The following is a 115343-nucleotide window of genomic DNA, read 5'->3' on the forward strand; positions in this document are numbered from 1 at the left end:
ACTGGAGTTCAGACGTGTGCTCTTCCGATCTGGTTTGGCGCTTGGTTTTTGAGGCCCCGATCTTGTGATTGAATAGAGTTATTTATTGCCCATGTAGGACTTTGGTAGCAGTCGTCTTTTGCGTTGCATGGCCTAAGATGCGACATCAATTGCAGGTAGCTGTCGGCAGCAAAACAAAAGGCGAATGTGCTATGGTGTGAAATAACCTTCATCCGCCATGTGTTTCTGAAAACGTGAAATTGATTCCCGGTTTTCCGCGAAAACTCGCTCACCTTCTGGATGACTGGGCATGGCATGACTTAACAGAGCTATTGCCATGCTTCCGTTCTCGATGCAGGCGGCTATGCACCTTAAGACAGCGAGAGAGTCGCTGCCATGAATGTAAATCAGCGAGAACTGATGGCCTTCCGGATGAGGGTCTCCTTCACGCAAGTGATCAAGAATAGATCGTTTGTTTGGGTGAGCGCCGAACTCAATTGTCCAGTCGTAGCTCGATTTTAGAAGTTTACCCAAATTGGGATCCACCGACGTCAGTTTTTGGACGGCGCGGTTCACCGTGAATCTTGCCTTGACCGCTTGGGGTTCTTCCTCCCGCCGAACCCAAACGTCACCGTCCGACTGGTCGTCGCCAATCAAGAAAGCATACGAGGCGCTTTCGATGCAGCCTCGGACTACCATGAATGTTGGCGGCGATTGACCTCGTAGCGCCGTGCTAAGCGCAGCGAGATAGGACGCATGGGCGTTCATGCCCAGCAGGGCGATGGCCGGGTGAGAGCAGTAGGCTCGGCCGGTCACTAGGGTTCTGAAATGCTGGTCCAATTCACCGGCAAAAGCGAGCAAGCTCTTGTGCTCCACAAGGCTGTCACGCTCAGCGGCTTCTGCGGCCCTCAAATAGGCGTGGATGTCGGAAGAATCATTCATGTTTCGCCATTGCGCAGGTCTTGAAGCAGCGCGCCAATTTGACGTTACGACGTGCCGTCCATCTTTGTGCACCTAGTCAGGATGTTCTCGGGTGCCAGCCGTAGTCGAGGATACCATCCTTGCTGTGCAATACGAATCACCAACTTTCGAACTTATCTCGAAAGGCGACCTTGTCGCCCTTGTCTACAGGCTGGAAACGCGAGTCGGTGTTGCCGCCCGGCCGGTTAACACGGTTGGCAAGCTCAGCATCTTTTCGAAGCCGTGCACTCAGTGTAAAATGCGTTCGCCGGCCCGGTCAGCGCGAAGACAGCGACGGTAGCGATAAGACGTTTCAGCATTGCGGTCGTCGAAAACGAATCCACATCTTGGGGACACCCACACCGGGTTGCCGATTGACCCATCGCGCGGTGGCTAGCCCCCGCGGGCGGTCGTCGCCGGGTGGCAATTAGGTCTCTGGCGTGCCCAAGACCACCGCGCGCCTCAGCCCAAATGGCGATGTGAGCCGCAATACTCACTGCGATGTGCGGCCTTCCATTCAGCCGCATCAGTCCCATGGCGAGTCACGAAGTTGCGACATGGCTTTCCGGCCTTGGTCTGCGCAGCACATAGTGCATGACCTCCGTGGAAGACCCATTCGCGATAGTCGGACTTACTGAGCCCAAAGTGCTCAGCTGCAAAACCATCCGGATCGCGAACGTACCGGTCGACGTCGCCCGTATTGAGATAGATGGTCTCGCCGCCGCAGGGATGGGCGAGGCAAGCTAGGCGTTCGCTCTGCAGGTCCTGTGAATTCAACGGCTCACCAGCAAGATATCTGTCTTGGTTCGTATTCATAGTGTCGCCTCCGTTGGTCTGGAGAAGTGATTCGGCAGGATGACCGAGGAAGGAGTCAGCTGACAAGCGGGAGAACGAGAATTTCAACGTGTACAAGCTGCCGAGCGGTAGTTCATTGCTCCGGATGCTGCCGTCGATGGTGTCGCTCGCCGGAGGCACTCGCGTTCGGGACTGTCGCTGCGCGGCACCGCTATCACTGTCCCGAATGCGGGTGCCTTGTTGACCGGTCTCGCGACGGCACTCGGTCCCGGGTCCCTCCGCTGACGCGGCGGCCGCGATGCTGACCCTCCTGCGGGTGCCTTCTCTGTCTTCGCTCCGCTGGGGCCAGTTATTGTCAGCGTGAGGGCAGCCGGATCATCGATGAGCAAAGGTCGTACTGTCTCCAGTGGGGAGAGGATCGACGGAAAATTCGGGCCGTTACATCGGCGCGTCAGGTCCAATTTCTCTGAATATTCTAGGGCCCTATGAGCTTCGGAATCGGTCATTCATTTCAGGCATGGTAAAATACGAAAAGCGCGCGACGAATGTCGCGTAGCTCGCCGGCCGCGACACCAGCTTCGGAGCCGGCCGCCGCGCCGGCGCTGGCTCATCTGCTTGGCGCGCTCCTTGGCGACGGGAGACGCTCACCGCTCGCCTGGTCTGAGGCCGTTACCAGGCTTGAGAGAAAGAGATGCTCTGTCTCGAAGCGCGTGCCGTCTTCGGCCAAGCCCCGGAACGAAAAACAGACCACGGCGCTCTTCTCCTGATGCCAGTTGAGAAGAACGCCCCCCGAGCGTGGCGAAAGAGGAATCGGCGTGAGTTCAAACGTCAGCTCGCCAAAGGCGTCGATGCCGATGGTTGCCGAAGCCTCCACGGTGCCACCTTCGAGCGAGAGCGTGCCTGAAAATAACCCTCGGCTCGGCCAAAGGCGTGCCGCTCATAGCGTCTCCAATCCTGGATGGCGCGCCGCGCTACGTGCATGGAGCTGATCGACGAACGGGCCGAACGCTCCGCTTAGTTCCGATCGCGGACGCTCTATGAAGTCGTGCGCCTCGAACAGCTCGAGGCCCGCCACGCCTCTTGGGGTGGAAACGCAGTTCTTTTCAGCATAAGGGGCTCTCGAAGTATGAACATTGTCAATCATTGCCATAATCGGGCTCGTACTCTCGCTGGCGTGTTTCCGTTTCGATGTGGTCGACGTCCAGCCCAACCGCTTGGATCGCATCGCGATTATCGAGGTGCAGGCCGCAGGATGTGCACAGGAATTCTTCCGCGACATAAGAAACGTCGACCAACTCTTCGTAGGGATCGTCTCCGTTGTCATCTTCGGAGACCTCCTCATCAAATTTAACGCCGGCCAAAAAGGAGCGTGACTTGCATGCCGGACATTCCGCCTCCCAGATGTGATCTGCTAGCAGCCTGAAGCTCGGCCGGATATTCCAGACGTCGACAGCAGCGGCACGGGCATGGGCTGCGTCGCGTTGCTTCTTCGCCAACGCGTTGAAGGCCTCGGCAGCCGTCTCGACCCGGATTGCAGCCGCTTGTTTTGTTGCATGCGTGTATTCTGCCAGCAGTGCCTTCGGGACCTTGGCTTTGTCGACGCCGAGCCAGGACTCGATCGAGCTTCCGCACCCCTCAAGAATGATTTCCACCGTGTGCCAATAACGGCCCTCCCACGACGAAGCGACAACGCCTTCGAAGGGAGCCTCACCGGAATGAAGCTCCGCGTTCCGCCTCTCGCTCATGTTGATGCAGAAGTTTTTCGTCTTCTCATTAAACCGCTTCGAAACGTGCGCAAGGCGTTCGAACAGGGTCTTGGCGGTAATGGTCTTGATGTCCGGGCTGACATTCATGCCTGCCGCAGCGAACAACGAGACATAGCTGTTCGGGTCGGCCACTAGGCACGGGTGGATGTTTGCGAGCGCCGCCTTGCCGACCAGTTCAAGGGCGAGGGAGGCCCAAAGCTGGTATTCGCCCATGGTCCCTGCTGCCTTGGCTGCCAGCGCCCGCCCGATATACGCCTGCGACTTTCCCATCAGAGCGTCTGCCGAGAGGGCCGCCACGATGGCGGGGGTCTTTGGATCCTGAGTTTTCATTGGACGCTCACTCTCAGGAGTCTCCTGTCCTGCGAGGCTTCTGCAGGCCCGTGCCCGCGTCCATGCAAGACATTCCAATTATCAATCACGAGAACATCACCTGTACGCCAGGAAACAAGGGTCGGTCCGGCATCCCGCGCGCGCTTGGCCATGAGATGGAATACCGTACCGCTCTCCATCCCCTGCGGCACCATGCAGCCCGCGTCATAGCGGATGAACGGCCGGGATCTGCCGCAGATTGTTGAATAGAAGGACTGCCTGCCGTTGCGGACGAGAAAAGGAGCGGCTTCAAGACGGGCACGCTCCGAGGCGCTGATCCGGAGGTCCCGGTATCGTGTCAACGTTGTTGGGACTGGAGAACTGCCTGGCGATGTGCACACGAGAATGACAAACCGGGGCGGTTCCAGCCGATATGCGCCGTCGGTATGCATCGGGAGTGGACCTAGCCCATGGATCACGCTGAGGGAGCGTGCCTTCGCGGCCATCTGCTTCCGTGGCGATAGCGTCTCGATCGTTCGTCCGGCTCTTCCCCCAATCGGATGGCCCAGCAGTCTCGCAACGGCCCCCGCCGCTGTATCGAGACAGCAACCCAGGTCTCCCACCGTGGTCTTGAGCCAGCCGTCTCGCAGCGCGCGGGCGCGAACGGCAGAGCCATCCGAAAGTAGCATTTCTGGCGCTCATGTCGGCTGCATTTCCGTAACTTACACAACCTAAAGCCGAGTCGTCGAGAGCTGCTCCGACGTGGAGAGCAAGGATTGTGGCAATTGGGCTGACTTCCAAATCAACCTCGGCGGCCGCTTTGCAACGTGCGCCATGCAGTAATCCGTCGCTCCCGCGTACGCTGGATGTTGGGATTGAGATCGGGATGTTGGCGGTGAATCTCGTCCAGCGCAACGATCGCCCGTACCCCGGCGCGGGCCTTGAGAACAAGTTCGATCTCGGCGTCCCGACAGTACGCCAGGGTATCAGGCCGGGCTGGCTCTTTGTCACGACTGAGTCACCAGAAGCTGTGGGTTCTGCTCCGTTTCATAGGAGCGGTCTTCCCATGCAGGCCAGGGTTGTGGCATGCTTGAGTTGGCTCTCGGCAGGAGCCCGCCGCCCGTCATAGCGAAGCCGTTGAGGCGCTGCCCTTATCGATCGCTCCCGTCATGTCTTGTCGGGCTCGAGAGGTGGTTGACGGGCGACGCTTCGTTTAGAGCCGGGAGACCTGACATGTCGAACAATCATGTTCGTCCATCCTCAATCTCTGGCATCAAGCAGCTTGCCAAGCGCCTCAAGAAACTGGAGGGCGTTTCGCATATTGTTGCCTTGCATAAGGCCTCGATGGCTGCTGGGTTCGAGAACTACAGGCATGCCCAGCGAGCGCTTGGTGAAAAGCGCGCCACAGCCCAGCGCGCATTCGCTCTCTACATCTCCGTCCTCTGGCGAGATCGAACGACCAGTTCCACGGGCTGCGAGATTCTTAAGATGTGGCTTGGCAAGCCGCTCGATGCGCTGGTGAAGCCCCCGCAATACAAGAACGGGCTAGCCGCGATGCGGCGCGAAGGTCCGGATCATCTTGCGGATCTCTACACCGAACCGTCGCAGGAGGCTGCGCGTGAAGCCGCCTGCAAGATTGCAAGGAAGATCCAGTTTATGGAAGCGACCGGGCTTGTTCCTTCAGGTGCAAATCGCTCCTTCCCCAAGGGATCCTTCCAAAATCGGATGCCTGGGTCTGACCATGATGCTGGTTGGTACGATCCGGTCGCGAAAGGCTTCATCCGTACCAGCGAGCCGTACTCCCGTGGTGGTGTGACGCCAGAGCAGCACGAATGGGCGGCCCGGCATGGCTGGGCTGTTGTCAAGGCACCGTGGAAGGGCATGTATCGGCCCGACGATGGCACGTCGCTCTTTCTTTTGGCTGACGTGTCGAAGGGATACTCGCTGGAGCCGCTGATCTCGCGATTGGCAGATGCTCCCCCTCCGATCGTGATTTCTGACTGGCAGGGAGAGTCAAGGCCGACGGCGCCCGCGTTCGTCAGTCCGGGCCGCATGGCGGAGATCGCGGCAAAAGCTCGCGAGGTCAAGACTCTCGGTAACCGGGCGCGACCAATAAACTCTACCGAGTACAATAGCCTTCTTTCGGGGACGCGGCGTTGGCCGAAGGCCCGAATGCCGATTGAACAACACAAGGCGGTTGGAAGGCTTCTGAAGTCCGTGCTGATCGGAACGAGAGGCCGTGCGGGCGTTTACCGCAGGATCGAGGCAATGCGTTGCGAGCTCGATAGTAGGGCCGAGCATGAGTACGGCCGTGACGAGCTTTCCGATGAGGTGTTCTTTGATCTATATTATCACGAGCTCCCGGAGAGCGATCCGCTCGCTGCAGTGCCAGGGAGTTTGCATCGGCATATTGCGAGTCTTGGCGAGATCAAAGCGATTCTTGCTCGACATTATCCTGAGTGCCCGCAGTTAAGGAAACTCCTGAAAACAGCGGATCAGGCTATCGCATCGCTTCTAACGTGGAAGGTAGCTCCTGCTGCCGGCGACGAACCTAAGCCTCGACAGTCTGTGCGACCGGCGATGTAGCTGAGGAGGCGGCCTGAGCAGCAACGAACGTGCTGGTAGCAACCCACCTGGATTAGCCCGACTGGTCGAAGGCCAGTCGGGTCCTCACCGCGTAGACATCCGTCGCAACGCAAGAACAATCAAGATTGTATGGGCCGATCTGGTCGGCACGGACCCAAAAAGGTGTTCTCAGCGTTGGCCAAAGACTTCATCGTTTTAGCTGCAATCCGTTCGGTCGACGGCTTCCATCCCTGAAGCATCGAATGAGGCGCGTTGGGTTAGCCACATACAATACGTTTGGACGCAAATTTACGAAGAGGAAGAGTGCAGGCCGGGTTGGCCGTGACGGGTTGGAAGCGGCGAGAGAGTTCCGCCGCGCCCGTCGCGGAGATCCGCGATGCAGGGACGGAGAGTTGGTGCTCGCGCTGGCGATGACCGGGCGAGCCTCTATGAGGAGATCACGAGCAAGATCATCGGCGAACTGGAGTCCGGCCGCGTGCGCTGGGTGCAGCCTTGGGGAACGCGAGCGGCGAAGGCTCAGCTTGCCTTGCCGAGAAATGCCTCGACGGGTCGGCCGTATTCCGGGATCAACGTCCTGATCCTCTGGGGCGCAGTGATCGAGCGGGGCTTTGCCCGCCAGAGCTGGCTGACGTTCCGGCAGACTTTGTCCCTGGGTGGGCATGTCCGCAAAGGCGAGCGCGGCGTCACGGTCGTCTATGCCGATCGCTTCGTGCCAACGGATGAACGGCAGCGTGCCCGCGAGGCCGGCGAAGAGGCACAGGCGATTCCGTTTCTGAAGCGCTTCACCGTCTTCAACACCGACCAGTGCGAGGCTCTGCCAGCGGACATCGCGAGCGCGGTGCCGCCACCGCCGCCGACGACGATCGAGCCAGTGGTGGAGACGTTGATTGCGAACAGTGGTGTCGACTTCCGGATTGGCGGCGATCGGGCCTTCTACGCGCCTGTCGAAGATTTCGTGCAGGTGCCACCGCCTGCCGCTTTCTTCGAGCCGATCAACTGGCACCGCACGGCCTTGCATGAGCTCGCCCATGCGAGTGGTCACCCTGCGCGGCTGAACCGCGATCTGTCGGGCCGGTTCGGCAGCGGCAAATACGCCTTTGAAGAATTGATCGCGGAGATCGCCGCGGCCTTCAGCTGCGCCGCGCTTGGCATCGTGCCGACCGTGCGCCACGCCGACTATATCGGCTTCTGGCTCGACGTCCTACGCGAGGATAATCGCGCCATCATCAGGGCGGCGAGCCAAGCGAGCCGCGTGGCCGACTACCTCCTCGGCTTTGCACCTGACCCGGCTGGCTTCGCCGAGGTGATCGGATCGCGCCGTCGCCTGAGCATCGTGCTCCGCGAGCAGAGGAGAGGAAGAGGGCGAGAGGTGCTTTGCGACGGGTGAAGGCTTGAGAGAGAGGCTCCAGGCCCCCCGTCGTGGAGAACCCAGACATGACCAAGGCTGTCCAGAAGATCAATCTGTCGCCGTCCCGCGACATTCCCTTCAATAAGCTGGTGCTGAGCCAGTCCAATGTGCGCCGGATCAAGGGCGGCGTTTCGATCGAACAGCTGGCGGAGAGCATCGCCGAGCGGACGCTGTTGCAAAGCCTGAATGTGCGGGCTGTCCTCGATGGCGAAGGCAAAGAGACGGGCATGTTCGAGGTCCCGGCGGGAGGCCGCCGCTACCGGGCGCTGGAGCTTCTGGTCAAGCAGAAGCGGATGGCGAAGACGCAAGCTGTGCCCTGCGTGGTCCGCGATCAAGGCTCGGCTCTGGACGACTCGCTCGCCGAGAACGACCAGCGTGTCGGTCTGCATCCCCTCGATCAGTTCCGTGCGTTTCAGGCGCTGCGCGACAGTGGCATGGGCGAGGAGGAGATCGCGGCGCGGCATTTCGTGACGGTTGCGGTCGTCAAGCAGCGCTTGCGGCTGGCTGCCGTCTCGCCAGCGCTGCTTGATGTCTACGCCGCCGACGGCATGACGCTCGAGCAGTTGATGGCGTTTACGGTGACGGCGGATCATGCGCGCCAGCAGGACGTCTGGGACAAGGTCAGCCGCTCCGGTTGCGATGCGCCCTACCAGATCCGCCGCCAGCTCACGGAGCAGACGGTGCGGGCGTCCGACCGCAGGGCGCAGTTCGTCGGACTTGCCGCTTACGAGGTCGCCGGCGGGGTGGTGCTGCGGGACCTGTTCGAGGCCGATGACGGTGGCTGGCTGCAGGACGTCGCTCTGCTCGATCGGCTCGTGGCTGAGAAGGTGCAGTCGGAAGCGGAGCGGATCGGTGCCGAAGGCTGGAAGTGGATCGCAGCCGCCGTCGATTTCCCGTTCGGACATACGCATGGCCTGCGCGAGCTTCACGGAGACCCGGCCGAACTCACCGCCGACGAGCAGGCGGTTATCGAAGCCTTGCGGAGCGAGCAGGCCAAGCTCGAGGCGGACTATGGCCAGGCCGACGAGTTGCCTGAGGACGTCGATCGGCGTCTCGGTGAGATCGAGGCTGCGCTGCAGTCGTTCGACGATCGGCCAATGATCTACGATGCCGCCGAGATGGCGCGGGCCGGCGCGTTCGTCAGCATCGACTCCGAGGGCAGCCTCCGTGTCGTCCGTGGCTTCGTCCGTCCAGAGGATGAGGTCGCGGCGACCAGCGACGAGCCGAATGTCGAAGCTGGTGCCGACGGCGATCACGGGACCGGCGTTCCTGACGTGGCGGGCAGGGTACCGGTGCCGACGATCGTCATCGGTCACGGCGAGCAGGATGGGTCTGATGAGGACGGGGAGGATGTCGAACGCCCCTTGCCAGACCGGTTGATCAGCGAGCTCTCAGCCTATCGCACGCTCGCCCTTCGCGATGCGCTTGGCCAGGAGCCCTCTATCGCGTTCCAGGCGGTGTTGCACAGCTTCGTGCTGGCGACATTCTATCCGTTCGGTTCGACGCTCAATTGTCTGGAGATCTCGCTGCGTACGCCGAGCTTTCCGGCGCAGCCGCCCGGCTTGCAGGACAGCGCTCCGGCCAAGGCGATCGCCGCCCGTCACGCATCCTGGAAGGCGAAACTGCCTGCCAGCGACAAGGACCTCTGGGCAGCGTTGAAGGCGATGGACGGGACAGCCCAGGCCGAGCTCTTCGCCCATTGCGCCTCACAGGCCGTGAACGCGATCTTTGAACCGGCCAACCGGGTGCATCAGGGCCGCCTGTCAGCGCACGGTGTCCGCGGCCGCCTCGAACAGGCTGACCGTCTGTCGCGCGCCGTCGGGCTCGATATGGTCAGCGCCGGCTGGAAGCCCACCGTGGACAATTACCTCGGGCGCGTCACCAAGCACCGCATATTGCAGACGGTGCGCGAAGCGAAGGGCGAGGCTTCGGTTCAGCTCATCGCGCATCTGAAGAGGCCGGACATGGCACGCGAAGCCGAACGGCTGCTCGAAGGCAGCCGCTGGTTGCCGGAGCCGCTGCGTGGCGCCGATGCGGATCTGGCACCGGCGGTCGAAGGCGCCGATGCCGACAGCCTGCCGGCGTTCCTCAGCGAGGATGAGGAGGCGACGGAAGGCGCAGACGAAGTCGAGGAGATCGTTGCCGCGGAATGACCCTCGCCGGGGAAGGATCGCCTCGGGCCCGGAGAAATCGTCGATGGAAGCCCGGCCAGCTAGGCCGGGCTTTTTTCATTGAGGTCACCGTCTCCTCGAGCGGGTCGAGAGTGAGAGAGGCGGAGCAGGGCGGGTGAGGCCGCTGGGGCAGAGAGAGCATTCGGCGGCGCTCTTCCGCATCCCGCTCTCCTCCGAGGTTCCTCGACATGATCACCGAGACGAGCTGCCCTACGGCATCCTTCGCGCTCCTTGCGCGCGGCAAGGCCGTCCTTCGTGCAGCTGAGTTGCTGCTACCAATCCTCGCCCGCGGCGAGCGCATCGATGCAAGGTGCCTGCGCCTGACTATGCAGACCGCATTTGGCGCCAGTGACGCCGACGGAAGCTGGGATTGGAAGACGGCGTACGAGGCCTGCGAGGTCGCCGCTGTTCTGTTCCTGGCCAAGTACGGTCCGGCGATGATCAAGGTGAGCCATGGCTTGCCCTCAGCCATGCTGCCGATGGTCGCAAAGATTGCAGCCCTTCTGCCGAGCCATACCAGGCGCTCACTGGAGAGCCAGAGTTTTCAGCAGTTCTCGACGCCGTTGCCGCTGGCGCTCGCCGTGGCCGCGGCGGCGCAAGTGACATCGGCGGATCGCGTGCTCGAACCCTCAGCGGGGACGGGGAGCCTGGCTGTCTTCGCGGAGCTCGCCGACGGCTCGCTCCTGCTCAATGAGCTCGCTGCAAGCCGCGCTGCCTTGCTCGATTTGGTGTTTCCGGCCCTGAGCGTGACGCGTTTCGATGCTGCGCAGATCGATGATCATCTCGATGCCGCTCTTGTCCCAAGCGTCGTCTTGATGAATCCGCCGTTCTCGGCGACCGCGAATGTGGATCGCCCTCTGGCCGATACGACGTTGCGCCATGTTTCTTCGGCGCTCGCAAGGCTCGGAGATGGCGGACGGCTGGTTGCCATCACGTCCGCCGGTTTTGCGCCGGACAATCCGACCTGGACGGACGCCTTCGTATGTCTGCAGGAGCGAGGCCGCCTCGTGTTCTCTGCTGCGATCGATGGCGACGTCTATGCGCGGCAGGGGACGACGACGACCACACGGCTGCTCGTGATCGACAAGCAGCCGGCGCCGGATCCTCGTGTCTTTCCGCAGTCGGCCGGGATGGCGCCCGACGTGAGGACCTTGCTTGGTTGGATCACGGCGCTCGTGCCGCCGCGGCTGCCCATGTCGGGCCGCTTTGTTGCGCATGTGGACGCAAGTGCCGATCGGCGTCCCAGAGACCGGCGCGTATTGGCCTCTCCCTGCTCCTCTCCATCGCCCATGTCGTTCGAGCCTGCGGGCTGTGAGCTCGCTTACGAGCTGGTGGATGATGTGCCCGCGGAGGGACCCCGCCTGACTGACGCGCTGTACGAGGCGTATCAGCTGCAGTCGATCCGAATCCAGGGAGCACAGCCGCATCCGACGAAGCTCGTGCAATCCGCAGCTATGGCCTCCGTCGCGCCACCCAAGCCGTCTTATCGGCCGCATCTGCTGCCTGCGCTCATGGCCGATGGCGTCCTGTCTGACGCGCAGCTCGAAAGCATCATCTATGCCGGCGAGGCGCATGCTGGCTTTCTGGCGGGTGTCTGGACTGTCGACGAGACCTTCGATCAGGTTTGTGCGGCCAACGAGGATGCCGAGGGCGCGGTGCGCTTCCGGCGCGGCTGGTTCCTCGGCGATGGCACGGGCGCCGGGAAAGGCCGCCAGGTCGCGGGCATCCTGCTCGACAATTGGCTGAAGGGCCGGCGCCGGGCGATCTGGGTCAGCAAGTCCGACAAGCTGATCGAGGACGCCCAGCGCGACTGGGCGGCGCTCGGCATGGAGCGGTTGCTGGTCACGCCGCTGTCGCGCTTCCGCCAGGGCACGCCGATCCGGCTCGATCAAGCCATCCTTTTTACGACCTACGCCACGCTACGGACCGACGAGAAGGCCGAGAAGCTTTCGCGCGTCCGCCAGATCGTCGACTGGGTAGGACGGGATTTCGATGGCGTGATCATCTTCGACGAGAGCCATGCGATGCAGAACGCCGCGGGCAACAAGGGCGATCGGGGCGAGCAGGCGGCCTCACAGCAGGGACGCGCCGGCCTGAGATTGCAGCACGCGCTGCCCAATGCCCGCGTCGTCTATGTCTCGGCCACGGGCGCGACCACCGTCCATAATCTGGCCTATGCCCAGCGGCTCGGATTGTGGGGCGGCGTGGACTTCCCGTTTGCGACGCGCGCGGATTTCGTTGCGGCGATCGAGGAGGGCGGCGTCGCAGCCATGGAGGTGATGGCCAGGGATCTCAAGGCGCTCGGGCTTTATGCGGCACGGTCGCTGTCCTTCGAGGGCATCGAATACGAACTGCTCGAGCACCGGCTGACGGACGAGCAGGTCAGGATCTACGACGCCTATGCCGAGGCGTTCGCGGTCATTCACAACAATCTTGAGGCTGCGATGCGCGCGGCCAACATCACCGGCGCAACCGGCACGCTGAATGCCCAAGCCAAGTCGGCGGCGCGCTCGGCCTTCGAATCCGCCAAGCAGCGTTTCTTCGGACATCTCCTGACCTCGATGAAGACGCCAACGCTGATCAACGCGATCAAGCGTGATCTCGAAGCTGGCCATGCCGCAGTCATCCAGATCGTCTCGACCGGCGAAGCCCTGATGGAGCGCCGCCTGGCTGAGATCCCGACCGAGGAATGGGGCGACGTCCAGGTCGACATCACGCCCCGCGAATATGTCTTGGACTACCTCGCCCATTCCTTCCCGGTGCAGCTCTACGAGCCGTTCACCGACGGCGAGGGTAATCTGTTGTCGCGGCCAGTCTATCGCGACGGCCAACCGGTCGAGAGCCGCGAGGCGGTCGCGCGCCGCGACCAGATGATCGAGCATCTTGCCTCGCTTGCTCCGGTGCCCGGTGCGCTCGATCAGATCGTCCAGCGGTTCAGCACCGATGTGGTCGCTGAGGTGACGGGGCGATCGCGAAGGATCGTCCGAATCCGGGATCGGCTTGCTGTCGAGACGAGAGCGGCCTCTGCAAACCTCGCGGAGGCCGCCGCGTTCATGGATGACCAGAAGCGCATCCTCGTGTTCTCGGATGCCGGCGGCACCGGGCGCAGCTACCACGCCGAGCTCTCGGCCAAGAACAAGCGGCTGCGGGTGCACTATCTGCTGGAGCCGGGCTGGAAGGCGGATGCCGCGATCCAGGGGCTTGGGCGGACCAATCGCACCAACCAGGCACAGCCGCCGCTGTTTCGCCCGATCGCCACCGACGTGAAAGCCGAGAAGCGATTCCTCTCGACGATCGCGCGTCGGCTCGACACGCTAGGGGCCATCACCCGCGGCCAACGCCAGACCGGCGGGCAGGGGCTCTTCCGGCCCGAGGACAATCTCGAAAGTCCGCACGCCCGCGATGCCCTGCACCAGCTCTATGGGCTTCTGGTTCGTGGCCAGGTCGGGAGCTGCTCGCTGCAACGGTTCGAGCAGGCGACGGGATTGAAGCTGACGGACGACAACGGCTTGCGGGATGAGCTGCCGCCGATCACGACATTCCTGAACCGGCTGCTGGCGCTGACGATCGAGCTGCAGAACATCCTGTTCACGGTGTTTGAGCAACTGCTGGCAGCGCGGATCGAGGGGGCCATCGCATCGGGGACCTACGATGCTGGCCTGGAGACGCTGCGAGCCGAGAGCTTCGTCGTCAATGAGCGGCGCATGATCTACAGCCATCCGGCAACGGGCGCCGAGACCCATCTCGTCACCATCTCCCAGCGGGACCGCAATCGGCCAATGCCGCTGAACGAGGCCTTGGAACGGCTGCTGCAACGCCGCGCCGTTCCGCTGCGCAATGTGCGCTCGGGTCGAGCGGCGATCCAGGTTCCGGCGCCGAGCTGGCTGCTCGACGATGGCGAGATCGAGCCACGCGTCCATTTGATCGGACCGAAGGGACGCCGCACTCTGCCGCTTGCCAAACTCGCCGAGCTCGATTGGGTGGAGGCCGATCGCGAGCAGTTCAAGGCCGGCTGGAGCGCGGAGCTCGCATCGATCCCAGAGTTCACGACCAGCACGATCTACCTCGTCACCGGGCTCCTGCTGCCGATCTGGAAGCGCCTCCCGCAGGAGTCGACGCGGGTCTATCGCCTCCAGACCGATGCAGACGAGCGGATCATCGGCCGGAAGGTCCCGCTCAGTTGGGTCACGGCAATGTCGGCGGAGAGACCGGCGCTCGCAGCTGAAGACGCGTTCGCGGCACTGCTGCGCGACGGCTATGTGCTCGATCTCGCTGAAGGCGTGCAGCTGCGGCGAGCCCGCGTCATGGGTGTCGATCGGATCGAGCTATCGGGCTTCTCTGATGGTTTGAGGGATTGTCTCAGGGCCTATGGGCTGTTCGGCGAGATCATCTGCTGGAAGCTGCGGATGTTCGTGCCCACCGATGCCGGCGGCGCAGCGATACTCGCCAAGGTCTTGGAGCGCTTTCCGATTGCGCAAGTCCGCGGGCGGGAGCGACCGTGATGGCAGGCGACGTGTCAGAACTGGCGCGCCGCCTCGCGCGTGAGGCCGAGGCGGTGTGCCGTCACTATCTCTCCAACGGCAGGCGGGAGGGGCGCTATTGGCTGGTGGGCGATATCAACAACACGCCCGGCCGCTCGCTGTTCGTGCGGCTGCATGCCTCGTCGAAGGGACCTGCCGGCAAATGGACCGATGCCGCGACCGGCGAGCATGGTGATCTGCTCGACGTTATCGGGACAACATGCGCGCTTCGCAGCTTCCGCGACATTGCCGAGGAAGCGCGGCGATTCCTGAAGCTGCCTCGCTGGCAGCGTGAACCTCCGATCGATGCCAAGCCACTTCGGCGTTCGCGCGACCCGGTCAGGGCGGCTCGCCGACTCTTTGCAATGTCTCAGATGCTGACGGGGACGCTCGGCGAGACCTATCTGGGCAATCGAGGCATCGATCCGCCTGCCAACGCTGCAGCACTCCGGTTCCATCCGCAATGCTTCTATCGCCCGGATGACACCACAACGATCGAGACTTGGCCGGCCCTGATTGCCGCCGTGACCGATCTCGATGACTGCATCACCGGTGTCCATCGCACCTGGCTCGATCCTGACGGCTTTGATGATCGACGGCTCGGCAAGGCGCCGATCGAGACGCCGCGGCGGGCGATGGGCGACCTGCTTGGACACGCCGTTCGTTTCGGGATTGCTGATGACGTCATGGCGGCTGGTGAGGGCATCGAGACCACGCTGTCGTTGCGGACGGTGCTGCCATCACTTCCGGTAGCCGCCGCGCTCTCCGCCAACCATCTCGCCACTCTGTTCTGGCCGGCAACGCTGCGCCGTCTCTATGTCGCTGTCGATGCTGACGCCGCCGGGACAACTGCGGCAAAGGCATTGACGGTACGAGCGCTCGACGCTGGCATAGAGGCGATCGCCTTGTGTCCTCGCCTTGAGGATTTCAACGAAGATCTGCGCGCGTTCGGGAAAGCCCAGCTCCGGGACATGCTGCGCCATCAGTTGTTGCCTGAGGACGTCGCGCGCTTCCTGGACGTGATCTCGGCCTAAACGTCGGTCCAGCGTCGGGGTTGTCGCTCTGCGCCCGCGGCTCGTGGGCGGGCGAGTGGATCTCGTCTGAGCCTTTGAGAGCCGCGCCGGGGCCTTCTTCAGAGGCGATCGGACGGCAGGCGGTCCGGTCCGGCAATGGCGGTGCGCGGCTATTTTCCGCCGGCCCGCGTACGGGCCTTTGCATCGCGAAGCAAAATAGCCGCGCACTGCCATCCTCCGCTGTCGCTCCGGCCCGCTGCTCGAAGGGATCAGCGGGTTCTGGTCCGGTCCGCCCGCCGTCTTGGAGATCGCTATGGAAGGCCGCGATCGGCGCGGTCAGAGATCACAGACGAGATCCTCATGTCCGACCACCACGACGAGATGCGTGAGCCGCACAACACCCGGTCGACGACCGACGACGCTTTGGCCGAACTCCAACTGTACGGCTACCGGCCCTTCGACGACGAGCCTGATCCGCGGCCGCTGCCGGAGGGCAGGGCCATCACTGGTGCGGTCGCTGACATCTTCGACGCCCTGGTGGCGACGCTCTGCGACACCCGCCTCGAGCCCGAGCTCAAGGAGCTCTTGTGGTCGACAGTCAACCTGTTTCACCGTGCGACGATGCGCATCGAGCGCGAACTCGACTGCAATGAGCAGGCGCAGCGGACCAGCCAGCGCGAGCAGAACGGCTCGGAGGTCCGCTCCGTCGAGCTCGAGCGGCTGACGTCGGAGGGGCTGTCGCTGGTCGAGCGCCGCAACGTCATGGAGCTGTTCCGTGATCTCGCAGCAGAGGCCTTCGAATTGCATACGCGATCGCCCTGGCGCCCGCGATCGGGCTCGCAGGTCAACCACCGCACGCTGACGGCCGCCATGATCGATTCCCGCGACTTCCTCGCCGCCAAGCGACGCGCCGAGACCGAGGTCATGCTGCCGCAGGGGCCGAAGATCGTACTCACAGGCGGACCGGACTTCAACGACGTCGCACTCGTCTGGGACCGGCTCAACAAGGTTCACGCCAAGCATCCCGACATGGTCCTCCTGCATGGTGGCTCGCCAAAAGGCGCCGAGCTGATCGCCTCCAAATGGGCCGCGAACCGGAAGGTGCCGCAGATCGCCTTCAAGCCCGACTGGACGAGGCACAACAAGGCCGCCCCCTTCAAGCGCAACGACGCCTTGCTGGAGACGCTCCCGATCGGCGTCATGGTCTTCCCCGGTTCGGGGATCCAGGGCAACCTCGCCGACAAGGCCCGTCGCCTCGGCATTCCCGTCTGGACCTTCGGGAAAGGCGGCGCGTGAGCGCCGTAAACTTCTCGACGTTCTGCCGATCTCACAACGCCTCGGACGCTGCTCCAACGTCGGCACGACTCTCCGCAACTTTGTCCAAATCACGATGCATATTGTTCGGATCGCGCCGCGGTGGTGGTGGAAGGCGCATCCCGTCATAGCTTTGCACGGAGGCCACCCCCATGCCCGCGATTACTCTCATCCTTGGACTGGTCAGCGTCGGACTGTTGTGCCGCGCACTTTTTAAGCTCGCCGTTCACACTCTTCCGTTCTTCGTTGCGGTCAGCACCGGCATGGCGGTCCTGAGTGCAGGCGTCGGGATTGCCGGGGCATTTCTGGCGGGGCTCACCGCGGCGGCTCTCACCCTGACCGTCGGCCGGATTCTGTTCGCAACGTCGCGATCCCCGCTGATGCGCGCCTCCGTGGCAGCAGCTTTTCTCGTCCCGGCAGTAATGGCCGGCCGTCACACGGCACTAGGTGTTGTCTTCCTTGCTGAGCCATCGCCGCTCTGGCGTGAGATCATCGGTTGGTTTGGTGCGTTCCTGGCGGGCGGATGCGCTCTGCACCAGTTGTACAGTCACGATCTCGCCCGCCCGTTGCAGTCCGATCAGGGCGGCGATCGGTCTCTCCACTCCTCGCGGCTGTGAACCTGGACTGGGCAGTCCAACCGCCTGGGCCTCGAAGGGTCGACGACGTTGTTCGCAAGCACGAATGTGCTCAGCTGAGCGAAGGCTGGCCGCCTCGAACTCGAGCTTGCGACCCACCGCAGAACGATCTTACCAGCGCAAAGCATTGGCTGACTGGCTTACGGCAGGTTCGCTGACACGGGATTGAGATCGGCACGCGCTTTTCTTGTCGGCGGTTTCTGATCGTACGCCTGGCTCGTCCGCCGTCTTGTGCGGCCGCGGCTCACCATGTCTCTCCTGGAAGCTGATCGGGGCGGCGACGCACCTTGCCTCGTGATGGCTTGATCTGGCCGAAGACCGGCTACGCCTCGATCGCCTGAGCGCAACGCCGCCGGCCAACTTTCTTCCCCTGGGCGGAGCCGCCCATTCCTCGCGGGACAAGAAAGTTGTCCGGCGCCGTCCTCCGCTGCCGCTCCGGCCCTGCGGGTGCGCCGTCGATCGCCGTTCGCCCGAGATGCGCCATCGAGGCCGCGGTGGTCGCGGCCCGAAACAGCCAAGGAGAGACAACATGGCTTCCATCGGTTCCTTCAAGAAGGTCGGCGACGATTTCCAAGGCGAGATCATCACCCTGAGCCTCAAGGCCAAGGGCGTGCGCATCATCCCCGAGACCAACCGTTCCAGCGAGAACGCGCCCAGCCACCGCGTCTACGCAGGCCGGGTCGAGATCGGCGCCGCCTGGGCGCGCCGCTCCGAGGAGGGACGCGACTATCTCTCGCTCAAGCTCGACGACCCTTCGTTCAACGCCCCGATCTACGCCAACCTGTTCGACGACGAGGGCGGCGAAGGCTACACGCTCCTCTGGTCGCGGCCGCGCAAGACGGCGGAGTGAGTCCACAGAGGGCTCCGCCCGGATGACCCGGGCGGAGCCAAGGTCGGACTCTGGCTGTTGCTGGTGTGATCTCGGACCACGCCTTTCCACCCGGGGGCCTCGCGCCGAGCAGCGTCAAGTGTGAAGCTTGACAGGCTTACGCCAATGTCGGCGGCTTCGGCTCGTGTGCCTGCTCCGCCGGAGGTGGATGCTCGATTTCCCGCCTCGTACGATCAATGAGATGCAGAGTCGTCGTTTCACCGAGCTCTTCGGCGTATACAGACGCTGCTTCGAGGTGAAACAGCATCATCTTGCGCGAGGCTCCCAGTCGATCGGTCATATCGAAAACGAACAGCAGCGCCGGCGAGTGTGCAATTACATAGGCTATGGTTGAAGGGATTGTTCTTGGCGGAGGCTTTTTAAGCGGGAGCTTAGCCGGCGAGACTCGACTGGCATGATCTCGATCTAATGTTCGGTTCGCAGGGTTTGTAAGGAGCATCTTGGTAAAGGAGTTGATGCCACGAACCAGATCGGAGTGAATGACTGCGCTTGGCAATGTGCGGCTCATGTAACGTTCTGCGCACCGGCACGGTATCCAAGATCTTTAGCAAGTGGAGCAGATGCTAATTGATCTGCTCGCTTCTCGCATGCAGTCGGCCCGGGTCGCTGTGAATGGCCTCCCGGCGGCAACCGCGACACCAGTAGAGTTCACCACATTCGGTGTGAACAATCTTGAAGCGGTCCGGAACGGATTCCGCACGGTATTCGTATGTCGATCCACCAGGTTGAAATAGCTGCAAAAGCCCGGAGTTTCTACAGTTTGGGCATGTCAGCAGCTCAGTCCAACGCGTACCCGTCGACATTGCGAAGCTCCTCAAGCATGACCGAGAAGAAGAACGCAGCTCATCAGCGCCGTCTGGTCAAAATTGCTCAATTGGGCTGCGATATTGCATCAGGCTGCTGCTATGTCTTCCTTTGCCGGACCGCGCGCGACGATCTTGAGGACATCATCTGCAAGTGCACGCTGGAGCGCTTTGGCTTCATTCCATGGTGCGCGCAGCCAAACCTCTCGCTCTTCATCCGTCGTCAGGATGACCGGCATCGCCTTCGGATGGATGGGAGTAACAATGGCGTTCGGCTCGGTTGTCAGGAAGCCGTAGACCAAGTGCGGGCCCGGGATCGGCTTGGACTTTGTTCCGCGTTCGCCCTGGAATTCAGTCCAGATGCCGGCGAAGCAGGTCAGCGGGCGATCGTCAGACGAGGCGAACCAGACCACATCCTTCTTCTTGGTCTCTGGGTTCGGTTCTGGCGCGTATTCCGCAAAGCTGTTGAAGGGCACCAGGCATCGGTTCTCGGGCTTCAGCCAGCCCCGCCAATGCGGAGACGAGGTGTTGCGGATGTTCGTCACGGGTGGCCCGCCGGTCCGTGGAGGCGGCGGCATCCCCCAGCGCATCATCAGCATCTCGCGGTCTTCTTCGTTGCCGCGAATGACGGGTGCCGGGTAGTCTGGGAAGACACCGGGCATCGGAGGAAGATTACCTTCATATCGGCGGACGACCCGAAACAGTGCCGCGATTGCGGCCTGGTTAGTGGTGATGCTGTAGAGGTTGCACATTCTAAGGCTCAGTCCGCTCCAGCGCTCGTCATTGCGAGGTGTCCATATGTGTTGAGTAGATGTGGTCCTCGGTCGTCCTGAGTTCTATCTCCGCACCGCAGAAGCACCGGGATCTGCCGGACGTATTCTGGGTTGGGAGGCGGCAGCCGGCATCCCACATCGAGTATTTCCAGGCCGTGAACGCTTGATGTCGACGCCACTCATCGAAGTCTCCCGGAGATCGACGTGCAACGAACGCGCTCCACGCGCTCTCAAATGCCGAGCGCGCCTCTGCAAACGATGCCGCCGTCCCGACACTTTGCTCGCCGGGATGACTGCCCGGATAAAAGCCGCAGAACCACTGCCAAGCCGGTGATCCGATCGATCCCTTGTTCTTGGCAATCGTACCGGCTTGGATGTCGCCGAAGTAGATGCACCAGGTCTCTTCTGGCGCCTTGGGGTCGCGGCGGCGGGTGAGGGCGGTCATCCCTTATTGATTCCAGCCTGTGGGCTGGAAAGGAAGCCGCTATGGCTAGGGTGAACGTCGCCTTGCTCCCCCAGTCCTTGTCCCTCGGGGAAACCGGGGGCGATGCCGCCAAAAACTGTGACGATCGATGACAGCGCCAAACTTTGAGCAAGCTTTGACATTACCGGTTTGGAATGCGGCGTGCTTTCTTCTTTTGATCGCCCGAGAGAGGCGGCGGCTTCAACAGGTCCGCCGGCTCGACCCCGAGACCACCAGCAAGAGCAGCGAGCACGTCGATGGAAACCGCATTGCGGCTTCGTTCGATCATGCTGATATAGGTCCGGTCGATCTCCGCGCGATGCGCAAGCTCCTCCTGCGACACACCTTTCGTTCGGCGCAGGTGCTTCAGATTGGTCGCCAGGATGTCTCGGATATTCATCTCCAAGACAGCACAGGCTTGTCGAGTATTTCACCACGGAGTATTTTCTACAATGAAGCCCCAAGCGATTGAGTCCGTTGGCTAATGGCGCCCAGCGCCGGGAAAGCGTAAGGCTCCCGCCGCGCCTCTGCTCCCCCGAAATGAACGTCGCGTTTGCCCTTTTCAGGTTTGTGAACGATGTCCTTTCCACCGCTCGATCCCGATGTCGCGGACCACGCTCCGAGCGATCCCGTCCTCACGCCCTATGACGAGGAACACATCGTGACGTATCTCCGCATGCTCGATGCGGAGGCGGATGGCGCTGATTGGAAAGAGGTCGCCCAGATCGTTCTCCATATCGATCCGATCAGGGAACCCGAGCGGGCCCGGCGCGCATTCGACAGCCATCTGGCGCGCGCGAAGTGGATGTCGGAGGAGGGTTACAACCACTTGCTACGTGGTCCTCACGAGACCTGACGTTGTGCAACCACTGCGGAACCCGATCGTTTCAAGCAATCGTGTAGTTGGTGGAGCGCGCAGCCTGCATCAAAGTACCGACGCGCTAAAAGAATCAGCACCGCAATCAGAAATGGCGCCATCATTCGGATATTCCGTGGCAGTCCTAACCTGATGAGGACAGCACGATGTCGGAATTCGATTGGCGCGCACCCAAGGCCTACGCGAACATGCATCGCGCGGACCGTCCAGGCATGGCCTGGGAGTGTGTCCGCCGGTCTCCGAACTATCGGGCGCAGTATTCAGCGACGGTCCGTGCTGATCGTGATGATGCAGCAACGTTTCGGAGGCGCTGGGGGTTGATATTTCGCACCTGATCCCGACGTCTCCTTCGATGCGCAGATCGTCTTCTGGGCGCCCGAACGCTCGTCGACGGTGCTCGCGCTGGCCGAGCTCGACAAGCGCTTTCCCGTCGTCACCCCGACGTTGAAGCTTCCGCCGTTGGCGCCATACCAGCTCCGCCTGGCGGCGGATGGCTGGCACGTGGTCGTCCGCCTCGGCGGAGTTCAGCATCGTCTGTGGCTGCAAACGAAGCCGCTGACAACTGCGTCGTACACCGTGCTGCTGCCTTACGACCGTGAGTTCAAGGTGCGGCACGAGGCGGCCGACCGTCTCTGGCGTGCGCTCAAAGGACGCCCGCTTGGTCCAACGTCTGACGGCTGGACAGAGCAACGACGCGCGCGCCTCGTGCTGACCCTGCGCGCGCTCGACGCCTGGCAGCAGGGCAACAACTATCGCGCCATCGCCGACGCTCTGTTCGGGGCTGGGCGCATCTCGGCGCGCAGCTGGAAAACGCACGATCTGCGCAGTCGCACCCGACGACTCGTTCAATCCGGATTGTCGCTGATTCGCGGCGGCTATCTCCAGCTGCTGCGTCCGCGGCGCAAGGACGAATAGGATCGCGGAGGGGGGGGGGCCGAACATGACCCCCCTCGTCTTCGGCATCCTCCTTCGCGGTCCTACGCCTCCATCATGGCCGCCGACACGCAACGTCGCTCGATCGTTGCGCGAGGCTCTCCTGGAGGTGCAAAATGCCCGATCCCGTCGCCGGCCTGCCGCCGCGCTTTCTCCGAACGCCCGAAGCTGCGCGCTATCTCGGCCTGTCCGGCCGCACGCTTGAGAAGCACAGGACTTATGGCACCGGTCCGACCTATCGCAAGATCGGCGGTCGCGTCGTCTACGCGCTCGAAGACCTCAAGGCTTGGGCCGACCGCGGCACCAAGACCTCGACTGCCGATCCGGGGCAGGGCACCGTGCTGCCGGCCAAGAGGCACTCAGGCCTCGTGCGATACGCCGGCTACGAACCCCCTGCGCAACGCTCGAGGGGGGCTTAGCAATGCGCGGCAGCTGGCGCGCCGAGCGCGAACAGCTCGAGCTGTTTCGTGCGCTGCCGGGCGACCTCGCGCCTCGCGACGCGCAGGATCTGATGGCCTATCCGTTCTTCTCGCTTGCCAAGAGCAGGCGCGTCGTTCCGATCGATTTTCGTGCGGGCGCGATCACGATCCGCGTCGAGGCGGTCCCGGAGCACGGGATGGCGACGATCTGGGATGCGGACGTGCTGATATGGGCGGCGTCGCAGATCGTCGAAGCGCGCGATGCGGGTCTGAAGACCTCGCGTCTGATGGCGGCGACGCCGCACGAGATCCTGACCTTCGTCGGACGCGGGACCGGCGCGCGCGATTACGATCGTCTCAAGGCGGGGCTTGACCGCCTGCAGGCGACGACCGTGCTGACGTCGATCCGCCAGCTCACGGAACGCCGGCGGCATCGTTTCTCCTGGATCAACGAATGGCGGGAGATGGCCGATGCCCATGGCAAGCCCTCCGGTCTGCAGCTGATCCTGCCAGACTGGTTCTATTCGGGCGTTCTCGACAACGCGCTCGTCCTCACGATCGACCGTGCGTATTTCGATCTGAGGGGTGGACTTGAGCGCTGGCTTTATCGGCTGGTTCGCAAGCATGGCGGGCGCCAACAGGGCGGCTGGAGCTTCGACGTCGCGCATCTGCACGCCAAGTCGGGCAGCCTGTCGCCGCTGAAGCATTTTGCCTACGACCTGCGTGACATCGTCCGCCGTCAAACGCTGCCCGGCTACCGGCTCGCCATCGAGCCCGGATTGCGAGACCGGGAACGGCTCTCCTTTGCTCCCGTTCCGGAAGACCCGTTCGCCGCGCGTCTGCGCAAGCGCGGCATCAGCACCGCCTCTGGGGAAAACCTGTGAATCAGCTCGTGCTATCGGGGACCAGAACCCTCGTGCTATCGGGGACCGGATCCTCGTGCTATCGGGGACCGAAATCGGTCAAAACCGACGGCAGCTCAATTGCTTGGCCGGCCCTTAACTTTACTAACAAGGAATCCTTCGGATTCCTTCTAACGGACAGCGCATTTTGCACGCCTGGTGATGACCGCGGCGCGCAGCCTTTGCGCGGCGCCCTCAAGCTTGATCGGGACCTGAACCCTAGGCGCGGCTACACGGTCCTGCCGGCCGTCCGGGATTGGGCAGATCAGTCCATCTGCTCTCGCCGGAGGGCGGCATGAGCGACCTCACACAGGTGGAGTTGCTCTGGCTCGAGAAGCGGATCGAGAACTGGATTCGGTTCGGCCATGCGGTCGAAGAAACCATCATCGACAAGCGTCGGCGCGTTCTGTCGTTCGCGCCTGGCGGCATCTTCGCGTTCGTGCGGTGGGCATCGAACGACTTCGGAACCGTCGTCTCGCGCATCGAGATCGTCAGGGCGGTCGCACCGGGACAGGCATACACCACCGTGCCGTTCGTCCGCCCCGGCGGCGAGATCCTGTTGCGACTTGCCGGTTGGTCCAGAGTCGAAGCCGTGTTGCAGCGGATCGACAGGGTGGAGGTGCTCGGTATCGATCCAGCCGAGGCCGCGCCTGACTACTGGCAGCACGTTCACAACCGCCTGTCCGCTCACGACGTGCCGCGCGACTACACGCGCGGACGGCATCAGGCGTGGCTGCACCGGCGGAGGTTTGCGCGATGACGACAGTCGCTGTGCTCCGTCTTGCGCTCATCGGCGTGGCTGCCATCGCCATGTCGGCCGTGCCGCAGTCGTCGACCGTCCGCTTTGTCTGGAACCTCTCTGCAAGCGTCCCGACGGGCCTCTACCGGCTGCGCCCCAGCGGCGATCGCTCCATTGGCGAGATCGTCGCGGTGCAGCCGCCGCAGCCGATCGCCGATTTCCTGGCGAGCAGAGGCTACCTGCCGCGCGGCGTACCGATGATGAAGCATGTCGCGGCACTGCCCGGGCAGGTCGTCTGCAGGCACGGGCTCGCGATCCTCATCGACGCGATCGAGGTGGGGCAGGCGCAAGAGCGTGATAGCCGGGGGCGGCCACTGCCGATGTGGCAGGGCTGCCGAACGCTCAGCAAAGATGAAGCTTTTCTGATGAACACGCGCTCGGCGATCTCCCTCGATGGGCGATATTTCGGCGTGCTGCCGATGTCCGCCATCGTCGGTCACGCCGTGCCGCTGTGGGTGAGTGGGGAGGAGTGACGATGCACGACGGTCGCCGGCCCTTCGATGCTCGTTCGATCGCTCAGACCGCCGCTGGCTCGATCGTCGCGGCCACTTCTCGCGTCGTCGCTACGCGCGTCCGGAGTCACGGGCAGAGCATCATCATCGCTGCAGTCCTCGCATGGTCAGTTGTCTTCGGCGCGACAGCACAAGCCTCGCCGTCGGCCTCCCGTCTGCACGTCGTGAGCACGTCCTCTGTTGAGGCATTTGCAGGTTCTGTGAGCGAAGCTGCGCATCGGTTCGATATTCCCGAGCGCTGGATCTACGCCGTCATTCGCATCGAAAGCGGCGGTGATCGGCGGGCTCGCTCGTCGAAGGGCGCCATCGGCCTGATGCAGATCATGCCGGAGACCTGGCGCGATTTGCGCGCCCGCTACGGCCTCGGGGCCGATCCCTTCGATCCTCACGACAACGTTCTGGCGGGCGCTGCCTATCTTCGCGAGCTGCACGACCGGTATGGATCGCCCGGGTTCCTCGCAGCCTACAATGCGGGTCCAGGGCGGTATGAACGTCATCTGGCAACGGGCCGGCCGCTGCCGGACGAGACCCGAGCCTACGTCGCGAAGCTTTCGTCGGCCGTGGCCGGTGTGCAAGCCCAACGCCCGATCAATACCTTCCGAGCGGCGGTTGTCTCGCTTGTGAACTTGTTCGTCCCGCGCGGTTCGCAACGCATGGCCGGCGATCAGAGTGCAACCGGCAAGCACTCGAACAGATCATTGCGTGTCGCTCGCCGCGGCGATCTCTCGTCTCTCCTGCCGCAGCCGCATTCGTTGTTTGCTCGGCACGCCGGCGGAAATCTCTGGCGATGAGCGAACGCACCCTTCTTCGCGGCCTGTCGTAGATCATCGCATGTTGGAGAGGAATCAGGTGAAGGCCGGAAAGCTCAACCAGGGATGGCGAGATAAAAGCGCCGACGGCCGTCGGGCGCATGTGGTTGGTTGGATTCGTATTTCAGGCGTGATCCAGATCAGGCCGGCTGGCGGTTCACGGCGAAAGTATCGGCAAATCAATCAAGCGAGAGCCGTCGGCCAAGCTGGCCTGTCGCCGAGGTCGACATGAGCCGGGACGAGAGCGACTTCCGCGTTCGTCCCGGTCGCATCAGGAACGGCGGCCGTGGCCCAGCCAAGCCGAAGAGCTTTGTTGGCCAGGTCATGCGCGCCGCTCGGAAGGCCGGCCATACCGGCAAGGGCTTTGGCCGGGAGGGACGAAGGGCCGGTGCGCGGTTCGGGCGTGGACGGTCTGCTGCGCTGGCATTGTCGCTACGCTCGCCGACGCGCCGGGTCGTGATGAAGGCGCGCGTGGTCCGGCATCGCGGGACAAAGTTCCGGTCTGCGCCGCTTGCCAAACACATCAGCTATCTCAAACGCGACGGCGTCACGCGTAACGGCGCCGATGCCACAATGTTCGATGCGCGATCGGACCAGGCCGATGAGCGGGCGTTCGCTACCAGCGTCGAGAACGACCGCCATCATTTCCGCTTCATTGTCTCGCTGGAGGATGCCGCGGACATGCAGGATCTGCGTACCTTCACCCGCGAGCTGATGCGCGATGCCGAGCGCGATCTCGGGACACGGCTGGAGTGGATCGCGGTCGACCATTGGAACACGGACAATCCGCACGTCCATGTTCTCGTGCGCGGCCGGGGCGATGACGGCCAGGATCTCGTCATCAGCCGCGACTATATCAGCCGCGGATTTCGCGAGCGGGCAGCGGAGCGTGTCGGTCTTGAGCTCGGTCCGCGCAGCGAGCACGAGATCAAGTCGGCCCTGGAACGTGAGGTCGATGCCGAGCACTGGACCGGGCTCGACCGTGCGCTTCGCGCTGTGGCCGATGAGGGAGCTGGCGTCGCGGATCTTCGCCAAGTGGCCCGCGGCGAAGATCCGGAGCTGCGAAGGCTGATGACGGGCAGGGCGGCCCGGTTGGAACGTCTTGGTCTGGCCGAGCAGATCGCGCCGGGGCGTTGGACGCTGAAGCCGGGTCTGGAGGAGACGTTGCGCGATCTTGCGCTCCGCGGCGATATCATCAAAACCATGCACCGGGCTATCGGCGGCTTCGGCCGGGAGCCCGACGTCAAAGGCTTTGCGCTGCATGGCGATCAGCCGGCCGATCCGGTGCTCGGCCGCCTCGTGGCGCGTGGTCTCCACGACGAGCTCAAGGGCTCGGCCTATGCCATCGTCGACGGCGTCGATGGCCGAACCCATCATCTCAAATTCGCCGATCTCGAGCTGACCGGCGATGCTCAATTGGGAGCGATCGTCGAGGCGCGGGTCTACGACGATGCCCAGGGTCGTAAGCGGCTATCGCTGGCGACACGATCGGACCTCGCCCTCGACGCCCAGGTGAGGGCGGATGGTGCGACATGGCTCGATCGTCAGTTGCTCGCGCGCGAGCCTGTTGCCGTCGGCGGAGGATTTGGAGCGGACGTCCGGGCCGCCATGGAACGCCGGATCGATCATCTGGCCGCTGAGGGTCTCGCTCGTCGGCAAGGGCAGCGGGTCGTGTTCGCGCGCGATCTGCTCACCTCCCTGCGCCAGCGCGAGCTGAATGCCGCCGCATCCAGGCTTTCGGCCGAGACGGCGCTGGCCTACCGGCCGATCGGCGAAGGCGATCCGATCGCGGGCATCTACCGTCAACGTGTGACCTTGGCGTCCGGTCGCTTCGCCATGATCGACGACGGGCTCGGCTTTCAGCTCGTGCCTTGGCGTCCGGTACTTGAACAGCAGCTCGGGCGCGAGGTGCGCGGGATCGCCATCAGCGGAGGGGCAGTGAGCTGGAGCTTTGGACGCAAGCTCGGCCTCGGCCTCTGATCGCCCCTGGGACATCGAAATAGCCTGGGGCTGACCACCAGGGAGGCTTAGACACCCCGGTTATTCCGCGAGATTCTGCGCAAGACTACGACGAGCATCGTTGCGGCATTGCCTCGCTTGTATCTCGTCGGTTCCTTCGTCTCACAAGCGCGGATATGCAATGGGGACGATCGCGATGCCGTATGTCGATGCCGGCGGGGTCAAGCTCTATGTCGAGGAAACCGGCCAGGGCCGTCCGATCATCTTTGCTCACGAGTTCGGCTCCGACTTGCGAAGCTGGGATCTCCAGGTCAGTCACTTCGCGAAAAGCCACCGCTGCATCGTCTATAACGCGAGGGGCTACCCGCCCAGCGATGTTCCAGAGGATGCCGCGCTGTACGGCTGGGGGCATGCCGTCGGCGATATAGATGCGGTGATGCGCGGACTTGGGCTCGACCGAGCTCATCTGGTCGGGGCCAGCATGGGCGCCTATGCCGCCTTGCAGTTCGGATTGCGATACCCGGGACGGGCCAGCGCCATCGTTGCCGCAGCCGCGGGATCCGGCTGTTCGCCGGGGCAGCGCGAGCAATGGCTGAAACAGACATCGACGCTGGCGCGGTCGTTCATCGATCGCGGCCTGGATGTGACGGCGGACAGGATCGCGCACAGTCCCACGCGCATTCAGCTCAAGCACAAGAATCCCAGGGCATGGCGGGAGTTCGCGGACCGGCTCGGGCGGTTGTCCGTACAGGGACTGTCGACAACCATGGTCCGCTATCAGATGTTGCGTCCGTCGCTGCACGACTTCAGGGACAGCTTGGCGACAATGGCGATCCCGGTGTTGCTCGCTGTTGGTGACGAAGACACGCCCTGTCTCGACACCAATTTGATGCTGAAGGCATGTCTGCCCGAGGCCGGCCTTTGGATCTGTCCGAACACGGGTCACACCATCAATCTGGAAGAGCCGGCCGCCTTCAATGCGCAAGTCGAAGAGTTCTTCGATGCTGTCGAACGCGGCTGCTGGCGTCACGGCTATTCCACATCCAAACAGCGTCCCCGGAATCTCGACGCCGAGCAGGCTGGTCCCGCAGTCCCTGTGGCGCAGCGCCGATAGCGCAGAGCCGTCGACCGGCTCGCGGGCAGCGTGCGGACGTAGCTGCCCATCCTTTGATTCAGTTTGTTGCGCAGGCGTGACGCGATGAAATCCAGGATCGGCGTTTATCTCTCCCAGGACGTCGCAGCACGCTTGGCAGTCGCCGTCGCGGTTCAACGCCCGGGCCAGTCGAGGTCCGCGCTCGTGGAAGCCGCGCTTGATCGCTATCTGGGCCCCGACGAAGACGACGGAGAGTCCGTGCGCGATCGTATCGGCCTCATGAACCGGCAGCTGGAGCAGCTGGCGGCTGATGTCAGGCTCGTCAGCGAGGCTGTTGCGCTCCAGGCGCGTTTTCAGTTTGCCATGGCTCCACGCCTCCCGGCTGCTGCCTTGCACGAAGCCTGCCAACGGGGGGCCGAACGCTTCGACGAATTTGCGGCGCAGGTCTCCACCCGCGTTCATCAGGGTCGCTCTTTGATCCGGGAGACGCTGGACCGGCTCAGCGCTGCGGTCCAGAGCCCGCCGGAAGATGATTCCGAGGAGACGGCGCGCTCGCAAACCAGCGCGGGATCCACTGCCGCTGATCGCGATGTCACGGCTTCGGTAGACGATTTGCAGGCTAATGCGATGCCGCGCCGGGCGGGCACAGGCCAAATGTCCATGTGGCAGCTGATCGTTAGAGTGTTCCTGCCGTTCGTTGGTGCCTACTACCTGTCGTTTCTGTTCCGAACCATCAATGCGACGATAGCAGGCTCGCTCGCAGCCGAATTCGGCCTCAGCGCCGGCCATCTCGGTCTGTTGACGTCGGTCTACTTCCTGACCTTCGCTGTAGCCCAGATCCCGATTGGCATACTCCTGGATCGATATGGTCCACGGCTCGTTCAGAGTGCGGTGCTGTTGGCCGCGGCCGTTGGCGCGGCGCTGTTTGCAATCTCGGACCACTTCCTGCTGCTGCTTGCCGGCCGCGCTCTGATCGGCCTCGGCGTCGCCGCCGCAATGACGTCCGGTCTGAAGGCACTGTTGCTCTGGTTTCCGGGCGAGCGGGTGCCGTTGCTCAACGGCCTCATGATCATGATGGCAGCATCGGGAGCGGTCACCGCCACGCTGCCGGCGGACTGGCTGGTCGCCTCGATCGGCTGGCGTGGATTGTTCAATCTTCTCGCGCTCGGATCCCTTGGCTGCTCGCTGCTGATCTTTGTGATCGTGCCCAAGGTCGTGCCGGTCTCGCCATCTGCTTCAGGTGCGGCCAAGATCGGCCTGAAGACCATTTACGCCGACCCCCGCTTCTGGCGGCTGGCGCCGCTTTCGGCCACCTGCATCGGGACGGCCTGGTCGCTCCAGGGGCTCTGGGCTGCTTCGTGGTTCAGCGATGTCGAGAGCCTCGGCCGACCAGCCTTGCTGCAGAACCTTTTGATGATGGCGATTGCCTTGAGCCTTGGCGCGCTCGTGCTTGGCGTCGTCGCCGATCGATTGCGTCGGCGCGGCATCGGGCCTGGTCAGTTACTGTCGTCCGTTGCGATCCTGTTCATCGCCGCGCAATTGGCGCTGATCGTGCGCCTGCCGCTGCCATCGTGCATCTCTTGGGTGTTCATTGCGTCCGTCGGTGCGGCGACCGTGCTGAGCTACGCCGTCTTGGCAGAATACTTTCCGAAGGAGGTCGCTGGACGAGCCAATGCGGCGCTCAACGTGTTCCACATCGGAGGCGCGTTCGCTTTGCAATGCCTGACGGGATTGGTGGTTCAGCTCTGGCCGGCGGTCGGCGGTCACTATCCAGCAATCGCGTACCAGGCAGCTTTCGGCGTGAACGTCGCTCTACAGATCGCGGCTGCGATCTGGTTCACGCTTCCGTCCCGGGCAAGTGTCCAGAGCGGGGAGAATTACCAAGAGCTCACCGCCAAGCGTTCGGAGTTGCTTGCGCGCGGCCTTCTAAGAGTCTGATCTGCCCGTCATGCCCGGCACGAGAATCCTCTGGGGGCAGATCACAGCGGTCGTCGCGATCGTGCTTGTCACGATGTGGGCCGCAACACAGTGGACGGCGTGGCGGCTAGGGTATCAACCGCAGCTTGGGCCGCCGTGGTTCGAGCTGGCGCGGGGCATGCCTGTCTATCTCCCGCCTGCGTTCCTCTGGTGGTGGTTCGCGTATGATGCCTATGCGCCCGAGGTGTTTGCCGAGGGAGGACTGATTGCGGCGTTCGGCGGTGTGGCGTCGATCGCGGTTGCGTTCGGCATGTCGGTGTGGCGGGCGCGCGAGCCCGCCGATGTCTTCACTTATGGGTCTGCGCGATGGGCGACGCTGAAGGAGATCTCTGCGGCCGGGTTGCTAGGAGCGGACGGCGTGGTGCTGGGACGGCACGCGGATCGCTATCTTCGTCATGACGGTCCGGAGCATGTGCTGTGCTTTGCGCCGACCCGCTCGGGCAAGGGCGTTGGCTTGGTGGTGCCGACCTTGCTGACGTGGTCGGGCAGTTGCATCGTTCACGATATCAAGGGCGAGAATTGGCAGCTGACGGCGGGCTTTCGCGCGCGGCATGGCCGGGTGCTGCTGTTCGATCCGACCAATGCGCGATCGGCAGCTTGCAATCCGCTGCTCGAGGTGAGGCGAGGGGAGTGGGAGGTCCGCGACGTCCAGAACGTCGCCGACGTCCTGGTCGATCCCGAAGGCTCGCTGGAGCGGCGCAATCATTGGGAGAAGACGAGCCACGCGCTGCTTGTCGGGGCCATCCTCCACGTGCTCTACGCAGAGCCGGACAAGACTCTGGCGGGGGTCGCCAACTTCCTCTCCGATCCGAGGCGGCCGATCGATGTCACCCTGCGCGCGATGATGACATCAGCGCATCTGGGGGACGCCGGGCCGCATCCCGTGATCGCATCCGCTGCCCGTGAGCTTCTGAATAAGAGCGAGAACGAACGCTCAGGCGTGCTCTCGACTGCGATGTCGTTTCTCGGATTGTACCGTGATCCTGTCGTGGCGCAGGTGACGCGCCGTTGCGACTGGCGGATCCGTGATCTCGTCGCAGGCGAGCGGCCGACCACGCTCTATCTCGTGGTCCCGCCCTCCGACATCAGCCGGACCAAGCCGCTGGTGCGGCTGATCCTCAACCAGATCGGCCGCCGCCTCACTGAGGATCTGCAGGCCCGCGAGCGACGCCACCGGCTGCTTCTGATGCTCGACGAATTCCCGGCACTCGGCCGGCTCGATTTCTTCGAGTCCGCGCTCGCGTTCATGGCCGGCTACGGGCTGAAGAGCTTTCTGATCGCGCAATCGCTCAATCAGATCGAGAAGGCCTACGGGGCCAACAACGCGATCCTCGATAACTGTCATGTGCGGGTGTCGTTTGCGACCAATGACGAGCGTACCGCCAAGCGTGTGTCGGACGCGCTGGGGACCGCGACCGAGATGCGGGCGATGAAGAATTATGCGGGCCATCGACTGAGCCCCTGGCTCGGACATCTCATGGTCTCACGCCAGGAGACGGCGCGTCCTTTGCTCACGCCGGGAGAGGTGATGCAGCTGCCCGGTGATGATGAGCTGGTGCTGGTCTCCGGTGTTCCGCCGATCCGCGGCAAGAAGGCCCGGTATTTCGCAGATCCGCGGCTGGTCGATCGGGGGTTGCCACCTCCCGATCCGGTTTTGACGGACCAAGACGACGGCATGTTGGCGGACGACTGGAGCAGGCTGCCGCCGATCGCTCGGACGATCGCAGCAAGAGAGCAGGGGAGGCCGCCTGCGCTGAGTGCAGCCGGTGACGCCGCGAATGCCGGGGTCCGGAGGGAGCCGGAGCTTGCCGAGCAGGAGGAGATCGTGCCGGAGCAAGCGCGGCCTGCGCAGGAGTTCAACTTTGAAGACCGAGACGTGGATGCTGAGACGGTGCGCAACAGCGTGCTCCGTGACCAGCTTCGTGGCTTGCCGCGACAGGCGGCGCTGGACCCGGACGATGGCCTTGGTCTGTAAAGGAGGCTCATGATGCGCACCAAGCACACCTTTCGGCTGCCCCCAGACCTCGCAGGTCAGCTCGCTGATTACGCCAGCCGCAAGCGTGTGCCGCAGGCGCTCGTCGTCGAGACCGCGCTGACGTCCTATCTGTCGCCTGACAATGCCGAGCGGATGGAGGCAGCGCTAGGGCGGCGTCTCGACCGGCTGAGCCGGCAGGTGGAGCGGCTCGAGCGTCACGTGACGATCGCCAACGAGGCGCTCGCGCTGTTCGTGCGGTTCTGGCTGACCGTGACCCCGCCGCTGCCGGATACGGCTCAAACGGCCGCGCAGGCCAAAGGCCGCGAGCGCTATGAGGGTTTCGTCGAGGCTCTTGGACGGCGGTTAGCCAAAGGGCAGACACTTGCCGCCGAGATATCTCAGGATGTCGCGGCCAGAGAGACGCAATCCGACGAGTCCAGCCGCTCGTCCTGACCCCATTTCGCCATTCGTTTCTCTTTCTACGCCAGAACGCGATGTCCTTAGTGAGCGCATTGCGGAGCTCTGCCGGTTGCCGCTTCTGATCATCGCTGTGGACGACGCGCGAGGCGCCGTCGCCGGTCACGGGGGTGATCATGGCGGTTCATTCATGGCGAACGGAGGCGAGCTCGCGCGGCGCGCGAATGTTGCGCACGGCGCTGGGGCCTGCCATCGCAGACTGGCTCGATGATCCCGCCGTCATCGAGGTGATGCTCAACCCGGATGGCCGGCTCTGGGTCGATCGTCTCGCTTCGGGTCTGACTGCAACGGGTGAGACGCTCTCGCCCGCCGACGGCGAACGCATTGTGCGTCTGGTCGCGCATCATGTCGGCAGCGAGGTTCATGCCGGAGCGCCGCGTGTCTCGGCCGAGCTGCCGGAGACCGGCGAACGTTTCGAAGGTCTGCTGCCGCCGGTCGTGACCGCGCCGGTGTTTGCCATTCGCAAGCCCGCGGTCGCCGTGTTCACGCTCGCGGATTACGTCGCAGCCGCCATCATTACGGAAGAGCAGGCCAAGCAGTTGCGAACAGCGGTGGCCGCGCGCAGCAACATCCTCGTCGCAGGGGGCACCTCGACTGGCAAGACCACGCTGACGAATGCGCTGCTGGCGGAAGTTGCAGGAACGAAAGATCGCGTGGTGCTGATCGAGGATACGCGGGAGCTGCAATGCGCAGCGCCCAATCTCGTGTCGCTTCGGACCAAGGACCGTGTTGCCAGCCTGACGGACCTCGTGCGGTCCGCGTTGCGGCTACGGCCCGATCGCATCCCGATCGGCGAAGTCAGGGGCCCCGAGGCGCTGGATCTCCTCAAGGCTTGGGGGACCGGTCATCCTGGCGGGATCGGCACCATCCATGCGGGCTCCGCGATCGGCGCGCTCAGGCGCCTGGAGCAACTGATCCAGGAAGCCGTGGTCACCGTGCCGCGTGCTCTGATCGCCGAGACCATCCAGCTGATCGCCGTGCTCGCCGGCCGCGGCGCCGACCGGCGCCTGGTCGAGCTCGCCCGCGTCGATGGACTGAATGCCCGCGGCGACTATCAGCTCACCCAGCTCGCACCCGCGTCAGGAGAACAGCCATGAAGCAACGCTCTGGTTCTTCGGCTCTTTGGGCGGTGGCGTCCGCGGCTGTGACGCTCGCCAGCTTTACGACAAGCCCGGCCTGCGCCGCCGGCTCCAACATGCCATGGGAGCAGCCGCTCAATCAGATCCTGCTCTCGGTCCAGGGGCCGGTGGCAAAGATTCTGGCGGTGATCATCATCATCAGCACGGGCCTGACGCTCGCTTTCGGCGATACGTCGGGAGGATTCCGCCGGCTGATCCAGATCGTCTTCGGGCTCTCGATCGCCTTTGCGGCCTCGAGTTTCTTCCTGGCGTTCTTCTCGTTCGGTGGCGGAGCAGTGATCTGATGGAGGCTCCGCTCTATGCCGATCAGCCGTTTCCCGGCTTTGCGATCGCCGTGCGCCGCTCGTTGACCGAGCCGATCCTGCTCGGCGGTGCGCCGCGCGCCATCGCCATTCTCAACGGCACGCTCGCTGCGGCGCTTGGCTTGGGGCTGCGGCTCTGGATCGCGGGGCTTCTGTTCTGGGCGATCGGGCACGGCGTGGCGGTGTGGGCCGCCAAACGCGATCCGGACTTCGTCGAGGTCGTGCGCCGGCACCTGCGCATTCCCGGTCATCTCAATGTGTGAGGAGCAAGCCATGATGAACTTGCGCGAATATCGCAACAGCAATGCGCGCCTGTCCGATTATCTGCCGTGGGCCGCTCTGGTCGATCATGGCATCGTCCTCAATAAGGATGGCTCGCTACAGCGGAGCGCCCGATTTCGGGGGCCGGATCTGGACTCGGCGGTGCCGGCCGAGCTCGTGGCGGTCGCGGGTCGGCTCAACAATGCGCTCCGCAGGTTGGGCTCTGGCTGGGCGCTATTCGTCGAGGCCTTCAGGTATCCGTCTCAGCTCTATCCCGCGAGCCAATTCCCTGATCCCGCCTCCGCGCTGGTGGAGGCCGAGCGCCGGGCGCAGTTCCAGGCGCAAGGCGCGCATTTCGAGTCGAACTATTTCCTGACCTTCGTATATCTGCCGCCGTCCGAAGATGCCTCGCGCGCCGAGCGCTGGCTGTATGAGGGACGCGCGCAAGGCGAGGGGAGTGATGCCCACGAGATCCTGCGTGGTTTCGCCGACCGCACGGATCGCATCCTGCAACTGCTCGATGGCTTCATGCCAGAGTGCCGGTGGCTCGACGACGAGGAGACGCTGACCTATCTGCATGCGACCATCTCGACCAAGCTGCAGCGCGTCCGCGTCCCCGAAATCCCGGTCCATCTCGATGCGCTGTTGGCCGATCAACCTCTGACCGGAGGCCTCGAGCCACGGCTGGGCGACGCTCACCTGCGGGTACTGACGATCGTCGGCTTCCCGACCGCCACGACGCCCGGCATTCTCGACGAGCTCAACGCGCTGGCGTTTCCCTATCGCTGGTCGACCCGGGCGATCATGATCGACAAGAGCGACGCGACCAGGCTGCTGACCAGGATCCGGCGGCAGTGGTTCGCCAAGCGCAAGTCGATTGCCGCTCTCCTCAAGGAGGTCGTGACCAACGAGGCCGCTGCCCTGGTCGACACCGATGCCCACAACAAGGCGCTCGACGCAGATGCGGCACTTCAGGATCTCGGCTCGGATCTGATCGGGGAGGCCTTGGTCACCGCGACCATCACGGTCTGGGATGAGGATCCGCGCATTGCTGATGAACGATTGCGGCTCGCCGAGAAGGTGATCCAGGGCCGCGACTTCACCTGCATGCTCGAGACGGTCAATGCGGTCGAGGCCTGGCTGGGGTCGTTGCCCGGGCACGTCTACGCCAATGTGCGCCAGCCGCCGGTCTCGACCCTGAACATGGCCCATATGATCCCGCTGTCGGCGGTCTGGGCCGGCCCGCAGCGCGATCAGCATCTCGGTGCGCCGCCGCTGTTCGTGGCGCGCACCGAGGGCTCGACGCCGTTCAGGTTCTCGCTGCATGTCGGAGACGTCGGGCATACGCTCGTGGTCGGCCCGACCGGTGCTGGCAAGTCGGTGCTGCTGGCGTTGATGGCGATGCAGTTCCGCCGTTATCCTGGCTCCCAGGTGTTCGCCTTCGATTTCGGGGGCTCGATCCGCGCGGCCGCGCTCGCCATGGGCGGTGACTGGCATGATCTCGGTGGTGCCTTGTCGGACGAGGCATCGGAAGCCGTCGCGCTGCAGCCGCTTGCCGCCATTGACGATGTGACAGAGCGCGGCTGGGCAGCCGACTGGATCGCGGCGATGCTCTCGCGCGAGCAGATCAGCATCACGCCCGAGGTGAGGGATCATCTGTGGTCGGCGCTGACCTCGCTGGCGTCGGCGCCCGTGTCTGAGCGGACACTGACGGGCCTGTCGATCCTGCTGCAGTCCAATGCGCTGAAGCGGGCGCTACAACCCTCTTGCCTCGGTGGCGGCCCTTATGGCCGGCTGCTCGATGCCGACGCAGAGCGGCTCGGTGGTGCGTCCGTGCAGGCGTTCGAGACCGAAGGTCTGATCGGCACGGCGGCAGCGCCTGCCGTGCTCTCCTATCTTTTCCACCGCATCGAAGGCCAGCTCGACGGCCGCCCGACGCTCCTGATCGTCGACGAAGGCTGGCTCGCGCTCGACGACGACGGCTTTGCCGGCCAGCTCCGGGAATGGCTGAAGACGCTGCGCAAGAAGAACGCGTCCGTCGTGTTCGCCACGCAGTCGCTGTCCGATATCGATGGATCAAAGATCGCACCCGCCATCATCGAGAGCTGCCCGACCCGGTTGTTGCTGCCGAACGAGCGCGCGCTCGAGCCGCAGATCACTGCTGTCTATCGACGGTTCGGGCTGAACGACCGCCAGATCGAGATCCTGGTCCGCGCCACGCCGAAGCGGGACTATTACTGTCAGTCGCGGCGCGGCAACCGGCTGTTCGAGCTCGGTCTCGGTGAGGTCGCGCTGGCGCTGATCGCGGCGTCTTCCAAGACTGACCAGGCCGACATGACGCGTGTGCTCGCCGAGCACGGACAGGATGGTTTCCTTGCCGGCTGGCTCACCCATCGCGGCGTGTCCTGGGCGATCGACCTCATTCCCCATCTGAATGGCCGGGAGGTCCGCGTATGACGGATCTTCGTCGTCTCTCCCGCGGCGCTGCGGCGGCGATCGTCATCTGGGCGGCGTCGACCTCCATGTCGTCGGCGCAACTGGTCGTGTTCGATGCGAACAATTATGCCCAGAACGTCCTGACCGCCGCGCGCGAGCTGCAGCAGATCAACAATCAAATCATCTCGCTGCAGAATCAGGCGCAGATGCTAATCAACCAGGCGAAGAACCTTGCGAGCCTGCCGTATTCGTCGCTGGCGCAGCTGCAGCAGTCGATCCAGCGCACTCAGCAGCTGCTCAAGGAGGCCCAGCGCCTCGCCTATGATGTGCAGCAGATCGACAAGGCGTTCGCGACCACCTATGCGCCGGCGAGCAGCAGCCAATCGAGTCAGGCGCTGATAAGCAATGCGCAGGCGCGCTGGCAGACTTCAGTGGCGGCGCTGCAGGATGCCTTGAGGGTGCAGGCCGGCGTCGTTGGCAATCTCGACACGGTCAAGACCCAGTCGTCGGCGCTGGTCGCGGCCAGCCAAGGCGCGAGCGGGGCTCTGCAGGTCACCCAGGCCGGCAACCAGATCCTTGCGCTGCAGGCTCAGCAATTGGCCGATCTCACCGCGAGCGTGGCCGCGCAGGGCCGGGCCGCGATGTTGGACGCCGCGCAGCGCGCCGCCGCTCAGGATCAGGGGCGCGAGCAGCTCAAGCGCTTCCTGACGCCGGGTCAAGGCTACCAGCCCTCCAACGTACAGATGTTCCATTGATGCAGAGAAATCATATCAAATGGCCAAGGCTGATCGCTGTGGCAGTTGCCACGCTCGCTATTCTTTCCGCCTGCACGATCCCGCTGCGGAGTGGGCAGGATGCGGAGACGCGGCAGCCGGCTCCAAAGTCCAATGCGCTGGAGATGAGTCTCACGCGCTGCCGCGCCGTTCGACCAGAGCAGGCTGAAGCGTTCGCCGATTGCCGCGGGATGTGGTCGGAGGGCCGCCGCCGCTTCTTCGGTCGTGTCTTGCCGGCCACACCGAGCAGTGGCTCGCCTTCGCCGGCGCCCGGATCTGTGGAGCGGACACGATGACCGGGACAGGAATCATCGATCAGTTTCTGGAGACGTTCACCCGCACCATCGACTCCGGCTTCGGTCTCGTCAGCGGCGATGTCGGCACGCTGGCGAGAACGCTTGCTGCGATCGATCTCACCCTCGCTGCCTTATTCTGGGTCTGGGGCCGCGACGACGATGTCATCGCACGCCTTGTGAAGAAAACCTTGTTCGTCGGCGTTTTCGCCTATTTGATCGGCAACTGGAACAGCCTCGCCCGGATCGTCTTCGAGAGCTTTGCCGGACTCGGTCTGAAGGCGTCGGGCTCCGCGCTGTCGGTCGCCGACTTCCTGCGTCCGGGTAAGATCGCGCAGGTCGGCCTCGATGCCGGACGACCGATGCTGCAGGCCACCGCCAATCTCATGGGCTATGTGAGCTTCTTCGAGAACTTCGTCCAGATCGCGGTTTTGCTGTTTGCCTGGATCGTGGTGCTGCTCGCCTTCTTCATCCTGGCAATCCAGCTCTTCGTCACCCTGATCGAGTTCAAGCTGACGACGCTTGCCGGCTTTGTCCTCATTCCGTTCGGACTGTTCGGCAAGACGGCCTTTGCCGCGGAGCGCGTGCTCGGCAATGTCATGTCCTCCGGCATCAAGGTCCTGGTGCTCGCCGTGATCGTTGGCATCGGCTCGACCCAGTTCTCGCAGCTGATCTCGCCCGGCAACGGTGATCCGCCGACCATCGAAAGCGCAATGACGCTCGTGCTCGGCGCACTGGCGTTGCTCGGCCTCGGCATTTTCGGTCCTGGCATCGCAAACGGACTCGTCTCCGGCGGACCGCAGCTCGGCGCCGCATCGGCAGCAGGCGCGGGGCTCGCTGCCGGCGGTCTCGCTGTTGCCGGCGCCGGGCTCATCGCTGGCAGTGCCGGTCTTGCCAGTGCGGCGGCGACCGGTAGCGGTCGAGGCGCGTCAGCGCTGGGCGGCGGAGTTGTCCGAGCGCTGCGTGGTGGCGGAGAGCCATCCCCGTCGGAGGCTTCCGCCGCCAGTCCATTGCGACAGGCCGCTGCGGCCAACGCGGGCGGCCCTTCGTCCGCAGCTTCGGCGGATCGCGGGGGTTCCGCATCGGGCTCGCCGCGATGGGCCGAGCAGCTGAAGGCAGGGCGGACCATCGGTCAGGGCACCTCGGCGGCGACGCAGGCCGTGCGCGGCGCCGGACAAGGCGGGCAGGGCAGCTCCGTCGATCTCTCGGAGGACAAACCATGACGATGTTCAAACGTCCCGCTGTCCATTATGGCCGCACGCCGCAACCGATCACGCCGTATCAGAAGGCGGCGCAGGTTTGGGATGAGCGCATCGGCTCGGCGCGTGTGCAAGCCAGGAATTGGCGGCTGATGGCGTTCGGGTGCCTGATGCTGGCGAGTGGCTTGGCCGCGGGCCTCGTTTGGCAATCGGCACGGGGCAGTGTGACTCCCTGGGTGGTGGAGGTCGGTCATCTCGGCGACGTCCAGCGGGTGGCCCCCGCGATTGCCGAGTATCAACCGACCGATCCGCAGATCGCCTTTCATCTCGCGCGCTTCGTCGAGGACGTGAGAAGCCTCCCCGCCGATCCCATCGTCCTGCGCCAGAGCTGGCTGCGCGCCTATGACTTCACGAGCGATCGCGGGGCGGCAGCTCTCAATGACTACGCCCGGACGAATGATCCCTTCGCGAGGCTCGGCAAAGCCCAGGTCTCGGTGGAGGTCTCCAGCGTCATCCGGGCCTCGTCCGAGAGTTTTCGCGTGGCCTGGACAGAGCGGCACTATGACAATGGCGCGCTGAGTGCGACCGAACGCTGGACCGCCATTCTCACCATCGTGCTCGCGATGCCTGACGATGCCGACCGGCTGCGCAAGAACCCTCTCGGCGTCTATGTCCACGCCATCAGCTGGTCGAAGGAGCTGTCGCAATGAACGGCCGCATCCTCACCGCGACGGCGCTTTCGCTCTTGCTAAGCGGCTGCGTCACGGCGAAGCCGCCGGAGATCCGCTATGACGCCGAGGTGCCACCGTTGTCGGCGGCGCCTGTCACCGTTGATGACAGGCCGCGGGCACTCCATGTGCCGCCGCCATGGAAGGTGACGTTTGGTGGCAAGGCTGGCGCGAAGGAGGAGGGCGATCCTGTCGATCGGATCGAAGCGGCCAACGGTGCGGCCCGCGTCGAGCCGCGCAAGCGGGGCTATTACAACGCGGCGCAGATCTATGCTTATAGTCCAGGAGCGATCTATCAGGTCTACGCAGCACCGGGGCAAATTACCGATATCGCGCTCGAGCCAGGTGAACAGCTCACGGGATCAGGCCCGGTCGCGGCCGGCGACACCGTGCGGTGGGTGGTCGGCGACACCGAGAGCGGGGCGGGCGATACGCGTCGCGTGCACATTCTGGTCAAGCCGACACGCGCTGGCATCGAGACCAATCTCGTCGTCAACACCGACCGCCGCACCTATCTGATCGAGCTCCGCGCTCGCGAGAAGCCTTATATGCCGGCCGTGGCCTGGTACTATCCAGAGTTGCATGCGGTGCAGGCGGCGCTTGTGGCTCTGAAACCCGTCCTGCCAGATCCCGCGCAGCGCCGCTTCCGCTATCGCATGGAAGGCGATGATCCGCCGTGGCGACCGGTCGCCGTCTATGACGACGGGCGAAAGGTGTATGTCGAGTTTTCTCTGGGCATCGCTCAAGGCGAGATGCCGCCGTTGTTCTTGACCGGTGCCGAGGGCAAGCCGGAAATCGTCAACTATCGAGCTTATGGCAACGTCTTGATCGTGGACCGGCTGTTCGCGGCAGCCGAGCTGCGCCTGGGCGGCGACCCGCAGCAGACCGTGCGGATCGTTCGCACCGACGGACAGGTTCGGCCATGAGTGCGGAGGACAAAGGCACGAGCGCACGGCCGAACGATCCGGAGCCGGCTGCCGATCCTGCGGCGCCCTTCCGCCTCGGCGGTGAGCCGCCACGGATCACTCGGTTGTCGCGCAAGATTCTGGCCAGCGGCAGCGCCGTGGCGCTCGCGCTGATCGCAGGCGCAGTTCTGTGGGCGCTGCAAAGCCCTGGCGCGCGTAAGCCGGCGGCCCAACCCGAGCTCGCCAGTTCGGGGCATCGCGAGGTCGCGGACGGCGTCTCCAGCCTGCCGCGTGACTACACGCAGGTTGCCAAAGACGTCCCGGTGCTCGGGCCGCCCTTGCCCGGCGATCTCGGACGGCCAATCCTTGCCTCCCAAGGGCAAACACCTGGTTCAAGTCAAGACCAGGATCAGCAGCGCCGCGAACAGGAGCAGGAGGCCGCGCGCGTCAGCCGGTTGTTTGCGACGGCCACGACGACGGCAACGCAGCCCTCGCCAAATGTGGCTCTGGGCGCCGGGCTTGGAGGGATGCCGCCGGCCACGGACGATGCCTTCGCGCAGAACGGCCAGGACCGCAAGCTCGCCTTCGTGAATGGGCCGGTGGATCGCCGCACCACGAGCCCTGATCGCATCACGCGGCCGGCGTCTCCTTACGTCGTGCAGGCGGGCACGGTCATTCCGGGCGCCTTGATCACGGGAATCCGCTCAGATCTGCCAGGACAAGTTACGGCCCAAGTGACAGAGAATGTGTTCGATACGCCGACAGGGCGGTTGCTGCTCATTCCTCAAGGAGCCCGGCTGATCGGAGCCTATGACAGCCAGGTGGCGATCGGCCAGTCGCGGGTGCTTCTGGTCTGGACGCGGCTGATCCTGCCGAATGGCCGTTCGATCGTCCTGGAGCGGCAGCAGGGCGCGGATTCCGGTGGCTATTCGGGTCTTGACGACGAGGTCGACAATCATTGGAAGCAGCTGATCGGGTCCGCCCTGCTGTCGACGTTACTCTCCGTTGGCAGCGAGGTGAACGCGGGAGGCAATGGCAATGCCAACAATGCCGCAATCATTCAGGCGCTGCGGCAAGGCTTCGGCAACGCGACGAGCCAGACAGGGCAGCAGCTCGTGCGGCAGCAGATGAACATCCAGCCGACCTTGACGATCCGGCCGGGATTTCCGGTGCGGGTGATGGTCAACCATGATCTTGTGCTCGAGCCGTATCGAGGGTGAGCAATGGCAAAACTCAGGATTACAACGTTGCCGGATGACAAGCCCGTTAAGGTCTCCGTCGAGCTGCCTGCCGCGGTGCACCGAGATCTCCTGGCTTATTCGGAGCTGGTGTCGCATCAATCGGGGCAGCCGGCCAGTGATCTGGGAAAACTCGTGACCGCGATGGTCGCGCGCTTCATGGCGACAGACCGGGCCTTCGCGAAACTGCGGAAAAATCGCGAATAACATGACAAGCGAGGATCAGGCCATCATGATCCGTCGTCTGCCGAGGAACGGGCCACTAATGGAGACGCATCTTGGTCATCCAAGTTACGGAGGAGCGCCACACGCCGCAACGTCGTCCAAAAGCATCTCTCATGACAATGCTCGCGACGCGCTCAAGCATGAGATGTGGGTGGCCTTCTAGCCAATTCCATGCCGTTTGAACGGTTACCAGGGCGATTTGCTGGTCGGATTTGGCGCTCAAAAGAAGCTTGACGACACGCATTGCGAAGTCAGGTCGAGCCGCGCCGGCGCGCGGCGCCAGGTTTTGCGGTGGTCGCCTCATAAGTCCAGTCATTGGCCAGTCAAACCGCCAGAGCCACTGAAGAGAGTTCGTCGCACATCAGTGGCATGCAAGAAACAACGCAAGACTCAGTCATGACAATCAACGAATCAGCAGGACGATCGGCTGCATTTTCACAGATCGCATCGACTATCGCCTTTACCCTGCTGGTAGACGACATCGGCTTGGTTGAAGCGTCATTTTTTCGGACGTGTGGAATGCGTGGCGGTCCACCGGCCAGACCGAGCTTGAGGCGGCCCATGACCATGTCCGGTCGCGCTATGGAGGGCGTTTTAGTTCACCCGACCGATATCGACGCTGGGAGCGTGAACAGGAAGGTGGTGCCGCGGGGTTGGTTAGCCATCGCCCACAGTCTGCCGCCGTAAGATTCGACAATAGAGCGGCAGATGGACAGGCCGAGTCCGAATCCGCCCGACTTGGTCGTATAGAAAGCCTCGAAAACCTGCTCGGGCTCGGCCACCTGCAGCCCAGGCCCGGTGTCGCACACCGTCACGATGACACCGGCGCCCTCTACTGCAGTGCGGATCAGGACTTCCCTGGGATCGTCTTCGACGCTGCCGATGGCCTCAACGGCATTGAGTATCAAGTTGAGCATCACTTGCTGCAACTGGATCCGATCGGTTGTGACAAGAGGGAGCTGCTCGGCAAAGCGGGCCTCGACCAGTGCCCTATGGCGGTTCGTCTCGCTGCGGGTCAGCTCGATGACTTCCCGCACGACCGTATTAACGTTGACCTGCGTCACACGGGGCGGCGCCTTCCGCACCATGTCGTGGATTCGATTTACAATGTCGTTAGCGCGCGCCGCGTCTTTCACGATGGCGGTGAAGGCTTTGCGGACCTCCTTTATGTCGGGAGGTGCACGGTCGAGCCAACGCATGCCGGCTTGGGCGTTGCCGATCGTCGCGGTGAGCGGTTGGCGCACCTCATGGGCGATCGAGGCGGTGAGGTGGCCCATCGTCGAGATACGATTGGCGCGCGCCAGGTCGGTCTGCGCTTCACGGTAGCGACGGTCGCTTTCGATCGCCTCGGCCTCTGCGCGCTTGTATTCGCTAAGGTCGAGCACAAAGGCCGTGCCCTGCTCCTGGTTACCCTCAAGCAACGCAACGCCCATTAGCACCGGAACTCGCGTCCCACCCTTATGCAAGAACTCCTTCTCGAAGGGTGGGGTGGTGCCGATCCTTCGGAGCTCTGGTACCCACAACTCCTGATCGCGCGTGAGCCATTCGGAAGGCGTGATGTCGGTCCAGCGCAGCGAACCGGAGGCGAGATCGGTGCGATCACGCCCGACGATGCGTAGAAACTCATTGTTGGCATCGAGGATCCGGCCTTCGAAATCCCAAAAGAAGACGCCGATGATGTTGGCGTCCACCAGGCTTCTGATCCGCGCCTCACGTTGTTCGAGGTCGCGATAGAGCTGCGTGTTCTCCAGCGAGATCGCGGCCTGCGAGGCGATCAGCTTTAGGACCGCAATCCGCGCGGCCACGAAGGCCCGCGGCGCGAGGTTGTTCTCCAGATACAGCGCGCCGATGAGCTTACCCTGATTGATCAAGGGCACGCACAGCGCCGAGCGCAGCCTGTGCTCGCGGACATAGGCGTCCCCGGCGAAGGGAGCCTCCAGCGCAGCGTCGCTCAGGATAACGGCGTCATGGGTACGCAGGACATATTGAAGCACCGACTGCGGCAGCGCGGCGGGGTCGACGGACTCGTCCGGCAGGTCCACGCGGATGACGGGGCCGGCGACCGCCGCCCGCGCCGCGATTCGCGGCTCGGCGGCGCGGGCGAGGATGAGCAGGCCGCGCTCGGCACCGGCCTGCTCGAGCGCGGTTCGCATCAGCGTGTCGAGGAGTTTCTCTAGCACCATTTCGCCGGCGATCGACTGCAACACCTTCATCACGGTGGCGAGGTCGAGGTGCTCGACCGGTGTCCCGATCGTGTTGGAGGAGGCGGAAGCGGTTTCAAGGGGGCGAAAATGCGGATTGGTCTCGTCGAGTTGGCGCACCTTGCCGTCTGCTCCCCAGAGGGCGTAGCAGCGACGAGCATTGCGCAGGTAGAGATCGGCGATCTCCTCATATCCCCGCGCGCGATAGAATCGGGCGGCAAGCTCGTATGCGAGACCCTCGTAATGGGGAAATCCGTTGACCCGTGCGGAGCGGACGGCCACCTCGTAAAAGCGCATCGCATCGGTATCGTGGCCGTCCAGGCGGGCGATCTCGGCGCGGAGAAGGGCGTGTTTGTCGGCGAAGGTCGACGGACAGCTTTCCGCCCACGTTGCCAAACGACCGCAATGGCCAAGGAGACGTGCGCGCCTGACATCGGCTCCCACGTCCGGCAGCTCTGGTTCTAGGCACGCCAAGGTCAATCCCGCGTAGAGCTCATAGTCGAGCAGCTGGATGTGCCCCGGAGAGGCCCACAGTAGAGGCGCAGCGCGCTCGAAGCAGTCATGCGCGACCGCTAGGTCGCCCGCCAGAAATCTGGCCTGCCCCTTGATAATCCAGTACCAGCAGATCATGATCGTCGCGCGGTCGGATGTCAGCGAGCGTTCGTATTCGCTCTCGTCGAAATCTCCGGCGCCGAAGCTCCCAAAGCTCTCTGTGAGGCCGCGCATCGTGAGCATGAAGCGCCGCTGCGCGGTGATCACATCCACCACGTCACGGTAGCCGGCACGCCGAGCGAAGGCGAGGCTGCGCTCTGATTCCGTCCAAACCTCCTCCAGCCGGTCCCCGCGGAGCAGGAGATTGGAGACGATGTGGTTGCAACAATAACAGGCCACGGGGATGTCGCCGGACTTCACGCCGCTCTCGAAAGCCGCCCTTATCGCCTCCACGGCGGTGGAGACCGGCTGGGTCCAGAGGCTTACGAGTTCGAGTGCCCAGAGAGCCATCGCCTCGTTCGCTGCCAGGCCGTGCCGAGCGACCAGCGCGCGCGCCAACTGCGCGAAGCGATAACCCTCCTCGTAGCGCCCATAGACGTGCCCGAGCATGATGCCGAACGCCGCGAAGCCTGGCGCGGAGGCTCCCGTCACGCCGTGATCCAGTGCGAGCACCACCATGTGACAGAGCTGGAGTACCGAGAGTGTCGAATCGGTCCACATGGCCGGGCCGCACATCGTCGCTAGTATCGTCATCGCCGCTTCCGCGTTCGGATCCGTCAGCCTCGGCAACGAGACCAGCGACTCGATCCGACGGCCGTCGAGCTTGTGCAGGACCTGCGCATAGGCCGCGTCCATCTCCGCGCGCGGGGGATGGGGCGAGAGCTCGATGTCAAACAGACGAAGGCACTCTATGGCAGTGTCGATCGCCTCCACATGTTCCGACCTCATCACCTGAAGGTCGATCCTGATGCGATATGCGGCCGCCTTGTCGATCTTTGATCCAGCCTGAGTTAGCAACTCGGCGATACGCCGCTCGGCCTCGTCGAAGTCACCGCTCAGATATTCGCATTCGGCCCGTTCCAGCCACAGGGTGGAAGCGAGCTCTCGTCGAAACTTCCATGCCTCGTCCCCGAGCAGCGCCATGCCAAAACGCAGATAGGCGCAGGCCGAGACATAGGCAGTCGACGTCTTGGCGCGCCGGGCGGCGATCAAATTCAGCTCAGCAAGCCGTGCCCGCTCGTCGTCTTCCTCGATCAATGCCGAGCCACGATTCAACTGGTTCACGATCTCGAATATCGTCTCCTGCCGCTGTTCCGGCGTCGTCCGGTCGACTAGGAGGCGGCCTATCCTAAGATGGATTGGCGCCCTCGCATTTTCCGGTATCAGCGAGTAACTGGCTTCATATATCCGGTCATGGACAAAGGCGTAGGCGTCTTTGCGCCGTTCCACAAGTTCGAGCCGAACCGCTTCCCACAGATCCGCCTCGACCTGGGCTCGGGACACGCCGAAGGCGGTCGCGAGTAGGGACAGGTCGGCCACGTTGCCGACGCAAGCCAGATTCTGCACCGCTCGCCGTGTCTTCTCCGGCAGACGGGCGAGCTTGCCGATCATGAGGTGCACGATGTTATCAGTGAAGCCCTTGGCGGTAATACGGCTGAAGTCCCATGACCACCGGCCGGTCACGTGGTCGACATACAGCATTCCCTCGTCGGCGAGCGCGGAGATAAACTGAATCGCGAAGAATGGGTTGCCGCCGGTCTTGTCCAATACCAGTTGGGCTAGGGGGGCGACTGCGATCGGTGCACAGTGCAGCGTGTCGGCGATCAACTGCGCAATGTGTTCCCGCCCCAGCGGCGCGAGCGTGATCTCCTGCACCTTCACGCCGGTCGCCTTGATGATGAAGAGCTTGCGCACCAGTGGGTGAGCGGTGTCGACCTCGTTGTCGCGATAGGCGCCGATCAGGATCAAGTGGCGAAGATCCGATCGGGTCAGCACGTCCTCGATCAGGTCGAGGGTCGCGGCGTCGAGCCACTGAAGGTCGTCTAGGAAAAGTGCCAACGGGTGCTCGGGGCGTGCGAAAACACCGATGAAGTTCCTGAACACCCGCTGGAATCTCGCCTGCGCCTGCTGCGGCGGCATTTCCGGCACGTCGGGCTGATCGCCGATGATAAGCCGGAGGTCGGGCACGAGATCCACCATCAGTTGGCCGTTCTGCTCGAACGCCTCAAGGAAGGAGCGGCGCCAGCGGGCCAGTTCCGCATCAGTCTTGCCAAGCAGTGGTCGCACTAGTCCCTGCAAAGCCTGCGCCAGGGTCGAGTAGGGGATGTCGCGCTTGTACTGATCGAATTTGCCGGCCGCGAACAAGCCCCGTGGCGGCACCAGTAGCTTGTGCAACTCGTTGATGACCGAAGACTTGCCGATGCCAGAATAGCCCGAGACCAGCACCAACTCCGGCTCGCCACAGCCGACCACGCGGTCGAAGGCTAACATCAGGGCCTCGACCTCTCGGTCCCGGCCGTAAAGGCGCTCGGGGATGAGCAGGCGGTCCGGTGTGTCTTCACGGGCGAGCGGGAAATCGCGGATATGGCCCCCGGCTTCCCATTCGTGGAGGCAGCGCCGAAGGTCGCGCTCGACGCCGCTGGCGGTCTGATAGCGCTCCTCCGCGATCTTGGCGAGCAGCTTTAAAATGATCGCGGAGATCGCGCTGGGAAGGCTCTCGAGCCGCTCGATTGGCGGCGTCGGCTTGCGGGCGATGTGGCAGTGGACCCATTCCATGGGGTCATGGGCGAAGAAGGGAAGCGAACCGGTTGCCATCTGGTAGAGCGTCACGCCGAGCGCGTAGAGATCGCTGCGGGAATCGATCGAACGGTTCATGCGCCCTGTCTGCTCAGGCGCCATGTAGGGAAGCGTGCCGGCGATGGTCTCGGGCGGCTCGGGAAACTGCCGTTCGCGTGGCAGCCGCGAGGTTATGCCGAAGCCAGTGAGTCTCACCTGCCCGGACGGAATATCGACGACGATGTTCGCGGGCTTGAGATCCTTGTGGACGAGGCCGCGCCGATGGATCACACCGACTGCCGCGCAGATTGCTATGGCGATGCGCAGCATGATGCCGACCTCGATCGGCTCGCCCAGCAACTGGCTGAGCGGCTCGCCGTTAAAATCCTCGAGCAGCAGCAGAGTCTTGTTGCCGTCTCGTTCCAACGCAAGTGGCACGAGGACGGGCGCATCTTTCAATACATCGCGCAAGCCATATTCATGAGCGAAGCGATCGAGGAGTGCTGGCGGCGCTCGATCATCTGCGGCACGTACCACCAGCACAGGCCTCTGCCTGCGCTCGTCCCCGTTTAGCTGCCCACGGGAAAATACCCTTTCTCCATCCTCCCAAAGCGGTTGCAACTCACCGCCCTGCTGCGTCGAGGATCCCAAAAAAGGGACGGACTGGCTCAACTTATCATACTCCCCGGCCACCGGCCAGCGACGTCTGGCGCCGAGCCGCCGGCCGTGAGAGCTGCGTCCTGCGCCATCGACGGAACCGCACCTTCTGACTGCGGAGGTTGCAATAGAGCACCGGAAAGCTCGCTTTCGGTACTTAGCGCTTGTTAAAATTTGTAAACTTGCAGACGTACTGTACGTTATCTCGTCTGAGAAGTTAACGCAAACTCACATCGAGTAGATCATATTTGAGATAAGTAACCTCGCAGGAGCGACATTCCGCTTCATTGACTCCGCCCTGGGCCGATCTAGTGACGTTGTCCATCAACGAGCTTGCATCCTAACCCGATGTGCAGTCATGACTTGCGCCAAACGCTGATCTCCGCTTGTTAAAATGCGCGGCTCGCGCGGAGCACCAGGGCGAGTTCGTCTTCGCGTGAGATATTATTCTGCCAATCTGCCGAGCAAAATACGTTTGGCCTGGCGGTCGGGGCTGGACTTCACAAGGCCATTTCCAGGACCGCGATCCTTCTGCCTGTAGCCGAAGGAAATATCGCAAGTCAATGGGGCTTCCGGGAAAGTCGCCGACAAGATCACTGGTGACGATCACGGTTCCATCCACCTTTTCGATCTTTATCAGCTCGCCAGAGGCTGGATATCCCGGTTGAGCCATGGGTTTGTGACGCCATCTCCATGGTTATGGTGATGCATGGCGTCCCACAATGTTTGCATCGACCCGTCGTGAAAGTAAGGCCTGTGAAAAGGACGTTCCGCAGGTTGGGCGTCTTAAAGACGGCAATTTCTCTCTGCCTATTCGTGACGAGAAAACGCCCCAAGATCGACATCTCGCCCTCGATCGCCGCTATGTCGAGATCCAACTGCTGGCCCTGCACCAGTTCACGCTTCGCCTGCTGTGCCAGAGGGCCAACGTGATGCTGGAGAATCCAATCCCGATGTGATGGAACTTATTGTCGGAGAGAAACGTGACGTCCCGCTCATTCTCCGTCGGTGCATAGCAGAGATTGCAGCGCGCCTTGGTATTGATCAGATCCCAGCCGCGCTCGGCCGCGTCACTGATGGCGTTCGCATCTCCAGCGACGAAATTATCGAACGGTGAATCGAAGGAAATCAGCGCGCGTCCGTAGCTCGCTATCGCGCGCAGCATTTCCTTCTCGTTTACCTCGCGGCCAGAGCCGTCCATGAATTGCGCTTGGTAGTCCTTGTCGCCGGCGATCCTGGATGCAGCATCGGCGACGCTGGATGAGCCCTGTTCGAACGGGTTGGTGATCGAGAGGGCAGCCTGCTGCTCCAGCGTATGAACACGGCCTTCCCGGAGCTGGGTCGTGTAATAGAGCGCGTTGAGCGCCGTCGGGGCGTTGCGTTGACCGACGCGGCCGTAAATACCAACAGACTTCGAACGCCCATCAATGAAAGCGCGTGCCGGATCGTGACTGTGGCGCAAGGCACGATCCCGCCGCCCAAGAGCCGGCTGTCAAAGAACGGCTTCTGCCCCCGCTTCATCACTACAACCTGTTCGTGTTCATGGAAGTGAACCGACCCTGGCGCAAAGTCAAGGTCACCGAGCGCCGCGCCGCCACCGACTTCGCCAGTGCATACGCGAACTCGTCGACGTGCACTATCCCAGGGCCGGTCGCATTCGCGTCGTGCTCGACAATCTGTCAACCCATACGGCCGGCGCGCTCTATCAGGCGTTCCCGGCCGACCAGGCGCGTCGCTTGCTGCGACGCCTGGAATTCCATCACACCCCGAAGCATGCCAGCTGGCTCAACATGGTCGAGATCGGCGCTCTCGAGCAGCAATGTCTCGATCGTCGCATCGACAGCTACGCCAAGCTCGTCCAAGAGACCCCGGCGTGGGAGAGACGTCGAAACACCCAGCGCGCCCAAATCAATTGGATGTTCACCACCGAACAGGCGCGCACCAAATTAGGCCGTGCCTATCCCAAAAAACCGGCAAAACCGGCGAAAAACGAAAGAGTCAAAACCTCTGTGTCGAGGTACTGGTCCTATCGCTTCGCGAAGCCTCACCGCCGACGCAAGGCGGCCGTCACTAGGGCTTACGGTACTTCCAAAGACCGCAAATCTTTACCTGAATTAACTCGTCTGCGCCACCCGGCAGCCTAAAGTGCGTGCGTGCGAGAAGTTGCGGCCTTCATCGATAAAGCGCCTACAGAAGCGGACTGACATCACTTGCACTCTACGCAAAGGTCTTTCGTATCGGCCTATGAACGAGAGCCTCCTTTGCTCGGCGACCTGCCACGCGCTGCTGGGTATAGCGAATTGTTAGCGAGGGACAAGGTTGGTTTGGTGCGTCCACACACTGAAGAGGGAAGTCATGACTATCCATGTTCTGTTTGTTGTAACCAACGCAGCGGTGATCGGTCCGCACAATCGTAAAACAGGCTTCTTTTTCGCCGAGGTCGCGCATCCGTTCGATGTTCTTGACAAGGCAGGTATCGCCATCGAGTTCGCTTCCTTGAGAGGCGGATGGACACCATATGATGCCTACGACGAGAAAGATCGCGCGGAGAAGGTCTTCTTTGAAAGCAAGGCTTTTCGCCGCTTGAACCGCAGTCGCAAACTTGCGGACGTGGATGCTGCAGATTTTGATGCCATCTTCGTGCCAGGCGGTCTTGGACCAATGGTCGATATCCAGCGTAACCCTGTCGTTCAAAATACAGTTGTGCGCGCCTGGAGTACGGGAAAGTTTGTGACTGCCGTTTGTCACGGTCCGTGCGCGCTTCTCGGGGTCGACCTCGGCGATGGCAAGCCGTTCGTGAAAGGCAAAAAGCTCACCTCTTTCTCGAAGAAGGAAGAGTACGACTACGCGCGCAAAGACGTTCCCTACGAATTGGAAGATGCACTGCGTGCAGAGGGCGCCGAATATACGTCTGTAGCAAACTGGGAACCTCACGTCGTCGTCGATGGACGTCTGATCACTGGCCAGAATCCGGCGTCGGCCGGGCTACTTGCTGAGGAGCTTCTGGCTGCACTTAGAAAATAATTGATTAGGCGGCCGAGCAACGCTGGGCAAAAGTCACTTTCCCACGGGCCAGCGAGGACATACCGTCAAAATTACTGCTATCTTATTCGCTTGTCCGGGCAAGAGCGATTTGCGTACGCTAAAATAGCAGTCGTACGGCCTTGAGAGTTTTACCGAGACGGCACAGCGAGCGAAGCTTATCGAGCCTCGCAGCATTATCAAGCCTATTTGGCCAAGGTTTCGGTATTTGCCGAGCGTATGTCGATAACGGCGGAGGCGGTAGACGGAAGATGACTGGGTAATCGTCATCTTGGTTACGTGTTCCGCGTCCGATCCACGAATATCATCTTGAGAGAGCACCGCGACTGAACTGCTGCGAGCATCATGTCGACCTTGTGGCTTCAAAAAATAAAATAAGCCCGCTGCTGTGCCGGGCCGAGCAGTCCGGAGGTGCCGTTGGCTTCATCAGCGATCACTTTCGCCCTCCCAGAGCGCGCGGACTGGCGCAAAACTCTCATCGCGGAGCTCGACGAATATGTTGAGGAGAGATACGAAATCGGCATCATAATCCTTGATCGTCTGTCGAGGAGCGACTATTCCGCGACCGCAGGGTGGTGTTGCCCGTCTTGCAAAGCCGCTCGGCGATGTCGTCCGTAACCGTGAAGATTTCCGACGCCTGATCGTCCAGCAATAGGTGATAGCCGCGAAAGCGCGGCCCGGTCATATACCAATGATAGTTCCTGGTCTTGCAATGGCGGCAAAGATGTCCGTCAGGATCGTGTTGAAACGTGCTGTGCCACGCTAGCGAGTGTAACGCGCACCTCTTCGCTCGTTATCCTTCGCGCCGCGATCTCGATGGAGGCAATTGTCGACATCAAGTCGTTCGCAAACCGATGGGTTGGCTTTTCGAGAACGATAACTCCTCGTACGCTGTCCGGGATCGATCCGCCGACTGTCTAAACCGTCCCTCTCCAAAGGATCTTGCTGCGTGCTCGATGATGGCTCAGCACCCTTTACATTCCTTTACTGGATCTCAGGTCGATTACACCCGATTATTGCCAACAGACCCGACGTGTACCTACTGGAGGAGCCGCCATGCGACTTTCTTGCGCGACCGTCATCGCATTGACCATTGCAAGCGCGCATCCAGCGTTTGGGCAGTCCACGACATCGGCATTTGGACCGGCCGAAACGCCCGTTCGTCGCTGCATTTCGCCGACGCCCTTCGGCAGCGTGGACGCTTCAACGGTTCATTACCGCACGGCCGTGATCAGCGGCGTGAACGTGTTCTATCGCGAAGCCGGGCCAGTAGATGGACCCGTCGTGCTCCTTCTGCACGGCTTTCCGACATCCTCACACATGTTCCGCAACCTGATCCCGAATCTGGCCCACCGATACCGTGTCATCGCGCCGGATTACCCGGGCTTCGGGCAAAGCGATTCGCCGGATCGCAGCCGATTTTCCTATTCGTTTGCCAACTATGCCGAGATGATCGACGCGTTGCTAAACCAACTCGGAGCGAAGCGCTACGCCATGTACGTCATGGATTATGGCGCACCGGTCGGCTATCGCCTCGCCATCAAGCATCCAGCGCGTGTGACTGCCCTCATCATCCAGAACGGCAACGCCTACGAAGAGGGACTGCGGGAGGCCTGGGACCCCATCAAGGCGTATTGGAAGGAAGGGACGGAGGAGCGGAGGAATGCGATTTCGTCCCTCGTCTCTCTCTCCGCGACGAAATTCCTGTACACCGATGGTGTCCGCGATCCGACGCGCATCAGTCCTGATAACTGGCTCCACGACCAAGCGCTACTGGATCGTCCGGGCAACAAAGACATTCAGCTCGATCTGTTCTACGACCACCGGACCAACGTCCCGCTTTACGCTGCGTTCCAGGCCTTTTTCCGCGAATGGAAGCCGCCCGCTCTAATTGTCTGGGGGAAGAACGACAAGGTCTTCGCTGAAGTCGGCGCACACGCCTATCTGCGCGACTTGCCCGACGCCGAGTTGCACCTCCTCGACACCGGTCACTTCGCGCTCGAGGACCAACTCGACGTGATGGCGCCGCTGATCAACGATTTTCTCGACCGAATGAATGAACGACGCTGACGCATGCTTTCGCACGAACCAGACCATGGCCTACTTAGCTCAAGGAAGAATGAGTTATGTCCAAGGGAAAAATACAGATCCTGGTGTCGACAGCGACCCGGATCGACGTGCGCATAGGCACGAGTCGGACCGGTCCAACCGGCCATTACTTTAATGAACTGGTCGTGCCACCAGCCACGGTGGACATTGAGGGGTGTTCAGGGTCGTGTTTGCAACTCCAACTGGGCGCCAGCCCACCAGCGACGATGCGCCCGACTCGGCCATGTATTTCGTTAATACCACGAACGCGTATCAGCGCGCGAAGGCTCATCAACGGCGGGAATCCTGGTCTGATTATCTTTTCGCAAAATTGATCAACTCTGTGCGCAATGGCACCGTCGTTCCGTTATGACGGCCAGATCGTCGATCCAATCCAACATTCCAAACGCCGTCCTCACAACACGAGAGGAATCCCATGAACGATCGGGCATCTTTGTTGGCCTTCTCCGCTCTCGCATTAACATCGACCTCCTCGGTAGCCCAGCAACAGAAAACGACATCCGTCGTACTCGTGCATGGCGCGTTCGTCGATGGCTCAGGCTGGCAAGCGGTATACGATCTCCTCAGCAACGTCGGATACGAGGTACTGGTGGTCCAGAATCCGACTATCACGCTCGAGGGTGATGTCGCCGCCACGGAAGCCGTGATCGCAGCAGCCAAATACCCTGTCACGCTGGTTGGCCACTCGTATGGCGGCATGGTGATCACCCAGGCCGGCACCAATCCGAAGGTCAAGAGCCTGGCTTACGTCGCGGCGTTTGCGCCGGATGCTGGCGAATCTGCCGCATCGCTGAATGAATGGCCAGCAGAGCCCGGTGAGGCGAAGGCGCCCCTGCTGCCGCCGCAGGACGGGTACCTGCTGGTTGATCCCGTGAAGTTCCCGGCTTCCTTCGCCGCTGATTCCCCTGAGGCACTCACCAAATTCATGGCGGTCGCGCAGGTGCCATGGGGACTGAAGGCCGTCGAAGCCAAGATCACGAAAGTTGGCTGGAAGGCAAAGCCGAGCTCCTTCCTGATCCCGTCTCAGGACCGCATGATAACGCCGAGTTCACAAAGGAAGATGGCCCAGCGAAGCGGTGCGCGCACGGAAGAGATCAAGAGCAGCCACGCGGTCATGTTGTCTCATCCGCGCGAGGTCGCCGCGTTCATCGAGTCTGCCGATCGATGATCGACGCGATCAACTCACTCGAAACGGGGTACACTGGTTCGTGGAGGTCACGCGATGATTATAGCCGTAAAGGATCGCCGCAGTCCTGACCGCGCGTCCCAAAAAGGTGCAAGGACTCTGGTTGTTGCTCGACGAGATGGCTGCCCAATGCAGGGCGGAGCCAGGCAATATGCGCTGAGACGCGCCCCGTGATAGGCGAGGCTGAGGCTCTCCTCGACCAGCGCATTGATGTCAGCGGAGCGGCGCTCGCCTGTGCGGTCGCGCGGGTGCAGCAGCGTACTTTTGACGGTGAAGTCGGCTCGCCCACCATGCTAGACAGTTCCCGAGATTGTCCTTGAGAACAATCAATTCGTCGGCCTTCGAACGGATTATCTTCTGCGACGATGATCGGCTTCAAGAGATCATTAAAATCGTCCGTCAGTTCAACGGCCAACGCCGTAAAGTTGTTGACGAAATTGAGCGTATTTTGATTTGGTGGGCGACGCCCGCGGTGAGCTGACCAGGAGAAGCAAGATGGTCGGTCGAGAAGGCATTGTCGGGTACGCTGGAATATTCAGCTCGGGGACCGTCTTGCCCACTCGCTCGCGCGCAAGTCATCCCGACGGCCAACAACAAGCCAAAAGAACGCACCTTGATCGGATGCAGCATTGTCAGCCCTCCACATCCCCGCCAAGAAATCGGGCACTCAGCCAGCGCTTCGGGGGCGCCGAAGCTGTTCGAGAGCTTGTTGGAAAGTCTGCTTCACGGGGGCGAGCGCCTGGACGAACTCAAGCTGCTCGCCTTCCGGCCCTTTGCAGTAGATCGGCGACCAGCCATTCGATTTGCCTCAAGCAATCTTGTTGGCATCGGCGCTCGGGGGCGCGGCCTTGCGCTGATCTTCCGTTTGCACCGAAACAACGCGGTTCGCTTTGACCAGAGTCATGCCGCCGCGGGCCCATAGGGCCTCGAGATCGTTGATGAAAGTTGAAAAATTCACATCATCGTGGATGTAGTAGCAGATATGCATGGGTCGTGGGTAAGCGGGGCTCATATGGTCGCGTGGCTCCGCCCAGCTGTTTCCGCGTCCCATCGGCTGGTCCGCTTTGCGATGCTGAAAGAGCTCGATCACAAAAATGTCGAACTGAACGAAGCGGAGGTCCAGCCGCTGCGTGCCGCCCGTTAAGTCGGGCAGGCCGATCGAACGTGGATCGACCTTGAGCTCTCGCACTACGATGTCCTGGTCGGTAATAAGCGTGTTATGGATCGGGAGGCCGTGAAGATCGCCATCCCGCATGACCTCGTTGCCGCCGAGAACCTGGGTATAAGCCTCGAAGGCCCGGTCCATATTCTGGACCGTAGGTCCGTTCCTTAGCAAGGAAAGCGATGAACAGGGCGGCGCCCCTAGCAAACAGCTTGACCACGATGCGGACCCGAGCCAATCGAGCCGATTGGCCTGATCGAGCCCCGCATAGAGCACCTACAATGAAGAGCCGAACAACAGCGCAGCTGAACGTCACGCCGCCGAGGCGTGAACTTGATCGATTTGCCGCCACCTGTTTCCACGCCAAAGAGTGCCATGACGGACTTCTTGGCGATTGAGGGAGGCGGCGCTGTGTGAACATCGGATCTGGGTTGTCATGAACCAACTCACGGCTCGGGACTTGATTCACGCGTCCGTTATGGCGGCAGCCTGCGCTGGCGCCTACCTACTGACGACTGAATTGCTCGGCGGCTTTATCGATCGGAGCGATACCCTCCTTGGTGGAGTGGGCCGCTGTCGCAACACTGTTCGTCCTCCGCGAGACGCGCCAGGGGAGCCTTTCATCCGGAATTTCGCGGTTGGCCGCGACTTTCGTGAGCTTCGTTCTATGCTTCATCTACATTGCCCTGTCTCCTGTCAATGCGGCGGGCATAGGCCTCGTGATCGGCCTAGGCGCCATTGTGATGATGGTGCTGGGACGGCACGAGGATATGGTGACGATCGGGATCACGACGACGGTTGTGCTGGTCGTCGCTGCCATCGATCCGAAGCATGCGCTGGCGCAGCCATCGCTCCGTCTGCTCGACACCGTGGTTGGGATCAGGGTCGGCACGCTGGCGAAAGGGCCGTGGCCCAAGCTGACATCGTCCCGGCTTCCGACGACGCGTCCCATTCGAAAGAGAGGCAGGCCGGCGCATGACAGACGCCGACCGGATGGGCGCCCTGCCGATCGCAAGAAGCGCGTGGTGCGCACGCTCCTACCGGAAAAGGAAGTGCCGATACTCATCGTCGACACCTGTGACGGTTATCCCGAAGCAAGCCACCCACGCGATCAGCGCTTAGTGCGGTCGGCACGATTTATCCACGCCCAGCGCTTTTACATCTTTAAACTCGCTTTATCGCGACCAGACGCTTCTACTGGTCGCATAACCGCGGCCGGACTGGAAGATATGACCGTCAGAGCGAACGTTTCAACGCAAGACGAACTGCAAGCGATGCTCCCGACGATCGATCTCGTATACCGCATCCACTCTCGCTATGACGTGTGCACAGCGGTGCGCGGCCGCAAGTTTATAGCTACGTGACCGAGCAAAGTTATCGATGATCTCGTATCGACAAAACCAAGACCTCCCACCAAATGAAGGAATGCAGCAATGAAGTCGTATAAAGGCGTTTTGAGCCTGAGCCTCCTAACAGCTATGGTCGCGATCAGCCAACAAGTCTTGGCTGCCGAACCAAAAGCCAAGACCGCCGTCCTTGTGCATGGTGCGTTCGCGGACGGGTCGAGCTGGGAGAAAGTCATTCCTTATCTCGAGAAGGCCGGGCTTAAGGTCATTGCAGTCCAGAACCCGCTGGACTCGCTAGACAACGACGTCGCCGCGACCAAGCGGGCCATCCGGAATGCCGAAGGTCCTGTCGTCCTCGTCGCCCATTCCTGGGGTGGTGCCGTCATAACTGAAGCGGGAAATGACGAAAAGGTCAAATCGCTCGTGTATGTGGCGGCATACGCGCCCGATAAGGGTGAATCGGTGAAAAGCGCCACCTCGAAATATCCGGATCCCGAGAGCCTCAAGGCCTTCGTCAAGGATCCGGACGGTTATCTCAAGATCAGCGATGAAGGCATCAGGAAGTATTTCGCGGCCGACCTTCCGCCCAAGGAACAGGCTGTCGTAGCGGCGACGCAGGGACCCTTCCACATCAGGACACTCACCGCTCCGATGAGCCAGGCTGCCTGGCGGGAGAAGCCGACCTTCATGGTCGTCGCAACGAGGGATGCGATCATTCCGCCGCAAATGGAGCGCGACCAGGTGAAGGCGGCCAAGGCCACGGCAGTCGAGGTGCCCTCGAGCCACGTCGCGATGCTGGCCTTCCCGAAAGAAGTCTCCGAGCTGATCATCAAGGCGGCGGAGTAGCGCTGCCGCAGGCGATATTGCCGACCGCCACATTGGTCGGCATGTCCTGAAACAACGGTCAACAGGAAGGAGTCATTATGGCCATAAAGACGATCGTTCTTATGCATGGAGCTTTTGCCGACTGTTCTTTCTGGGCAAAGGTCATTCCGCAGCTCACGAAACGTAGATTGAAAGCAATCGCCGTTCAAAACTGTTCCGCTAGCTGGTGGACGATGTTACGGCTGCCCACCGGGTGATTGGGATACAAAAAGGTCTGGTTCTCCGGGTCGGTCAAGGCTAGGGCGGCGCCGTCGATGCGGAATCGGATGTTGGTATGCGGGCTGGAATTATTTTCGTCTCCTGACATTCATGCGGCGAGCCGCGGCGGAATGTGAAGAAAAGTGACGATCGGGGCGGTCCGAGGGAGGAGCTCCGGCGGCTTGCGCCCCGACCTACGCATGGCGCGCCGCTATCCGTATGGCATTTAGCATTGGAAAGACGTGGGCTTATCGGCCAGACCTTTTGAAAGCCAAAGTCGTCAGGCATTCCGAACTTGTAGCGAGGGTAGAACCACACCAGACGGAGCTCAACTTAATCGGCGTAACGGTGCGTAGAATCTCGTGGGGCGTGAATTTATCCGGTGTGAGACGCCGGCATAATACGCACTTTTTGTCGATCGGCAGCGGCGAGTCGGCGGCCACAAGCTCTCGCTTTCCCAGCTCAAGCCAAAATTCGGCGGAAATTTTGGGTCCTGAGGGCTGCATGATCTTCGAGGATGCGTCCCGGTTTGCTGGCCCCGGGAATGCCGGCGGCTGAAGCCGGGTGCGCCAGCGAGAAGTGCAGCGCCGCTGCCTTGATCGGTATGTCATATTCTGCGCAGAGTGCGGAGATCTGCTCGACCTTGACGGCAATTGCTGGTGGCACAGCCCCGTATTCAGATTGACGCCGGCCTGTGAGTACGCCGGAGCTGTAGGGGCCCCCGATGGAGGGCAATCTCGTGATCGAGCAGCGTATACCGGTCTGCGAGCAAGGTGGCGTCCGGATCCGCTTCGCTAAGAGCAAGCAGAAGTTTCACAGGCTCGACCTTATTGACGCCGAGGCCCCAGCTCTTAATCACACCCTCGTCGCGCAGTTTCGACAAAGCGCGGAAAGCCGCCGTTCGAGCGGTTTCAAATAATGCGAGCCAGCGATCACCATAGAAGTCCTGGGCGATGTCGTGCACCCACACGAAGTCGATATGGTCGATCTTCATGCGTTTGAGGCTGTCCTCGATCGATTTCATGGTGCCATCGGCCGAATAGTCGGGGACGATCTTGTTGGGCCGACCATGTTTGAAGATCTTGCCCTTCTCGCCATGGTCACGGCCACTCGGATCTTCGACCTCGTCGAGTATCAACCGGCCAACCTTTGAGCTGAGAACGTAATCGCTGCGAGGACGTCCGAGCAGTAGTATGCAGAGGATTCAGGCACTCAGCGCGCGTTCGATGAAGCCGAGCAACTTTTCGACGTCGATGGGTTTTCGGAGAAAGCCGATCGCGCCTCCGGAAAGCGCTTTCTTCTCGAGGTCTGGTTCGGTGCGTGCCGTTATCATGATGAGAGGAAGAGAGCGTTCGAGCTTTTGAAGGCATTCCTGCAACTCGAAGCCGCTCATTCCAGGCATATGAATATCAGTGATCGCGCAAGTGAAGCGTTCGAAATCAACTGATGCGAGAAAATCTTCGGCAGATGCGAAGGCGAAAGCGTCGTATCCAAGGGATCGGGTTAGAGAGACCAGCATCTCCCGTACGGCGAGGTCATCATCAACAATGGAGATCATTTCTGTCGCCGCCTGCGAAGTTGGATGGTCCTAGTCGACCTCAGCGCGTCTTATCCTTGAGGGCATCTGCCATGCGAACTAGTTCCGCAAGGGAATGGGCTTGCATTTTGCGCATCACTGCACCGCGATGCATCTTGACCGTGATCTCGCTGAGGCCGAGGTCGCCGGCGACCTGCTTGTTCAGCTTGCCGGACGTCACCAGCATCATCACTTCGCGCTCGCGCAAGGAGAGCGCCGCGAACCGTTCGGCGGCGGCCATCGCAAAGTCTTCGGTCGAGCGCCGCACAAGATCGCGATTGATCGCCATCGTGACCGCATCGATCATGTCTTGGTCTCGGAATGGCTTCGGCAGGAAGTCGACGGCACCGGCCTTCATTCCTCTGACGCTCATCGGGATATCGCCGTGTCCGGTCATCAACACCACGGGCAATCTCACCCCGATTTCTTGGAGCTGCTCTTGGAAATCCAGGCCGTTGATTCCTGGAAGGCGAATGTCCAGAACGATGCAGCCGGGTCCTTCCGGTGGGCTCTCCTTCAGGAACTCCTGCGTGGTGCCGTAGCTACGGACATTGAACCAAACCGACCGCAGCAAGCTATCGAGCATCAGGCGCACCGAGTCATCGTCATCGATGACGTGTACGGTAGGTGTTTCGTTCGCTTGAGCCATTTGCGCGGGCCACACATCAACGGGTTACACTCGATATCATAAGTTGCGCCGGCTCGCATTAAACTAAGGTGCTGGAACGACAGCAAGAGGCATATACCAAGGTGTGGGTCGGAGAGACCCTTGCGATGTTGGCCTTCGACAGACTGGCCATCACACTGCAGGCGTACGCCTAGTGTTCTGACGCTCTGCTCGAAGAAGCAAGGAGAAACTTCGATGAACACGCCTCTCAGGGTGCTTGCCTCGGACCAAGCCGGGGTCGTTCACATCAAACAGGAGGGACTTAATCTTGGGCCGGCGACGGCAGCTAGGCAGTTCATCGGTTTCGATCCGCTTTCTGCTGATGGAGCTCCCATTTTTGATCCCGAACTGATCGCGGAGGAGTGCTACGAATTCGCGGGCTTTCGACTGCTTCCGAAACGGCGGGCTCTCGTGCGTGGGGCAGACCGCATCGCAATTGGAGGGCGGGCGCTCGACTTGCTTTGTTTGCTGGTAGCCCGAGCCGGCAACGTGGTGGGCTTCGCTGACCTGATGCGCCTAGTCTGGCCCAATGTGACGGTCGAGGAAGCAAATGTGCGCGTGCAGATTAACATCCTCAGAAAGATCCTGTCCCAATGGGAGGAGGCGAACTGCGCCATCAATACGGTACCGAACCGGGGTTATTGCTTCGTCCTGCCCGTGCGCCATCATCCGGGTGGGGAAGGATCGACCGGCTCAAGGGCCCAACCAAGTCCAACGCTGCCCATCCTGGTCGGCAAAATCGTGGGGCGGGATGATGCGATCAGGATCATCGAAGATGCATTGGAGGAAAGCCGCCTGGTCACAATCACCGGTCCTGGCGGGATCGGCAAGACGACAGTTGCGATCGCGACGGTCAAGCGGTACGCGGAGAATTTTCGGGGCTTGGTCCGGTTTATCGATTTGTCGAACGTCAACGACGGCTCAGCAGCAATTCGGGTCATCGCTGAAGCGTTGCATCTAATGACGGAACGAGATTTCATGGACGGGCTCTGCGCACGCGTTGGATCCGATGATGCCCTTTTGGTGCTCGACACTTGCGAGCATATCGTGGAGGACATCGCCGTGCTGGCTGAGACACTGCTGGGTCGATGCCCTGGCCTGAGGTTGCTTGTAACCAGCCGAGAGACGCTGCGTGCCGCGGGAGAATGGATCCACAGCCTGCCCTCGTTGATGTTTCCGGGGGAGGGACAGGAGATCGACGAGAGACACCTGAACAACTACTCGGCGGTGTCCTTGTTCATCGAGCGTGTTAGGTCGACGACAAGATTTCAACCGTGCCGGAGGGATCTACCGAAAATAGCTGAAATTTGTCGGAGGCTGGACGGCATACCTCTCGCGCTCGAGCTCGCCGCGGCCCGGGTTGCGGAACTAGGACTCCGCGAAATTGCTTCCCGCCTCGACAATCGCTTCTCCATTCTGACAAAGGGGCGCCGGACCGCTCTGCCCAGGCATCGTACCCTCGCCGCAGCCTTCGATTGGAGTTATGGCCTGTTGTCGGACCAAGAGCAGCGGATGCTGGTGCACCTCACGGCTCTTCGCGGCTCTTTTACGGCCGAACGTGCCATTGCAAGCTGTGGCGGGAGCGCAGGCCAGCTCCCCGCGGAGGTATTTTACAGCCTTCTGGACAAATCGTTTCTCGCGGTGGAAAGGGCAGGTGATGCGCCAATGTTCCGCCTGCTTGAGACGACGAGAGCCTACGCGGCGAACGTCGCACATTCGCTGTAACGTTCAGGCCGCTGGTCAAACGCGGCAGACCTGCATGTGCGGTGCGGCTTCGCGACTTTCGTTGGGCTGCGGCGACTTAGCATCGTGGAGGTTGGAGACAGGTCACGATCTGAGCTCGAAGCCGGCTGCCTGGCCCCGCTGGGTGGGTTTTGCGTCCCGGATCCGCGCCGCGGCCCGATGTTCAAGCTGAGTCAGACCCGAGGAACGTCCGAGACGCTGCGGGCCGATTGGGTAGCACTGCCTGCGGAGGCGGACGCCCGGGTCGAGGAGACCATCGCGCTGGGCGAGGCGCGCAGCGCCACTACTCTAGGCTCCGCGGGGAGAAGGGTGACAGCGTCCTCGCCTGATTCTTCGCGACTGGCCGGCATTCCATTGCTAGGCCCATTTCCTCCGACAATAGGGGCCTTGGAACCGAGAGTCGGTCAGGTGGAAGTATCCGGTCAGGCCCAAACTCGCGTTTGAGGGCGCGCGCTGCGCCTGGCTTCGTGTGGCATTTGTTTCAGATCGTCAGGGTACGAACCGCGGTATCGGACCGAACTGCGGCGTCGGCCCGTCGAGGTCTATGAATACCTCGTCGCGATAACACCAGCCCCAGCCTTCCGGCGGGTCGTAGCCTTCGATGATGGGGTGCCCGGTGAGCTCAAAATGCTTGGTGGCGTGCTCGGAGAGGGCGGCGCCACGACCCTGATCTCGATCCCCGGTAACGGATCGCCTGGCGGGTTTCACTGAGACGGCCGGACGCCCCTGGCCTCCGGGCGCGGCGGCCCCGGCCGAAGGCGGAGCCGCTGCGTGAGCTCAGACCGAAGAACGGCGTCTCCGGACGCGCCTCCCGCACCGGCCCAACGCCACCGCCCGGATGCGACGGACGCCGTGAAAGTTGATTTTACCTCTCTTTACTTGCTCGCTGAAGAGTCGCTGGCAATGTGAACGCGAAGAGCCACAGAAAGCGGCGCGACATATGGCGGAAGAGAGAGCGATCGCAGTAGCTGCACCCAATCTCTTCCAAACGGTCAATCCAGCGACTGGCGAGAAGGGAGCTGCCTATCCGGGGCATACCGGGGACCAGGCGTTGTCGATTGCGACCGATGCTCATCGCGCACAAGTCGCATGGCGCCGAGCGAGCTTCAAGGAGCGCGCTCCCTTGATGAAAATGGCCGCGGAGGTCATTCGCGACAATCGCACGCGCTATGCCAAGCTGATGACGGAGGAGATGGGCAAACCGGTCACCGACGGCCTTGCCGAGCTCGAGAAATGTGCGTCCTGCTGCGCCTATTTCGCCGAGTCCGCGGAAGGGTTCCTCAAACCGAAGCCTCTCGATATGAGCGCTGGCTATGCCGGCCCGGGCGCGCCGCCTAAAGCGTTCGCGACTTTCAATCCGCTTGGCGTCATCCTTGCGGTGATGCCGTGGAATTTTCCGTTCTGGCAGGTTATCCGGTTCGCCGCGCCGCATCTGATGGCCGGCAACGGTGGTGTCTTGAAGCACGCCTCCAACGTGCCGGGCTGCGCCTTGGCGCTGGAGGAGATATTCAAGCTAGCAGGATTTCCCGCTGACTTGTTCCGGACCGTGCTGCTGTCTTCGAAGGACTTGCGGCCGCTGATCGAAGATCCGCACATCGCCGCAGTAACGTTGACCGGCAGTGTTGCTGCAGGGAAGTCGGTTGCAGCGATCGCGGGCGGCGTCATGAAGAAAGGCGTCTATGAACTCGGCGGCTCGGACGGTTATATCGTGCTCGACGATGCCGATCCGGTCGCCGCCGCCAGGATCTGTGCGCGCGGTCGCATGGTGAATGGGGGCCAGAGCTGTATTGCGGCCAAGCGCTTTGTTGTGGTCGAGAGCGTCAAGCAGGCTTTTGAGCGCGCCCTGGTCGAGGAGATGAAACGCTTCGAGATGGGAGATCCCAACGATCCCAATACCCTTCTTGGACCGATGGAAAGCGTGCATTCGCGGGACCAGATCGCAAGCCAGGTCCGGCAAAGCGTCAAAAACGGCGCCCAAGTGCTGTTGGGCGGCGACGTCCCGAAGCGCGCCGGCGCGTGGTTCCCGGCAACGATCCTGACGAACGTTTTGCCGGGCCAGGCGGCCCATGATGAGGAGCTGTTCGGCCCAGTCGCCGCGGTCATATCCGCAAAGGGCGAGCGAGATGCGATTCGTATCGTGAATGCGAGCGAGTTCGGATTGGGATCCGCGATCATAACCGCCGACACGGCCCGGGGCGAGCGCATCGCGGCCGAGGAGTTGGACGCGGGAGCGGCCTTCGTCAATCAGAACGTTCGGTCCGACCCCAGGCTGCCGTTCGGCGGCGTGAAGAACAGCGGCTACGGCAGGGAAGTGTCGGAGTTCGGCATTCGGGAGTTCTGCAACATCAAGACGGTGTTCGTCGAGAAGCTGTAGGCCAGACGGGGACACGCGTGAGAATCTTCATTGTCGGCATTTCCGGAGAGACCGGATTCAGACTGGCGAGCCTGCTCAAACGGCGCGGCGATGAGGTCGACGGCCTGTATCGCCGGGTCGACCAAGGTGAACAGCTGCGCTCGATCAGGGTTGCCGGCACGCATGGCGATCTCGTCCGAATGGATCAGACGAAGCTGGCGCACCATTTTTCCGGGAGTGACGTCATCGTGTTCTCGGCCGGCGCGGGCGATGCCGACAGCGAGGCCATGATCGATACGGTCGACGGCGACGGCGTGACCAAATCGATCGCCGCCGCCAGGCGGGCTGGAGTCGAGCGCTTCGTCCTGGTCTCGGTGTTTCCCGAAGCCGGTCGCCGGGAAGGATGGGCCGAAAGCTTCGAGCACTACATCGCGGACAAGAATCGTGCCGACGTGGAATTGTCGCGAATCGAGCTGGACTGGGTCATCATACGGCCGTCCTCGCTCAACAATGAGCCCGGCGTCGGCGCTGTCGGCCTGGGGCCCGCCGAGTTCCACACCAACATCAGTCGTGACCACGTAGCGGCAACCATGGCGCAAGCGATACATACGCCGGCCTTGCGGCGCAAGATCCTGGAGTTGACGGCGGGGGCGACGCCCATCGAAACCGCCGTCGCCGTGCAGGCCGCCAGCTGAGTGAGATCGGCGCTTTGCGTCCCTTGCGATCAAGGGTCGCAACGATTTATATCAAAAAAGAGAATGATATGACCGACTACCGTATCGAAAGCGACAGCCTTGGCCATGTCAAGGTTGCGTCGGACAAGCTCTGGGGCGCGCAGACCCAACGCTCGCTCGAACATTTCAGCATCGGACACGATCTGATCCCGCGCGAAATGATCACCGCTTACGCGACCCTGAAAAGGGCCGCGGCGGTCGCCAATCATGCCGGCGGACGGCTGGACGACAGACCCCATGAACTGATCGTGCAGAGTTGCGATGAAATCTTGGCCGGGCGATATCACGACATGTTTCCGCTACACGTTTGGATGACCGGCAGCGGTACGCAGTTCAACATGAACGTCAACGAGGTGGTCTCGAACCGCTGCTGTCAGCTCACCGGTACGCCGCTCGGAAGCCACGCTCCGGTTCACCCCAACGACCACGTCAACATGGCGCAGTCGTCGAACGATTCCTTTCCTTCAGCGATGTGCATCGCAGCGGCCGTCAACGTGAAGCAGCGGCTCGCTCCGGCGGTTGCGCAATTGCGCGACGCGATTGCAACCAAGGCAGCGGAATGGGATGACATCGTCAAGATCGGCCGCACCCACATGCAGGACGCGACGCCGCTGACGTTGGGCCAGGAATGGTCAGGTTACGCCGGGATGCTGTCGGACGATCTGGAACGGCTTGAGGACGCGCTAAAAGGCGTCTACCGTCTCGCCCTCGGCGGGACCGCGGTGGGCACCGGCATCAACTCGGCGCCGGGCTTTGCCGAGGCAGCGGCAGCGGAGATCGCTAGGTTCACGGGCCTGCCCTTCGTCACCGCCCCGAACAAGTTCGCCGTTCAGGGGGCGCACGATGCGCTGGTGCAGCTCTCCGGAACGATGCGGACGCTCGCGGTGTCGCTTTACAAGATCGCCAACGATATCCGCCTGATGTCGTGCGGTCCTCGAGCCGGCTTCGCCGAGCTCAAAATCCCCGAGAATGAACCCGGCTCTTCGATCATGCCGGGCAAGGTCAATCCGACACAGTGCGAGGCGCTCGCCATGATCGCCGTTCAGGTAATGGGCAACGACGTCGCCGTAGGCTTCGGCGGCGGTGGCGGTTACCTCGAGATGAACGTGTACAAGCCTCTGATGATCCACAACATCACGCACTCGATCACGATCATGACCGACGGCTGCACCAATTTCCGCAGGTTTCTGGTCGAGGGCACCAAGCCGAACCTGAAGAGGATCAAGGAGTTCGTCGAGCGCTCGCTGATGTTGGTGACCGCGCTCTCGCCTGTCGTAGGCTATGACAAGGCATCCAGGATCGCCCATTTCGCCATGGACAACGATCTTACGCTCAAGGAGGCTACGCTGAAACTCGGCTTCGTCGACGAAGCGGAGTTTGATCGTGTCGTCGATCCCGCAAAGATGGTGAAACCCTATGTCGCGCCGGCTCCGGGACGATCCGCCGCAGGGTGAACCTACGGAAGAGAGCACCGAGTACGTGCCGCTGACCTGCGAGCGGCGGGCGAGGCTGGTACTCGCGTTCGCAGAGGTGCTCTACGTAAGCGGTCAGTCTACGGAACAGACCATTGCTGCGGCGTCGCGGCTTGCGCGTGCGCTCGGTTTGAGCGCGACCCTCATCCCTCGGTGGGGCGAGCTAACTCTCTCCGCAGTCGAGGATACCCGCACATTCCTGTACCAAGCCTCGGCGAACCCTACGAGCGTCGAGATGGACCGGGTGGCCTCCGTCATCCGTGCCATCTGCGACGTGGAGGCGGGACGTCTAGGGCCCCATACCGCCGCCACTACAATAGATGCGATCGCGCGATTGCGTCCCTCGCCGACGTGGCTCTTCATGCTCGCCGCCGGGGCCGGCAGCTTGGCGCTAGCCGTCATCTTCGGCGTCCAACATGTTGCCGCCGCGGGCTTGATCTTCGTCGGCGGTTGCCTCGGCGCCTTGCTGCGGCGAGGCTTGGCGCGTTTGAGCGAAAATCTATTTCTGCAACCGTTTTGCGCGGCGCTGCTGGCCGGTCTGATCGGTGGATTGGCGATCCGCTATCAGGTGAGTTCGTCGCTGCGCCTGGTCGCGGTCTGCCCCTGCATGGTGCTGGTGCCGGGTCCGCATTTCCTGAACGGAATGATCGACTTGGCTCGCGGGCGGTTGTCGCTCGGCGCGTCGCGCCTGCTTTATGCGATCCTGGTCGTTGCGGCGATCTCGGCGGGATTGTTGCTCGGGCTGGCCTGCTTCGGCGCTTCGTTGCCGATCGAACCGCCTGGTCGCATCGCGTCGTTGTGGAGAGACGTCGTCGCAGCCGGCGTGGCAGTCGCAGCCTACTGCGTGTTCTTCTCAGCGCCGTTCCGCATGCTGCCGTGGCCGGTCGGGGTCGGCATGGTCGCCCACGCGTCGCGATGGGTCGCGATCACGCAGTTCGGAGCCGGCGCCGCGACCGGCGCGTTGGTTGCGGCCTTGGTCGTCGGTCTGACGCTGACGCCGGTCGCACGACGCGACAACATGCCATTTGCCGCCATCGGATTCGCCGCCGTCGTGTCGATGATTCCTGGAGTCTATCTGTTCAGGATGGCAGCGGGGCTGCTGCAGGTCACCACCCAAGCTCAGGTGACGCAGGATCTTATTGCGGCGATCCTGGTCGACGGCGCCAACGCCGCGATGATCACCCTCGCATTGAGTTTCGGTCTGATCGTGCCGAAACTTATCGTCGACGCCTGTGAGAAGCATGCCGGAGCGAGCGGAGTGCTGCGCGCGGGCTCGCCACCGCGCATTGGGCGCCGCTGACCGGTTGGGCGCATTTACATATATATCCTGGTTTTACTCGGCTCCAGCGCCTCTATTGCCCTCACGACCTCGGTTAGATCGATAGATCGCCATGATCAGTTCTGTCGCGGCAGACATGTCCAGCAAAGAAAAGGAAACGCAGCTATGAAACCCTACAAAATTGCTTTGGGCTTGGCTCTCCTGAGCGGAATGACTGCGATTTGGCAGCCGGTCTCGGCTGCCGCGCTCAAGGCCAAGACCGCAGTCCTTCTCCACGGTGCGTTCGCCGACGGGTCGAGCTGGGAGAAAGTTATCCCCCATCTCAAAAGGCGGGGCTCAAGGTAGTCGCAGCTCAGAATCCGCTCGACTCTCTGGACAACGACGTCGCTGCGACCAAACGGGCGATTCGGAACGCGGAAGTCCTCGTCGTGCTCGTCGGCCATTCTTGGGCCGGTGCCGTCATCACCGAGGCGGAAAACGACGACAAGGTCAAATCACTGGTCTATCTGGCGGCCTACGCGCCGGACAAGGGCGAGTCAGTGAAGAGCGCGACTTCGAAATATCCGGATCCCGAGAGCCTGAAAACCTTCGTCAAGGAGCCGGACGGATACCTCACGATCAGCGAGTAAGGCATCAGGAAATATTTCGCGGCCGACCTTCCGCCCAAGGAGCAGTCCGTCGTAGCCGTGACGCAGGGACCATTCCACATCAGAGCGCTCGGCGCGACGATCAGCGAGGCAGCATGGCGGGAGAAGCCGACCTTCATGGCCGTTGCGACCAAGGACGCCATCATCCCGCCGCAAATGGAGAAGGACCAGGTGAAAGCCGCTAATGCTACCGCGATCGAGATGCCCTCGCGCCATGTCGCGATGCTGGCATTCCCGAAAGAGGTCTCCGAGCTGATCATCAAGGCGGCGGAGTAGCAGCGCTGCCGCAAGCGATGTTGCCGACCGCCACACTGGTCGGCATGTCTTGAAACAGCCTCAACAGAAAGTAGTCATCGTGGCCATAAAGACCATCGTTCTTGTGTATGGCGCTTTCGCGGACGGTTCTTGTTGGACAAAAGTCATTCCGCTGCTCACGAAGCGTGGTTTGAAAGCGATCGCCGTTCAAAATCCGCTCGGCTCGCTGGCGGATGATGTTACGGCTACCCACCGGGTCATTGGGATGCAGGAAGGTCCGGTTCTCCTCGTCGGTCACTCTTGGGGGGCGCTGTCATTACAGAGGCCGGCAACCATCCTCAGGTGAAGGGTCTTGTTTATATCTCGGCCGGAGCGCCGGACAGCGGTCAGTCGTTCGCCGACTGGAAGGACTACACGCCGGCGCCCGCGGCGACCGAAATCAAGCCATATGGCGAGGGATACGTCGCATTGACCCTCGAGGGGGGTCCGCAAGCACTTTGTGCAGGACATCCCGTCGGATGAAGCCGATATCGTGTAGGCGGCCCAGGGCCCGCTTGCAGTCAAGTGTTTCGGCGACAAGATCACGGCTGCGACATGGCGCTCTAAACCAACTGGTACATCGTAGCCGCGCAGGATCAGACTATTCCTTCCGGTGTTGAGCGCGATTCCGCAAAGCGAAGGGGCGCCCAGACGCTGGTGCTGGAATCTCGCATGTGCCGATGCTCTCTCGACCCGATGTCGTTGCCGAGTTCATCGCCAAAGCGTCGTCGTCGCTCTAGACCGAGACGTGTCGGTCGGCGTGCCGCGGGACCAAATCAAGCCGCCTTCAGGCGGCTTTTCGTTTGGGTTCTCCGAGATTGACTACGAATATCCGTTTGTACGGAGATGTCGTGTGGCGGCACAAATCAACCTGCGGATTTGACCATCAAAGCCGCGCAATAACGGCGCGTGCTCTTCGGGGGGTGCCTAATCAATCTACACCCCGATTGCTGCCAGCATCAGGCAGTTCTTGAGGCTTCGAAGAGAAACCAAGCTCGCCGCTCTGCCTGGTCAGTCCAGCCGTCCAGCAGTCCCGAAGTACCGTTGTCCCTGGCTTCATCGACGAGCACTTTCGCCTCCCGAAACGCACGAACCAGCGCGAAATTGTCTTCGCGGAGTTCGGCGAGCATGTCGGCTGCCGGTACGAATTCGGCGTCATTGTCCTTGATCGTCTGCCGGCGAGCGATGTCTCCAATCGACCGCAGGGTGGTATTTCCCGTCTTGCGAAGCCGCTCGGCGATGTCGTCGACGACCGAGAAGATTTCCGTCGCCTGCTCGTCAAGCAACAGATGATAGTCGCGAAAGTGCGGGCCGGCCATGTGCCAATGAAAATTCTTGGTTTTGAAGTAGAGCGCGAGCATGTCCGCCAGGATTGTGTTGAGCGCGTCGGCGGCTGAGGTAGTGTTTCGCAGTGCCAGGGCTGATGCGGAATCGGATGTTGGTATCCGGGCTGGAATCATTGTCGTCTCCAAACGTTCACGCGGCGAGCCGCGACGGAATGTGAGAAAAATGACGATCGGGGCGCCCCAGGGGGAGGAGCTCGGGCGGCTTGCGCCCCGACCTACGCATGGCGCGCCGCCATCCGCAGGGCATTTGGCTTTGAAAGGACGCGCGCTTGGGGGGCCGGACTTTCTGAAAGCCAAAGTCGTCAAGATTTCTGAACTGATGGCGAGGGTAGAACCACAAATCCTCAGCATCAATTAAATCGGTGTGACATCGTGTAAAACTTGCATGCCGCCGGATTTACAGGTGTGGAGCGCAGCCGCCGACGTCGAGGCTTATCGATTGATCGGCAGAGGCGCGTCCGCAGAAACCAGGCCTCTCTTTCGAAGTTCACGCCAGAATTCGGCAGGGACTCTGGTCTTCAGCGCCGCGTGGTCTTCGAAGATACGCCCGGGCTTGCTGGCCCCGGGGATGACCGCGGCCGACGCCGGGTGCGCCAAAGAGAAGTGGAGCGCCGCCGCTTTGATGGGTATGTCGTATTCCGCGCAGAGCGCGGAGATTTTCTCGACCTTGTTCGCGATCGCAGGCGGCACCGCACCGTATTCGAAGTGACGGCCGCCAGCGAGCACGCCGGAGCTGTAGGGACCACCGATCACGATGTCGACCTTCCTGCGCTGCGCCGTGGGCATCAGCCGCTGCAGCGCCAGCTCGTGGTCGAGAAGAGTGTAGCGGCCGGCCAGCAGGGTGGCATCCGGCTCAGCCTCGGCGAGCCCGAGCAGGAGCTCCACAGGCTCCACCTTGTTCACGCCAAGACCCCAGCCCTTGATAACGCCTTCGTCGCGCAGCCTGGAAAGAGCCCGGAAGGCGCCCGTTCGGGCGGTTTCAAACATCGCAAGCCATCCGTCGCCGTAGAAATCCTGGGCGATATCGTGAACCCAGACGAAATCCATATGACCGATATTCATGCGCCCGAGGCTGTCCTCGATTGACCTTATCGTGCCGTCGTACGAGTAATCGGGAACGACCTTGTTGAGACGGCCGTGTTTAAAAATGTCGCCCTTTTCGCCGTAATCCCGCTCGCTCGGATCTTCGACCTCGTCTAGGATCAGCCGCCCGACCTTCGAGCTGAGGACGTAGTCGCTGCGGGGTCGTTTGGAGAGCGCTTTGCCGAGGCGGATCTCCGCCAGTCCCGCTCCGTAGAATGGTGCGGTATCGAAGAAGCGGGTGCCTGCGTCCCAGGCTGCATCCACTGTCGCGAGCGCCTCATCCTCCGGAATGGCCCGATACATGTTGCCGAGCGGAGCGGTGCCGAATCCTAGCGGCCCCGCCTGAAGTGCTTCCCTGATTCGCATATGAACCTCCGGTGTTGATGGTGCCGGCGCGACACCGTCTTGGCGCCGAGCCAATTTGCAAACGCGGTTCATCGACTGTATGTCGCCGAGCCCCTACAGGCGAATAGCGATTTGTAAATCGAGAAAAATCGATCGCCGAAAAATACGGGCTCCGAGTCGGAAAGGCGAATTTTCTGCGCGGCGCCTTCGCTGCCGACGTTTTACATCTCTTTACGGGCGCCTGTTGCCGCTCCCGATTATGTGTGACCACGGCAATGGTGCTCGACTTGAGCTGCTGCGGCAAATTCAAGAACGAACGGTAAGGGCGATACCATGAGCAAGACGAAGGTGCTTGTCGTCGGATCCAATGCGACCCAGATCGAAGTCCAGGGCGGCAAATGGGGGCCGACCGGAAACTATCTGAACGAGAACGTCGTTCCGAGCATGGCCCTGCAGGGTGCCAGTTATGATATTCAGCTCGCCACACCGGACGGCACCAAACCTCACATGGACAAGGCCTCGGACTCCGGCGCGCATTTCGGCGGCGATGCTGCCGCTTATGCCCGCGCCAGGGCGTTCTGGATGAATGATGCTGCGATGAACCAGATTCAGCCCCCTGGGTGCCGTGATCGAGAAGGGACGGGACGGCTAGGCGGGCGTCTTCGTGCCGGGCGACCAGGCGCCGGTGGTCGACCTGATGCAGGACTCCCAGATGGGCGAGGTACTTCGACATTTCCACGATTGTTCGAAACCGACGGCGCTTCTCGGCCATGATCCGATTGCGCTCGTCTCGGCGATGTCGCGTCCGGTAGAACTTCGCGCAGCCCTGATGGAAGGTGACAATATAGACGCGTAGGAGCTGGCCCGAGGCTGGCCCTACGCCGGATACCTGATGACGATCTTTTCCGCTTCCGAGGAGACATGGGTGGAAAAGGAAATCCTGCACGGCAAGATGTATTTCACGATGCCCCAGGCGCCAAGCGCAGCGGGAGGTGACGTGATTATGACGAACGTCGATTTCGAGCCGCACGTGATCGTCGATCGTGAACTCATCACCGGCCAGAATCTGCGCTCCGATCATGGGGTCGGTGAGGTGCTGGTCAAGGCGCTCGACAAGGCAACGGCCCGGCACAGGTCCGGCGTAGCCGCATCCGCCTGACTGAACGGCGGATTGCCGCCGCGAGACAAGGCCGGCCGACAGGAGGGATCAGTGGCCTCTAACATGAAAACGACGGCGCTATTGAAGGCTAAGCCTGGCAGGGCGAGCGAACTGATCGCTCTGCTGCGGGCGCTGGCGAACCATAGCCGGTCGGAGCCGGGCAATCTTCGATGGGATCTCTGGCAGGATCAGAGCGACAAGACCACTTTCATCATCGACGAGCTCTACAAGGATGCTGCTTCGGTAGAGGCCCATCGGGCAACTCCCCACTATCGGGAGTATGCATCAAGAGTCGACGAGCTCGCGACGAGAACCGCCGTCACGTCGCATCCTTTGGACGTGGTCTCATAAGGCGACAAAGCCCGGCGCGTCTTTATCGCGCCGAACTCGCCTCAGAAAACGGCAGGAGCTCACATGGCAATCACGCTGAACATCAACGGTCAGGACAGGTCCTTCGAAGCGGCACCCGAAATGCCCCTGCTGTGGGTGTTGCGCGACATACTCGGCATCACGGGTACTAAATTCGGATGCGGCATGGCGCAATGCGGCGCCTGCACGGTGCATGTCGACGGAAAGCCGGTGCGCTCTTGCGTGCTGCCCGTCGGTAATGTTCAAGGCCGAACGATAACCACCATCGAGGGCATCGGCTCAACGCTTATAGGTGCCAAGGTCCAGAAGGCCTGGCTCGACCTTGAGGTGGTGCAGTGCGGCTACTGTCAGTCCGGCCAGATCATGTCGGCGGCGGCGCTCCTGCTGTCGACGCCGGATCCGGACGATTCCGATATCGACGCTGCCATGGCCGGCAACATCTGTCGCTGCGGCACTTATGTGCGCATCCGTGCCGCCATCAAGCAGGCGGCGGCCGCTCAGAAGGCTTAGGTGACCTCATGACCGGATCCATCGAACTGTCTGACATCTCGCGTCGTCACGTTCTTGGTGGCGCATTGGCTTCGGCCTTCGTCTTCGCCTTCCATCTCCCGGTCCGGGCCGCCGGGCCCGTGCAGAAGGGGCCGGACGGCGCAGCGTTCGCCCCGAACGCCTATATCCGGATCGACGGGACAGGTCAGGTGACGCTGATCATGCCGCAAGTCGAAATGGGTCAAGGCATATACACGGCCGTTGCCACAATCCTTGCGGAGGAACTCGATGCGAACCTGTCCCAGGTCGCATTGGAGCATGCTCCTCCGGACGAGAAGCTCTATACCAATCCTTTGCTCGGGCTCCAAGCGACAGGCGGATCGACCTCGGTCCGCGCGTTCTGGACGCCTCTCCGGAAAGCCGGCGCCGCCACACGGGCCATTCTTGTCAGGGCAGCCGCCGACCAGTGGCACGTCGCACCGGAGAGCTGCAGCACGATCAACGGAGCGGTCGTTCACAAGGAAAGCGGTCGACAAATGGGTTATGGCGACCTCCTGGATGCCGCGAAAAAGATTGCGGTCCCCGGCGACGTTGCGCTCAAGGACCCCAAGGACTTCGTCCTGATCGGCAAGCCACTGAAGCGCCTCGATACCACGGACAAGGTCAATGGCAAGACGATCTACGGCATCGACACCATGATGCCCGGCTTGAAATTCGCGACCTTGGCGCAGTGCCCGGTCTTCGGCGGCAAGGTGGTGAACGTCGAGGACGAGGGCGCGAGGAAGATCGCTGGTGTACAGCAAATCATTGCGTTGGACGACCTCGTCGCCGTCGTCGGAGATCATATGTGGGCCGCCAAACGAGGGCTCGAAGCTCTGGACATCACATGGGACGAAGGCACGAACGCCAACGTCAGCTCCAAGGACATATGGGAGCATCTCCGTGCAGCGAGCGAGGGTGAGGGCGTCGTCGCAAAATCCGTCGGAGACGTCACCAACGTGCTCTATTTCGGCGAGACGTACGATGCCTCGTACGAAATGCCGTTCCTTGCGCACGCGACGATGGAGCCTCTCAACTGCACGGTCCACGTCACGCCGACGTCGTGCGATATCTGGGTGGGAACGCAGATCATTGCCCGAGCCCGGTCCGTGGCGGCGAAAGCGACCGGACTTCCGGAAGAGATGGTAACGATCCACCAGCATCTGCTCGGCGGCGGATTCGGGCGCAGGCTCGAAGTTGACATGATCGCCGCCGCGGTGCGGATCGGCGGCGAGGTCGATGGACCCGTCAAGATCGTGTGGACCCGCGAAGAGGACGTGCAACACGACATCTACCGTCCCGTCTACCGCGACAGCATTTCAGCGCGAATGTCCGGTGAAAAAGTCATCGCGCTGAAGTACCGCGTCGCCGGTTCGTCGGTGATTGCGCGCTTCCTGCCGCCGGCCTTCAATCAGGGCATTGACATCGATGCCGTCGACAGCGCGGTCGATACGCCCTACGACATTCCAAATGTTCAGGTGGAGTACGTCCGCGTTGAACCAGCCGCCGTGCCGACCGGCTTTTGGCGTGGGGTGGGGCCGAACAACAACGTGTTCGCGATCGAATGCTTCATGGACGAATTGGCGCGGAAGGCGAATAAGGACCCGGTCGCGTTCCGGCGCGACATGCTCGGGAAGACGCCGCGAATCCGACACGTGCTGGATCTCGCGGCGGAAAAGTCACTCTGGGGCCAGCCTTTGCCGCCGCGCGTCGGCCGCGGCGTCAGCGTACAACCGACCTTCAACACGTCGATCGCGACCGTCGTCGAGGCCGAAGTGGATACCGGCGGGGACGTCTACATTCGCCGGGTGACCCTCGCAGTGGATTGCGGCCTCGCCGTCAATCCGGACACGGTTGTTGCGCAGGTCGAGGGGGGCATGATCTTCGGCCTGACCGCCGCTCTGTATGGCGAAATCACTCTGGAGAAGGGCAGGGTCCAGCAGTCGAATTTCCATGACTATCGAATGCTCCGCATCGACCAGGCCCCGAAAATCGACGTCCACCTGGTAAAAAGCGGAGAGGCGCCGGGCGGGATCGGTGAGGCCGCTGTCGTCGGAGGGCCTCCCGCGCTGCGTAACGCGATCTATGCGGCGACGGGTGTCGCATTGCGCCGTCTTCCGATCGACCGGGCTTTGATCGCGGAGAAGAAATCATGGTTGTAAAAGCCGGACTCTTGAAATGGGCAGCCGGCGTTGCCGTTGTGGGCGCCGTCGTTGCGCTCGGCGCCGTCCGGTACGTACGCGGGCCCGGTCCGCTGGCCTTCAGCGGCGGCAAGAACGTCCTAGTGGTCGACTATGAGCACGGCGATCCGACGGGCGTTCCTGCCGAGTTGAGGCAGGCCAGCCTCATAGAGCGCGGCAAATATCTCACTGAGGCAGCGGATTGCGTGGTCTGTCATACTGCGCCGGGCGGCAAGAAATATGCGGGCGGCTTCGCGTTCAAGCTTCCGTTCGGCACCATGTACTCGACCAACATCACGCCGGATCCGGAGACGGGCATCGGCAAGTACACCGATCAGGAGTTCCTCGACGCGATGCATCGCGGCGTACGCCGCGACGGCGCGCGACTTTACCCGGCCATGCCGTACACGTCTTACACTCTGGTCACGGACGCAGACGCGCTTGCGATCAAGGCCTATCTCTTCAGCCTGCCGTCGGTGCGCTCGGTGCCGCCGGAGAACACGTTGCTGTTTCCGTTCAACCAGCGTTGGGCCATGTCTTTCTGGTCGTTGGTGTTCAATCGCGACGAGCGCTTCCGGTCCGACGTGTCGCAGACCCTGAAATGGAATCGGGGCGCCTACGTGGCCGAAGCGCTGGCCCATTGCGGCGAATGCCACACGCCGCGCAACATCGGGTTTGCGCTCGATAACCGGAAGAAGTTCGCCGGGGCGCCGGTGGCAGGCTGGCAGGCCACGGATATATCTTCCGACAAGTCAACCGGCCTCGGCGGCTGGAGCGACGACGAAATCGCTTGCTATCTCAGTGTCGGACACGTCTCCGGACGCGGCACCGCATCGGGTCCGATGGGCGAGGCCGTCGATCACTCTTTCAGCAAGATGGCCAAAGCCGACATCGAGGCGGTGGTCACGTTCCTGCGGAGCGTCCCGCCGGCGACCTCGTCGAGTCCCTCGCCGAAGCCCGTACCCGCTCCGGCATCTCACAAGGATGGCGTCACCGCGAGCCTCCTCGGCAAGAAGATCTTCGAAGGCGCCTGCGCGAGCTGCCACGGTTGGAGTGGCGAGAGCGCAGTCTCGAAGTTCGCGACGTTAACCGGGAGTGCCGCCGTCAACGACCCGAACGCTACGAACGTGGCTCAGATCGTTATCAGCGGAACAAAGCGCCTGACTCCCGACGATGGCGCACTCTCGATGCCGTCATTCGGGCGTGCGTTCTCGGACGGTGAGATCGCCGCGGTGGCCAACTACGTGACCGGCCGCTTCGGCGCGAAGGGTTCGTCGCTGACCGCAAGGGACATTGCCGAGTTGCGGGCGCAGAATTAGGGACCGCCTGCCGTGGGCGGCCGGCGAAGACCGGCGTAAGCCATCGAAGCTGCTCCAGCATGTGAGGTCTGTCATGCCGCGCTCATACGACTGCCTGACGCTTCGAGATGCGAAGCAAATGCTGTCGGCTGCCGAAGCCGAGAGCCTTGGTACTCCACACAACGTGGCCGGCGTTGATGCTGTTGGCCATCTCCTGGCATTCACGCGCCAGGACGGCGCGCTGAGCGGAAGCATCGATCTTGCGATCAACAAGGCCGTCACGGCGCGGCTTTTCGACAAGCCGACGTCCGAACTGGCGCATCTTACCCAGCCGGGAAAGCCGCCGTTCGGCATCCAGGCGAGCAACGCCGGCAAGGTCGTTATCTCCGGCGGAGGCATTCCGGCCGTCCTCGATGGTCGTATATCCGGAGAAGTGCAAGAAAGGGAGCCATCTTCTCCTCAAGTAGCACGGCATCTATGTTCAGCCGATCATTACCCGACCGTCCCCCCGCGGCACGGAAAGGCTCTGCATCACGCCCAGCCCCTGTCATCATGACGGGCTGATCGACGCGCTCGCCGGCGCCATGGTCGACGTCTGGGAACGGCTCGGGTTGCCGCTGCGGCATCATACGGTTGCGGCCGAGTGAAAATCGGTCCCTTTGTCGTCGGCGGAAGGGGCCTCCGGACGACGAATAACGACAGCTTGCCTGGGTTAGCAGCTCGCGGCCTAGGCGCCACATTCCGCCGACGCCGTGGTTTCAAAGCGCGGTTTTGTCCGTCCCCGATTGCTTCCAACCGACTCACGATGTGACCCGCGGGTCAGCGGGCGCGGTGAAGCTAAAGATAGCCCCCCGCGGCGTGTTGGGGCTCGCCCATAACCGGCCGTTGTGGGATTCGATGATTGAGCGGCAGATAGACAGCCCGAGTTCGAGGCCGTCCGGCTTTGCGGTGTAGAATGCCTCGAACAAGCGCTCGAGAGCTCCCGGTGCGAAACCGGGCCCGGTATCCCGCACTTCGAAGCAAACCCGTGCGGACTCCTTTCGGGTGCTGATCAGCAGTTTGCGGTCGTTTTCGCCGACGTCGCGCATCGCTTCGATGGCGTTGATCGTCAAATTGAGAATGACTTGTTGCAGTTGGACCCGATCTGCTCGGATTACCGGCAAGCCGTCCGCGAGTTGAGTGCGAACGTGTACCCCGTTCCTCGCGGCCTCGGCGCGGGTAAGCGCTACGTCTCAAGCACCGCGCTGTTGAACTCCATCTCTGCCTTCTGGGGAGGAGCCTCTTTGAAGAGGGCCCGAACGCGGTCGATGACATCGGCGGCTCGCCTGCCGGCACTGACGATGGAAACCAGAACCTGCTGTGCTTCCTGCAGACTCGGCGGCTGTGCTTTGAGCCAATTAGATCCCGCCTGTGCGCCGGCGATGGCCGCGGCGATCGCCAAAATGATGGAAGATCGCGTCGTTCGTCGCGATCCGCGCGAGCGTGGTGCGGGCAATGTGCTCGGCGACTACTTCCTTCCGCAATAGGCCAAGCCTCACCTCGCGGTCGAATGTCTCAAGATAGCGATGCTCGTGCAGGTGCTCGACGGCGCTCCGCACCTCGTACATCTCGCCCATGGGATCGTAATGGCGCGGGCCGATAAAAAGCTCCGTGCGGCTCTTGAATTGCTTCAATGCCTTGCCCGGCTCCGGCCATGCTTTACCGGTTTTTCTCTCGTGTCCCCACCTTCCGTGCTGTGCGTGTGCAGGCGGGTGATGCCCCTCCCGTTCAAAAGCATCGATCCGTGCGCTCCATTGCCCTGTCTTCGGTTGGGCGTGTCGAACACAGGCTGGCGCGCGCTACGACAATTTTGTCGCCACGCTTGGCCGGCGTCTGAGCGAGGGGCCGAAGCTCCGGCAGGAGATCCCGAGGACTCCCGAGAGCCATGAAGCGGGGCCGAGCTGCCAACTGGACGCCAACTCTGGCTCGATGAACCTAAACCGCTGAATCCGATCAACATGGTGAGCGCTATTGAATTACGATCATAATTTTATATTATGATCGTAATGCCATCGGCCCGGGCATGCGCCGCGCTCCGGCAATGCCGCGCCACAGCTTTTGAGAGGGAACATGACCGGCACGACAGTTCGCAAGGCGATTGTAACCGGGGCTTCGACCGGGATCGGGGCGGTTTATGCGCGTAAGCTTGCCGAACGCGGATACGACCTGATTACTGTCGCTCGCAATGCCGAACGGCTCGAAGCCGTTGCCGGCCGGATCAGGAAGGAAAGCGGTCGGACAGTCGAAATCGTCGTGGCTGATCTTTCGAAGCGGGAGGCGGTCCTGAAGCTGGCCGAGCGTATCGGCGCCGATCCTGCGATCGCGTTTCTGGTCAATAATGCCGGCCTTTCGACGCCCGGCGGGATGTTGCAAGGCAGCCTGGCGGATGCCGAGGAACTGATTGCCGTCAACGTCACGGCGCCGACCCTGCTTTCCATCGCCGCCGCCAAGGCGTTTGCAGAGCACGGCGGCGGCACCGTCGTCAACATCAGCTCGGTCACCGCTTTCGTGCCGGAGATGTTCGACGGCGCCTATAGCGGATCGAAGAACTACCTGATCAACCTCACGATCTCCCTCGCGGGCAAGACCCAGGGATCGGGCGTGCGGTTCCAGGCCGTTCTGCCCGGTCCCACCGACACCGAGATGTGGGCGCGGGGCGGCGTGCCGGAGAGTGTGATTCCCCGCTCGATGATCATGAATCCGGAAGACCTCGTCGAAGCGGCGCTTGTCGGCCTCGACCGCGGCGAGGTCCTGACGCTGCCGACTGTCGCCGATGAAGCGGTGTGGGGCACCTATGAGGCGGCCCGCCAGGGTCTCAGGACCTCTCTCGCCGCCGGGCAACCTGCACCCCGGTATCGCCATGACTGAAGCCGTCGCATCAGTGTCGGACACCGGGGGCGGGTCGCGCGATGCCTTGCGCTCCGCCGTCGAGCATCGTCGGAACGCGGCCAAGCTACGGGCCCGCGAGGCGATGCTGCATGGCCCCATCTTCAAGACGATGATGCGGCTGGCGCTGCCGACCATCGGCGTTCTCGTTGCGCAGACGCTCGTGAACGTCGCCGAGACCTTCTACGTCTCGCGCCTCGGCACCGAGGCGCTGATCGGCGTCGCCCTGGTGTTTCCAATTTGGATGCTCATGACGATGATGTCCGCCGGCGGGATCGGCGGCGGCGTCGCCGCGGCCGTGGCGCGGGCCGTCGGCGCCAGGCGACATGAGGATGCGAATGCGCTCGTACTCCATGCGCTCGTGATCGCCATCGCTTTCGGCCTGCTGTTCTCGGCTCTCGCCCTGGCCCTCGGCGGCCCGCTTTATGGGGCGTTGGGCGGCACGGGCGAGGCCCTGCATTCGGCGCTCACCTACTCGAACTTCATCTTCCTCTCAGCGGTGCCCATCTGGATCGTCAATCTTCTGTCCGCGGCGCTTCGCGGCATCGGCAACGTGCGCGTGCCGGCGCTGGTGACCTTCGTCGGCGCGGCCGTGCTCGTCCCCCTCTCGCCGGCCTTCATCTTCGGTATCGGTCCGATCCCCGGCTTCGGCGTCGCCGGTGCGGGCATCGCCGTCACCCTCTATTACGGTGCGGCGACACTCGCCCTGCTGCTCTACATGGCGAGCGGCCGCTCCGGCCTGCGCCTGTCGCTCGGCCGTCTGCGCTCGTCCCTGTTCGGCGACATCCTCAAGGTCGGCCTGCTCGCCGCCTTGAACACCGTGCAACTGAACCTGATGGTCATGCTCGTCACGGCGGCCGTCGGCCGCTTCGGCGTCGATGCCATCGGCGGCTACGGCACCGCCTCGCGGCTCGACTACGTACTCGTCCCCATCATGTTCGGCCTGGGAACGGCGATCCTGACCATGGTGGGCACCAATATCGGTGCCGGAGACGTCGCCAGGGCCAAGAAGATCGCCTGGTTCGGCACCGGCATCACCATAGCCTTCACCGAGACGGTGGGGCTGCTGGTGGCGCTCGCTCCGTGGCTCTGGATCGGCCTCTTCTCCCATGACGGTGCCGTCCTGGAGACGGGCTCGCTTTATTTCCGGATCGTGGCACCTTTTTACGCCGCGAATGGCGTCATCTTCGCGCTCGGCTTCGCGGCACAGGGCAGCGGCCGCATGGGGTGGATCTTCCTCGCCGGTGCCGTCCGACTGTTGGTCGCGGCGGGCGGCGGATGGCTCGCGGTCGCCGTCTTCGGATTTTCCGAGGCAGCCCTTTTCGCGCTTGTCGCGTCCGCCCTGGTCGCCGCCGCCGCCCTCTGCGTCGCCGCAGCGCTCTCCGGCACCATATGGCCTGCAGCGGACTCCGGCTCGAAGGTGCGGACATCATGAGCGCCGTGCAGGAGAACCTCGCCACTTGGCGGATCGGCGAGACGACGGTCACGCGGATCGAAGAGCTGTTGGGTCCTGCGTTCCGGCCGCAGGAATTGCTCGCGGCCTGGGACCCTCACGTGCTGGACGAGCACATGCATTGGATGGCGCCGAACTACTATGTACCGGCTACCGACCAGTTCGTCATGTCCGTGCATTCCTGGCTGATCCGGACACCGCACCATAACATCCTCGTCGATACCTGCTGCGGCAACGCCAAGCAGCGGCCGGGCTCGCCGCATTTCCATGGGCTCGACACGCGGTACCTGGACCGGCTCCGTGCCGCCGGCGTACCACCGGAGGACATCGACTACGTCCTCTGCACCCATTTGCACGTCGACCATGTCGGGTGGAATACGCGGCTGCTGGACGGCCGCTGGGTCCCGACCTTTCCGAACGCCAAGTACGTTTTTTCCCGCGAAGAGCTGGATTTCTGGGATCCCGCCAGGAATCCGCATCTTCCGGAAGAGCCACGCGACGTCTTCACCGATTCCGTGCTGCCGGTGATCGCGGCGAAGCAGGAGCGCGTCGTCGCCATGACCGACCAGCTCGGCGACAACCTGCTGATCGAGCCGGCGCCGGGCCATTCACCGGGGCAGATCATCCTCCGCCTTCTGCACGGGCAGGAGGAGGGACTGTTCAGCGGCGATGTGCTGCACAATCCGATCCAGGTCTATCAACCGGGCTGGAGCAGCCGGTTCTGCCTCGACGCAGAGACGGCCGTACAATCGCGCCTGCGCGTGCTCGCCCATTGCGCCGAACACGACAGCCTCCTGTTCCCGGCGCATTTCGGCATCCCCCATGCCGGACGTATCCGCAGCCATGCATCCGGCTTCTCTTTCGCGCCGGAGACCGCTGCTCTGACGCAACGGGTGGCGACATGACACAGGACATCCCGGCGGCGCTCCCACTCGGCGTCAAACAGCGCGCGGTGCGCGCCAACGGCCTCGACTTTCCGATCTTAGAGGTTGGGGCTGGTCCGCTCGTGCTCTGTATGCACGGATTAGCTGATCATGCCCGGAGCTGGACTCCGGTGCTCCAGCAACTGGCGGACGCCGGATTCTGGGCCGTGGCACCCGCGATGCGCGGTTACTGGCCCGAAGCCGCTGCGCCTGACGGCTCGTATCGTGCGGCCGCGACAGGCGCGGACGTCATCGCGCTGATCGCCGCCCTGGGACGCGACCAAGCGGACCTCATCGGGCACGACCTCGGCGCCCGCGCGGTTTGTGCAGCCGCCAGCTTGGAACCCGCCCGGGTTCGCAGGCTGGTCGGGCTCGCCGTGCCATATGGGCCACAGCTCGGAGCTGCCTTCGTTGCGAACGGCGATCAGCAGCGGCGAGGCTGGTATATGTTCTATTTCCAGACGCGGCTCGCCGAGACGGCCGTGCCGATCGACGACTACGCCTTCATCGATCGGCTCTGTTGCGAATGGTCCCCCGGCTACAGCCTGCCGCCGGCCGAGCGCGTGGCATTGAACGCAATGCTCGGCGCACCCGGTGTGCTCTCGCAAACGCTCTCCTATTACCGGCAGCTCTTCGCTCCGTCGCCGGAGGATCCCGCCGCGCGCTCGCTTGAGGCGCGGGCGAGCAGGCCCATTGAGGTTCCGGGGTTGTACCTGCATGGCGCAGAGGATGGCTGCATGTCCGCGGATTTGAGTGAAGGCAAGGAAGCCGTCTTCACAAAGGGACTGCGACGCATCGTTCTACCGAAGGTCGGACACTTCCTTCATCTGGAACAGCCTGAAGAGGTCGGGCGCCTGATCTTGGACTTTCTCAAAACCTGACACGGCAAAGCGCGCCATTCCCACCTGAATGGCCGCTGATTCCGCGAGGAGCCACCAGACATGGTCAATACCGCAAACCCCGGCCCCATCGATGCTTCGACGGAAGCAGAGCTTGCTTCGCTTGGCGTGGCTGGTGCCGCCGAGGCGATCCGAAACGGCGACTTGACCGCCGAGGCCTATGCCACCGCCCTTCTGCAACGAGCCCGGCTGCACGGGGATCTGAACGCCTTCGTCACCATCGACGAGGCCGGCGTCCTTGCCGCCGCACGCCAGGCCGATGCCGCCCGCGCGGCAGGAGCTGCGTCGCCGCTCCTTGGCGTTCCGCTCGGGATCAAGGACAGCTATCTGACCAAGGGCATTCCGACGAGCCTTGGGATCAAGCCTCTCGCGGGCTTCGTGCCGCAAGAGGATGCCGAGGCGGTGCGCGCCGTCAAGGAGGCCGGCGCACTGGTGTTCGGCAAGAACAACCTCGTCGAGATGTCGTTCGGGCTCACGGGCCACAACGCGCCCTACGGGCAGGTGAGGAATCCGGTCGACCGAGATCGCGTATCAGGCGGCTCGTCCAGTGGCTCCGCCGCGGCCGTCGCGGCCGGGCTCGTGCCGGCATCGCTCGGCGGCGATACGATCGGGTCGATCCGCGTCCCTGCATCTCTGTGTGGTGTCGTCGGTTTCAAACCAACGACGGGGCGTTGGCCACGCGGCGGCGCCGCGCCGGTATCGCACACGCTCGATACCACGGGCGTGCTCGCCCGCAGCGTCGAGGATTGCGCGCTCATGGACGCCGTGGTGACTGGTGCGGCACCGACGCAGTTCGACGCGCGCGAAGCCGGCCTGACGGGCGTCCGGCTCGCCTATGCGCCACGGCAGTTTCTCGATCTCGTCGAGCCGGATGTTGATGCGCGCTTCCGCGAAGCGCTGACTTGGCTCAGCGATGTCGGCGCCGAAATCGTCGAGATGGACCTCGGCGAGGATTTCGGCGCCCTGTCGCAATCGGCGACCTGGAGCATCTTCTTTCACGAGACGGTGGGCGCCGTGTCCGGCTTTCTCCTCGAGCATGGCGTCCCCATCACCTTCGAGGGGGTGATCGAAAGTCTCAAGCCCGAGTTGCAGGGCGCTTGGCGCTACATGGTCTTGCCGGACGGCGGCGGCGCGACCTCGGTCGATACCTACCAGACCGCACTTGCCGTAAAGCGGACGGAAGCACAGCGCCGTCTCAATGCGATCTTCTCAGACCATGGGGCTCAGGCATTGCTGCAACCGACGACGCCTGCGACCGCGCCACGGATCGACCAGCAGACCAAATTCATGATTAGAGAGCGAGAAGTGAGCGACCTCGTGCTCGCGAACAATACGCTTGTAGCGAGCCTGTGCGGCCTGCCAGGCATCAGTATGCCGGCGGGCCTGTCTCAGGCCGGCCTGCCGATCGGTCTGGAGCTCGATGGACCGTCCTACGGCGACCGGGCGCTGCTCGATCTCGCGCGCCGGGTCGAGACCGTCCTAGCCCGCCAGCTTGCTTGAAGGGAGGCAGAGGCAAAAACATGCGTTTTGCGAAGGGACACAAGGAGGAGACGCACCGCCACATTCTCGGCGTTGCGTCGAAGCGGTTCCGCCAAGATGGCATCTCCGCGGCCGGGATCGCCGGGATCATGAGCGATGCGGGCCTGACCAACGGTGCCTTCTATCTCCACTTCAAATCAAAGGACGACCTCGTTCGCGAAGCAATGTCTGCCGCGATCGGCGAGCAGCAACATCGCGTCGAGGAAAGCATCGAAGCCGGTAGTGATCTCGAGGGCGTTCTTCGAAGCTATCTTTGCCGGGCTCACCTCGAAAATCCGGCGCGCGGCTGCCCGTCCGCGGCTTTGCTGCCGGAAGTCGCGCGCCTACCGGCAGCAACCCGGCAAGCGTATGAAGAGGGGATCGCTCGCTATCTTCGGGTCTTGACGCCGCTGATCCCGGTTGCCGATGCCGAAGTCGCGCATCAGCGCGCCACGGCAATCTTCGCGCTCATGGTCGGGACGCTCCAGTATGCACGTGCCGTGGCGGATCCAGCGGCGGCGGACCGGATCCTGGAAAGCGGCGTCCAAGCGGCGCTGGCGCTGGCGCGAGTGCCAACTGCCTGAAGGCGGGCAGCTCGCGAATTGCGGTAGCGCGTCACACGTCTGGCTGTTTCCATGGGGAGCGAGGCGGACGTGAGCCTCGATGCGCGGTTCTCATAGATCATCGAGCATCATCCTCGCCGTGAACCGCACCGGCGCAGCCAAGCCGAATCGTATGCTCAAACAGGCCTCGTCCGGAAATTCCGTTTTCGCGTGAGCAAGTATTTTTGCTCTGCTGTTCGCCACCCTCCTACGCCACCTGAATACTTGTTGAACCGCCCTAATCATCCCCGTCGCCAATCGCGCGTCGCGATTGGTCAACGATGGGGACGATCGTGGCGGCTGCTCCGCTCCATTCCGAGGCCCTCTCACGCGGCGCGCGTATGCTGCGTACCGCGCTCGGCCCGGCCATCGCCGCCTTCCTCGAAGACCCCTCGATCGTCGAGGTGATGCTCAATCCCGACGGCCGGCTCTGGATCGATCGGCTATCCGGTGGCCTCGAAGATAGCGGTCGCACTCTGTCGCCTGCCGACGGCGAGCGAATCGTGCGCTTGGTCGCGCATCATGTCGGCGCCGAGGTCCACGCGGAGCGCCCACGCGTCTCGGCCGAGCTGCCCGAGACGGGGGAGCGGTTCGAGGGGCTGCTGCCGCCCGTCGTCACAGCGCCAGCGTTCGCCATCCGCAAGCCCGCCGTCGCCGTCTTCACCCTCGACGATTACTTCGCCGCCGGCACCATGACTGCCGGACAGGCGGCGTCGTGCGCGCGGCCGTCGCGTCGCGCAAGAACATCCTCGTCGCCGGCGGCACCGGCACCGGCAAGACCATGCTCACCAACGCGCTGCTCGCCTAGATCGCCGGCACCAGCGACCGCGTGGTGCTGATCCGGATAGTCGGCGGCCGCGACGATCAGCGAGGAGACTTGGGAAACCAGTCCAGTGAAGCTCTCCGCAAAGTTTTCTTTCAGGTCGCGGAGGGCCGTCATTAGTCGCCGATATCCCTCCGGCATCGTCACCCGGATAAGCAAGCGGTCCGACACCTCGATCAGCCAGCCGCCCTCCTGCATCTCTAGATAGATAGTCCGACAACGCAGCCTCCGGCTCGAGCAGCAGGACCAGCAATAGAAAGCCCGCTAGACGAAAAGCACGCATCAAGGTCCGCCAGACGAAGTTTCAACCTGGAGATTTGTCCGACATCTGGCATCACCGCACCAAGACGAGGTGTCCCTGCTGCCACACCTTCCCATAGGTGATGTCCACTCAGAGATTGGGCGGTGAGCCAAGCTCACAATGGTGGACGATCCCGGGTATTACAGCGGGTATTTGGCCCAATTTTAAGGACAAAAAACACAATTATCCCAGCAATATAAGATCTTAGATATGGAGGACACTCTCTCCGCCAGCCGGCCATCCCAGCCATTCCGTTCAGTTGCGAGAAGATGAAATCGCTGCGGGCTGTCAACCCTTCGGCCTCTTCCGCGCGAGCGTGCGCGGGGGCACGCCGTATCGACGGCGGAAGAGGCGGCTAAAATGCGAGGGGTCGTTGAAGCCCCAGCGCAGGGCGATGTCGGTGATGCTCTCGGTTCGGCGCGCGGCTTCGAGGTCGCGGCGGCAGCGGTCGAGGCGGCGCTGGCGGATGCATTCCGAGGGCGTGGTGCCGTGCTCGGCGAACAGCAATTGTACGGAGCGGACGGATAGTCCGAAGTGGGCGGCGATCTCGGCGCTGTCGAGACCGGGGTCGTGCAGCTGTGCGTCGATGTAGCTCATGATGTGCGCGAACTGCGTGGATGCGCGTCGCGGTGCAGCGTCGCGGCGCATCAGGCGCGCAGCGCTGGCGACGATCTCGAGCCCGGTATCGACAGCGGCATGGGCCTCGCTGTCGTCCATCTCGGCCAGCGTGCCGGCGAAGCCCTTGAAGTAACCGGACACGGCGGCGCCGAAGCCGTGTCGGCCGGGCAGATGCAGGCGGCCGCGTCCGATCAGGTCGGGGTGAAAATTCCGGATCACCGCTTCGGGGCAGGCGATCATCATCTTGCGCAGCGGACTGAGCGTGGCGAAGGCGAGCGTCTCGCGCGTGTTCCAGACGATCACGTCGCCGGGTTCGAACAGCACCGTGCCGGTGGAGTCCTCGCCGCGCTCCCGGCCTTCGATCACGATCATCACGACCACCAGACCGGCATCGGAGGCGCGGCGCGTCCCGGCGCAGCCCTGCGCGACCTGCGCTTCGATCACGAGAGCATCGCCTAGCCGCCTCAACTGCTGACGGAGCGAGATGGCGTCGTGAATGGTCCAGCCGAGCAGTGGGTCGAGGGACGTCGTGGGCGCGGCCAGCGAGGCAAACCCTTGCACGTTCGGCATCTGCAACGCTTTCCCTCGGCCGCCCGGGGCCCTCGCTTGCGGCGGCTGCGTCCGCCCACGTTTCGCTGTCGTCCGGGTTCGCCGTCGCTGCCGTCCGGGACGTCGGTGCCGCGCTTGGCTTAGAGCCTAGGCCGAGACCGCCGTGCAGACAAGGCGGAGAGGCGAGAGCACAGGGAGGTTGCAATGGTCGGTTCGGATCTGCGGGCTGGGTTCGAGAAGGTGGCCTTCAAGGCCGACGATGGTACGGTGCTGCGCGGCTGGCACGTGCCGCCGCAGGGGGACGCGCCGACAGCGCCCATCGTCGTGCTTCATCACGGCTTCAGCGGGCTCAAGGAAAGCTATCTCGATAAATATGCGGCCGCGTTCAGCGCGGCCGGTCTCGGCGCGCTGGTCTATGATCCCCGCAATTTCGGCGAGAGCGAAGGACGCGTCCGGCAGGAGATCGACCCGATGCAGCAGCTGGCCGACTACCGCGATGCCATCACCTTCGCGATGACCCTGCCGCGCGTCGATCCCAGAAGGATCGGCGCTTGGGGCTCCAGCTATGGCGGCGGTGTCGCCATCCAGGCGGCGGCGATCGATCAGCGCATCCGCTGCGTGGCAGTGCAGGTCTCGTTCCTCAGCGGCGGCGCGATCTGGAGCCACATTCCGGCGGAGACAAAGGCGCAGCTGTCGCAGCTGTTCGTCGGCGAGCGATTGGCCCGTGCCGCGGGCGAGCCGCCGGTGACCATGCAGGTGGTGGCGCAGGATCCGGCGACGACGCCGTGCATCCTCGGGACGTCGGACGCCTACGACTGGTGCATGGAGGCTGCGAAGATCTCGCCGCTGTGGCGCAACGAGGTTACCGTGCGCAGCCTGGAGCTCACCTTCAGCTTCGAGCCGGCCGCCTTCTTACATCGCATCGCGCCGCGGCCGCTGATGTGGATCGCGGCCGAGGGCGACATGCTGATGCCGATCGAGGCGTCCCGGGAGGCGTTCGCACGCGCCGGCGAGCCAAAGCAGTTTGTCAGTCTGCCTTGCGGGCATTTCGCGCCCTATGTCCAGCACTTCGAACAATCATCCTCGGCTGCGCGTGACTGGTTCCTATCGCACCTCCTGTAGGCGCGCGAAGCTCGAGCTCCGAAGGTAGGGTAGGGCGATCGCAGATGAGGCAACAAGCTGTGGCGAGCGATCGTTTCGCGGCCACCCTTCGCGACGGCCGCCTACGGCGGCCTCTCGGGATGAGGGTCTTTTCGCGGCCAAATCCAAACCGTCATGGTGAGGAGGGCCGCTCTGCATCGCCTTGAGACCCATGGGGGCTGACGATCGGCTGCTCCCGTGCGGCGCTGCTCATGCTGCTCCTGCTCCGGGGCCGGCGGCCCGTGCGTGCAGTTGCCGGCACCTGGCACGAGCACCCCGCCGGTGGCGGGGCGGCAATTCCCAAACAGCGGGGCTGATTCGGCGCGAATGGTCTAGAATTATAATTGCAACGCGCGTCGCGCGTCACCTCCGTGCAGTGCCCCCGCCCGAAATGCCCCCCGTCATCGCCGACCCCTCCCTCCTGCGCGTCCTGATCGTGCTCGCCATCACCCAGCTCATCGCCTGGGGCACGCTCAGCCTGCCGGCGGTGATCGGCCGGGCCATGGCGGTGGATCTGGAGATGGATCTGACGGCGATCTTCGCCAGCACCTCGGTGCTGTACATGTCGATGGGGCTGTGCTCGCCGCTGCTGGCGCGGCCGTTCGTCAAGCATGGCGGGCGGCGGGTGATGATCGCGGGCACCCTGCTGGCCGCGCCGGGCTATGCGCTGCTGTCAGCCGCGCAGGGCGCTCTCTCTTATTATGCCGCATGGCTGCTGCTCGGCGTGGCCGGCAGCGCCACGCTCTCGACCGCCTCCTACATCGTGCTCAACGAGATCGCCGGCCTGCGCGCGCGCAGCGCCATCGGCGCGCTGATGCTGGTCACGGGGCTGTCGAGCAGCATCTTCTGGCCGGTCACCTCGACCCTCTCGGCGCATATCGGCTGGCGCAGCACCTGTCTCGTCTACGCCGGCCTGCTGCTGCTGGTCTCGCTGCCGCTGTTCGTGTTCCTGCTGCCGCGGCGCGTCCATGATCATCTGCCGCCGTCATCATCGGATGCGGCGGCGTCCGTCCCCGCAGCGACGCCGTCGCGCGGCACGTTCTATCTGCTGGTCGGCGCCTCCGGCCTCAACGCCTTCGTCGCGTTCGGGATGGGGGCCGTGCTGATCGAGCTCCTGAAGGCCGAAGGCCTGTCGGCGGCCGAAGCGGTCGGCTTTGGCTCGATGCTGGGGGTGATCCAGATCAGCGCCCGCGCCATCGATTTTCTCGGCGGCGGCCGCTGGGACGGCATCACCACCGCGATCGTCGCCGGCCTGGCGCTGCCGGTGGCGATGCTGCTGCTGATGTTGAGCGACGGCTCGCATGCCGCGATCGGCGCCTTCATCTTGATCTACGGCCTCGGCAGCGGCGCGCTCGCCGTGGCGCGGGCCACCATGCCGCTGGTGTTCTACGACAAGGCGGCCTTCGCCAAGGCGTCCGCCCAGATCGGACTGCCGCTCAACCTGTTGTCGGCGGTGTCGGCGCCCATCCTCGTCGAGCTCTTGACCCGCTACGGCAGCAACGCGCCGCTGGCGCTGAGCCTGGCATGCTCATGCGCGGCCGTGGTCATCCTGTTGCTGCTGCGGCAGCGCCGTCCGATGCGCGCGGCGGTCTCGTCCTGAGACGTCCGACCGAGTCGCCCGTCGGGGCGGACCTGCGCCCGCCGGAAGCGCCGGGACATGCCGCATTCGCCCTGCGCCGAAACACGAAGTTCATTCGCCGTCTCAACGACATCGCCGCAGCCGCGCCCGCCTGCGCAAATTTTGTTCTTTCGTTTTATCGGAATTCGTGCTTCTCTATCGCTGTCCCGCCTCATCGACGAGGGGCGCTGCGCATCGTCAGGAGCGTTGGGGTGGGATGTGATGGACGGGCAGGCGCCGACTGACGAGCGGCGCCGGCACGGACGGTCAAGTCGCATGGTCCTGGCATCCCGATGCTGATGCCTGCGTGGCGTGCCTTTGGCGCGTTGTCGCAAACGGGGGCAAGAACGCCGGTCCCCGGGGAGAGTGCGAAGCAGCCGTAACACCATTGCGCAGGGAAGGCCGGGCGGTGGATTCAATTGGTCGTCGCAACACTCGATGAGGAGGTTGCGATGGGCATTCGAAAGAAACGGTCAACGCGGGGCAAGCTGGGATCATTGGGGCGCCCACCAGTTGCGGGGCGTGCGGAACAGCAGAAATTTTGGCGTGGGATTGCCGCTGGATTGAACAGCGAGAATGCTGCGCTGGCTGCTGGATTATCGGATGCTGTCGGCCCCCGATTATTTCGAAAAGCGGGCGGCGTGGCACCGGCAATGTTCCGACCTTCAGCGAAGCCGCTCTCCGGACGGCACCTCTCCTTTTCTGAGCGCGAAGAGATTGCGCTGCTGAATGCGCAGCGCCATTCTGTACGAGAGATAGCACGGCGCCTCAATCGGTCTCCCTCGACCATCTCCCGTGAACTCGATCGCAATGCAGCCACGCACGGCGGCAAGATGGCCTATCGGGCGACGGCCGCCCAGTGGCATGCAGATCGATCGGCCCGGCGTCCTAAGCCGAGCAAGCTTGCAAGCAACGCCGCCTTGCGCGCTTATGTTGAAGAGCGGCTTGCAGGGTTTGTCGCGCCTCCAGGCGGCGTTCGGCGGAAGGCCGGTCGTGCGGGCTCTAGCCAGGATCAGGGGTGGACGAAAGCGTGGAGTCCCGAGCAGATTGCCCGGCGCTTGCCGATCGACTTCCCGGATGACGAGGCGATGCGCATCAGCCACGAAGCCATTTACCAGGCGCTTTTTGTTCAGGGCCGAGGAGCGCTGAAACGCGAGTTGTCGTCCTGTTTGCGAACGGGACGTGCGCTGCGCGTGCCCCGAGCGCGTACGCGGAAGCGCAGCAAAGGCTTCATATCGCCGGAGATCATGATCAGTGAGCGTCCGGCCGAAGTCGCGGATCGAGCTGTGCCGGGACATTGGGAAGGAGATCTGATCGTCGGCTCCGCCAGCTCGGCAATCGGCACGCTGGTCGAACGCAGCACGCGGTTTACAATGCTCCTGCACCTTCCACGGTTGCCGGGGTTTGACGACGGCCCACGTACGAAGGATGGGCCTGCGCTCTCCGGACACGGAGCTGAAGCGGTACGCGATGCGATCACGCGCACCATCGTCACCTTGCCCAAAGAACTCCGCCGCTCGCTAACCTGGGATCAGGGGACCGAAATGGCTCAACACAGTGACCTCAAGATCGATACAGACCTTCAGATCTACTTCTGCGATCCAAGAAGCCCCTGGCAACGTGGCACGAACGAGAACACGAATGGCCTGCTGCGGCAGTACTTCCCGAAAGGTACCGATCTGAGCGTCTACGATGCTGACGAGATCGCCGCCGTGGCCGCAGCGCTCAATTCCCGACCGAGAAAGACGCTAGGATGGAAAACTCCAGCAGAGGCGCTTGACGAGCTGCTGTCACGAATGAAAACACTGGGTGTTGCGACCACCGCTTGAGCCCGCCGGTGATCTCGGCTGAACCTTGTATGGGGAGTAAGTTGTCAAGAGGGGCGTCGTTTGTTGGGGGCGGTCTTTGGCGCCAAGGAGAGGCGCGGTCAAGGCTGGCCGAAGGCCACCGCCGGAGGCGGCGCGTCAGCGGCCTTGAGCGCGACGAGCTTGGCGCCATCATGGCGCGCCCGCAACGCGCGGTGTCGCGATGGCAGGCCGGACGTGATGCGAGGATTGGGCCGTGAACGACAATGCGGAACGACCGCATCACCTTGTATCCGGTCGGGCGCGAGGCCCGGTACCCTGATCTTTCATGCACGGGGGAAGGTAAGGCCCAGTCAAGACGGGACCCCTCTGTGAGAGCGGGAGGTTTATGCCCCCGGTTCAGCACGGTCACGCGTCGGTCCTGGCTCACGTCGGCTGTCATGGCGCGCGCAGCCGTTTACGAAGTTGGACGCAGCACGGCGCCTTCGGGAACAACGCCGGTCACCAGATAGCGCCACAGCGCCACCATCAGCTTGCGTGCCAGAGCGACAATGGCAATTCGCCGGATGCGTCCCTTGATGTCGCGCACCCGCTCGCGGAACCAGCGTGTCAGTGCGCTGTCCGGCTGATGAACGGTCCATAGCCACGCCAGCTCGACCGCGAGCTCACGGGCGCGCCGGTTGCCGGCTTTGCTGATGCCCTGCTCACGGCTGCGCTCGCCACTGTCATAGGGCGTGCCGGTGAGACCAAAGTAGCTGCCGACCTGACGACGGTTGTCGAAGTCGCGATAGAACACCTCGTTGACCAACTTCTGGCCGCCGACCGGGCCGATGCTCCTGAGATCCATGAGCTGCATGATCCTGGCTTCCGGCGAGCCGGGCCGAGCGGCGCACAGCTCGGCTTTGCTTTTGGCCTCGAGCTCCTTGAGCTGCCGTGCCACCAGGCACAGTCGCTCGTGTTCGCGCACGATCTCTTCCTTGAGCCGCACCGGCAGTGGACGACCGTCGCCAGTGCGCAGGCTGGCAAGGCTTTCCAGGAACGAGCGATCGAGCGGGTGGACGTCGCGAATGCCCTGGCCGTGCAGCAGTCCCTTGATGCGGTTGCTGTGAGCCGTGCACTCCTGGATCAGGCGATCACGTTCACGGGTACGGCGCTTGCGATCCTCATCCTCGACGCTTGGCACGTGGACGATGCTGCAGACCCGAGGCTCGCCCCGCAAATGGGCGAGGAACGCCCGCATCAGCTTCTCCAGATCGATCCGGTCGGTCTTGGCGCGCCGGGCACGACGGTTCACCTCGATGCTGGAAGGGTCGACCTCATGATTGACGATGCCTTGTCCGCTCAGCCATCGGTGCAGCCAGTGGCCATCCAAGCCTGCTTCGTAGCATGACAGGATGCGCACCGGCCGGCCGCCCCCGGCAGCCGCAGCCTTCTTGCGCATGTCCGCAAGCCGGGCCGCCAAGGCGGCCAAGTCACCGCCGCCGATCGTGTACCGGCTCAGTTTCTGCGAGCCAGGAAGCAGCACGCCGAGCTTCCATTTCGCTTTGCTCAGTTCAAACGCGAGGTAAACCGTGGCATGCTCCGCCGCGGCGGGTGTGTCAGTGCGATCGAGCTTGATCATCTTGATCCTCCGAGGGCCGGATGGTTCGGAAATCCAATCCTAACCCTTCTTGACCACCCGCCGCCCCATAGGATCTGTGGTTCCTGCCCCGTGCATTCCTTTCCGCACGGGGGCCGCAGGAATCAGCCGATGCCTGGTCTTCCCTGCGCCCTCGATGACGTGAGGGCTTCGCTGCACAAAGCTCGGGCGCCTGACGCGTCGCGACAACGCAACTCCGTGGGGACTCGACACCCAATCGGGTGGAACTGGTGCGAACCGGCCCTTTCAATTATCGCATGTTAATTCGAGCGATCGTCGCGCAATGCCGCGCTGGTTGTTCTCTGGCATAAGTTCGCGTGAACGGACGTTTCCAGTCCAAAGACTAATTAGTTCGCCAGTGTTCGGGCGGCACGGATAGCAAACCATTAATGTAGGGTTGGTATCGTGCATACAGTCCACGCAACGAGAACCAGAAAATGCGACACCTGACTGTCTATCAGCGTCTCGCGGCGATCATCGCCGTGATGTCGATCGCACTGTTCGCCGTCTCCGCCATGCAGATCCTGATGCTGCGCGGAACCGTTCTCGAGGAGCGGCAGACCATGGTCCGCAACCTCGTCGAGTCCGCCGTCAAGGTGCTGAGCTATTATGACGCCGCGGCGACCGCCGGCAAGGTCGCGCCGGAGCAGGCGCGGCAGCAGGCCTACGCCGCGATCGGCGCAATGCGCTGGGGCCAGTACAACGACTATCTCGGCGTCTACGGAACCGGATCGTCGGATGCGGGCGTGACCTACGTCCATGCCAACCCGAAATACATCAACGTCAACCGCTGGGACTTCAAGGATTCCACCGGCAAGCTCCTGATCCAGGACATCGTGCGCACGGCGCGCGCCGGCGGCGGCTTCGTCGAGTACAAGGTGCCGCGCGCCGGGGGGACGACCGAGCTGCCGAAGATGTCCTACGTCGGCGCCTATGGCAGCGGCGACAAGATGCTGGCGATCCAGGCCGGCGTGTATGTCGACGACATCGACGCAGTCGTCTATCAGCGTGCGATGTGGGCCGGCTTCGGCGCGCTTGCCGGTCTGCTGGTCGCCGCGGTCGTCGCCTTCTGGCTCGGACGCAGCGTCGTCGTTCCGCTCGACCGCACCTGCGTCGTGATGGACGAGCTGACCAAGGGCAATCTGGGCATCGAGGTGCCGTTCACCGATCGCAGGAACGAGATCGGCCGCATGGCGCGCAGCCTGCAGATCTTCAAGGACCATCTCGCCGAGAGCGAGCGCCTCCGGGCCGAGCAGGAGCAGTCCAAGCAGCAGGCCGCCGAGGAGCGCCGCACGGTGCTGGTGCGGATCGCCGACGAGTTCGAGCGCTCGATCGGCGGCGTGATCCAGACCACCGCGACCGCCGCCGGCGAGCTGCAGACCTCCGCGCAATCGATGTCGAGCATCGTCGCCGGCACCACCGACCAGAGCGCGAAGGTGGCCGCGGCCGCCGAGCAGACCGCCAAGAACGTGCAGACGGTGTCGGCCTCCGCCGAGCAGTTGTCGTCATCGATCCAGGAGATCGCCAAGCAGGTCACGCAGTCGTCGTCGATCGCCCAGAACGCGGTCGGGCAGGCGACGCGGACGGAGGCGATGGTCGACAGGCTGGTCCACGCGTCGCAGAAGATCGGCGAGGTGATGGCGCTGATCCAGACCATCGCGGGGCAGACAAACCTGCTGGCGCTGAACGCCACCATCGAATCGGCGCGTGCCGGCGAGGCCGGCAAGGGCTTCGCGGTCGTCGCCAACGAGGTCAAGGCGCTGTCGGCGCAGACCGCCAAGGCGACCGAGGAGATCACCAGCCAGATCGAAGCCATCCGCGACGCCACCGGCTCGACGGTCAACGCAATCCGCGAGATCGGCGCGACCATCGGGCAGATGAACGAGATCACCGACGCGATCGCAGCCGCGGTCGAGGAGCAGGGCGCTGCGACCAAGGAAATCGCCCGCAGCGTGCAGCAGGCGGCGCAGGGCACGCAGGGGGTCATGCAGCACATTGTCGGCGTGCGCGAGGCGTCCGGCCAGGTCGGCGCCGCAGCGGCACAGGTGTTGAGTGCGGCCTCGCAGCTCGGCAGCCAGTCGGATCAGCTCAAGACCCAGACCGGGCGATTCCTCGGCAACGTCCGCGCGGCGTGATGTCGGCGGCGGATGGTGACAGCTCACCCTCCGCCGATCTCCACGAGACGGTCGAGCAGCGCGGCCTGCGCCGGATTGATCCGGACCCTCGCCTCGGCGAGGTCGAACCAGGCGGCGCGGTCCACCTCGGGAAAGCGCTGGATACGGCCGCTGCGCGGCGGCCATTCGAGCTCGAACGCGTTGCTGGTGATGCAGCCGGCATCGAGGTCGGTCTCGGCGGCGAACGCCTCGACCACCTTGCCGCCGCGCTGCTTGATCTCGCCGAGCGGCAGCAGCGACGCCGTCAGCGTCGTGCCGAGCTCCTCGGCAAATTCGCGCCGCGCCACCGCCTCGGCCGCCTCGCCGGCGCCGAACTCGCCCTTCGGGATCGACCAGGCGCCGAGATCCTTGTTGCGCCAGAACGGGCCGCCGGGATGCACCAGGAGTACTTCCAATCCGTTGGAGGTCCTGCGAAAGGCGAGCACGCCCGCGCTGCGTGCCGGCATCGCCTCATGCCTCGCCGGTGCGCTGGATGAGGTCGCGCTCCCAGCCGAACACCGAACGGCCGTCGAGCTCTGGCGAGGCGGCGCGCTCGGTCGCGATGTAGGCATCGAGCGAGGGGCCGGTCGCGATGCGCTCCAGCCGGCGGGCCTGGTCGTCGAGCCGCTTCAGCGCCGACAGCGCCTCGTCGCGGCCGAGCTTGGCGTTGCCGACGGCCGATTTGAGCACGCGGATGGTCTCGTCATAGACCTTGATCGGCACCGGATAGGGATGCCGGTCCTTGCCGCCATGCGCCAGCGAGAACCGTGCCGGGTCGCTGAATCGATACGGCGCGCCATGCACGACCTCGGCGACCATGGCGAGCGAGCGCACGGTGCGGGCGCCGACGCCCGGCGTCAGCAGAAGGTCGGGGAAGTCGACCGGGCCGCGCTCGGCGGCAGCCGCGAGCGTGCCGTGCAGCCGGCGGGCGAACACGTCCTTCGGCCTGACGTCGTGATGCGCGGGCATGACAAGATGCGGCAGCAGGCCCTGGGTGGGCTCCGGCGTGCTCAGCCGTTCGAACTCCGTGACGACGCGGTCGGGGCCGAGATCGGTGAGCAGTTCGAGCTGGGCGTGGCGCGACGGCGCGGCGCGCTTGTCGGTGAGGTTGACGATCTCGCCCTGGACGGGACCATCGATGGCGCTGTGCGGCGCGTCGACGAAGCTCGCAAGCTGCTGCGAATGCCAGTGATAGCGCCGGGCCTGTCGGGCGTCGCCATTCATGCCCTGCTGCACCACGGTCCATTTGCCGTCGGCGGTGACGAAGAAGCCGTGCAGATAGAGGTCGAAGCCGTCCTGCACCGCGGCGCTGTCGACCTTGGCGACGAGCTTGCTGGTCCGGACCAGCTCCTCGCCGTCGAGGCCGAGCCGGTCGCTGAGCAGGCGCAACTCGTCGGGCGTCTTGCGCGAATGCTCGCCGCGGCCACCGCAGACGAAGATGCCGAGCTCGCCGGACAGCGGCTTCAGCCCGCGCTTCAGCGCGCCGATCACGCTGGTGGTGATGCCGGAGGAATGCCAGTCCATGCCCATGACGGCGCCGAACGATTGGAACCAGAACGGATGCGACATCCGCGCGAGGAATTCGTCGCGGCCGTAATGATGCACGATCGCCTGGGTGATGATGGCGCCGAGCGAGGTCATGCGCGTGCCGAGCCAGGCCGGGACGCGCCCGGAATGGAGTGGAAGATCGGCGCTGCCGGTGCGTCGGGCCATCGGAACCTTGCAGAGGAGGTGTGTCGCGCCAATCTAACAGATGGCGCGCCGATGTGCGATCGCTCCGATGGGACGCGGGCTGTGGCGCTATCCGGTTTGCCCGAGATGGCCGATCCAGTTCCTGAACAGCGTTTGCGCGGCGCTTTCTGCGGCGAGATCGGGCCGCAACGTCAATCCCGGGAGCTCGGCCGCCAGCGTCGGGTCGCGCCTTTCCTTGGCCCGCCGCTCGAACGCGTTGAGCACCGCCTCGGTCTCGGCGCTGAAATAGGATTTCGGCAGCCGCGGATAGTCGTCGCGCTGGCCGGCGAGAAAACGCGCGATGTCGCGCATGTATTCGCGCTGCAGGGAGAGCGCGTCATACTCGGGATGGCCCTGGAAGAACACGAATCGGCTCGGCGTCGAGCGCGCGAAGATGTCGACGCCGACCTCCTCCGACCGCGTCAGGATGTCGTAGCCGCGCTCTGCCAGCAGCGGCTCGTTGACGGCGTTGAGGCGGGAGTGCGGCACCTTGAGCGGCAAATGGATGCCGTGCGTGAGCCAGTCGTCCTGGACCTTCACGCAGTCGAAGACGCCGGAGCATTTGCTCGCAAGCCGCTGCCGCTCGATGTCGTCCAGGTGCAGCACGGCCGCGTGGGCCGCGAGACACGACCAGATCGTCGAGCGCGTGTTGGTTCTGGCCCAGTCGATCACGGAGGTGAGGTCCGACCAATAGGGCTCGTCGGGCAATGTCGCGGCGACAGGCTCGGCGCCGGTCACGATCAGGCCGTCGATGCCGAGCCGATCGAGCGACCCGATGTCCGCGTAGGACTGGGCGACGTGGCTCCTGGCCGCTTGCGAGCGCAAGATGGAGGGCAGCGAGAAGCAGTGCAGGCGGATGCGGACGTGCCGCGGCGCGCACTGCTGCAGCAGGCGGGCGATCTGGAGATCGGTCGCCTTCAGGGCGCTGTCCGGCATGTTGTTGACGAGGCCGATCGAAAGCTCGATCGGGCGCCCTCCGCGGTCGTCGAACTCGGCGGGCGCGAGGGCAGGGCTCGCGATCCTGCGATGTCGGTCGAACAGCAGGGTCATCGGCTGATCGCTCTACTCCGCCGCATCCAACTGACGCGTGCGAGGGCAGGCCTGGGCGAGCGCCTGGTCGAGATCCTCGATGATGTCGCTGACATGCTCGATGCCGATCGACAGCCGGATCGTCTCGGGGAGGACGCCCGCCTTGCGCTGGTCGTCCGGCGGCATCTGCCGATGCGTGGTCGATGCGGGATGGCAGGCCAGCGACTTCGCATCGCCGATATTGACCAGCCGCGTGACGAGCTTCAGGGCGTCGTAGAACACCTTGCCTGCCTCCATGCCGCCCTTGATCCCGAACGTGAACAGCGACGACGCCCGGCCGTCGAGATATTTTTGGACCAGAGGGTAGTAGCGGCTGTCGGCGAAGCCGGCGTAGTTGACCCATTCTACGCGCGGATCGTTGCGCAGGAATTCGGCGACCTTGCGCGCATTCTCGACGTGGCGCTCCATGCGCAACGCGACCGTCTCGATGCCCTGCAGCAGCAGGAAGGCATTGAACGGCGACAGCACCGCACCCATGGTCCGCTGATAGACGCTGCGCGCGCGCTGGATGTAGGCGCTGCGGCCGAAATGATCGGTGTAGACCATCCCGTGATAGGACGCGTCGGGCTGGGTGAAGGCGGGAAAACGGTCGGCATGATCCTTCCAGGGGAAGTTGCCGCTGTCGACCAGCATGCCGCCCAGCGTCGTGCCATGACCGCCGAGAAACTTGGTCAGCGAATGCACCGCGATGTCGGCGCCGTAATCGAACGGCCGCAGCAGGATCGGTGTTGCGACGGTGTTGTCGACGATCAGCGGCACGCCGTTGCGATGCGCAACCTTCGCCAGCGCCTCGATGTCGCAGACATTGCCGGCGGGATTGCCGATCGTCTCGGCGAACACGGCCTTGGTGTTTTCGTCGATGAGACGCTCGATGGCATCGGGCGCATCGCTCTCGGCAAAGCGCCCAGTGATGCCCTGGCGCGGCAGGATGTGCCCGAGCAGCGTGTGCGTGGTGCCATAGAGCTGCGGCACCGAGACGATGTTGCCGCCGCTGTCGGCCAGATTGACGAATGCGAAGTGAAGCGCGGCCTGCCCGGTGCCGACGGCGAGCGCGCCGACGCCGCCCTCAAGCTCGGTGACGCGCTTCTCGAGCACCGCCGTGGTCGGATTGGAGATACGGCTGTAGCGGTAGCCCTCGGCTTCGAGATTGAACAGCGCGGCGCCGTGATCGGCGCTGTCGAAGGCGTAGGCGGCGGTCTGATAGATCGGAACCGCGACGGCCTTGGTGGTCGCCTCCGGTTCATAGCCGGCGTGGATTGCAATCGTCTCATTGCGCATCGGCGATCTCCACTCCCGCATCCGTCCACAATGCAGGTTGCACGTATTCCGCGAGGGGGTCGTTGTAGGAGCGCAGGCGTAAAGCGGGCAATAATTCGCGACAAGAACGACGAAATAACCCTAACGATGTGTGGCCGATAAGCTTCGAATTAGCGTGCGGTTGGGACCGGGAGGAGGGACCGAATTTGCTGTCCGACCAGATCCAGTGCTGCTTTGGCCTGCGGCAGGATCGCACCGAGCGCGTGAAAATTGTGGACCATGCCGTTGTGACAGACATGCGCGACCGTGACACCAGCTTCCGCGAGCCGTGCGGCATAGGCATTGCCCTCGTCACGCATCGGGTCGAATTCCGCGGTGTGGATCACGGCGGGGGGAAGCCCAGCCAGCGTCTCACGGCACAACGGCGATATCAGTGGATTGGCGACATCGACCTCGCCAACCAGATAGTCGGCGAGGTCGGCCTGCCAGGTCGCCCTGTCGATCAGGTGGCCGGTCCCGAACAGCTCGCGCGACGGCCAGAAATTGGAGAAATCGAGCACCGGACAGATCAGGCACTGCAGCGCGATCCTAAGATCGGTGCTGCCGACGGCCTGCTGACAAACGGCGGCGGCGAGCGTGGCGCCCGCGGAATCGCCGCCGATCACAATCCGACCGCCGTCGATGCCGAGCGCGGCCGCGCGATCGATGGCGAAGTGAACCGCAGCGATCGCATCCTCGATCGCTGCGGGGAACTTGTGCTCAGGCGCGAGGCGGTAGTCGATCGAGAGCAGCCGGCAGCCGGAAGCGGCGGCAAGCGCGGCGGCGACCTTGTCGTGCGTGTCGATGCTGCCTGCCACGAGACCGCCGCCGTGAAAGTAGACGAAGCCGGGGAAGGGCGCCCCAGTATCATCCGGGCCTGCTGCAGGCGTATACAGGCGATAACGAAGCAGCCCAGAGGGCCCGGAGAAATTGCCGTCCCGCGTGATGACGGCGCCGCAGTCGTTGCGCGCGAATTGCATCAGCTTGGCGAGCGACTGCTGCCGCTGCGCGGGGCCCGGACGCTCCTGGCTTTCCGGCACAGCGGCAGCCACCATCGAAAGCAGGCGCTGGGCGCGAGGGTCGAGCGGCATGACAGCTCCAATTAACCAAGGCATCGAGCATTGTGCCCATCAGCAGTGAATCGATCGTGAGCAGCAGGTCGCGACGGGGAAATCCTTAAAATGTTCACGCCAGAAGTGCAGACACGATCGATGCCGAACGGGAGCGCCGCATGACCCACATCGTCAAGCCTGTCAGCTACTCGCAGACCTGGACCTTCTTCGACGGCGAATGGCGCGAGGGCAATGCGCCGATCATGGGCGTCCGGACCCACGCGACATGGCTCGCGTCGACCGTGTTCGACGGCGCACGCGCATTCGAAGGCGTGACGCCAGATCTCGATCGCCACTGCGCGCGCGTGAATCAGTCCGCGATCAATTTCCGGCTCAAGCCGGTGGTGGACGTCGAGACCTGGATGGGGTTGGCGCGGGAGGGGATCGCGCGGTTCGGAGCGAGAGCCGAGCTCTACATCCGCCCGATGTACTGGGCGCAGCATGGCGCCGGCGGCGGTGTCCTGTTCGATCCCGAGACCACCAATTGGTGCCTTTGCATCTATGAGGCGCCGATGCCGCAGCCGACGGGCAACGCCATCACGCTGTCGCCGTTCCGGCGGCCGACCGCCGAATGCGCGCCGGTCGATGCCAAGGCGGCCTGCCTCTATCCGAACAATTCGCGCGCGCTGATCGAGGCGGCCTCGCGCGGCTTCAACAATTGCCTGATGCTCGATCTGCTCGGCAACGTCGCCGAGTTCGGCAATGCCAACGTGTTCATGGTCAAGGACGGCGTGGTGTTCACGCCGGTGCCGAACGGCACGTTTCTCAACGGGATCACCCGCCAGCGCGTGGCCGAGCTGCTGCGAGCCGACGGCGTCAGCGTGGTCGAGACCACGCTGCGCTATGCGGACTTCCTGGCCGCCGACGAGATCTTCTCGTCGGGCAACTTCGCCAAGGTCGCGCCGGTGATCCGCATCGACGAGCGGACGCTGCCGAGCGGTCCGGTGTTCAACCGTGCGCGCAGGCTGTACTGGGACTATGCGCACCAGGTCAGGGTAGCCGCCTGAGCTAGGGGCCGTACAGCGGCAGCTCGGTGTCGCTGAGATCGCCGAGGCGCGGCGGCTGCGGTCCCTTGATGTACTTCCGGCCGCGCCGCTCGGTGTAGATGCCGACGAGACCGTCAATCGGCCCGTTAGCGTCGATGATGACAGAAACGGCGGCGCGACGCAGCAGCAGGCGGCCGACGGTACCGGCGCAGGAAACGTAGTCGGAGATGCTGCGGCAGTAGATCAGCTGCATCGCAGGCAACGCAAAGCGTCCCTGCCGGATGCGGACCTTCTGCAGCACCAGCGGAACGGGGCCCGCCGTCGATCGCACCACCACGCTGAGGCAGCCATAGCGCGCATGGCGCATCAGCAATTCGGCCTCATCCGACGGAACGCCATCCACGGTGCGGGCGTCTGCCCTGACCTTCTCAACCGGCGAACTGAGGCCAGCCAGCGACAGCGCGGGCATCGAAAAGAACAGGCCGCTGCAATAGGCGCGAAATCCTTGCGCCTCAATGATCGGCCAGGTCTGCCTTGCGGCGCTGATGTTGACGTAAGTGACCTCCGGCCGACGCTGTGCGATTCTCGTCAGCATCGTCGCGTAGTTGCGAAAGGCAGGTTCGACATACCAGCTCGACAGATTGCACCAGATCTGCGGCTCCGCAGGCGTGCCGCGATCGCTATGGATGACGAGCAGGACGCCGGCCGCATTGCCGTCTTGCTCGAGCAGATAGCCGTAGCGTGGATAGCCGTCGGGCGTCGGGCGCGCGGCTTGCCGCTGCAGGCCGCTCGACCAATAGCCGCGGGGCCGCCGGGGGAAGCCGCGTGTCAAGAGATCGGTGATCGCGTCCAGATCGGAGTCTCCGATCTCGCGGCACCGGATCGGCGGCTTGGGCGCGCCCATGAGATGTTCTGCCGATCCCTCGACGGCGGCTTCGTGGCGTCAGCCGACGGTGCTTGCCTGGCGCTCGAACTGCAGCGCTTCCCGTACGCGCGACGGCCAGCGCGTCGGATCGATGCCGTGGGTGTGGAATAGCGCGACCGCGAGGCGATCCATGCCGAAAGCCACGCAACCGGTGTGCGCCGGTGCACCATCGGCGTCGATGATGCCCCAGGTGGTGCCGAAATGCTCGCGGTGATAGTTGAAGCTCATGCAGGCGGTCGGCTGCTCTTCCGAGCGCAGAGGCACTAGCAGCTCGAATTTCAACGCCTGCTGCTTCTGGCTGACCGCCTTCATCTGGCCGACGCGGCCGAAGAACGGGTCGCTGGCGTGATCGACCCGGAACGACAGGCCGAGATCGCGGGCAATCGCCTGCGCCTTCACCATCCAGCGGTCACGGAATGCCGAGACGTCGTCGGGCGTGCCGATGCAGACATATTCGCGCATCCGGAACGACTGCAGGCGGTCGAGATAACGCGACGGCTCGCGGCGGAAGCAATCGGCCGCGACGTCGAAGCGCAGGCCGCCGACCGGCAGGGCGCCGCGGCTCGCCGCGATCGGATAGACCGGATAGCAGGCCGCGGGCGACAGCACGAGGTCGGCTGGTGACAATGAGGTGGTCCAGTCGCCGCCCTTGTCGAACCGTGCCACGGCTTCATGGATGTCCCGCTCGGTGCCGTGCAGGCCGCAGACGCAGCCGAGCAGGTTGGGGAAACTCTTGAGATAGCCCGACTTTTCGAGCTGGGCGCGGCTCATGACCGGCGGAAAGCGCATGACCTCCGTGCCGGGCTCGCGATGTCGCGTGATGAGCGTCGTGAGCCGCTCCACCACGCCTTCATACAGCGCGGTCCGCGCATAGACGCCATCTGCGCCCATGCGATGGAACAGGGCGCCGGTCAAATGATCGAGCGCGTCGGCCGGCTGGGGCGCAATCTCGGGCGACTGCGGAAGAACGGGAATCGTCATTGTGCAAATCCTGAGTGGAGGCAATGGCTGCGATCGGCGTGATCATTCATGGAGCGAGGTCGGTACCGTGCTCATCAAGTTGGCCGTGGCAATGCTTGTGAGAATACGGTCGTTGTTGATCATGATCGGCGCCGACAGAACGTCTCGGAGGTGGCGGCCGATCGAGAACTCGCCGTCGTTGCGATAACCCGAGAGGCCGCAGGCGCGCATGGCGTGCATCACGGTCTCGACGGCAAGTTCCGAGGCCTGCACCTTCAACAGCGTGATCGAGGATTGGAAGTCGAGCGAGCTCAGCGCCCGCTCGTCATATTCGTGGGCGACGAAGGCATCCATGTTGGTGACGATCATTGCGCGCAGCCGGGCCAGCGCCATCTTCGCCGCGGTGTAATGCGCAGCTGCCGGCGGCATCTGTCCGCCGGCGCCGCGTGCGGCCTTGCGCAGGAAGCGCTGGGCGCGCTCCACGGCAGCCGCAGCGATGCCGGCCCAGGCCGACGACCAGCACAGATGTGCGAACGGTGTCATCGTCTGGCCGTGGATGCGACCATAGGATTCGGTGAACATGCGGTCGGAGGGACAGCTCACCTCGAGCGCGAATCCGGTCGAGCAGGTGCCGCGCATGCCCAGCGTTTCCCAGCCAAGGGTGCGCGAAATTGTGTAGTCATCCCTGGTCAGCGCCAGCAGCACCTGATCGGAGGCGGCGGCGCCGTCGGTGCGCCGGGCAATCGTGACGAGGCCATCGGCTTCCGCGCCATAGGAGATCACCGTGGCGTCGCGCTTCAGCGTGATACGGTCACCCTCGTGGCCGACCGCCGCAGCGCTGGCGCGGATATTGCCGCCGTTCTGGCCTTCGGTGGTGGAGGAGGCCATCAGCAGCTGCTCGGCGGCGATCCGGCGCATCAGCGATTCCATATAGGGATTGCCGCGGCCGTGACGAACCAGGCAGGCGACCTTGGTTTGGTGCATAGCGAAGATCATGGCGCTGGAGGCGCAGGCGCGGCCGAGCTCATAGCAGACGTCGGCAATGTCGTGGATCGAGGCGCCGAAGCCACCGAACTCGACGGGTATCTGCATCCCGAGCAGCTTGTGCTCGCGTGCCGCATCGATCGCGGCCTTCGGGAAGCGGCCGTCACGGTCGACCTCTTCGGCTTCCGCCGCGGCCTGCGTCGCAACAGCGGCGGTCCGCTGGACGAATAAGGAGCTGCGATCGAGCAGGAGGCTGTCGCCGTCGTCGGGGATCGGGTTGCGAAGCGCGGTTCCCTGGAGAGTCATGGTCGATCGATACTCCGGATCTTGTCTCTTTGAGAGAGCGGCACGCGCATCCGCAGTAGCAGGCCGATGCGCTGCGCCTTCTTTGGGCTGCAACGCAGGGTATGGATTTGATTCAAATGCGTCGACGAAATTCAGGGTAAACGCCGCGCAATCGACGGGTGGGGGTTAATTTCCGGTTGGTTCGATCCGAGAATTTTGGACCAAGCCGTTAGCGTTAAGACGAGTTCAGACTGGAATGGGGATGCGGCGTAACTCTTTCGACGCCGAATTGCGTTATCTCCCCTGCGCGTGCGTCGATCAGATCCGACGCGCCGGAACAAGTCGCGAGTGAAGAGGACCCCATGCCGAGTTTCGATGTCGATGTCAGTCGCAGGATCGTGGCGCTCGTGCGTGATATCCTCGCGCAGAATTCTACGGCCGCCGACGTGGCGGCGGATGCCAAGCTCGTCGATGTCGGGCTGACCTCGATGGACATGGTCAACCTGATGCTGGCGATCGAGGCGGAGTTCGATTTCACCATTCCGCAGGAGCTGATCACGCCGGAGAACTTCCAGTCGGTCGCAACGCTGGAGCGGCTGGTGAGCGGTCAGTTGGCGGCAGCGAAGGCCGCCTGACCCAGTTGCCATGCCCCGCGGATCACCGCGTCGCTGTTTTCAATTCGCCGCAAAGCTGGCATTCTCGTCTCCGCTGGAGATGGGGACGTCATGACGAAGGCTGTGCTTGGCATTATCGGCGGCTCGGGCATCTATGATCTGCCGGGATTGGAAGATGCGCGCGAAGAGGTGATCGCGAGTCCCTGGGGTGAGCCGTCGGCGCCGGTACGCCGGGGGACGATCGCGGGCCTGCCGATCGTGTTCCTTCCGCGCCATGACAAGGGACACCGACTGTCCCCGTCCGACATCAATTACCGCGCCAATATCGACGTGCTGAAGCGTGCGGGCGTCACCGACCTGGTGTCGCTGTCGGCCTGCGGCTCGTTCAAGGAAGAGCTCCCGCCGGGCACCTTCGTGCTGGTCGATCAGTTCGTCGATCGCACCTACAAGCGCGAGAGCTCGTTCTTCGGCAGGGGGTGTGTCGCCCACGTCTCGATGGCGCATCCGGTTTCACCGCGGTTGCGGATTCATCTCGCGGCTGCGGCCGAGGCCGAGGGCATCGCGATCGCGCGCGGCGGCACCTATGTCTGCATGGAGGGGCCGCAATTCTCGACCTATGCCGAAAGCATGACCTACAAGGCGTCAGGCTATTCGGTCATCGGCATGACCAACATGCCGGAGGCGAAGCTCGCCCGCGAGGCCGAGATCTGCTACGCGACGGTCGCGATGGTGACCGACTTCGACTGCTGGCATCCGGATCACGACGCCGTCACCGTGCAGGATATCATTCGCGTGCTCACCACCAACGCCGACAGGGCGAAATCGCTGGTGGCGCGGCTCGCCCGGGAGTTTCCGCGCGAGCATGAACCGTGCCCGATCGGCTCCGACCGAGCGCTCGACACCGCCTTGATCACTGCGCCGGAGGCGCGCGATCCCGAGCTTCTGAAGAAGCTCGATGCGGTCGCAGGCCGTATCTTGCGTGGTTGAGGGGGGATCGAACATGAAGGTGGACGGCAGGCATTATCGCAGCATCTGGCTCGACTCCGACGGCTGGTCGGTCTGCGCGATCGATCAACGCCGATTGCCGCACGAGTTCGTGGTGGCGAAGATCACGACATGCGAGGAGGCGGCGGACGCGATCCGCGGCATGCTGGTCCGCGGTGCGCCGCTGATCGGCGCCACCGCCGCGTTCGGCATGGCGCTGGCGATGCGCGACGACCGCTCCGATCCTGGCATCGACCGCGCCTACGAGATGCTGATCGCGACGCGGCCGACGGCGATCAACCTGAAATGGGCGCTCGACACGATGAGCACGATGCTGCGCCGGCTGGCACCGTCGGAGCGGCGCGATGCGGCCTATTCGCGCGCCGTCGACATTGCCGGCGAGGACGTCACGATCAACCAGGGCATCGCCGCGCATGGCTTCGCGCTGATCGAGGCGGCCGCGGCGCGCAAGAAGCCGGGCGAAGTCGTGAACGTGCTGACCCACTGCAATGCCGGCTGGCTTGCGACCGTCGATTGGGGCACGGCGACCGCGCCGATCTATCTTGCGCACGATCGCGGCATTCCGATCCATGTCTGGGTCGACGAGACACGGCCGCGCAATCAAGGCGCCTCGCTGACCGCCTGGGAGCTCGGGCATCACGGCGTGGCGCATACCGTCATCCCGGATAACACCGGCGGCCATCTCATGCAGCATGGGATGGTCGATCTCGCCATCGTCGGCACCGACCGCGTCGCCGCCAATGGCGACGTCTGCAACAAGATCGGCACCTATCTCAAGGCACTGGCCGCGCACGACAATGGCGTGCCGTTCTATGTCGCGCTGCCGTCGCCGACGATCGACTTCGCCGTCGCCGAAGGACGGCAGATCCCGATCGAGCAGCGCAGCGCGCAGGAGGTCACTGAGATGACGGGTCGCACCGCCGACGGTCGCATCGAGACCGTGCGCATCGTTCCGCCGGGCTCGCCGGTTGCGAACTACGGCTTCGACGTCACCCCGGCACGGCTGGTGACGGGGTTGATCACGGAGCGCGGCGTGCTGCAGGCTGACGGAGCGGCGCTGGCGGCCGCATTTCCCGAGCGGGCGAACCAAACGAACTATTGAGATCCTCGTCATTGCGAGCGCAGCTACGTGTCCGCCGAAGCCCAAAGGACGAAGGCGGAAGCAATCCAGAATCCCGCGAAGCCCCCGGCTCGCTTCGGCGCAGGAGCGCCTCGCAATGACGATCAGCGCAGGCGCAGTCCCGTCGCGGCTTCCAGCTCCGCAATCGCCTGCGATGCGCTGACAACCTTGATCGTCGTCATGCCCATCTCGCGCGCCGGCTTCAGGTTGACGCCGAGATCGTCGAGGTAGACGCAGTCCGCGGGGCTGACGCCGAGCGTCTCGGTCATCATCCGGTAGATCCGGGGATCGGGCTTGCGCAGCCCGATCTTGGCCGATTCGATCACGTGATCGAACAGCACCATCACCTCCGCGACGTACAACGAGCGGCCGCCCTGGCTGCCGATTGCGTTCGCCGGCAGATTGTTGGTGATGCAGCCGGTCTTGCATTCCGTCTTGATGCGGCGGAGCGCCTCGACCATGCCGGGCCGGAGATCGCCGGCGAGCAGCGGCAGCACCTCGCGCCCGCTGACCGCTGCGCCGCCGAGCGCCAGCGACTCCTCCGCAAACAGCCGGTCGAAAGTGTCGAGGTCGATCTCGGCGCGCTCGAATTTCGCCCAGGCATTCTCGAGATGGTTGGCAGCATTGGTGTTGCGGATGATGTCGACGGGATAGCCGCGCTCCTTCTCGAACCGCGCGAAGGCCTCGAACGGCGATGTCGTCATCACGCCACCGAAATCAAAGATCACCGCCTCGACCATGTCAGTCCCATCCTCGTTCGATCCCCGGATGATCGCTAGCATGGGACGCCGCACTTGGCGATATCGGTCGCAGCCGCTATTGCTGCCGCGATGAAGCTATCTCACGCAATCACTGCAGCCGCCGCTCTGCTGGCACCATCGCCAACCCTTGCCATGGTCGGCAATGCGCCCGCGCTGAATGATGGCATCGGGCGCTCCGTGGTCACGATCGTCGGCTCGCGCGGCAATTTTTGCAGCGGCGCACTGATTGCCCCGAAGCTCGTGTTGACCGCCGGACATTGCGTGCAGCCGGGGCTCGATTACCGCATCGTGGAATACGATCGTGACCGCAAGCCGGTTCTCAAGACGGTCCGGCGGGTGGCGGTGCATCCGAGCTTCAGCGTGCAGGCCATCCTGGCGCATCGCGCCACCGCCGATGTCGCGCTGCTGGAATTGGAGGCGCCCGCGGAGGCGCGCGTGCCGGCGGCGCTTGGCGTGCCGCAGCCGCCGCTTGCCGCCGGCAATGCGTTCACGGTCGCAGGGATCGGTGTCGCTGTCCCAGGCGACGGAAAGAGCGGCGGCATGGTGCGCGGGGCGGCGTTGGTTGCGACGGGCAAACCGGGCACGCTGCAGATCCGGCTCGTCGATCCGGCGACGCAAGGCGTGCGGCCCGGATTGGGCGGCTGCACCGGCGACTCCGGCGGGCCTGCTTTCGAGACGCAGCCGCAAGGTCAGGTGCTGATCGGCGTCATCTCATGGTCGACCGGACCGAATCTCGGCGACGGCTGCGGCGGCATGACCGGCGTCACGCCGCTCACGCTGTATCGCGACTGGGTCGCACAGACCGCGCGGCAATGGGGCATGCCGCTCAGCGGAAATTGAGATCGTTCAGGGCTGGGTTGCGGCTCGCGGTCGCGGGTTGACCATCGTCGTGATCGGGTTCAGCCTGTCGCGCGAGGAAACAACATCAAGACCAAAGCCCAGGGACTCCCATGAACGTCATCGCGCCCATCCGGGAGGCCGCGTCCTCGCACGCGACCGAACATTTCGACGTGCTGATCGTCGGCGCCGGCATCTCCGGTGTCGGCAGCGCCTATCAGTTGACCAAGCAGATGCCCGACAAGCGCTTCGTGATCCTGGAGAGCCAGGACAGCTTTGGCGGCACCTGGCGGACGCACCGCTATCCCGGTATCCGCTCCGACAGCGACCTGCATACGTTCGGCTACAGCTTCAAGCCATGGGTCGGGCCGCCGATCGCGACCGCGGAAGAGATCCTCAACTACATGGGCGACGTGATCGAGGAGAACGACCTTGGCCGCCACATTCGCTATGGCCACCTCATCCTGTCCGCGAGTTGGTCGAGCGCGACCAGTCTCTGGACGGTCCAAGCGGTGAAGGGCAGGGATCACGAGCCCGTCACCTTTACAACGAATTTTCTCTGGATGTGCCAGGGCTACTACCGACACTCCAAGGGCTACACGCCTGAGTGGCCGGACATGGTGAAGTTCAAGGGCCGCATCGTCCATCCGCAGCTGTGGCCCGAGGATCTCGATCTCACGGGCAAGCAGGTCGTGGTGATCGGCTCCGGTGCGACGGCCGCGACCATCCTGCCGTCGATCGCCGGCCAATGCGCGCATGTGACGATGCTGCAGCGGTCGCCGACCTACTTCCGCGTCGGCCGCAATGCGATCGAGCTGGCCGAGGAGCTGCGGAGACTGCAGGTGAAGGAGGAATGGATCCATGAGATCGTCAGGCGCAAGATCCTGTTCGAACAGGATTGGTTCACCAAGCGCTGCCTGACCGAGCCCGACCAGGTGAAGAAGGAGCTGATCGGCCAGATCAGCGCCATCCTCGGACCCGACTATACGGCCAAGCACTTCACGCCGAGCTACCGCCCGTGGCGGCAGCGTATCGCCTTCGTGCCGGATGCCGACCTGTTCGAGGGCATCAAGAGCGGCAAGGCCTCGGTTGTGACCGACGAGATCGAGCGGTTCACCGAGACAGGCATCAAGCTGAAGTCCGGCGACGAGCTCAAGGCCGACATCATCATCACCGCGACCGGCTTCGATCTCTGCGTGCTCGGCGACATCGCGTTTACGATCGACGGCAAGCCGCTCGACTTCGCTGACACCGTGACCTATCGCGGCATGATGTTCACCGGCGTGCCGAACCTGGCCTGGGTGTTCGGCTATTTCCGCGCCAGTTGGACGTTGCGCACGGACCTCGTCGCGGATTTCGTGTGCCGCCTGCTCGCGCACATGAAAGAAAAAGGTGTGAGCAAGGTCGTGCCGGCGCTGCGCCCGGAGGATCACAACATGCCGCTGCTGCCATGGATCGACCCGGAGAACTTCAACCCCGGCTACATGATGCGCAACATGCATCTGCTGCCTAAGCGCGGCGACAAGCCGGAGTGGCAGCACAGCCAGGACTACTGGAGCGAGAAGGATCAGATCCCGGCGATCGATCTGGATGATCCGGCGTTCGTGTACGGGTGAGGCGATGACTTTCTGAGTCTCGCTGGAGCCTCAAATACGGTGTCGTCCCCGCGAACGCGGGGACCCATGACCACCGGCGGGTACTGGTCGGCGAAAGGGTCAACGCGTAGCCTGCCTCAAGACACATCACGCGGTATGGGTCCCGGGTCGGCGCCCGTCGACGCTCCGCGTCGCCGAGCTTGCCCGGGACGACAGTCTTGTAGGGACGCGCGATTCGGCTCGCCTCAATTCTCCCGCCGCGCCACACCGGTCGCGACAGCCGCGGCGGCGGTGCGGTTCTCGACGCCGAGCTTGGCGTAGATCTGCTCGAGATGCTTGTCGACCGTGCGCGGACTCAGTCCCAGGATCTGCGCGATGTCGCGGTTGGTCTTGCCCTTGGAGAGCCAGGACAGCACCTCGCCCTCGCGCGTGGTGAGACCAAACGCGCTGGAGAACTGCTTGGGCAGCTCACCGGAGGACTCCTTGGCGAGCCGCAGCAGGAATTCGTTCGACCCGGCTCCACCCATGTAGTAGAGGCGCAATTCGGGATGATCGGGAATCGAAGCGGCGGCCTTGGCGCCGCCTTTGCCGTTCTGCGCCTGATCCAGCCACAGCCGCAGCGCTTCCGGCAGCACGAGCTCCTCCGCCGTGCCAAAACTGTCCGACAACAGCTTCTGGGCCTGCGGCGTCGCCCACATCAGCCGTCCCTCGCGGTTGACGGCGAGCAGGAAGCGACCGGAGACGTCGAGCGCGGCGCGCGCGCTCTGCGTCATCCGGGCGTTGGCGAGATGCACGCGGATGCGCGCCAGCATCTCCGAGACGGCGATCGGCTTGGTGACGTAGTCGACGCCGCCGGCCTCCAGTCCCTGCACGATGTGCTCGGTGTCGGCGAGCCCGGTCATGAAGATCACGGGGACGTTGGAGAGGCCTGTCTCGCGCTTGAGCTTGCGGCAGGTCTCGAAGCCGTCCATGCCGGGCATGACCGCATCGAGCAGGATGATGTCCGGCGTGATCTGGTCGATAATGCGCATGGCCGCGGCGCCATCGAGCGCAACCATGACGGTCATGCCGGCCCCATCCAGCGCGTCCGTCAGCAGCCGAAGCGTCTCCGGCGAGTCGTCGACGACCAGAGCGACGTCGCGCTTCTTGCTGTCAATGCTCATAGGCGTGCAAGGTCTTCAGAGTTGCCATGTACTGATCGAGATCGAAGCGGTCGATGAGCGTGCGCATCTGGGCGACGAAGTCGGCATGCTCGGGATGCGCGTTGCGGATCTCGTCGAGCTTGAGCTGAATGGCCCTGATGTAGCCGATCTGGCCGAGGCTCATCAGCTCTTCGACATATTTGAGCGGCGGCCGGGATCCTGTGTCCGGCCGCCAGCGTGGCGGGGCCACGGGCGTGTCGGTCTGGTAGCTCCATTCGAGCTTCAGCAACTGACGTATTGCCTCCAGCAGCCTTGGGATGTCGATCGGCTTCATCAGGTAGCTGTCGTGAAAGGGTTGCGCCAACGGCCGCCCATGAGCTTCGAGCGCGCTCGCAGATGTCATCAGGATCCGGGCCTGGTGATGACCGCTGTTGCGCAAGGTCTCGGCCACTGTCCAGCCGTCCATGCCGGGCATCGAGATGTCCAGAATGAACAGATCCGGCTGGCAGTGTTGTGCGAGCGCGAGGCAGGCGGGACCGTCGGGCGCGCTCAGCAGGATGAAGCCGAGCGGCGTCAGTACTTCGCGCAGGAGGTCGCGATGCACAGGATCATCGTCAGTGATGAGGATCGTCCTGCGCGGCCCGAGATAGCCGGCCACCGGTGCCTTCACCGGCGCATGCCGCGTCGGGTTTGTCACCTCGGACAGCAGGATCTTGACCTTGAAGGTGCTGCCGGCGCCGACGCTGCTCTCGACCTTGATGTCGCCGCCCATGACACCGGCGAGCAGACGGCTGATCGTCAGGCCCAGTCCCGTGCCGGTCTGCGGCTGCGCGGCCCCGAGCGCGCCACGCTCGAACGGCGCGAAGATTCGCTCCAGATCGTCAGGCTGGATGCCGGGACCCGTGTCGACCACCTCGAACTCGGCCACCGGGCTCCGATAGTGCACGACGAACTGGACGCTGCCTTCCCCGGTGAATTTGATGGCATTCGACAGCAGGTTGATCAGGATCTGGCGCAGCCGCTTCTCGTCGGCATAGACGACCAGCGGCAGGACCGCCGGCCGCTTGAATACGAAGTCGACGCCCTTCGCCGCGGCCTGCAATCGGAACATGCCCACGAGCTGATCCAGGAATTCGCTGAGACGGACCTCGTCGCGCGACAGATACAGCCGCCCGGCTTCGATCTTGGAGATATCGAGAATTCCGTCGATCAGGCCGGACAGATGATCGGCGCTGCGGCGGACGACGCGAACCTGGTCCCGCGGCTTCGGTGCGAGGCTCGTGTCCTGCTCGAGCAGTTGCGCATAGCCGGAGATCGCGTTCAGCGGCGAGCGCAGCTCATGGCTGAGGCCGACCACATAGCGGCTCTTGGCGAGATTGGCTGATTCCGCAACTTCCTTGGCGCGCTGCAACTCTGCATCGGTGCGCTTGTGCGCCTCGATCTCCTGAATCAACAGCTGGGTCTGCCGCCGCGTCTCGTCTTCGGCCGCACGGCGGCTCTGCTGGGCCAGCACGAACAGCCACGTCACGACACCGATGATGATGGAGAGGGCGAAGAACACCTTCCACAGCACATCGGAGATGATGCCCTTGAAGCCCGGCAGCGCCGCCGACGTCTCCAGATAGATCATGCCGAGCGTCAGCGCGACGAGCCCGGCCGATGTCAGAAATACACCGACATAATGACCGAGCTGCGAGTTGAACTTGGCCAGCAACGACTCTGGCAGCATGCCGCTGAGCGCCGCTGCGACCTGAGCATGGGCCCGCGCGTGCGGCTTGCACAGATCGTGGCAGCGCGCATCGAGCGAGCAGCACAGCGAGCAGATCGGACCGGCATAGGCCGGGCAGGAGGCGGTATCCTCCGGTTCGAAGTGATGCTCACAGATGCAGCATTGGATCTGCTCGATGTTCTGCCAGCTCCGCTTTGGCTTGCGCGCCAGATAGTATTTGCCGTCGGTCAGATAGGCGATCGCAGGCGCGGTGACGAGCGCGACGCCGAGCGCGACGAAGGTCGACAGCGCCTTTCCGGTCGGCCCGAACAGGCCATAGAAGGCGCTGATCGAGACGATCGTCGCGATCGTCATCGCGCCGACCCCGACCGGGTTGATGTCGTAGAGATGGGCGCGCTTGAACTCCATCTGCGGCGGGCGCAGGCCCAGCGGCTTGTTGATCACGAGGTCGGCCACCAGCGCGCC

At 63.3% G+C, this 115343-nt stretch carries 100 protein-coding genes and 5 pseudogenes (1 of these 105 running past the window's edge); 71 read left to right on the forward strand and 34 right to left on the reverse strand.

The window, feature by feature from the left end; genetic code table 11:
- Positions 1 to 189 precede the first annotated feature (189 nt).
- The 4 genes from QX039_RS27590 to QX039_RS27605 all read right to left on the reverse strand — a co-directional run bounded on the left by QX039_RS27590 (position 190) and on the right by QX039_RS27605 (position 3830).
- On the reverse strand, positions 190 to 921 hold the full coding sequence (locus QX039_RS27590; protein WP_315773892.1) for a hypothetical protein: 732 nt from the start codon (positions 919 to 921) through the stop codon (positions 190 to 192).
- Between the two features lie 480 nt (positions 922 to 1401).
- Positions 1402 to 1755, reverse strand: coding sequence for a hypothetical protein (locus QX039_RS27595; RefSeq protein WP_315764517.1), 354 nt, complete (start codon positions 1753 to 1755; stop codon positions 1402 to 1404).
- Between the two features lie 586 nt (positions 1756 to 2341).
- Positions 2342 to 2608, reverse strand: a complete 267-nt coding sequence (locus QX039_RS27600) for a hypothetical protein (RefSeq protein ID WP_315773890.1) — start codon at positions 2606 to 2608, stop codon at positions 2342 to 2344.
- 262 nt (positions 2609 to 2870) lie between these two features.
- Entirely contained in the window at positions 2871 to 3830 is a 960-nt protein-coding gene (locus QX039_RS27605) for a hypothetical protein (protein ID WP_315773888.1), read from the reverse strand.
- A gap of 1212 nt (positions 3831 to 5042) precedes the next feature.
- Between QX039_RS27605 and QX039_RS27610 the strand changes: the two genes are divergently transcribed.
- The 8 genes from QX039_RS27610 (at position 5043) to QX039_RS27645 (ending at position 18306) form a co-directional block, all read left to right on the forward strand.
- A complete protein-coding gene (locus QX039_RS27610; protein WP_315773886.1) occupies positions 5043 to 6395 on the forward strand; it encodes a DUF5623 domain-containing protein in 1353 nt (450 codons plus the stop codon).
- 376 nt (positions 6396 to 6771) lie between these two features.
- Positions 6772 to 7782, forward strand: coding sequence for an ArdC family protein (locus tag QX039_RS27615; RefSeq protein ID WP_315773884.1), 1011 nt, complete (start codon positions 6772 to 6774; stop codon positions 7780 to 7782).
- Positions 7783 to 7829: 47 nt separating this feature from the next.
- Positions 7830 to 9956: a ParB/RepB/Spo0J family partition protein gene (locus QX039_RS27620; RefSeq protein ID WP_315773882.1), complete on the forward strand. Its 2127-nt coding sequence runs from the start codon at positions 7830 to 7832 to the stop codon at positions 9954 to 9956.
- A gap of 206 nt (positions 9957 to 10162) precedes the next feature.
- Complete coding sequence (locus QX039_RS27625) at positions 10163 to 14476, forward strand: strawberry notch family protein (RefSeq protein WP_315773880.1); 4314 nt, start codon at positions 10163 to 10165, stop codon at positions 14474 to 14476.
- Entirely contained in the window at positions 14476 to 15528 is a 1053-nt protein-coding gene (locus QX039_RS27630; protein WP_315773877.1) for a toprim domain-containing protein, read from the forward strand. The genes QX039_RS27625 and QX039_RS27630 overlap by 1 nt, the downstream gene beginning before the upstream one ends.
- 339 nt (positions 15529 to 15867) lie before the next feature.
- Entirely contained in the window at positions 15868 to 16803 is a 936-nt protein-coding gene (locus QX039_RS27635) for a DUF2493 domain-containing protein (RefSeq protein ID WP_315773875.1), read from the forward strand.
- Between the two features lie 170 nt (positions 16804 to 16973).
- The gene (locus QX039_RS27640; protein ID WP_315773873.1) at positions 16974 to 17438 is read left to right on the forward strand and encodes a hypothetical protein; all 465 of its coding nucleotides are present in this window, start codon (positions 16974 to 16976) and stop codon (positions 17436 to 17438) included.
- Positions 17439 to 17985: 547 nt separating this feature from the next.
- On the forward strand, positions 17986 to 18306 hold the full coding sequence (locus QX039_RS27645) for a DUF736 domain-containing protein (protein WP_315773872.1): 321 nt from the start codon (positions 17986 to 17988) through the stop codon (positions 18304 to 18306).
- Between the two features lie 136 nt (positions 18307 to 18442).
- Here the strand turns inward: QX039_RS27645 and QX039_RS27650 are convergent, their stop codons facing one another.
- From QX039_RS27650 to QX039_RS27665, 4 genes are all read right to left on the reverse strand, one after another.
- Positions 18443 to 18853: a hypothetical protein gene (locus QX039_RS27650; protein WP_315773870.1), complete on the reverse strand. Its 411-nt coding sequence runs from the start codon at positions 18851 to 18853 to the stop codon at positions 18443 to 18445.
- Between the two features lie 384 nt (positions 18854 to 19237).
- Positions 19238 to 19900 carry an SOS response-associated peptidase gene (locus tag QX039_RS27655; protein ID WP_315750706.1) on the reverse strand — a complete coding sequence of 221 codons (663 nt, stop codon included), beginning with the start codon at positions 19898 to 19900 and terminating at the stop codon, positions 19238 to 19240.
- 28 nt (positions 19901 to 19928) lie between these two features.
- A complete protein-coding gene (locus QX039_RS27660; protein ID WP_315773868.1) occupies positions 19929 to 20366 on the reverse strand; it encodes a hypothetical protein in 438 nt (145 codons plus the stop codon).
- Positions 20367 to 20526: 160 nt separating this feature from the next.
- Positions 20527 to 20784 (reverse strand): helix-turn-helix domain-containing protein, encoded by a 258-nt coding sequence (locus QX039_RS27665; protein ID WP_041750670.1) that lies wholly within the window; start codon positions 20782 to 20784, stop codon positions 20527 to 20529.
- A 177-nt stretch (positions 20785 to 20961) separates the two neighbouring features.
- On the opposite strand from QX039_RS27665, the gene QX039_RS27670 reads away from it, so the two are divergent.
- The 24 genes from QX039_RS27670 to QX039_RS27780 all read left to right on the forward strand — a co-directional run bounded on the left by QX039_RS27670 (position 20962) and on the right by QX039_RS27780 (position 42597).
- The gene (locus QX039_RS27670) at positions 20962 to 21240 is read left to right on the forward strand and encodes a DNA -binding domain-containing protein (RefSeq protein ID WP_315773866.1); all 279 of its coding nucleotides are present in this window, start codon (positions 20962 to 20964) and stop codon (positions 21238 to 21240) included.
- A gap of 167 nt (positions 21241 to 21407) precedes the next feature.
- The gene (locus QX039_RS27675; protein ID WP_315773864.1) at positions 21408 to 21596 is read left to right on the forward strand and encodes a transcriptional regulator domain-containing protein; all 189 of its coding nucleotides are present in this window, start codon (positions 21408 to 21410) and stop codon (positions 21594 to 21596) included.
- A gap of 58 nt (positions 21597 to 21654) precedes the next feature.
- Complete coding sequence (locus tag QX039_RS27680; RefSeq protein WP_315773862.1) at positions 21655 to 22176, forward strand: DUF2285 domain-containing protein; 522 nt, start codon at positions 21655 to 21657, stop codon at positions 22174 to 22176.
- Positions 22177 to 22310: 134 nt separating this feature from the next.
- Complete coding sequence (locus tag QX039_RS27685) at positions 22311 to 22613, forward strand: helix-turn-helix transcriptional regulator (protein ID WP_012043460.1); 303 nt, start codon at positions 22311 to 22313, stop codon at positions 22611 to 22613.
- Positions 22614 to 22615: 2 nt separating this feature from the next.
- On the forward strand, positions 22616 to 23497 hold the full coding sequence (locus tag QX039_RS27690; RefSeq protein WP_315750718.1) for a replication initiator protein A: 882 nt from the start codon (positions 22616 to 22618) through the stop codon (positions 23495 to 23497).
- A 313-nt stretch (positions 23498 to 23810) separates the two neighbouring features.
- Positions 23811 to 24275 carry a DUF2840 domain-containing protein gene (locus tag QX039_RS27695; protein WP_315773861.1) on the forward strand — a complete coding sequence of 155 codons (465 nt, stop codon included), beginning with the start codon at positions 23811 to 23813 and terminating at the stop codon, positions 24273 to 24275.
- Positions 24272 to 24787, forward strand: coding sequence for a S26 family signal peptidase (locus QX039_RS27700; RefSeq protein ID WP_315773860.1), 516 nt, complete (start codon positions 24272 to 24274; stop codon positions 24785 to 24787). The genes QX039_RS27695 and QX039_RS27700 overlap by 4 nt, the downstream gene beginning before the upstream one ends.
- A 2-nt stretch (positions 24788 to 24789) precedes the next feature.
- On the forward strand, positions 24790 to 25617 hold the full coding sequence (locus QX039_RS27705; RefSeq protein ID WP_315773859.1) for a lytic transglycosylase domain-containing protein: 828 nt from the start codon (positions 24790 to 24792) through the stop codon (positions 25615 to 25617).
- A 246-nt stretch (positions 25618 to 25863) separates the two neighbouring features.
- Positions 25864 to 27615: a relaxase/mobilization nuclease domain-containing protein gene (locus QX039_RS27710; RefSeq protein WP_315773858.1), complete on the forward strand. Its 1752-nt coding sequence runs from the start codon at positions 25864 to 25866 to the stop codon at positions 27613 to 27615.
- A gap of 160 nt (positions 27616 to 27775) precedes the next feature.
- Complete coding sequence (locus tag QX039_RS27715; RefSeq protein WP_315773857.1) at positions 27776 to 28708, forward strand: alpha/beta hydrolase; 933 nt, start codon at positions 27776 to 27778, stop codon at positions 28706 to 28708.
- A gap of 84 nt (positions 28709 to 28792) precedes the next feature.
- Complete coding sequence (locus QX039_RS27720) at positions 28793 to 30625, forward strand: MFS transporter (protein WP_315773856.1); 1833 nt, start codon at positions 28793 to 28795, stop codon at positions 30623 to 30625.
- Positions 30626 to 30635: 10 nt separating this feature from the next.
- Positions 30636 to 32639: a conjugal transfer protein TraG gene (locus QX039_RS27725; protein ID WP_315773855.1), complete on the forward strand. Its 2004-nt coding sequence runs from the start codon at positions 30636 to 30638 to the stop codon at positions 32637 to 32639.
- Positions 32640 to 32651: 12 nt separating this feature from the next.
- On the forward strand, positions 32652 to 33092 hold the full coding sequence (locus tag QX039_RS27730) for a CopG family transcriptional regulator (RefSeq protein WP_315750733.1): 441 nt from the start codon (positions 32652 to 32654) through the stop codon (positions 33090 to 33092).
- 140 nt (positions 33093 to 33232) lie between these two features.
- Positions 33233 to 34213 (forward strand): P-type conjugative transfer ATPase TrbB, encoded by a 981-nt coding sequence (trbB, locus tag QX039_RS27735; protein WP_315750735.1) that lies wholly within the window; start codon positions 33233 to 33235, stop codon positions 34211 to 34213.
- Entirely contained in the window at positions 34210 to 34539 is a 330-nt protein-coding gene (locus QX039_RS27740) for a TrbC/VirB2 family protein (RefSeq protein ID WP_315750737.1), read from the forward strand. The genes trbB and QX039_RS27740 overlap by 4 nt, the downstream gene beginning before the upstream one ends.
- On the forward strand, positions 34539 to 34820 hold the full coding sequence (locus tag QX039_RS27745) for a VirB3 family type IV secretion system protein (RefSeq protein ID WP_315750739.1): 282 nt from the start codon (positions 34539 to 34541) through the stop codon (positions 34818 to 34820). The genes QX039_RS27740 and QX039_RS27745 overlap by 1 nt, the downstream gene beginning before the upstream one ends.
- A 10-nt stretch (positions 34821 to 34830) precedes the next feature.
- Entirely contained in the window at positions 34831 to 37275 is a 2445-nt protein-coding gene (trbE, locus tag QX039_RS27750) for a conjugal transfer protein TrbE (protein WP_315750741.1), read from the forward strand.
- The gene (gene trbJ / locus QX039_RS27755; protein WP_315750743.1) at positions 37272 to 38009 is read left to right on the forward strand and encodes a P-type conjugative transfer protein TrbJ; all 738 of its coding nucleotides are present in this window, start codon (positions 37272 to 37274) and stop codon (positions 38007 to 38009) included. Before trbE ends, trbJ begins: the two co-directional genes overlap by 4 nt.
- Positions 38009 to 38323 carry a putative entry exclusion protein TrbK-alt gene (trbK-alt, locus tag QX039_RS33105; RefSeq protein ID WP_409977820.1) on the forward strand — a complete coding sequence of 105 codons (315 nt, stop codon included), beginning with the start codon at positions 38009 to 38011 and terminating at the stop codon, positions 38321 to 38323. The genes trbJ and trbK-alt overlap by 1 nt, the downstream gene beginning before the upstream one ends.
- A complete protein-coding gene (gene trbL, locus QX039_RS27760) occupies positions 38320 to 39543 on the forward strand; it encodes a P-type conjugative transfer protein TrbL (RefSeq protein ID WP_315773854.1) in 1224 nt (407 codons plus the stop codon). The genes trbK-alt and trbL overlap by 4 nt, the downstream gene beginning before the upstream one ends.
- A 2-nt stretch (positions 39544 to 39545) precedes the next feature.
- Complete coding sequence (trbF, locus tag QX039_RS27765; protein WP_315773893.1) at positions 39546 to 40229, forward strand: conjugal transfer protein TrbF; 684 nt, start codon at positions 39546 to 39548, stop codon at positions 40227 to 40229.
- On the forward strand, positions 40226 to 41173 hold the full coding sequence (gene trbG / locus QX039_RS27770; RefSeq protein ID WP_315773853.1) for a P-type conjugative transfer protein TrbG: 948 nt from the start codon (positions 40226 to 40228) through the stop codon (positions 41171 to 41173). The genes trbF and trbG overlap by 4 nt, the downstream gene beginning before the upstream one ends.
- Positions 41170 to 42372: a TrbI/VirB10 family protein gene (locus QX039_RS27775; RefSeq protein ID WP_315750749.1), complete on the forward strand. Its 1203-nt coding sequence runs from the start codon at positions 41170 to 41172 to the stop codon at positions 42370 to 42372. The genes trbG and QX039_RS27775 overlap by 4 nt, the downstream gene beginning before the upstream one ends.
- 3 nt (positions 42373 to 42375) lie before the next feature.
- On the forward strand, positions 42376 to 42597 hold the full coding sequence (locus tag QX039_RS27780) for a DUF2274 domain-containing protein (RefSeq protein ID WP_315750751.1): 222 nt from the start codon (positions 42376 to 42378) through the stop codon (positions 42595 to 42597).
- A gap of 341 nt (positions 42598 to 42938) precedes the next feature.
- On the opposite strand, the gene QX039_RS27785 is transcribed toward QX039_RS27780, so the two are convergent.
- From QX039_RS27785 to QX039_RS27795, 3 genes are all read right to left on the reverse strand, one after another.
- A complete protein-coding gene (locus tag QX039_RS27785) occupies positions 42939 to 43178 on the reverse strand; it encodes a hypothetical protein (RefSeq protein ID WP_315745072.1) in 240 nt (79 codons plus the stop codon).
- A gap of 36 nt (positions 43179 to 43214) precedes the next feature.
- Positions 43215 to 48704, reverse strand: a complete 5490-nt coding sequence (locus QX039_RS27790) for an AAA family ATPase (protein ID WP_409998917.1) — start codon at positions 48702 to 48704, stop codon at positions 43215 to 43217.
- Positions 48705 to 49602: 898 nt separating this feature from the next.
- On the reverse strand, positions 49603 to 50202 hold the full coding sequence (locus QX039_RS27795) for a cytochrome-c peroxidase (RefSeq protein ID WP_315750755.1): 600 nt from the start codon (positions 50200 to 50202) through the stop codon (positions 49603 to 49605).
- Positions 50203 to 50267: 65 nt separating this feature from the next.
- Between QX039_RS27795 and QX039_RS27800 the strand changes: the two are divergent.
- A pseudogene (locus tag QX039_RS27800) lies at positions 50268 to 50725 on the forward strand (transposase); the annotation flags it as partial.
- A gap of 370 nt (positions 50726 to 51095) precedes the next feature.
- The gene (locus QX039_RS27805; protein ID WP_315750757.1) at positions 51096 to 51764 is read left to right on the forward strand and encodes a type 1 glutamine amidotransferase domain-containing protein; all 669 of its coding nucleotides are present in this window, start codon (positions 51096 to 51098) and stop codon (positions 51762 to 51764) included.
- A 541-nt stretch (positions 51765 to 52305) separates the two neighbouring features.
- On the opposite strand, the pseudogene QX039_RS33110 reads toward QX039_RS27805, so the two are convergent.
- A pseudogene (locus QX039_RS33110) lies at positions 52306 to 52479 on the reverse strand (ferritin-like domain-containing protein); the annotation flags it as partial.
- 359 nt (positions 52480 to 52838) lie between these two features.
- Here QX039_RS33110 and QX039_RS27810 point away from each other — a divergent pair.
- The 3 genes from QX039_RS27810 to QX039_RS27820 all read left to right on the forward strand — a co-directional run bounded on the left by QX039_RS27810 (position 52839) and on the right by QX039_RS27820 (position 55558).
- The gene (locus QX039_RS27810; RefSeq protein ID WP_315773850.1) at positions 52839 to 53852 is read left to right on the forward strand and encodes an alpha/beta fold hydrolase; all 1014 of its coding nucleotides are present in this window, start codon (positions 52839 to 52841) and stop codon (positions 53850 to 53852) included.
- A 454-nt stretch (positions 53853 to 54306) separates the two neighbouring features.
- The gene (locus QX039_RS27815; protein WP_315744988.1) at positions 54307 to 55059 is read left to right on the forward strand and encodes an alpha/beta hydrolase; all 753 of its coding nucleotides are present in this window, start codon (positions 54307 to 54309) and stop codon (positions 55057 to 55059) included.
- A 334-nt stretch (positions 55060 to 55393) separates the two neighbouring features.
- Positions 55394 to 55558, forward strand: a complete 165-nt coding sequence (locus tag QX039_RS27820; protein ID WP_315744986.1) for a hypothetical protein — start codon at positions 55394 to 55396, stop codon at positions 55556 to 55558.
- A gap of 327 nt (positions 55559 to 55885) precedes the next feature.
- Here the strand turns inward: QX039_RS27820 and QX039_RS27825 are convergent, their stop codons facing one another.
- Positions 55886 to 56383: a lactoylglutathione lyase gene (locus QX039_RS27825; RefSeq protein ID WP_315773848.1), complete on the reverse strand. Its 498-nt coding sequence runs from the start codon at positions 56381 to 56383 to the stop codon at positions 55886 to 55888.
- A gap of 416 nt (positions 56384 to 56799) precedes the next feature.
- On the opposite strand from QX039_RS27825, the gene QX039_RS27830 reads away from it, so the two are divergent.
- Both QX039_RS27830 and QX039_RS27835 read left to right on the forward strand, forming a co-directional pair.
- Complete coding sequence (locus QX039_RS27830) at positions 56800 to 57603, forward strand: FUSC family protein (RefSeq protein WP_315750880.1); 804 nt, start codon at positions 56800 to 56802, stop codon at positions 57601 to 57603.
- 69 nt (positions 57604 to 57672) lie between these two features.
- Entirely contained in the window at positions 57673 to 58431 is a 759-nt protein-coding gene (locus QX039_RS27835; protein WP_315744980.1) for an alpha/beta hydrolase, read from the forward strand.
- A gap of 913 nt (positions 58432 to 59344) precedes the next feature.
- On the opposite strand, the gene QX039_RS27840 is transcribed toward QX039_RS27835, so the two are convergent.
- The 3 genes from QX039_RS27840 to QX039_RS27850 form a co-directional block, all read right to left on the reverse strand.
- On the reverse strand, positions 59345 to 59806 hold the full coding sequence (locus tag QX039_RS27840) for an aldo/keto reductase (protein ID WP_315773846.1): 462 nt from the start codon (positions 59804 to 59806) through the stop codon (positions 59345 to 59347).
- A 66-nt stretch (positions 59807 to 59872) separates the two neighbouring features.
- Positions 59873 to 60226, reverse strand: a complete 354-nt coding sequence (locus tag QX039_RS27845) for a response regulator transcription factor (RefSeq protein ID WP_315744976.1) — start codon at positions 60224 to 60226, stop codon at positions 59873 to 59875.
- 40 nt (positions 60227 to 60266) lie between these two features.
- Entirely contained in the window at positions 60267 to 60893 is a 627-nt protein-coding gene (locus QX039_RS27850; RefSeq protein WP_315744975.1) for a response regulator transcription factor, read from the reverse strand.
- Between the two features lie 213 nt (positions 60894 to 61106).
- Here QX039_RS27850 and QX039_RS27855 point away from each other — a divergent pair, with 213 nt between their 5' ends.
- From QX039_RS27855 to QX039_RS27885, 7 genes are all read left to right on the forward strand, one after another.
- The gene (locus QX039_RS27855) at positions 61107 to 62636 is read left to right on the forward strand and encodes an ATP-binding protein (protein ID WP_315773845.1); all 1530 of its coding nucleotides are present in this window, start codon (positions 61107 to 61109) and stop codon (positions 62634 to 62636) included.
- 958 nt (positions 62637 to 63594) lie between these two features.
- Complete coding sequence (locus QX039_RS27860) at positions 63595 to 65028, forward strand: NAD-dependent succinate-semialdehyde dehydrogenase (protein WP_315750767.1); 1434 nt, start codon at positions 63595 to 63597, stop codon at positions 65026 to 65028.
- Between the two features lie 17 nt (positions 65029 to 65045).
- Entirely contained in the window at positions 65046 to 65702 is a 657-nt protein-coding gene (locus QX039_RS27865; RefSeq protein ID WP_315750769.1) for an NAD(P)H-binding protein, read from the forward strand.
- 68 nt (positions 65703 to 65770) lie between these two features.
- Positions 65771 to 67195 (forward strand): class II fumarate hydratase, encoded by a 1425-nt coding sequence (gene fumC, locus QX039_RS27870; protein WP_315750771.1) that lies wholly within the window; start codon positions 65771 to 65773, stop codon positions 67193 to 67195.
- The gene (locus QX039_RS27875) at positions 67158 to 68513 is read left to right on the forward strand and encodes a threonine/serine exporter ThrE family protein (RefSeq protein WP_315750773.1); all 1356 of its coding nucleotides are present in this window, start codon (positions 67158 to 67160) and stop codon (positions 68511 to 68513) included. Before fumC ends, QX039_RS27875 begins: the two co-directional genes overlap by 38 nt.
- Before the next feature lie 200 nt (positions 68514 to 68713).
- Positions 68714 to 69121 carry a hypothetical protein gene (locus tag QX039_RS27880; protein ID WP_315750775.1) on the forward strand — a complete coding sequence of 136 codons (408 nt, stop codon included), beginning with the start codon at positions 68714 to 68716 and terminating at the stop codon, positions 69119 to 69121.
- Between the two features lie 57 nt (positions 69122 to 69178).
- A complete protein-coding gene (locus tag QX039_RS27885) occupies positions 69179 to 69415 on the forward strand; it encodes a hypothetical protein (RefSeq protein ID WP_315773844.1) in 237 nt (78 codons plus the stop codon).
- Here the strand turns inward: QX039_RS27885 and QX039_RS27890 are convergent.
- From QX039_RS27890 to QX039_RS27900, 3 genes are all read right to left on the reverse strand, one after another.
- The gene (locus tag QX039_RS27890; RefSeq protein WP_315750780.1) at positions 69399 to 69692 is read right to left on the reverse strand and encodes a hypothetical protein; all 294 of its coding nucleotides are present in this window, start codon (positions 69690 to 69692) and stop codon (positions 69399 to 69401) included. The two genes, QX039_RS27885 and QX039_RS27890, sit on opposite strands and share 17 nt — an antisense overlap.
- 700 nt (positions 69693 to 70392) lie before the next feature.
- Positions 70393 to 70893 carry a DNA starvation/stationary phase protection protein gene (locus QX039_RS27895; protein WP_315744961.1) on the reverse strand — a complete coding sequence of 167 codons (501 nt, stop codon included), beginning with the start codon at positions 70891 to 70893 and terminating at the stop codon, positions 70393 to 70395.
- 318 nt (positions 70894 to 71211) lie between these two features.
- Positions 71212 to 72228, reverse strand: coding sequence for an aldo/keto reductase (locus QX039_RS27900; RefSeq protein WP_315750782.1), 1017 nt, complete (start codon positions 72226 to 72228; stop codon positions 71212 to 71214).
- Between the two features lie 312 nt (positions 72229 to 72540).
- Here QX039_RS27900 and QX039_RS27905 point away from each other — a divergent pair, with 312 nt between their 5' ends.
- The 8 genes and pseudogenes from QX039_RS27905 to QX039_RS27940 all read left to right on the forward strand — a co-directional run.
- Positions 72541 to 72981 carry a hypothetical protein gene (locus QX039_RS27905; protein ID WP_315750783.1) on the forward strand — a complete coding sequence of 147 codons (441 nt, stop codon included), beginning with the start codon at positions 72541 to 72543 and terminating at the stop codon, positions 72979 to 72981.
- Between the two features lie 118 nt (positions 72982 to 73099).
- The gene (locus QX039_RS27910; protein WP_315750785.1) at positions 73100 to 73366 is read left to right on the forward strand and encodes a hypothetical protein; all 267 of its coding nucleotides are present in this window, start codon (positions 73100 to 73102) and stop codon (positions 73364 to 73366) included.
- A gap of 51 nt (positions 73367 to 73417) precedes the next feature.
- On the forward strand, positions 73418 to 73717 hold the full coding sequence (locus QX039_RS27915; RefSeq protein ID WP_315750787.1) for a putative quinol monooxygenase: 300 nt from the start codon (positions 73418 to 73420) through the stop codon (positions 73715 to 73717).
- A gap of 63 nt (positions 73718 to 73780) precedes the next feature.
- Positions 73781 to 74245, forward strand: a complete 465-nt coding sequence (locus QX039_RS27920; protein WP_315750789.1) for a (2Fe-2S)-binding protein — start codon at positions 73781 to 73783, stop codon at positions 74243 to 74245.
- Positions 74246 to 74253: 8 nt separating this feature from the next.
- On the forward strand, positions 74254 to 76425 hold the full coding sequence (locus QX039_RS27925) for a xanthine dehydrogenase family protein molybdopterin-binding subunit (RefSeq protein WP_315764415.1): 2172 nt from the start codon (positions 74254 to 74256) through the stop codon (positions 76423 to 76425).
- An 11-nt stretch (positions 76426 to 76436) separates the two neighbouring features.
- On the forward strand, positions 76437 to 77762 hold the full coding sequence (locus QX039_RS27930) for a c-type cytochrome (protein ID WP_410051583.1): 1326 nt from the start codon (positions 76437 to 76439) through the stop codon (positions 77760 to 77762).
- A gap of 118 nt (positions 77763 to 77880) precedes the next feature.
- Positions 77881 to 78114: pseudogene (locus QX039_RS27935) on the forward strand (GlcG/HbpS family heme-binding protein); the annotation flags it as partial.
- Between the two features lie 52 nt (positions 78115 to 78166).
- Positions 78167 to 78388: pseudogene (locus tag QX039_RS27940) on the forward strand (5-aminolevulinate synthase); the annotation flags it as partial.
- Positions 78389 to 78541: 153 nt separating this feature from the next.
- On the opposite strand, the gene QX039_RS27945 reads toward QX039_RS27940, so the two are convergent.
- Together QX039_RS27945 and QX039_RS27950 are read right to left on the reverse strand one after the other, a co-directional pair.
- Positions 78542 to 78853 carry an ATP-binding protein gene (locus QX039_RS27945; RefSeq protein WP_315750794.1) on the reverse strand — a complete coding sequence of 104 codons (312 nt, stop codon included), beginning with the start codon at positions 78851 to 78853 and terminating at the stop codon, positions 78542 to 78544.
- 285 nt (positions 78854 to 79138) lie between these two features.
- Positions 79139 to 79414 carry a hypothetical protein gene (locus QX039_RS27950; RefSeq protein ID WP_315750796.1) on the reverse strand — a complete coding sequence of 92 codons (276 nt, stop codon included), beginning with the start codon at positions 79412 to 79414 and terminating at the stop codon, positions 79139 to 79141.
- A gap of 436 nt (positions 79415 to 79850) precedes the next feature.
- On the opposite strand from QX039_RS27950, the gene QX039_RS27955 reads away from it, so the two are divergent.
- The 7 genes and pseudogenes from QX039_RS27955 to QX039_RS33115 form a co-directional block, all read left to right on the forward strand.
- Positions 79851 to 80648 (forward strand): SDR family oxidoreductase, encoded by a 798-nt coding sequence (locus tag QX039_RS27955; protein WP_315750798.1) that lies wholly within the window; start codon positions 79851 to 79853, stop codon positions 80646 to 80648.
- 133 nt (positions 80649 to 80781) lie between these two features.
- The gene (locus QX039_RS27960) at positions 80782 to 82101 is read left to right on the forward strand and encodes an MATE family efflux transporter (protein WP_315750800.1); all 1320 of its coding nucleotides are present in this window, start codon (positions 80782 to 80784) and stop codon (positions 82099 to 82101) included.
- Positions 82098 to 83024 carry an MBL fold metallo-hydrolase gene (locus QX039_RS27965; protein ID WP_315764412.1) on the forward strand — a complete coding sequence of 309 codons (927 nt, stop codon included), beginning with the start codon at positions 82098 to 82100 and terminating at the stop codon, positions 83022 to 83024. The genes QX039_RS27960 and QX039_RS27965 overlap by 4 nt, the downstream gene beginning before the upstream one ends.
- The gene (locus tag QX039_RS27970) at positions 83021 to 83923 is read left to right on the forward strand and encodes an alpha/beta hydrolase (RefSeq protein WP_315773843.1); all 903 of its coding nucleotides are present in this window, start codon (positions 83021 to 83023) and stop codon (positions 83921 to 83923) included. The genes QX039_RS27965 and QX039_RS27970 overlap by 4 nt, the downstream gene beginning before the upstream one ends.
- A gap of 162 nt (positions 83924 to 84085) precedes the next feature.
- Positions 84086 to 85441: an amidase family protein gene (locus tag QX039_RS27975; RefSeq protein ID WP_315773840.1), complete on the forward strand. Its 1356-nt coding sequence runs from the start codon at positions 84086 to 84088 to the stop codon at positions 85439 to 85441.
- Between the two features lie 20 nt (positions 85442 to 85461).
- Positions 85462 to 86043, forward strand: a complete 582-nt coding sequence (locus tag QX039_RS27980; RefSeq protein ID WP_315750807.1) for a TetR/AcrR family transcriptional regulator — start codon at positions 85462 to 85464, stop codon at positions 86041 to 86043.
- Between the two features lie 694 nt (positions 86044 to 86737).
- Positions 86738 to 86869: pseudogene (locus QX039_RS33115) on the forward strand (ATPase, T2SS/T4P/T4SS family); the annotation flags it as partial.
- 604 nt (positions 86870 to 87473) lie between these two features.
- Here QX039_RS33115 and QX039_RS27990 read toward each other — a convergent pair.
- Positions 87474 to 88373 (reverse strand): helix-turn-helix domain-containing protein, encoded by a 900-nt coding sequence (locus QX039_RS27990; RefSeq protein ID WP_315773839.1) that lies wholly within the window; start codon positions 88371 to 88373, stop codon positions 87474 to 87476.
- Positions 88374 to 88556: 183 nt separating this feature from the next.
- Between QX039_RS27990 and QX039_RS27995 the strand changes: the two genes are divergently transcribed.
- From QX039_RS27995 to QX039_RS28005, 3 genes are all read left to right on the forward strand, one after another.
- Positions 88557 to 89474: an alpha/beta hydrolase gene (locus QX039_RS27995; RefSeq protein WP_315773837.1), complete on the forward strand. Its 918-nt coding sequence runs from the start codon at positions 88557 to 88559 to the stop codon at positions 89472 to 89474.
- Between the two features lie 409 nt (positions 89475 to 89883).
- The gene (locus QX039_RS28000) at positions 89884 to 91092 is read left to right on the forward strand and encodes an MFS transporter (RefSeq protein WP_315740623.1); all 1209 of its coding nucleotides are present in this window, start codon (positions 89884 to 89886) and stop codon (positions 91090 to 91092) included.
- Positions 91093 to 91562: 470 nt separating this feature from the next.
- Positions 91563 to 92939, forward strand: a complete 1377-nt coding sequence (locus QX039_RS28005; RefSeq protein ID WP_315715219.1) for an IS30 family transposase — start codon at positions 91563 to 91565, stop codon at positions 92937 to 92939.
- 433 nt (positions 92940 to 93372) lie between these two features.
- Here QX039_RS28005 and QX039_RS28010 read toward each other — a convergent pair whose 3' ends face one another.
- Complete coding sequence (locus QX039_RS28010; RefSeq protein WP_315737887.1) at positions 93373 to 94536, reverse strand: IS110 family transposase; 1164 nt, start codon at positions 94534 to 94536, stop codon at positions 93373 to 93375.
- A gap of 455 nt (positions 94537 to 94991) precedes the next feature.
- Here QX039_RS28010 and QX039_RS28015 point away from each other — a divergent pair, with 455 nt between their 5' ends.
- The gene (locus QX039_RS28015; protein WP_315774233.1) at positions 94992 to 96689 is read left to right on the forward strand and encodes a methyl-accepting chemotaxis protein; all 1698 of its coding nucleotides are present in this window, start codon (positions 94992 to 94994) and stop codon (positions 96687 to 96689) included.
- A gap of 23 nt (positions 96690 to 96712) precedes the next feature.
- Here the strand turns inward: QX039_RS28015 and QX039_RS28020 are convergent, their stop codons facing one another.
- The 5 genes from QX039_RS28020 to QX039_RS28040 form a co-directional block, all read right to left on the reverse strand.
- Positions 96713 to 97174, reverse strand: coding sequence for an NUDIX domain-containing protein (locus QX039_RS28020; RefSeq protein WP_315774231.1), 462 nt, complete (start codon positions 97172 to 97174; stop codon positions 96713 to 96715).
- Positions 97175 to 97178: 4 nt separating this feature from the next.
- A complete protein-coding gene (locus QX039_RS28025; RefSeq protein ID WP_315774229.1) occupies positions 97179 to 98420 on the reverse strand; it encodes a DUF763 domain-containing protein in 1242 nt (413 codons plus the stop codon).
- Positions 98421 to 98507: 87 nt separating this feature from the next.
- Complete coding sequence (locus QX039_RS28030; protein ID WP_315774227.1) at positions 98508 to 99488, reverse strand: homoserine O-succinyltransferase; 981 nt, start codon at positions 99486 to 99488, stop codon at positions 98508 to 98510.
- Positions 99489 to 99500: 12 nt separating this feature from the next.
- The gene (locus QX039_RS28035; RefSeq protein WP_315774225.1) at positions 99501 to 100805 is read right to left on the reverse strand and encodes an O-acetylhomoserine aminocarboxypropyltransferase/cysteine synthase family protein; all 1305 of its coding nucleotides are present in this window, start codon (positions 100803 to 100805) and stop codon (positions 99501 to 99503) included.
- A 149-nt stretch (positions 100806 to 100954) separates the two neighbouring features.
- Positions 100955 to 101914 (reverse strand): alpha/beta hydrolase, encoded by a 960-nt coding sequence (locus tag QX039_RS28040; RefSeq protein ID WP_315774224.1) that lies wholly within the window; start codon positions 101912 to 101914, stop codon positions 100955 to 100957.
- 140 nt (positions 101915 to 102054) lie between these two features.
- Here QX039_RS28040 and QX039_RS28045 point away from each other — a divergent pair, with 140 nt between their 5' ends.
- Positions 102055 to 102942: a branched-chain amino acid aminotransferase gene (locus tag QX039_RS28045; RefSeq protein ID WP_315774222.1), complete on the forward strand. Its 888-nt coding sequence runs from the start codon at positions 102055 to 102057 to the stop codon at positions 102940 to 102942.
- A 1-nt stretch (position 102943) separates the two neighbouring features.
- Here the strand turns inward: QX039_RS28045 and QX039_RS28050 are convergent, their stop codons facing one another.
- From QX039_RS28050 to QX039_RS28060, 3 genes are read right to left on the reverse strand one after another with little or no spacing between them, the layout of a single operon-like run.
- Entirely contained in the window at positions 102944 to 103825 is an 882-nt protein-coding gene (locus QX039_RS28050) for an acyl-CoA acyltransferase (protein ID WP_315774220.1), read from the reverse strand.
- Positions 103826 to 103864: 39 nt separating this feature from the next.
- A complete protein-coding gene (locus QX039_RS28055; RefSeq protein WP_315740614.1) occupies positions 103865 to 104827 on the reverse strand; it encodes an amino acid--[acyl-carrier-protein] ligase in 963 nt (320 codons plus the stop codon).
- Positions 104828 to 104869: 42 nt separating this feature from the next.
- Complete coding sequence (locus QX039_RS28060) at positions 104870 to 106096, reverse strand: acyl-CoA dehydrogenase family protein (protein WP_315740613.1); 1227 nt, start codon at positions 106094 to 106096, stop codon at positions 104870 to 104872.
- Positions 106097 to 106437: 341 nt separating this feature from the next.
- Here QX039_RS28060 and QX039_RS28065 point away from each other — a divergent pair, with 341 nt between their 5' ends.
- The 3 genes from QX039_RS28065 to mtnA all read left to right on the forward strand — a co-directional run bounded on the left by QX039_RS28065 (position 106438) and on the right by mtnA (position 108796).
- Positions 106438 to 106710, forward strand: a complete 273-nt coding sequence (locus QX039_RS28065; protein ID WP_315740612.1) for a phosphopantetheine-binding protein — start codon at positions 106438 to 106440, stop codon at positions 106708 to 106710.
- A 90-nt stretch (positions 106711 to 106800) separates the two neighbouring features.
- The gene (locus QX039_RS28070) at positions 106801 to 107676 is read left to right on the forward strand and encodes an S-methyl-5'-thioadenosine phosphorylase (protein WP_315740611.1); all 876 of its coding nucleotides are present in this window, start codon (positions 106801 to 106803) and stop codon (positions 107674 to 107676) included.
- Positions 107677 to 107689: 13 nt separating this feature from the next.
- Positions 107690 to 108796, forward strand: a complete 1107-nt coding sequence (gene mtnA, locus QX039_RS28075; protein WP_315740610.1) for an S-methyl-5-thioribose-1-phosphate isomerase — start codon at positions 107690 to 107692, stop codon at positions 108794 to 108796.
- A gap of 122 nt (positions 108797 to 108918) precedes the next feature.
- Here the strand turns inward: mtnA and QX039_RS28080 are convergent, their stop codons facing one another.
- Entirely contained in the window at positions 108919 to 109554 is a 636-nt protein-coding gene (locus QX039_RS28080; protein ID WP_315740609.1) for an HAD-IA family hydrolase, read from the reverse strand.
- 90 nt (positions 109555 to 109644) lie between these two features.
- Here QX039_RS28080 and QX039_RS28085 point away from each other — a divergent pair, with 90 nt between their 5' ends.
- Positions 109645 to 110415 carry a S1 family peptidase gene (locus QX039_RS28085; protein WP_315740608.1) on the forward strand — a complete coding sequence of 257 codons (771 nt, stop codon included), beginning with the start codon at positions 109645 to 109647 and terminating at the stop codon, positions 110413 to 110415.
- Positions 110416 to 110525: 110 nt separating this feature from the next.
- The gene (locus QX039_RS28090) at positions 110526 to 112028 is read left to right on the forward strand and encodes an NAD(P)/FAD-dependent oxidoreductase (protein ID WP_315740607.1); all 1503 of its coding nucleotides are present in this window, start codon (positions 110526 to 110528) and stop codon (positions 112026 to 112028) included.
- A gap of 224 nt (positions 112029 to 112252) precedes the next feature.
- Here the strand turns inward: QX039_RS28090 and QX039_RS28095 are convergent, their stop codons facing one another.
- Both QX039_RS28095 and QX039_RS28100 read right to left on the reverse strand, forming a co-directional pair.
- Entirely contained in the window at positions 112253 to 113170 is a 918-nt protein-coding gene (locus QX039_RS28095) for a response regulator transcription factor (RefSeq protein WP_315740606.1), read from the reverse strand.
- Positions 113160 to 115343, reverse strand: the 3' portion of a protein-coding gene (locus QX039_RS28100; RefSeq protein ID WP_315740605.1) for an ATP-binding protein. Its footprint extends 1191 nt past the window's final position; the window shows 2184 of its 3375 coding nt (coding positions 1192-3375); its start codon lies beyond the right edge, outside the window; it ends in the stop codon at positions 113160 to 113162. Before QX039_RS28100 ends, QX039_RS28095 begins: the two co-directional genes overlap by 11 nt.

Source organism: Bradyrhizobium sp. SZCCHNR1043, from assembly GCF_032489675.1.
Taxonomy (GTDB): domain Bacteria; phylum Pseudomonadota; class Alphaproteobacteria; order Rhizobiales; family Xanthobacteraceae; genus Bradyrhizobium.

Excerpts from the sequence above, each read along its gene's own strand:
- trbB (WP_315750735.1), top strand. The coding sequence starts at position 33,233 with ATGGCGGTTCATTCATGGCGAACGGAGGCGAGCTCGCGCGGCGCGCGA.
- QX039_RS27855 (WP_315773845.1), top strand. The coding sequence starts at position 61,107 with ATGAACACGCCTCTCAGGGTGCTTGCCTCGGACCAAGCCGGGGTCGTT.
- QX039_RS27650 (WP_315773870.1), bottom strand. The coding sequence starts at position 18,853 with ATGAGCCGCACATTGCCAAGCGCAGTCATTCACTCCGATCTGGTTCGT.
- QX039_RS27665 (WP_041750670.1), bottom strand. The coding sequence starts at position 20,784 with ATGAATATCCGAGACATCCTGGCGACCAATCTGAAGCACCTGCGCCGA.
- QX039_RS28015 (WP_315774233.1), top strand. The coding sequence starts at position 94,992 with ATGCGACACCTGACTGTCTATCAGCGTCTCGCGGCGATCATCGCCGTG.
- QX039_RS27845 (WP_315744976.1), bottom strand. The coding sequence starts at position 60,226 with ATGATCTCCATTGTTGATGATGACCTCGCCGTACGGGAGATGCTGGTC.
- QX039_RS28055 (WP_315740614.1), bottom strand. The coding sequence starts at position 104,827 with ATGACGATTCCCGTTCTTCCGCAGTCGCCCGAGATTGCGCCCCAGCCG.
- QX039_RS27980 (WP_315750807.1), top strand. The coding sequence starts at position 85,462 with ATGCGTTTTGCGAAGGGACACAAGGAGGAGACGCACCGCCACATTCTC.
- QX039_RS27955 (WP_315750798.1), top strand. The coding sequence starts at position 79,851 with ATGACCGGCACGACAGTTCGCAAGGCGATTGTAACCGGGGCTTCGACC.
- QX039_RS27700 (WP_315773860.1), top strand. The coding sequence starts at position 24,272 with ATGACGACAGTCGCTGTGCTCCGTCTTGCGCTCATCGGCGTGGCTGCC.
- QX039_RS27860 (WP_315750767.1), top strand. The coding sequence starts at position 63,595 with ATGGCGGAAGAGAGAGCGATCGCAGTAGCTGCACCCAATCTCTTCCAA.
- QX039_RS27960 (WP_315750800.1), top strand. The coding sequence starts at position 80,782 with ATGCGGCTGGCGCTGCCGACCATCGGCGTTCTCGTTGCGCAGACGCTC.
- QX039_RS27805 (WP_315750757.1), top strand. The coding sequence starts at position 51,096 with ATGACTATCCATGTTCTGTTTGTTGTAACCAACGCAGCGGTGATCGGT.
- QX039_RS27970 (WP_315773843.1), top strand. The coding sequence starts at position 83,021 with ATGACACAGGACATCCCGGCGGCGCTCCCACTCGGCGTCAAACAGCGC.
- QX039_RS27660 (WP_315773868.1), bottom strand. The coding sequence starts at position 20,366 with ATGACCGCCCTCACCCGCCGCCGCGACCCCAAGGCGCCAGAAGAGACC.
- QX039_RS27835 (WP_315744980.1), top strand. The coding sequence starts at position 57,673 with ATGAAGTCGTATAAAGGCGTTTTGAGCCTGAGCCTCCTAACAGCTATG.
- QX039_RS28025 (WP_315774229.1), bottom strand. The coding sequence starts at position 98,420 with ATGGCCCGACGCACCGGCAGCGCCGATCTTCCACTCCATTCCGGGCGC.
- QX039_RS28090 (WP_315740607.1), top strand. The coding sequence starts at position 110,526 with ATGAACGTCATCGCGCCCATCCGGGAGGCCGCGTCCTCGCACGCGACC.
- QX039_RS27990 (WP_315773839.1), bottom strand. The coding sequence starts at position 88,373 with ATGCCGAACGTGCAAGGGTTTGCCTCGCTGGCCGCGCCCACGACGTCC.
- trbL (WP_315773854.1), top strand. The coding sequence starts at position 38,320 with ATGACCGGGACAGGAATCATCGATCAGTTTCTGGAGACGTTCACCCGC.
- QX039_RS28040 (WP_315774224.1), bottom strand. The coding sequence starts at position 101,914 with ATGCCGCTCGACCCTCGCGCCCAGCGCCTGCTTTCGATGGTGGCTGCC.
- QX039_RS27745 (WP_315750739.1), top strand. The coding sequence starts at position 34,539 with ATGGAGGCTCCGCTCTATGCCGATCAGCCGTTTCCCGGCTTTGCGATC.
- QX039_RS27920 (WP_315750789.1), top strand. The coding sequence starts at position 73,781 with ATGGCAATCACGCTGAACATCAACGGTCAGGACAGGTCCTTCGAAGCG.
- QX039_RS27695 (WP_315773861.1), top strand. The coding sequence starts at position 23,811 with ATGAGCGACCTCACACAGGTGGAGTTGCTCTGGCTCGAGAAGCGGATC.
- QX039_RS28095 (WP_315740606.1), bottom strand. The coding sequence starts at position 113,170 with ATGAGCATTGACAGCAAGAAGCGCGACGTCGCTCTGGTCGTCGACGAC.
- QX039_RS27895 (WP_315744961.1), bottom strand. The coding sequence starts at position 70,893 with ATGATTCCAGCCCGGATACCAACATCCGATTCCGCATCAGCCCTGGCA.
- QX039_RS28035 (WP_315774225.1), bottom strand. The coding sequence starts at position 100,805 with ATGCGCAATGAGACGATTGCAATCCACGCCGGCTATGAACCGGAGGCG.
- QX039_RS27615 (WP_315773884.1), top strand. The coding sequence starts at position 6,772 with ATGCAGGGACGGAGAGTTGGTGCTCGCGCTGGCGATGACCGGGCGAGC.
- trbK-alt (WP_409977820.1), top strand. The coding sequence starts at position 38,009 with ATGCAGAGAAATCATATCAAATGGCCAAGGCTGATCGCTGTGGCAGTT.
- QX039_RS27740 (WP_315750737.1), top strand. The coding sequence starts at position 34,210 with ATGAAGCAACGCTCTGGTTCTTCGGCTCTTTGGGCGGTGGCGTCCGCG.
- QX039_RS27720 (WP_315773856.1), top strand. The coding sequence starts at position 28,793 with ATGAAATCCAGGATCGGCGTTTATCTCTCCCAGGACGTCGCAGCACGC.
- QX039_RS27775 (WP_315750749.1), top strand. The coding sequence starts at position 41,170 with ATGAGTGCGGAGGACAAAGGCACGAGCGCACGGCCGAACGATCCGGAG.
- QX039_RS27670 (WP_315773866.1), top strand. The coding sequence starts at position 20,962 with ATGTCCTTTCCACCGCTCGATCCCGATGTCGCGGACCACGCTCCGAGC.
- QX039_RS27645 (WP_315773872.1), top strand. The coding sequence starts at position 17,986 with ATGGCTTCCATCGGTTCCTTCAAGAAGGTCGGCGACGATTTCCAAGGC.
- QX039_RS27815 (WP_315744988.1), top strand. The coding sequence starts at position 54,307 with ATGAACGATCGGGCATCTTTGTTGGCCTTCTCCGCTCTCGCATTAACA.
- QX039_RS27610 (WP_315773886.1), top strand. The coding sequence starts at position 5,043 with ATGTCGAACAATCATGTTCGTCCATCCTCAATCTCTGGCATCAAGCAG.
- QX039_RS27625 (WP_315773880.1), top strand. The coding sequence starts at position 10,163 with ATGATCACCGAGACGAGCTGCCCTACGGCATCCTTCGCGCTCCTTGCG.
- QX039_RS27710 (WP_315773858.1), top strand. The coding sequence starts at position 25,864 with ATGAGCCGGGACGAGAGCGACTTCCGCGTTCGTCCCGGTCGCATCAGG.
- QX039_RS28020 (WP_315774231.1), bottom strand. The coding sequence starts at position 97,174 with ATGCCGGCACGCAGCGCGGGCGTGCTCGCCTTTCGCAGGACCTCCAAC.
- QX039_RS27825 (WP_315773848.1), bottom strand. The coding sequence starts at position 56,383 with ATGGACCGGGCCTTCGAGGCTTATACCCAGGTTCTCGGCGGCAACGAG.
- trbE (WP_315750741.1), top strand. The coding sequence starts at position 34,831 with ATGATGAACTTGCGCGAATATCGCAACAGCAATGCGCGCCTGTCCGAT.
- mtnA (WP_315740610.1), top strand. The coding sequence starts at position 107,690 with ATGAAGGTGGACGGCAGGCATTATCGCAGCATCTGGCTCGACTCCGAC.
- QX039_RS27685 (WP_012043460.1), top strand. The coding sequence starts at position 22,311 with ATGCCCGATCCCGTCGCCGGCCTGCCGCCGCGCTTTCTCCGAACGCCC.
- QX039_RS28005 (WP_315715219.1), top strand. The coding sequence starts at position 91,563 with ATGGGCATTCGAAAGAAACGGTCAACGCGGGGCAAGCTGGGATCATTG.
- fumC (WP_315750771.1), top strand. The coding sequence starts at position 65,771 with ATGACCGACTACCGTATCGAAAGCGACAGCCTTGGCCATGTCAAGGTT.
- trbF (WP_315773893.1), top strand. The coding sequence starts at position 39,546 with ATGTTCAAACGTCCCGCTGTCCATTATGGCCGCACGCCGCAACCGATC.
- QX039_RS27810 (WP_315773850.1), top strand. The coding sequence starts at position 52,839 with ATGCGACTTTCTTGCGCGACCGTCATCGCATTGACCATTGCAAGCGCG.
- QX039_RS27725 (WP_315773855.1), top strand. The coding sequence starts at position 30,636 with ATGCCCGGCACGAGAATCCTCTGGGGGCAGATCACAGCGGTCGTCGCG.
- QX039_RS27910 (WP_315750785.1), top strand. The coding sequence starts at position 73,100 with ATGACGATCTTTTCCGCTTCCGAGGAGACATGGGTGGAAAAGGAAATC.
- QX039_RS27995 (WP_315773837.1), top strand. The coding sequence starts at position 88,557 with ATGGTCGGTTCGGATCTGCGGGCTGGGTTCGAGAAGGTGGCCTTCAAG.
- trbG (WP_315773853.1), top strand. The coding sequence starts at position 40,226 with ATGAACGGCCGCATCCTCACCGCGACGGCGCTTTCGCTCTTGCTAAGC.
- QX039_RS27900 (WP_315750782.1), bottom strand. The coding sequence starts at position 72,228 with ATGCGAATCAGGGAAGCACTTCAGGCGGGGCCGCTAGGATTCGGCACC.
- QX039_RS27785 (WP_315745072.1), bottom strand. The coding sequence starts at position 43,178 with ATGGGCCGCCTCAAGCTCGGTCTGGCCGGTGGACCGCCACGCATTCCA.
- QX039_RS27780 (WP_315750751.1), top strand. The coding sequence starts at position 42,376 with ATGGCAAAACTCAGGATTACAACGTTGCCGGATGACAAGCCCGTTAAG.
- QX039_RS27690 (WP_315750718.1), top strand. The coding sequence starts at position 22,616 with ATGCGCGGCAGCTGGCGCGCCGAGCGCGAACAGCTCGAGCTGTTTCGT.
- QX039_RS27705 (WP_315773859.1), top strand. The coding sequence starts at position 24,790 with ATGCACGACGGTCGCCGGCCCTTCGATGCTCGTTCGATCGCTCAGACC.
- QX039_RS27595 (WP_315764517.1), bottom strand. The coding sequence starts at position 1,755 with ATGAATACGAACCAAGACAGATATCTTGCTGGTGAGCCGTTGAATTCA.
- QX039_RS28085 (WP_315740608.1), top strand. The coding sequence starts at position 109,645 with ATGAAGCTATCTCACGCAATCACTGCAGCCGCCGCTCTGCTGGCACCA.
- QX039_RS28030 (WP_315774227.1), bottom strand. The coding sequence starts at position 99,488 with ATGACCCTGCTGTTCGACCGACATCGCAGGATCGCGAGCCCTGCCCTC.
- QX039_RS27925 (WP_315764415.1), top strand. The coding sequence starts at position 74,254 with ATGACCGGATCCATCGAACTGTCTGACATCTCGCGTCGTCACGTTCTT.
- QX039_RS27635 (WP_315773875.1), top strand. The coding sequence starts at position 15,868 with ATGTCCGACCACCACGACGAGATGCGTGAGCCGCACAACACCCGGTCG.
- QX039_RS27675 (WP_315773864.1), top strand. The coding sequence starts at position 21,408 with ATGTCGGAATTCGATTGGCGCGCACCCAAGGCCTACGCGAACATGCAT.
- QX039_RS27905 (WP_315750783.1), top strand. The coding sequence starts at position 72,541 with ATGAGCAAGACGAAGGTGCTTGTCGTCGGATCCAATGCGACCCAGATC.
- QX039_RS27655 (WP_315750706.1), bottom strand. The coding sequence starts at position 19,900 with ATGTGCAACCTCTACAGCATCACCACTAACCAGGCCGCAATCGCGGCA.
- trbJ (WP_315750743.1), top strand. The coding sequence starts at position 37,272 with ATGACGGATCTTCGTCGTCTCTCCCGCGGCGCTGCGGCGGCGATCGTC.
- QX039_RS27640 (WP_315773873.1), top strand. The coding sequence starts at position 16,974 with ATGCCCGCGATTACTCTCATCCTTGGACTGGTCAGCGTCGGACTGTTG.
- QX039_RS28080 (WP_315740609.1), bottom strand. The coding sequence starts at position 109,554 with ATGGTCGAGGCGGTGATCTTTGATTTCGGTGGCGTGATGACGACATCG.
- QX039_RS28050 (WP_315774220.1), bottom strand. The coding sequence starts at position 103,825 with ATGGGCGCGCCCAAGCCGCCGATCCGGTGCCGCGAGATCGGAGACTCC.
- QX039_RS27715 (WP_315773857.1), top strand. The coding sequence starts at position 27,776 with ATGGGGACGATCGCGATGCCGTATGTCGATGCCGGCGGGGTCAAGCTC.
- QX039_RS27620 (WP_315773882.1), top strand. The coding sequence starts at position 7,830 with ATGACCAAGGCTGTCCAGAAGATCAATCTGTCGCCGTCCCGCGACATT.
- QX039_RS28000 (WP_315740623.1), top strand. The coding sequence starts at position 89,884 with ATGCCCCCCGTCATCGCCGACCCCTCCCTCCTGCGCGTCCTGATCGTG.
- QX039_RS27965 (WP_315764412.1), top strand. The coding sequence starts at position 82,098 with ATGAGCGCCGTGCAGGAGAACCTCGCCACTTGGCGGATCGGCGAGACG.
- QX039_RS27875 (WP_315750773.1), top strand. The coding sequence starts at position 67,158 with ATGTCGCGCCGGCTCCGGGACGATCCGCCGCAGGGTGAACCTACGGAA.
- QX039_RS27590 (WP_315773892.1), bottom strand. The coding sequence starts at position 921 with ATGAATGATTCTTCCGACATCCACGCCTATTTGAGGGCCGCAGAAGCC.
- QX039_RS27850 (WP_315744975.1), bottom strand. The coding sequence starts at position 60,893 with ATGGCTCAAGCGAACGAAACACCTACCGTACACGTCATCGATGACGAT.
- QX039_RS28065 (WP_315740612.1), top strand. The coding sequence starts at position 106,438 with ATGCCGAGTTTCGATGTCGATGTCAGTCGCAGGATCGTGGCGCTCGTG.
- QX039_RS28070 (WP_315740611.1), top strand. The coding sequence starts at position 106,801 with ATGACGAAGGCTGTGCTTGGCATTATCGGCGGCTCGGGCATCTATGAT.
- QX039_RS28045 (WP_315774222.1), top strand. The coding sequence starts at position 102,055 with ATGACCCACATCGTCAAGCCTGTCAGCTACTCGCAGACCTGGACCTTC.
- QX039_RS28060 (WP_315740613.1), bottom strand. The coding sequence starts at position 106,096 with ATGACTCTCCAGGGAACCGCGCTTCGCAACCCGATCCCCGACGACGGC.
- QX039_RS27605 (WP_315773888.1), bottom strand. The coding sequence starts at position 3,830 with ATGAAAACTCAGGATCCAAAGACCCCCGCCATCGTGGCGGCCCTCTCG.
- QX039_RS27630 (WP_315773877.1), top strand. The coding sequence starts at position 14,476 with ATGGCAGGCGACGTGTCAGAACTGGCGCGCCGCCTCGCGCGTGAGGCC.
- QX039_RS28010 (WP_315737887.1), bottom strand. The coding sequence starts at position 94,536 with ATGATCAAGCTCGATCGCACTGACACACCCGCCGCGGCGGAGCATGCC.
- QX039_RS27730 (WP_315750733.1), top strand. The coding sequence starts at position 32,652 with ATGCGCACCAAGCACACCTTTCGGCTGCCCCCAGACCTCGCAGGTCAG.